Consider the following 115343-nt stretch of genomic DNA (forward strand, 5'->3'; position numbering starts at 1 on the left):
TCCGGTCGAAGTCGATGCCGGACAGGTCTGAACCCCAGTTGGGCATGGGCTTGCGATCGAAAAGCTTGATCCCCTTCAAGCGACGCTTCAGCATCCACTCGGGCTCATCTTTGCGCTTCGAGATGTCGCGGACCACGTCTTCGGTCAGACCGCGTTTGGCATCGGCACCGGCGATGTCGGGGTCGTGCCATCCGTATTCGTAGTTTTTCAGCGATTCCAGGGTTTCGTCCTGGGTCAGCTGACCGGTGTCTTTAATGTCGGTCATTTAAAACTCACCTCTGACCTGTCGGCTCATGTGTCGGGTTGATGCGATTACGAAACTGCGGAGGAATCGTTCGGCGACGACCGAAACCGTTCCAGTCGGTCGGCCTCTTTCTTTCAGTCACAGGCACGCTTCCTAACCGGCCTTGTGCGGATCAGGCAACGGCACTGGTCCAGGGACATAGGTGGTGCATACCCCATCTCCGTTGGCGATGGTGGCTAGGCGTTGCACGTGAACCCCCAGCAGTTTGCTGATCACCCGCGTTTCCGCTTCGCACAGTTGTGGAAATTCAGCCGCCACTTCTGCCACTGGACAATGGTGTTGGCACAGCTGCCCTCCTCCCGCCAGGGTGGAGGCCGATGCGACGTATCCTTCACCCGAGAGCGCGCCCGCCAATACTTGGGCCCGTTCCCAGGGGTTGGTGACACCGCAATCGTCCAGCAATTGTCGACACCGCGCTTCCAAAGTTGCGACCTGCGCGTCCGCAAAGTCCGACACTGCGTCGTCGCCTTCCCGGTCGCGAATCCACCGCAGCGCCTCCACAGCCACATTGTCGTAGGTGTGCCCGAAGCTCTGTCGTGCATTGACCGTCAACTTGTAGTATTTGGCGGGCCGTCCCCGTCCCGACGCTTTGGCGCGCCCGGATTCTACCTGGCCTTCCGATTCCAGCGCGTCGAGGTGGCGACGGGTTGCGGTGGTGGAGATACCAAGGGAACGCGCCAGCTCACCAGCTGTAGCGTGGCCCTGCTCCAAGAGCAGCTCGGCCACCCGGCGGCGGGTCTCGCCGTCGGTCGAGTGGCTGTTCGTCGCCCTTGTCACCATTTCCACAATACTAATGTTACTAAAATACCCGCCCCACGTCGAACATCGGCGGCGCAAGTGTGACCGAACCTATCACCGGGGTGCCCCTCTTGCCGCCGGTTACATTCGCCCGGGTGTGACGCACGAGAAACCGAGACACCGATTATCGTCTGCGGTGTGTTGCATCGTCTTGTCGCCCTCGTACGGCTCATACGTCGTCGAGTGTTCGCCACCCCTGCGGCCCTCCGGTCGTGGACCCTCGCCAATGTCATCGCCAATGTCGGCATCATCCTTACCGGCGGTGCCGTGCGCCTGACCGGCTCGGGTCTGGGTTGCTCGGAGTGGCCGAAATGCACCGAGGACTCGCTGGTGGCCACGTCCGAAATGGGGATGCACGGTGCCATCGAATTCGGCAATCGCCTGTTGACCGGGATTCTCATCGCCGTCGCGGTGGGAACCTGGATAGCCGTGCTGGAACAACGGCCGCGCCGCCGCCCGCTTATCCTGCTCTCCGTCGCAGTCGCCTGCGGCATTCCCGCGCAGGCCGTCATCGGTGGTATCACCGTGTGGACCGAATTGAACCCCTGGGTCGTCAGCCTGCACTTCGTGGTTTCCATGGCCTTGGTCGCGACGGCAACGATGCTGCACATCAAGGCCGGACGCAGTCGCGAGACACTGCCTCCGGACCGGTACCGCTGGGTCGTCCTGCTCGGCCGCGTCATCCTGTCCGCCGCGTGCCTCACCATCGCGCTGGGAATCATTGTGACCGCCTCGGGCCCGCACGCGGGAGACGAAAACGCCCGGCGCACCGGCCTGGATCCCGCCACCATGACGCATCTCCACGCCGATGCCGTCTGGCTCCTCATCGGCTTGACCGTCGCCTTCGTCATCGCGCTACGCGCCGTCGATGCTCCGTACGCCGTCCGGCGCGGCGCATGGATTTTCATCGCCGTCATCGGCCTACAGGGACTGATCGGATACGTGCAGTACTACACCGGTGTGCCCGAGATTCTCGTCGGCATGCACATGCTCGGTTCGGCGCTGCTCATGATCGCGGTCGTGAATCTCCAATTCACCTGGAGCTGCGAGCGAATCACCGCACCCGTACCGCCGATACCTCAGCCCGAAGCACCGGGTCACCGCTCTCGACCGGAACCGACCGGGAAGCGGTAATCGTCAGCCGCTCAAGCTAATCCGCCACCGAAACCAAGCCGTACTGGCATGTTGTCCTAGCACAGGCATGGCTTACACTGTATGCCATGTCTCACAACCCAACCCCGTTGGAACGTATTGAGGGCTGCCTACTGGGCGGCGCCATCGGCGATGCGCTGGGATACCAAGTGGAATTCCTGTCGTGGAAAAGCATTGCCGAGAACTTCGGCCCCGACGGCGTCACCGAACTCCGCAGCAACCTGATTTCCGACGACACCCAAATGACGCTGTTCAGCACCCAGGGTCTGCTTCAAGCCAGGCCGGGTAAGGAGTTCGGCGCGGTGCGCAACGCCTACATGGATTGGTTGGACACCCAACGCCTCCCCATGCCCCACTCTCGCAGCCGGGGACTCGCCACCGAAGAATGGCTCTATCAACGTCGGGCACCGGGAAACGCCTGCCTCACCGGGCTCCGCGAGGGTGGGCGTCCGGGCGTCAACCCCGGTTCCAAAGGGTGCGGCAGTGTCATGCGTTCGGCTCCGTTCGGGTTGATCGACCTCGATCCCACCGACGCTTTTGAACTGGCACAACGCTGCTCGGCGATCACACACGGCCACCCCACCGCCGGGGAGAGCTCCGGATCCTTGGCCATGATCATCTCCTACCTCATGACCGGCCACACCATACAGAGAGCGGTGGACGAGACCATCCTCTACCTGCAACGCGACCCGGCCGAATCCGAGACCGTGCGCGCCCTCAACGCCGCCTATGAGCTGTCGGGACGAGTGCGGCCGGGCCCGAACACGGCGCGACACTTGGGAGAAGGGTGGGTTGCCGAGGAAACCTTGGCCATCGCCGTTTACTGTGCCCTCGGCAGCGACGATCCGGCACAGGCGATCACGGCTGCCGTCTCACACGGGGGCGATTCCGATTCCACCGGTGCGGTGTGCGGCAACATCGTCGGCACTCTCTGGGGCACCGAAGGACTTCCCGACCCTTGGAAGCAGGTGGAAGGAGGCGAAACCGTCCGAAAACAAGCGCGGCTCGTCCAGCGTCAATTTCACTGACGCGATTTCCTCTTGACGGCCTGATCCACCCCAGGACACCGCGCAGCCGATCACGGCAGGGGTCGTTTTCGGACGCACGGTGTCCGGCCCCTCCCCTTCCCCCAGAGTCCCAGGAAACGGCACTGAGCACATCGAGGCTTCCATGCGTCTACGCTTTGATATCGCAATATTCCTATTCATTTTCATTGAAATTCTCTACGTCTACTTTCCCGGACTCATCACGGTCGTAGGCGACGCCGGCACCACCCCGCCCGAACACATGGGTCTATACGCCCTAACCTGCTTTGCCGCCCCCATCGTCGTCATGACCGCCCTGCGTCGCACCACGAAACCGATTCGCTGGGCACGTTGGTTCGGGACGACGGCGATCGCGACACGCGTCGCACTTCAGTTCACCCCGGGTGGATGGACGCAGATGACCATCGTGACCATAGGGCTCGTCGCGGCCCTCCTCTATCTGGCGCTCGCGACACGATTCACCCCACTACGCACCTATTTCACCGCGCTCATGGTCGCCCTCGCCGCTCACGTCACCCTCACCGCCGTGTGGGCGGGGCCGAATCTCGTATGGCGTGACGGGACGCTCGCCACTTCGATCATCCTCGCCGTCTGCAGCGCCGCGATCATCGCAGTCACCACTACCGACCTGCGAATACACCTCGACCATGCTCCCTCATACCTTGCCTTCGGCCCCGCCCTGTTCCTCCTGCTCCTTCACGGAGCCAACCTACACTTCGTCGTCAACGGTTCCGGACGGGCGCAGTGGTGGGAAATACTGTTGATCGTCACCGTGGCGTGGACGAGCGTGTACATCGTCGGTTTCAAACACGAGATCAAACCGGGCCCGTGGCTATGGGGCGGGATTCTCATCCTGGCAGTGACCGCCACCGGAATCGGCGGTCACCTTGACGCACCAAGCCCCCTGACCGATTCGTCGGCGCTCCTCGCCGCCCTGTCGTACGTGGCGTTGGCCTTTCTCGGCAATCAATTGGCCGTCCTCGACCGGAACCGCGACCAAAAAGGCTCGCAGAAGAGCGGCACCTATCTCCTCGCCGGAACGCTCGTATTCGCCACCGCCACCTTTGTTTACTATGCCGCCTATGACCTGGGATACGACAACTGGCCGACCGTCACCGCCGTCGCGGTCGTCATCGTGGCCGTCGCACAGACGTCCTGGCGACGCTCCCGAGAAGCCCAACCACATATAGAACTGCCGGTACGTCGCCGTGTTCTCGTCCTCGCAACGGCGTCCCTCACGGTCCTCGTTCTCACCACCACCTATCCGTCGGGATCGCGAGAGACGGTTTCGGTTCCCGAATCACTACGCATCGCCGCCTACAACATTCAAATGGGCTTCGACCTTGACGGACGCTACGCGCTTGCCCAGCAGGCGAAGACCCTACGGGAACTCGATCCCGACATCGTGATGCTCAGTGAGGTCGATCGGGGCTGGATGCTCAACGGCGGGCAGGACTCGCTCCGCAACATGGCCGACTCCCTGGAAATGAATTTCTACTGGGCCCCGGCCGCCGATCGACTGTGGGGAGACGCGATCCTGACCAATCTTCCGCTGACGTCCTATAAAAGCCACGCGCTCGCTCCCGGCGGCCCTACCGGGGCGCAGGCTCTGGAGGCGAACGTGCGGTGGGGCAACGACGATCTCACCCTCATCTCCACTCACCTCCAGCCTCCCTACAACGAAGAGGGCGGCTGGAGCGACACCACGCAAGCTCGCCAAGTACGCGACCTCGCCGACGCCGCGATGGACAAAGGGCACAAGGTGATCATGGCCGGAGATTTCAACTTCGCCCCACAGGGTCCCAGCAGCGAGGCGTGGAAGGTCGTGACGGGATCCGAGACGGTGGACGCCTTCGCCGACTGGCGTCCCTTCCCGACCACGCCGGGCGAAGGGGAAGCGGTCCAAATCGATCACGTATTTCTTTCGCCCGACCTCACCCCTTCAAATCCGGCCAACCCGAACGTGGAACATTCCGATCACCGACCGATTGCGGTCACCGTACGTTGACATCACTGAGGCCGGGCTCGATCATGGCGCATCACGACGGTGAGACCGCTAGGCTTCGTCGTCCACCACGATGACGGCCTTACCGCGTCCCTTGCCGGCCCGCATGAATTCCAGATGTGCCGGAACATCGGACAGACTCAGCCGGAAATCCACGGGCGCCTGGATCGTTCCGGCGACCGTTGCCGCCGCGACGGTGTCCAGCAGCCCCGCATTGGCCTCCAAGCCGAAATTGATCGTCTCGATGTTGCTGGGGTTGATCGAGTCGTCCGAAACCCAGTTGGTGGTGAGCGCTACCCCGCCGTCACGAACGTAGTGGCAGTGCTGGGCAAAGACGGTGGAATCGTGGGAACTCAGATCGACCAGTGCGTCCACTCCGCCCGGCGACTCGTCACGGACCGCGGCACCGACGTTGTCCACCGTCCGATCGATCGTTCGGGCGGCACCCAAGCTGCCCATGCGAGCCGATTCATCGCCCTTGGTCACCGCGATGACTCGTAGGTCGCGGGCGGCGGCCAACTGCGTCAGGAACGACCCCACTCCCCCCGCCGCCCCGATGATCAGCAGATTCTCGCCCGCCTGCAGTTCCGCAGCCTCAAGGATCTGTTGCGCGGTCATTCCCGAGGTGGGCAGGGAAGCCGCCGAAATGAGGTCAAGTGGTTCGGGAACGGTGGTGACCGCGCTCTTTTCCGGCACGGTGACGATCTCCGCATAGGTTCCATGGCCTGCTGGATGGGACACGTATTGACCGAAGACTCGGTCCCCGGGGGCGAATCGATTCACGTTCGAGCCGGTCTCCGTCACGACGCCGGCGAAATCCGACCCGTAGACGAACGGCCAGTGCCGTTCCATGTCCGGAATGATCTCCCCGCGAGCCAGTTTCCAATCAAAGGGGTTGACCGCCGCCGCTTTTACGGCCACCCGGATGTCGTCGGCGCTCATCTGAGGCTCGGATACCTCGCTGAGCACTGGGTCACTGTCGGTACCGTCTGCCGCTATAGCCCGCATGTCGTTCTCCTCTTCTGCGTGTAGTCGCCCTTTTCGACTCTAAAGGACAAGCTCGACATACGGCTCGGATTGGGTGCTTTCGGACAGGCTACCGCGACGATCGCTCCTCACGACCGCCTGTGCCGCCAGTTTCGTCAGCGGCGGACGACCGGGTCCCGCACAGTGCGACCGCCGGCCCGGCCGACCTTTCTCCGTTTCCGGGTCCGGGTATGTCGACGTGGCCGGGCACAGCGGTATCGTCAAACCCGTACCGACCGGAAGACCGTGCTCGACGTGTGAAGAGAGAGGAACGATATGTCAGACGCGATAGTGGGAACCGACGGACTGGCTCGATGCCCGTGGGGCGCGGAACCGGAGATCTACCGCGTCTATCACGATCGGGAATGGGGACGTCCGGTGCACGGCGACGACGCCGTCTTCGAACGACTGACGCTGGAGGCGTTTCAATCCGGCTTGTCGTGGTTGACGGTCCTACGCAAGCGCCAGGCTTTTCGAGACGCCTTCGCCGGATTCGCGATCGAGAAAGTCGCCGCCTACTCGGACGACGACGTTGTGCGACTGCTGGGCAACGCCGACATCATTCGCAATCGCGCGAAGATCGAAGCCGCGATCGTCAACGCTCAGGTGGCACGGGACCTCGACGGCAGTGTGTCGGAACTGGTCTGGTCGTTTCAACCCGATCATCCCCGCAGCCGACCGCGTACCTTCGCCGAAATCCCGTCGACGACACCGGAATCCACTGCACTTGCCAAGCGTTTGAAAAAACTCGGCTTCCGCTTCGTCGGGCCGACCACCTGTTATGCCATGATGCAGGCGATCGGCATGGTCGACGACCATCTCGTCGACTGTCACCGCAGTGGCGCGATCACATGAGGAAGCTGTCCACCAGCACGGTCAGGAAGAGGATCGACAGGTAGCTGGTAGACCAGTGGAACAGGCGCATGGGCTTGAGTGGTTCATGACGTTTGACCCGACCAAGCAGGCGATGGGATTCGAGAACGAACAGTCCCCCGGTAATAATCGCTACCGCCAGGTACAGCCAGGTCGCCCCGAGAGGGAACGCGAGGAGGGAGATCGCCAGCGTCGCCCAAGCGTAAATCACCGATTCCACCGCGACCCGCTTCGGACCCGCCACTGCGGGCAGCATGGGAATACCGGCGGCGGCGTAATCGTCTTTGAACTTCAAGGCGAGCGCGTAAAAGTGCGGTACCTGCCAGAAGAACACGATTCCGAACAGTACCCAAGCCATCCAGTCCATATGACCGGTGACGGCGGCCCAGCCGATCAAGACGGGAGCCGCACCGCAGGCTCCGCCCCATACCGTGTTGTAGGGGGTGGTGCGCTTGAGCCAGATGGTGTAGACGATGTCGTAGTAGAAGATGGCGCCGAAGGTGAGCGCGGCCGGTAGAGGTCCGACGGCGGCGAGCATTCCCCCGACGGCCAGGGCACCCAGAATGATGCCGAAGATGAGCGCGTTTTTCGGCGGTATGGTGTCCTTGGCCAAGGGGCGGCGCGAGGTACGCCGCATCAGCTGGTCGATGTCGCGGTCGATATAGCAGTTGATGGCGTTGGCGCTGCCTGCCGCCAGGGCTCCGCACAGTACGACGATGACGACGTTCCAGAGGGACGGGAGCGCGTTGTGTTCGGCGCGGGCGGCGACGAACATGGCGGGGACGGTGGTTATGAGGAGGAGTTCGACGATACGGGGTTTGGTGAGTGACACGTACCCGGAGACGCGTTCACGAACGGTGGGTGTTTCGGCCTCGGAAGTGGTGCTGGGAGGCTCGATCAGGATTTTGGGCTGCTCGCTCATCACCGGTTAGATTACTGGCGTTGACGGTGTGTGCTGCGCCCGGGTCAGGTTCACCACCTGCGCGATCGATACCTGACGGTTATTCGTGTCCGGCTTCACAGAGGTTGACCGGCCACAGTGCGGACAATTGACGGTCGTCGCGGAGCACAGTGGGTAATGTCTAAGCGTAATGTGTGCCCGAATCGGCTCCCAGGCGGTGTGCACGAGCCTGGCGATGCAAAAACGGGGATACTTGCTCTACAGCTGTATGGCAAGAATTAGAGGAGATGAACAGTGGCACAGTTTGAGTGGACTGACATAGATCAGCGTGCCGTGGACACCGTACGTGTCTTGGCCGCTGACGCAGTTGAGAAGTCGGGTAACGGCCACCCCGGCGCGGCCATGGCCTTGGCCCCCGCGGCGTACACCTTGTTTCAGAAGGTGATGCGCCACGATCCAACCGATACGTCCTGGGAGGGACGTGACCGATTCGTGATGTCGGCCGGGCACTCCTCGCTCACCCCCTACATTCAGCTGTACTTGGGCGGTTTCGGCCTGGAGCTGGAGGATTTGCAGAGCCTGCGGCAATGGGGCTCGCTGACGCCGGGTCACCCCGAGTACGGACACACCAAGGGTATTGAGACCACGACCGGACCGCTCGGTCAAGGCTTGTCCAATGCGGTCGGGATGGCAATGGCCGCCCGCCGCGAGCGCGGCCTCTTCGACCCGGATGCTCCGGCCGGTTCCAGCCCATTTGACCACCGTATTTATGTTATTGCCTCGGACGGGGACGTCCAGGAGGGCGTCACGCACGAATCGTCCGCTCTGGCCGGGCACCAGGAACTGGGCAATTTGATTCTGATCTACGACGACAATCAGATTTCCATCGAGGACAACACGGACGTCGCTTTCTCGGAGGACGTCGCGAAACGTTACGAGGCCTACGGCTGGCACGTGCAGACGGTGGACTGGAAGTCCGGTCAGGAATACCGGGAGGACCCGCGCGCTCTCTACGAGGCGATTCAAGCGGCGCAGGCGGAAACCGGCCGTCCGTCCATGATTCGGTTGAAGACCGTCATCGGTTGGCCGGCTCCCCATAAGCAGAACACCGGAGCCGTCCACGGTGCGAAGTTGGGTGCGGAGGAATTGGCGGAGACGAAGAAGGCTCTCGGCTTCGATCCCGAGGAGTCGTTCGCGGTCTCCGATGAGGTATTGAATCATACCCGTGGCCTGGTCGAACGTGGCCAGAAGGCTCATGCCGAATGGCAGACCAAGTTCGACGAGTGGGCGGACGCGAACCCTGAGCGCAAGGCGCTGCACGACCGCTTGTGGGCGGGGGAACTTCCGGAACTTGACGAAGTACTGCCCGTTTTCGAGACCGATGCGAAAGGTATCGCCACTCGTGCGGCTTCGGGCAAGATCCTCAACGCCCTGGCTCCGGTACTGCCGGAACTGTGGGGTGGATCGGCCGACCTTGCCGGTTCGAACAACACGACGATGGAGGGCGAGCCGTCCTTCTTGCCGCAGAAGTGGCAGACCGAAAAGTTCCCCGGCAATTCTTATGGCCGTACGCTGCACTTCGGAATTCGCGAGCACGGTATGGCCGCGGTTCTCAACGGAATCAAGGTGCATGGACCGACACGCCCGTACGGTGGGACCTTCCTGGTCTTCAGCGATTACATGCGTCCCGCTGTCCGTCTCTCGGCGTTGATGCAGCTGCCGGTGACCTACGTATGGACCCACGACTCGATCGGTCTGGGTGAGGACGGACCGACGCACCAGCCCGTGGAACAGCTGGCGGCATTGCGAGCCATGCCCGGACTCGACGTAGTACGCCCCGCCGATGCCAATGAGACCGCGGTGGCATGGCGGACCATTCTGGAAAACACCGACCGCCCGGCCGGACTCGTGCTGACGCGTCAGGCGGTGCCGACGTTCGACCGTTCGACCTTCGGTAGCGCAGAAGGAACCGCCAAGGGTGGCTACGTTCTGCGAGACACCGAGGGCACTCCCGACGTCATTCTGATCGCCACCGGCTCGGAGGTGCACTTGGCTATGGAGGCCGCCGAGGCGCTCGGTTCCGACGGTATCGCCGCGCGTGTGGTGTCCATGCCGTCGCGCGAGTGGTTCGACGCGCAGGATGCCGACTACCGCGAATCCGTACTGCCCGCCAATGTCACCGCTCGCGTCAGCGTGGAGGCGGGTGTGGCAATGCCGTGGCGTGATCTTATCGGCGATCGCGGCGTGGCCGTCGGTTTGGAGCATTACGGAGCTTCCGCCCCGTATCAAAAGCTGTTCGAGGAATTCGGCATCACCACTGACGCCGTCATCGAGGCGGCGCGTTCTTCGCTGGCCAAGTAGCCGCTCATACCGAGCACGAACGAATCGACGGGGTTTCCACTGGATTGGGAACCCCGTCGACTGCATCCGGTAGGGTGCCGACGCCCGGGCGACATACGGTTGTCCCAGGCGGAACGATTACTGAAATTCCATCACCGCGCGGTCAAAGCCTGTGATGATAAATAATGGTTGCATACCAACTTCCACGTGCGCATTCAGGAAGGATGCAATAGATGGCTGCCAATAAAAATCTTGCCGCTCTCTCCTACGAAGGAGTGTCGGTCTGGCTCGACGACATTTCGCGCGACCGACTGCGAACCGGAAATCTCGCCTCGCTCATCGCGGAGATGAGCGTCGTGGGCGTCACGTCCAATCCCATTATCTTCGCCAAGGCGATCTCCTCCGGCGACGCCTATGAACAGCAACTACGGGACCTGGCCACTCGCAATGTGAGCGTGGGTGAGGCGGTACGCACCATGACCGCCACCGACATCCGCTGGGCCTGCGACGTCCTTCGCACCGTCTACGATACGACCGCCCACGTGGACGGACGGGTGTCCCTAGAGGTCGACCCCCGGTTTGCCTATGACACCGAGGCGACGATCGCCGAGGCCAAGTACCTCTGGTGGTTGGTGGACCGCCCCAACCTCATGATCAAGATCCCGGCTACCGAAGAGGGACTTCCCGCGATTTCGGCGGCCTTGGAGGCCGGAATCAGTGTCAACGTCACTTTGATCTTCTCTCTGGAGCGTTATCGCGACGTCATCGACGCCTTCATGACCGGTCTGGAACGCGCTAAGGAGGCCGGTCGCGATGTTTCCGAGATCAAATCGGTCGCCTCGTTCTTCGTCTCCCGCGTCGATTCCAAGGTCGACGGACAATTGGATCAGATCGGTTCCGATGAGGCCAAGGCTCTGAAGGGGCAGGCCGCCATTGCCAATGCCCGACTGGCCTACCAGGAATACCTCACCGCTTTCGATACGCCGCGCTGGCAACGGCTGGCCGATAGGGGTGCCACGGTCCAACGTCCGTTGTGGGCCTCCACGTCCACCAAGGACCCTTCCTACCGCTCGGTCATGTACGTCGAGGATCTGGTCGCCGCCAATTGCGTCAACACCATGCCGGAGGCGACAATGGAATCCTTCGCAGAAGAGGGGGAGGTAACGTCGGGGACTATTACGCCGTTCTTCACGGACGCCGCTGACGTCCTTTTGCGACTGGAAAACCTCGGCATCGATTACCACGAAGTCGTGACCTCCCTTGAAACCGAAGGCGTCCAGAAGTTCATCGACCCTTGGGTGGAACTTCAGGATAAGGTCCAGGAAGAACTCGACTCGCATCGGAGTGACAAATGACCGACATCATGGAAGCCGCCGGCGGCGTTGCGGTCACCACGCACGTGGACGCAGGCACGGGAGTAGAACGCTTGCGCAGCGACAACATCCCCCAGAAGGTTCTGGAAGGCGACGCCGGGCTATGGGGCGACGAGGCACGTGACGAGGCCGCCGTCCGATTGGGGTGGACCAATACCTTCAATTCCTCGATCGATCTCATCAAGCCCCTGTCCAAGCTGAAGGCGGAGTTGGCGGAGCTGGGGATCGATCGCATCGCCCTGTGCGGCATGGGCGGCTCCTCGCTCGCTCCCGAAGTCATCGCCCGAACCTTGGATTTGAATCTACAGGTGGTCGACACCACCGACCCCGGGCAGATCATCGCCGAACTCACCGAGGAATCACTACGTCGCACGGCGGTCGTGGTGTCGTCCAAGTCGGGCACCACCGTCGAGACCGATTCGCAGCGTCGCGCCTTTGAGGCCGCCTTTCGGGGAGTGGGAATCGACGACGTGGCCCGACGCTTCGTCTTCGTCACCGATCCGGGATCGCAATTGGAGCGCCTGGCCAACGACCAAGGGTCACCGGTGTTCCTGGCCGATTCTACAGTGGGTGGACGGTATTCGGCGCTGACCGCCTTCGGTCTGGTTCCCACCGCCTTGGCCGGAGCCGACATCGCCACTCTTATCGCGGAGGCCCAGGAATTCCACGCCGCCGTGGAGGGCAACGAGGACAATCCCGCCGTGCTTCTGGGAGCGTTGATCGCTCGACGCCATACTCTCACCGTCGCCGACGACGGTTCCGGAATCGCCGGACTCGGAGATTGGGCCGAACAGCTCATCGCCGAATCACTCGGCAAGGACGGCAAGGGAACCCTCCCGGTGGTCCTCGAACATCCGGCGGCTCCCGGTGCTCGGGGGACCGACCGCTTCTACTGCACGGTCGGCGGCGCCATTACCGGAGCCACACCGTCCGGATCGCAGCTGGCAACCCCGGACTTCACCGTCAACGGGCCGTTGGGAGCACAATTCCTCTGCTGGGAACTGGCGACGGCATTCGCCGGCTACCTCCTGGAAATCGATCCGTTCAATCAACCCAACGTCACCGAATCCAAGGACAACACCAAAAAGCTGCTGGCCGACGGTCTGCCCGATACACAACCCACGGCGGTGGACGGCAGCATTGAAATATACGGCGGTCAAGCGTCCAATGTTTCGGCGGCGCTGGGTGAACTCCTGGTCGATGCCAACGCTCCCGACGCGTATCTCGCCGTTATGGCCTATCTCGACCGATTCGACGACGCCGAGGTAGCCGCGTTGCGAACCGAACTGAGCGAGCGGACTGGGGCACCGGTCACCTTCGGTTGGGGCCCGCGTTTCCTACACTCGACCGGACAGTTCCATAAGGGTGGGCGTCCCACCGGAGTGTTCCTGCAAATCACCGGGGCGATCGGTGAAGACCTCACCGTCGAGGGCCGTGAGTTCACTTTCGGCCGGCTCCAGGCCGCCCAAGCGGCCGGTGATGCCCAAGCCCTACAGGGGCGAAATCGGCCGTTCATCCGACTGCATCTGACCGATCGCAAACGCGGTATCAACCAACTCCTTAACGCTGTAAGGGAGCTGAGCTAGCATCATGTCCGATAGTTTTTCCGCCAACCCGCTTCGCGATCCCCGCGATAAACGACTGCCGCGTATCCCAGAGCCCTGTGCGCTGGTCATCTTCGGGGTCACCGGCGACCTGGCGCGGAAGAAACTTATTCCCGCCATCTACGACCTGGCCAACCGCGGACTCCTTCCGGCGTCCTTCGTGGTACTCGGCTTCGCCCGCCGGGTCTGGGGAGACGACACCTTCGAAGACGTGGCCCGCGAGGCGGCGATGGAACACGCCCGCACCCCGTGGCGCGAAGAGGTCTGGAACCGGCTCAATGGACATTTCAAGTTCATCCAGGGGACCTTTGAAGACGACGAGGCGTTCGACCGTCTCAACGACGAGCTCAACGCACTCTCGGAGTCTCACGGGATCGCCGGAAACGCCGCATTCTACTTCTCGATTCCACCGGCGGCGTTCCCCGTCGTGCTCAACCAGCTCGAGCGCACCGGAATGGCCGACAATTCGCACAGCGGTGGATGGCGTCGTGTGGTGGTGGAAAAACCGTTCGGACATGATCAAGAATCGGCACAGGACCTCAACACCCTGGTCGACCAGGCCTTTACTCCGCAAGACGTCTACCGAATCGACCATTATCTGGGCAAGGAGACGGTGCAGAACATCTTCGCATTGCGATTCGCCAATGCGATGTTCGAACCGATCTGGAACTCGAACTTCGTCGATCACGTCCAGATCACCATGGCCGAAGACGTCGGTATCGGCACCCGCGCCGGATTCTACGATTCGGCCGGGGCCGCGCGAGACGTTCTGCAGAACCACCTCCTCCAGCTATTGGCCATCACCGCGATGGAACAACCGGTGGGCTTTGAAGCGGAGGAGATACGCACCGAAAAACTCAAGGTCCTGCGCGCCGTCACCCTACCCGACGACCTCGACGCCGACGCCATCCGCGGACAGTACGCTCCCGGCTGGGTCGAGGGCAAACCCGTCGCCGGGTATCTCGACGAGGACAACGTCCCCGCCGAGTCCAGCACCGAAACCTACGCGGCCGTCAAGCTCGGCATCCAGAACCGACGCTGGAACGGCGTCCCTTTCTATCTCCGCACCGGTAAACGACTTCCCAAGCGCACCACGGAAATCGCCGTGATCTTCAAAGAAGCGCCGCACATGCCGTTCGCGGACTTCGACACCCAGATCCTCGGCCACAACCAATTGGTCATCCGCGTCCAACCCGACGAAGGCGTGACCGTCAAATTCGGTTCCAAGGTCCCCGGTACAGGTATGGAAATTCGCGACATCAACATGTCCTTTTCCTACGGTGAAGCTTTCACCGAATCCAGCCCCGAAGCCTACGAACGGCTTATCCTCGATGTACTGCTGGGCGATAAAACGCTCTTTCCCGATGCCGCCGAGGTGGATGCCTCCTGGCGCATCATCGATCCGCTCGAGGAATACTGGGGCACCACCAAACCGGAGCGCTACGCCGCGGGCAGCTGGGGACCGGAGAAGGCCGACCTCATGCTACACGCCACCGGACGGCGTTGGCGGCGTCCGTAAAGGAAGGACGAACCATGCAACTGACAGACACCTCCACCGGCGAGATCATGGACACCCTCGCCGAGGAGTTGCACGCCGTAGGGGGCTCTTCCTCACTGGCGCTCAACCTGATCGTCTTGGCCACCGAAAACGAACGCTCCGCGATCGAGGAGGCCACTCGACAGGCCGCCCAGGAACACCCGTATCGCCTCATCATGGCGATTCCCCGCTACCCCAACAACGAGACCCCGCGCATCGACGCGGAAGTCGCCATCGGCGAATCGGGGGGCGCGGCAGAGTCCATTGTGATGTACCTCGACGGTCCCGTCGTTCGCAACCTGACCTCCCTCATCCTCCCCATGCTGGCACCGGACATTCCCGTCGTCACCTGGTGGCTGGTCGATCCGGTCCGATTCCATCTGGAGGAAGAACTCAAAATATTCTCCGATCGCCGGATCACGTATTCGGCGCTGACACCCGACCCGGTGGATTCGCTGTATCGCCGGTCCATCGGCTACAAGCCCGGCGACACCGATATCTGCTGGACTCGCATCACGCTGTGGCGCTCCCTCATCGCCAGTGCCCTGGACGGACTCGGGCCTTGCCATGTGGAATCGGTACGTCTGCGGGCCGATCGGCAGGATCCCAGTGCGCAGCTATTGGCGGCATGGATAGGTTCCCGACTCAACCTGGAGACCGAAGTTCAGGACACCGAGGTGACGGTCAACGCCCCGAATCTACCGGCCATCGCCGGAGTCGACCTCACGCTCAATGACGGTCAGAAGATCGAGATCGACCGTTCCCCCGATGGGGAGACGGTTCTGCGTCAGGCCGGACTCGCCAAACGGACCGTGACGCTCCAGGGACGCAGCCTGGGCCAGTTGGTGGCCGAGGAACTGCGTATTCTCGAACCCGACCAAACCTATCGATCGGTACTAGACCGGTTTGAACTCGATTACCAAGCTCAGAATAGAGGTTGACATGAGCTCCGACCGATCCGTGGTCGTCCATTCCGATGCCGAAGAACTGGCCACCGCAACCGCAGCGCGTCTCATCAATACTGTGGCCGACGCACAGGCCGACCACAGGCCCGTCCACATCGCCCTCACCGGCGGACGCATTGCCGCGACGGTCTATCGCCACGTTCTGGAATCGCCGTTCCGCACTGCGGTGAACTGGAATCAAGTGCACTTCTGGTGGGGTGACGAACGATTCCTGCCGTCCGGTAACGCCGATCGCAATGAGACCCAAGCACGCGAAGCCTTTTTGGACGCTTTGGAGATCGATCCCGAACACGTCCATCCCATGCCCGCCGCCGACGCGGTGGACACCGTCGAAGAGGCCGCGGCGGTTTACGCCGAAGAGCTGAACGTGGCGGGACACGAATCCCGCGTCATGCCGCACTTCGACCTCATTCTGCTCGGTATCGGCGAAGACGCTCACGTCGCTAGTCTGTTCCCCGGCCACAAGGTGTTGGACGAGAAAGAGAAGTCAGTGGTCGGCGTCCGCACTGCTCCTAAACCGCCGTCCGAACGTACGACCCTCACCTTTCCGGTCCTGAACTCCGCCACCGAAGTGTGGGTGATCGCCTCCGGCGGCGGCAAAGCCGAAGCCGTCTCCTCCGCCTTGGAGGCCGACGACGTACCCGCCGCGCAAGTCAACGGGCGTACTACTCGTTGGCTCGTCGATCGTGACGCGGCCGGCGATCTGCACCGCTTCGATTTCTAACACCGTCTGCGATTACTAGACAACCGCGTATGTGTGCGGAGCGACCGATTCGGTCGCTCCGCACGGACATGGTTCAACGCCGTTCACCTCGGGCGGCCGCCCGGGCCGCCAGGGCTTCAGCGAGGATGTCCTCAGCCTCCTCTTCGGTACGACGCTCACGTACATAGTCCAGATGCGTTTTGAACGGCTTGATCACCGGTCGCGCGGGTGGATTCAATGCGTCGATACCGGCGGGCCAACCGCACCGCCGACAGTCCCATTCGGTAGGAACGTTGGCGTGAGGCGCAAAATGCCTTATCGTACGGTGGCCGTTGGCGCACCAGTAGTCGACGCGTTGATGTCCGACGGGTTCGCCGCGTTCGATATGCAGGCTTGGGGTGGCTCCGATGCGAACTCCTCGGATGGCTTGACCTTGGGTCATTCGGGTGGGCTCCTTGTAGGACGGAATCGGGATTTACGGTGATCCTTCGGTGCCGACCGTCGATCGTGGTTCATGGCTTTGACGTCCAAGTACGAATGTGGAACGACGCTCGTAGTCCAGTGCGGGGAAACACGCTGCACGGCTGCGAAACCGAACATCCGGTCCGCAATCGCATTTGTATCGATCTACAGTCACACCTCGAGGCTGGTCAATCACCAAGTCTTGATATTATATGACATATTGCACATAATGTAAAGGCATTGAGCTCGCATCGGCCCCGATTTCGCTCTCTGGATTCCTTTCCCCTCAAATCCCTCAAAACACAACGAAGCCGACGACACCGGTCATGGTGTCGTCGGCTTCGTTGTGTTTTGACCAGGTGGTTCGAACCGTCAGTTGGGCATGGCACCCAATACCAGCCCGTAACCGACAATCGCGGCAAACCAGATAATGCCGACCCCGACGGTGATACGGTTCAGATTTCGCTCGGCGACCGATGAACCGGTAGCCACCGAGGACATTCCGCCTCCGAACATACTGGAAAGACCGCCGCCTTTACCTTTATGCAAAAGCACGAGCAGAATGAGGAGTCCGCTGGTGATTAGCAGGAGAACCAGCAGGGAATAGGCCAAGACCGTCATATTCTATCGACTTCCTTCTCGGTCACACGAGGACTGTGGGGTTTCAGCTCCGCACCGCAATATGTCGTCGAGGATGGCACCCTCACCACGTACTGAAAACAAATCCGGGCCGATTCTATCCCATGGGGTACACGGCCCGCATCGTGGGTTTCCTCAGCTAGGCGGTGAGCGGTATCGCCGATGAGGTGAACTCTCGACCGATGCCGCTCACCGAACAATCGTGACGCGACGGCGATGCCGGACAGGCCTCCTGCGTCGCGTCACGTACTGAGAATCCTTGTATACGGAGAGCTAGGCGGAGGTCGAGCGTGCGCCCACCACGATTTTCGCGAACTCGTCCGCGTCCAGGCTCGCACCGCCGACCAGGGCGCCGTCCACGTCTGCCTTCTCCATAATGCTGGCGCAGTTGGCTCCCTTGACCGAGCCTCCGTACAGGACCCGGACCTTGGCGGCGACGTCGTCGCCGAACTTCTCGGATACCGCCCCACGAAGCGCGGCGGCGACTTCCTGAGCATCGTCCGGAGTCGCGGTGCGGCCGGTGCCGATGGCCCAGACCGGCTCGTAGGCAACCACCACGGTCGCCATTTCCTCTTCGGTCAGTCCTTCGACCGCGGCCTTCAGCTGCCCGACGGTGTGGGCCACGTGGTCGCCCGCCTCCCGAACCTCCAGAGGCTCACCGACGCATAGAATCGGGCTCATCCCGTTGTTGAGAGCCTGGCGCACCTTCTTGCCGACGACCTCGTCGTTCTCATTATGATGCTGCCGGCGCTCCGAGTGGCCGACACAGGCATAGGTGCAGCCCAGCTTGGCCAGCATCGAACCGGACACCTCACCGGTGAAGGCCCCGGCGGTGTGCGCCGATACGTCCTGAGCCCCGTAAGTGAGACTGAGCTTGTCGCCGTCGATGAGGGTCTGTACCCCGCGAATGTCGACGAACGGCGGCAGTACCGCCGCTTCCACGGCTTCCAAATCCCCGTCATTGAGGCTGAAGGCGATCTTCTGCACCAGAGCGATGGCCTCAAGGTGGTTGAGGTTCATCTTCCAGTTGCCCGCGATCAACGGTTTACGTTCACTGCTCATAATTTCAGTTCTCCAGTACTTCCAGGCCGGGGAGGGTCTTGCCCTCCAGATATTCAAGGCTGGCGCCACCACCGGTGGAAATGTGGCCGAAATCGTCTTCCGGCAGACCCAGTGTCCGCACCGCCGCGGCGGAGTCGCCTCCGCCCACTACGGTGAACGCCTCCGAGTCGACCAGTGACTGAGCTACGGCCTTTGTGCCCTTGGCGTATTCGGGGAACTCGAAGACTCCCATGGGACCGTTCCAGAACACCGTGGCGGCCGTATTGATGCGGTCGGCGAAGACACGAGCCGAGTCGGGTCCGATGTCGAGGCCCATCCGATCGGACGGGATCGAGTCGGCGGTAACCACTTGCGGTTCGGCCGAAGCGGAGAATTCGGCCGCAGAGGCCACGTCGACCGGCAGGAGTAGCTCCACACCCAGCCGGGCGGCCTCTTCCAAGTACCGTTGACAGGTTTCGATCTGGTCCTTCTCCAGAAGAGAGTTCCCCACCTCATGACCTTCGGCCGCCAGGAAGGTATAGGCCATTCCACCGCCGATGATCAGAGTGTCGACCTTGGACAGAAGATTTTCGATGACGGCCAGTTTATCGGATACCTTGGCACCGCCCAAGATGACCACGTACGGCTTATCGGCTCCACCGGTGAGGCGCGACAGCACCGACACCTCGTTGGAGATCAAAAATCCGGCGTAATGCGGAAGCATTGTGGCGACGTCGTATACGGACGCGTGTTTGCGGTGAACGGCACCGAAGGCGTCGTCGACGTACACGTCGCCGTAGGCGGCCAGTTCACCGGCGAATTCGGCCCGCTGCGTGTCGTTTTTGGAGGTTTCACCGGGATTGAACCGCAGGTTTTCGAGCAGCAGGACGTCACCGTCGTCCAAGGCGGCGTTCTTCTCGTCCGCATCGTCACCGACCGTATCGGTGGCGAACGCGACGGTGGACTCCAAGACCTCACCGAGACGCCGTGCGACCGGTGCCAGCGAGTACTGCGGGTCAGGTTCACCCTTGGGTCGACCAAGATGCGAGCACACCGTCACCCGCGCACCGGCGTCCGCCAGTGCCTTGATGGTGGGAGCGACGGCCCGAACGCGACCGTCGTCGGTAATCGTGGAACCGTCTAGAGGCACATTCAGGTCGGCGCGCAGAAGCACGCGCCGACCTGAGACGCCCTCCGACAGGAGTTCGTCGAGCGTTTGCATGGTAGTCGAGCTTACCGTCCTTATCCGACCAGCTGGGCCAGGCCGACGAGACGATTGGAGAAGCCCCACTCGTTGTCGTACCAGCCGACGACCTTGACCTGATTTCCGCCGATGACCTTGGTCAAGCCACCGTCGATGATGCAGGAGTGCGGGTCGGTTTCGATGTCCTTGGAGACGATCGGGTCTTCGGTGTAGGACATGACGCCCTTGAGGGGGCCTTCGGCGGCGGCCTTCAGGGCGGCGTTGACCTCTTCCTCGGTGACCTCACGCCCGGTCTCGAAGGTGAGGTCGGTGGCCGAACCGGTCGGGATCGGCACGCGCATGGCGAAGCCGTCCAGCTTGCCTTCGAGTTCGGGAAGAACCAGCGAGACCGCCTTGGCGGCACCGGTCGTGGTCGGCACGACGTTGAGGGCCGCGGCGCGAGCGCGACGCAGATCCTTGTGCGGACCGTCCTGCAGGTTCTGGTCAGCCGTGTAGGCGTGAACAGTGGTCATAAGACCTTTTTCGATTCCGAAGGCGTCGTTGAGCACCTTGGCCATCGGGGCGAGGCAGTTAGTCGTGCAGGACGCATTGGAAATGACGTTGTGGTTCTCGGGGTCGTACTTGTCGTCGTTGACGCCCATGACAACGGTGATGTCTTCCTTCTTCGCCGGAGCGGAGATAATCACCTTTTTGGCACCGGCGTCCAGGTGCGCCTTGGCGGCGTTCGCATCGGTGAAGAAACCGGTGGATTCGATGATCACATCGGCGCCCACCTCTTTCCACGGCAGTTTGCCGGGGTCTTTTTCAGCGAACGCCTTGATGGATTTTCCGTTGACGACGATTTCACCGTCGCCCACCTCGACGTCGTAGGGCAGACGGCCCAGGATCGAGTCGTATTTCAACAGGTGAGCAATAGTGTTTGTATCACCGAGGTCGTTGTAGGCTACTACTTCGACGTCGGCCTCCGAGGCGAGAACCGCCCGGAAGAAGTTACGACCAATGCGGCCGAAGCCGTTGACACCAACGCGGATGGTCACGTGCCCATCTCCTTGCTATTAAAGGCAATCGGATAATTCTTCGACATGACCGCACCGTTGTCCACCGGCGAGTTCACGACGGCGGACCCGCTTGCGGCATGTCCCACAGATTTGTGGCGCCCATGTACTGGGCAATAATTGCCGGCCTCGTCGCCGAGCACTCTTTAGACCCTACTCCGCTGATATAACGTACGGGAGCAGATAGGCCACCCCGATCATGTCACACTTCCCACAAGGAGCGACCTCACCCCCCGGTTCGTGATACGGCCGACCACACCATCGACGCATGGTCTGCGGGGCGGGCGTCGAAAGTACCGACGCGCCAGGCTTATGCGGCGAGGATGTCGTCTTCGTGCAAGGCCTCGTCGGGTCCCGGTCGCCCCTCGTCGGCGGCCCGTTTGGTCGCCAGGGAGATCAACCGCCGGATCCGTCCGGCGATCGCGTCTTTGGTCAAGGGGGGATCGGCCAGGGCGCCCAGTTCCTCCAGCGAGGCCTGCCGGTGTGCCACGCGCAGTTTTCCGGCTTCGGCGAGGTGTTCCGGGGCGTTGTCTCCCAATATCTCCAGGGCACGGGTCACCTTGGCAGCGGCGGCGACGGCGGCCCGCGCCGAGCGGCGCAGGTTGGCGTCGTCGAAGTTGGCGAGACGGTTCGCGGTGGCCTTGACCTCGCGACGTACGCGGCGTTCTTCCCACCGCAACACGCAACCGTGTGCACCTAGGCGGGTCAGAAGATCGGCGATCGCGTCACCGTCGCGTATCACCACCCGGTCGACGCCGCGTACGTCACGGGCCTTCGCCGTGACGCCGAGCCTCCGTGCGGCACCGACGAGGGCAATCGCGGTTTCCGGACCGGGACAGGTGATCTCGAGAGAGGAGGAACGCCCCGGTTCGGTCAAGGAACCACGGGCCATAAAGGCCGCTCGCCAAGCCGCTTCGGCACAACACGGATAGGCCCCGACGATATGGGCGGGCAGACCGCGAATCGGATATCCGCGCGCGTCGGTAAGTCCGATCTGACGGGCATAGGCGCTTCCGTCCGCCAAGACTCGAAGCAGATAGTGGTTCGTACGCCGCAGACCGGCCGCTACCAAGACCTGCAGTTGAGATTCATAGTTGTACAGCTCGGCGATGAAACGATTGGCGCGCCGCGCCACCGCGCCCGAATCCACCTCCGCCTCCACCATGACGTGAGCCCCCTCCACCAGATGAATGCCGCCGGAAAAGCGGAAAAGAGTCCCGAGTTCAGCTCTCTGACAACAGGATTTGGTGGTCTCTACTCGACTGAGCTCATCTTTGACCTCTGCGGTCATTGCCATAGGGAAGCACCTTACTGTGTATTGTTGACCATCACTTGAGCCAGAGGACGTGCCCGCCCGCACGTCGTTCGGCGGTGGTTTTTAAGCGACGGACCGGGCCCGCCTCGGGCTCACCTACTCGCTCACGACCGTCATCGACTGCCATCCAGTATGAGCGTACGAAGCAGGGCCGCGAGCGCGGCGACATCGTGGGTGACCGGGTCGGCTGCGATGTCCGCAGTAACAAGTTCGGCCCCCAACGCCTCCGCCGCCTTGTTCAACGAGGCGAGTCCGTCATCGTTGCGAGAGCGCTGTGAGATTACATGGTGAAACCGAACACTTTCAGCATATTGAGTGAGGACCCGCATGTGAGCAGCGGTGTCGAAGCCGTTCGTTTCGTTTTCTTCGGCCAGATTGAGGACGGCGATCCGGCGGGCGGTCGAGCGGGCGATGGCGTCGCGCAGTTCGGGTAGGAGGAAGTGTGGGATCACGCTGGTGAACCAGGATCCCGGTCCGAATACGTGCCAATCGGCCTCTTCGATCGCCCGTATCGCCGCGGGGGTGGCGGGTGTGTCGCCGGGGATGAGTCGGATCTGTTCGACGTCCCCGTTGGCGACCGCGATCTGGTGTTGCCCGCGAACGGTGGAAATCGTGTCTCCTTGGCTGAGGTCGGCTTCGATGTCGAGTGGAGAGGTCGCCATGGGGAGGATTCGTGCTCGGCATCCCAGGAGTTCCGCGGCTCGGTCGATGGCGGTCACCGGATCGTCATGGCGTTCCAGCAGTGAGGTGAGAATGATGTTGCCGACCGGGTGTCCGGTGAGGAAGTCGTTGCCGTCGAATCGGTGTCTGAAGAGGTCGGCTGTCTGTGTTCGTCCGGGTGAGGCGGTGGCGACCAGGGCCTTACGCAGGTCGCCGGCGGGGAGAACGGGTCTGCTGTCACGGATGACTCCCGACGAGCCGCCGTTGTCGGCCACGGTGACAACGGCGGTGAGATCGACGGGCAGTTGCGTCAGTGAGTGGAGTGAGGTGGACAGGCCTCGCCCGCCTCCGAATGCCACGACTTTGGTCATGAGAACCCTTCGCTACCTGACTGTGGTTCGTTCGATCGGCCGAGGCTCCACCGGCGTTTCCGCGCGGTAGTGGGCTCTCCGGTGGTGCGGTGACGGCGGACTTTTCCCACTCACATGCTCGCGTGCAGGCCGCCCGGACTCGTCGATCGATCAGGTCGGGCAGAGCGCATTGTGTCGCTACACCGTTGGAGGACGCGCTTCGGCTTGTCGTACAGACTACTCGCGACCGGCGTCACGGTTTTGCACGGTGGTCGGGTATCCGGATTCGTTGAGTCGTGACGCCAGTTCTTCGGTGATCGCGACCGATCGGTGTTTCCCTCCGGTACATCCGATGGCCACGGTTATGTACCGTTTTCCCTCTCGTTCGAAACCGGGAACGGTTTTCAGGAGGAGATTGGAATACGAGTCCACGAAATCCTCGGCTCCGGGACGTGAGAGGACGTACTTGGACACCTCGGGGTTCTGACCGGTGAATTCGCGTAGTTCCGGCACCCAGTAGGGATTGGGCAGGAACCGAACGTCGGCGAGATAATCGGCGTCGCGCGGGATTCCGTATTTGAATCCGAATGACATGACGGTGAATTGCAGTCCCGGGGTGGACGGCGCCAGGAAGGCCTCTTCCACCCGCGACCGCAGCTGGTTCTCATTGAGCAGGCTGGTGTCGAAGAGCATGTCGGCCGATTCTTTAGCCGGCTCGAGGAGACGTCGTTCAGCGGTGATCCCGTCCAGGAGCGCTCCGTCGCCTTGCAGCGGGTGGGCACGCCGCACCTTTTCATAACGCCGGATGATCACATCGTCGTCGGCGTCGACGAAAACCAGGGTGGGACGGAATCCGTTCGACCGCAGTTCGTCGATGACGCCGACCAGGTCGGTCATGAAAGCCAGCGAACGAACGTCCAGCACCATGGCCGACCGCTGTACTTCGGGTCCCCCCTCGGCCGCCAGGGCGGCCGCTTGGCCGACCAGCGCTTCGGGAAGGTTGTCGATGACGTAGTAGCCGACGTTCTCCAGCGCCCGGGCCACCGTAGAGCGTCCTCCACCGCTGATTCCGGTGACGATAACCAATTCTAGGGCGTTTTGTCGGTTTTCTTGGGTGTTGTTGTCTGTGGGTGTCACCGTTCCAGTATGGCTCAAGAAGGCATCGTCATGTCATGTCACTGGAACCGTTGTCCCTTGTCTGATTCGACTCCGCAGTGTCGTCGTGCAGGTGCCGATGTATCGTCTCGGCGAGCTTGGGCCCGATGCCGCTGACACTTTGCAGTTCCCCGATGTCGGCGGCCTTGATGTTCTTAACCGAGCCCAAGGTGCGCAGGAGCGCTTTCCGTTTGGACTCGCCGAGCCCCGGAATACCGTCCAGAGCGGAGGCGCGCATCCGTTTACGCCGCCGGGAGCGATGCAGGGAAATGGCGAAGCGGTGTGCCTCGTCGCGCACTCGCTGCATGAGGTACAGCGCTTCGGAGGTGCGCGACAGGATCACGGGAAACTCCTCCCCCGGCATCCAGATCTCCTCCAGACGCTTGGCCAAACCACACAGATTGACCGTGTCGACCCCCAACTCTTGAAAGACCTGTTCGGCGGCGGCCACCTGAGGAGCACCACCGTCGACCACGATCAATTGCGGCGGGTAGGCAAATCCCCCTTTGGATTCACTGCCTTCCTCGTCGCCGTCGGGACTGCCGCTGGGCTGCTCGTTCAGGCGGGAAAGACGTCGTCGGAGCGTCTCACGTAGGGCCGAGAGATCGTCCTTCGCTTCCCCCTTGATTACAAATCGGCGATACTCTCCCTTTCGGGCCACGCCGTCTTCGAATACCACCATGGAGGCGACCACCTCCTCTCCCAACGACTGGGACACGTCGTAGCACTCGATCCGCAGCGGTGCCTGCGGAAGTTCCAGTGCTTCGGCCAGCTCTTCGAGGGCCTGCGAGCGTGCGGTGATGTCTCCGGCCCGTTTCAGTTTGTGCCGCGCGAGCGCCTCATTGGCGTTCTTGGCCACCGTTTCCGCCAGGGCTCGCTTATCACCGCGTTTGGGGACGCGGAGGTCGACGAGGCTGCCGCGTTTCTCACTGAGCCACTCGGTGACGGCGGTCGGTTCGTCGGGCATGCGTGGCACGAGAACCTCCCGTGGAACGGTTTCGGATCCATTGCCGTAGAACTGGAGCACGAATCGCTCCACGATTCCGGACACGTCGATCGGTTCGGGCTTGTCGATGATCCAGCCACGTTGCCCACGAATCCGCCCACCGCGTACGTGGAACATCTGGACGGCGGCCACCAGTTCGTCGTCTTCGACGGCGATGACGTCCGCTTCGGTGTCTTCGGACAGGACCACCACTTGCTGTTGCAGTACCCGGTCCAAAGCCGACAGGTCGTCGCGGATGCGGGCGGCCTTTTCGAATTCCATGGCGGCGGAGGCCGCTTGCATCTGCTCGGTCAGTTCGCGTCGAACCTGGGTCGTATCGCCGGACATGAAACCCATGAAATCGTCGACGATACGGCGGTGTCCTTCCGGGGAAATGTGTCCGACGCACGGTCCCGTACATTTTCCAATGTCGTACAGCAGGCAGGGACGTCCCATTCGTTTATGGCGCCGGTACACGCCGTTGGAGCAGGTTCGTATGGGGAAGACGCGAGTGAGAAGGTCCAGAGTCTGCCGGATGGCCCAAGCGTTTCCAAAAGGCCCGAAATACCGCACCCCTTTGCGTCGGTTACCGCGCATGACCTGCGCACGAGGTACTTCTTCATTGACCGTGACGGCCAACCAGGGATAGGACTTGTCGTCCCGAAACATGATGTTGAAGCGGGGATCGAATTCTTTGATCCACGTCCATTCGAGTTGGAGGGCTTCCACTTCCGTCGCGGTGACCGTCCATTCCACACTGCGCGCGGTGGTCACCATTCGCCGCGTCCGGTCGGGCAGCACGTCTGGATCGGCGAAGTAACTGTTCAAGCGATTGCGCAGATTCTTGGCCTTACCCACGTAGATGACACGGCCGTCGGCGTCTCGAAAGCGGTAGACGCCCGGTTCGGTCGGGATGGTTCCTGGAGCTGGGCGATAGTCAACGGTCACACCGTAATTTTACTTGACGTTTGAGACATGCCCTTCGCCCCGAACCCGTGGTGTTTCGAATACCGCCATTCGACTCAATGGGACCGAAAGCGGTCGGCACGGCCGATATACCCTGAAGAAAACGAGACCTCTTCAGAAGGAAAAGAATGATAGATTTCGACAACGGGTCGGTCTTCAAGTTGAAGCCGACCGATGTCCCCGACTCCGGGGAGACCGTCTCCGAGCTACTCGTCGCGGGCGAGAGCTTCCAGGCGGCCTTCAGTACCGTTCGCGATAAGGTCCTGTTTACCGACAAACGCATCATCGCCGTCAACGTCCAGGGCATCACGGGGAAGAAAGTCGACTACACCACCCTGCCGTACAGCAGGATTCAAGCGTTCTCAGTCGAGACGGCGGGAACGTTCGACATGGACGCCGAACTCGACCTGTGGTTCAGCGGAATGGGAAAGATTCGTTTTGAGTTCAAGGGCGGCGCCGACATTCGGGCGCTGGCCAACCTCATCGCGAGCCACACCCTTTAGCTCGACGTCGTTATCGTCTGGAGCCCGGTGAGGTTCCAGACGCATTGCGATCTCACGCTCTCTGCTCCACGGCGGTGTCCAGGGCCGCCCGCATGGCTGCGACCGGTGCCGTCTCACGCCCGGTAAAACGCGTCCACTGGTGTACGGCCTGATGCAACAGCAGCGCCAAACCGTCGATGGTTGTCGCGCCGTTCCTGGCGGCCCTACGCAGCAGTGGAGTGGGACGAGGATCGTAGACGACGTCGAACACGGTATTGAACGTCGACCACGGAATCTCGTAGTCGTCCACAACCCCTTTCGGGACGGTCGACACCACGATCTCCGAATCGGCCGCCTCCGGCAACGTCTCCCACTCGCGATATCGCAGGTGGAGGCCCAGGGCCGCTGCCACCGGTTCCAGCTCCCGAATCGCGGTACGACGTCGAGCGAAGACGTTGACCGACGTCGCGTTCAATTCAGCGGCGGCCCCGAGCGCCGCCCGGGCGGTTCCTCCGGCTCCCAATATGGAGAACCCGTCGGCCGCACTCACACCCGCTTCGTGGAATGCGTCGATCAAGCCGACGGCATCGGTATTGTCGGCGAGCACCTTCCCTGAGGTGAACACGAAGGTGTTGGCCGCTCCCAAAGCGGCGGCGGTCGCGGAGACCTCATCAGCGAGGTCCAAGGCCACCTCCTTGAGCGGCATGGTCAGAGACAATCCCGCCCAGGTGTCGTCGATCCCTTCCAGGAACGGCGCCAGGGCCTCCCGGTCGCATTCATGCCGGGTATACAGCCAATCGTGCAGGCCGCTAGCCTGATACCCGGCATTGTGAATCGTCGGGGACAGGGAATGGCTCACCGGAGACCCAAGTACCGCGGCACGCATCAGTCGATAATCCCGTTCTCCCGTGCGACCTGCTTATTCTCTTCGTGTTCGGCATTGGTTTCGGCGAACAGAGCCGAGCCGTCCTCTTCGGCGGTAACAAAGTACAGCCAGTCCCCGTCGGCCGGTTCCACCGCCGCTTCCAGGGCCGCACGTCCCGGATTGGAGATGGCGGTGGGCATATAGCCTTCGTTGGAAGCGGTGGACCATTCGTTATCGGGGTCGTTGAGCTCCTCGTTGGTCAACTCGTTGGACCCTTTGACCTCCCCGGTTTCCAACTCGTGACCGTAGCTGATCGAGGCGTCGGTCTGAAGACAGCGACAGCCGATCTGCTCCAAGGCGTTCTCCCCGTACAAGCGGTTGTAGAATACTCGCGCGATCTTGGCGTCGTCTTCCGGGATTCCGGACTCGTACTGCACGATCGAGGCGATCTGCAACGCCATCCACGGTTCTATGTCGCGTTCGACGGCACGATCCATGAATCCCAGATCCTCCACTTCTTGATTGAAGCGGGCCACCATGGTCGCCAGGACCTCTTGGGCGGATTTGGAATCCGAAAAGTCGTAAGTGGCCGGGAAGAGGAAACCCTCGATCGACATCGTGACGCCGTCGTCCAGGTTCTCAAACCACATCGGATTCACCCCGAGGTCCACCGGGTCCTCGGCCGCCTTTTCAAATTCTTCGACGGGAATACCCGTCTCTTCGGAGAGGACGTTGTAGATACGGACGGTCCGCCAACCCTCGTTGATCGTCACGGCACCTTCCACGATCACGTTGTCCGGGTCGGCCAGAATCTCCAGGGCCGCTTCGGCCGACATCTCCTCTTCCAGCTCATAGACACCGGCATGGATGGTGGTACCCAGATCGTTGTTCTCCTCCGAGGCGTTCACGAACGCCTGCGACGAGGCCACGACTCCTTCGTCGTACAGGAGATTACCGATATCGGCAACGCTTTGCCCCTGTTTGATCTCGATCTGGACGAGGGTTCCGTTACCGTCGCCGGAGTAGTCCTCCGCGCTGAACATGCCCTTGACGAAGTGGTTATAACCCCACCAGCCACCGAAACCGACGGCTCCGAGAAGGACCACCACCAAAGCCATCGCCACGACGGAGGATTTCGACTCTTTCTTACGATGTCTACGTGGTTCATTGTCATCGCGCTCGGACGTAAACTCGTCAAGCATCTGCTCAAGCCTTCCGCTGTCTGTCAAGCCACGACTGCAATATCTCCACTGCCGCGACCTGATCGATCACTGACCGTTGTTTGCGTGAGTCCATGCCGGCAGCGTGCAGGCTGCGACTCGCGAGCGCAGTGGTCAGTCGCTCGTCGGTCATCACCACCGGGGTCGGGTGGACGTGGTTGGTCAGTTTTTCAGCCCATCGTCGGGTGTGTTTCACCGCCAAACCATCTTCACCCGATAGGGTAACGGGTCGCCCGAGGATGATTTCAACGACGTCGTGTTCGACGATCAGTCGACCGATTTCGGCGATGTCCTGGCCGTAGACGGTGACACCGGGTTTACGGTCGGCTTTTCGATCACGACGGATCGTGGTCAGAGGCGTGGCGAGGATGCCGTCGGGGTCGCACAACGCTACCCCGATGCGTACTTTGCCAAGATCTATTCCCAAACGGCGGCCCCGCCGGAACCCCTCGGAGGAGGGGGCGGCGGGGCCGGTGTCACACTCGTCGGACATGGCCGCTAGCGTCCGATTTCAGCGACGATCGCTTCCAGGAGCGCGGGAGCTTGCTCGGCCGGCACTCCGCCGCCTTGTGCGGTGTCGTCGTTTCCGCCTCCTCGGCCCGATAGCGCCGCCTTGACAAGCCCCTGGGCCGACAGGTGCCGGCCGCGGGCGGCCTCGTTGGTGGTCACCACCAGGGATGCCTTACCGCCGTTGGTCGCCGCGACGGCGGCGACTCCCGGTTCGGTGTCCGGCAGGGCCGAGCGGATCTGGGTGGCCAGTTGTCGCGCGTCGCCGCCTTTGGTTCCGTCCGGGGCGGTAATGGCCGCGACCTTGACCGCACCGATTTGGCGGGCCTGGTGGGCGTATTCGGAGGCCTTGGCGCCCATTTGCTGTTGCCGCATCTGCGCGACCTCGCGCTCAGCGTCTTTGGCGCGCTTGAGCAGTGCCCCGATCCGTTCGGTGATGTCGCCACGCTGCGCCCCCAGCTCGGAGGCGATTTGATTGACCAGGTCACGCTCGCGAGCCAAATATTGGTACGCTTCGATTCCAGTGACGGCCTCAACGCGCCGCTGTCCGGAACCCACCGACGATTCACCCGTCACGACGACCGATCCGATCTGTGAGGAATGCCCGACGTGGGTGCCACCGCACAATTCACTCGACCACGGTCCGCCGATTTCCACGACTCGGACCGTTTCGTCATAGGTTTCGCCGAACAACGCGATCGCACCGCGTTGTTTGGCTTCCGGCATGGTCATGTAATCGACGGTGACCGGCAGGTCGCGACGGATGGCGAGGTTGGAGACCTCCTCCACTTCGCTCTTGGTCTCGTCGGATAGTTTTCCCCGCCAGGAGAAGTCCAACCGCAGATATCCGGGACGGTTGAACGAACCGGACTGCAACGCACTGGGCCCGAGGACTTCACGCAACGCGGCGTGCACCACGTGCGTCCCGGAGTGCGCTTGACGCGCGCCCAGACGCCATTCGGGATCGACGTGCGCCTGAACTCCCTCGGACAGGGCGAGTTCCCCTTCGAGCACGCGAACCTTGTGGACGACCAGTCCCTTGACCGGGCGTTGCACGTCGAGCACTTCGGCGGAGACGTTCGGGCCGCGCAGGATCCCGGCGTCGGCGTGTTGCCCACCGGATTCGGCGTAGAACGGCGTGCTGTCGAGGACGACTTCGACGATCTGACCGGCGGTGGCCACGGGAACGGAGGTTCCCTGCGACAGGATGCTCAACACCTTGGATTCGGTGTCCAAGGTTTCGTAGGCCAGCCAGTTGCTGGGGCCGTGTTCCTCCAGCATCTTCCAGTAGACCGACATGTCCACGTGACCGGTCTTGCGAGCCTGAGCATCAGCCTTCGCCCGAGCGCGCTGTTCGCTCATGAGAGTACGGAAGCCCTCTTCATCAACCGACAGGCCTTGCTCGGAGGCCATTTCCAAGGTGAGGTCGATGGGGAAGCCGTAGGTGTCGTGCAATTCGAAGGCCTTGTTTCCCGCGAGAGTACGACCTCCGGACTTCTTGGTTTCGGCGACGGCGGAGTCCAGAATGCTCGTGCCGTGCTTGAGTGTTTTCAGGAACGATTCCTCTTCCGCGTAGGCGTAGGAGGAGATGCGTTCAAAGTCCGATTCCAGTTCCGGGTACGACGAGCTCATAAGATCCCGAGCAACCGGGAACAGTTCCGGCATCGCGGGTTTGTCGTAGCCCAGCAGTCGAATGGCGCGGATGGCCCGACGCATGATGCGCCGCAGCACGTACCCCCGGCCTTCGTTGGACGGTACGACCCCGTCCCCGATCAGCATGAGGGACGAGCGGACGTGGTCGGCGACGACGCGGAATCGCACGTCGTCGGGGTGGGACTGCGCCGCCTCCTGCGAGGTGGAGACCCCGTAGCGTTTTCCGGTCAGCTCCGCGGTCTTGTCGATCAGGGGACGAATCTGATCGATCTCGTACATGTTGTCGACACCCTGTAGGAGAACGGCCATACGTTCCAGGCCCATACCGGTGTCGATGTTCTTCTTGGGAAGGTCCCCCAAAATTTCATAGTCGGTTTTGGTGGAACCTTCGCCCCGTAGCCACTCCATGAATACGAGGTTCCAGAATTCGAGGTAGCGGTCCTCGTCGACCTCCGGTCCGCCGTCGCGTCCAAAGGCCGGTCCGCGATCGTAAAACAGTTCCGAACACGGCCCACAGGGCCCCGGGATGCCCATCGACCACATGTTGTCGGCTTTGCCGCGACGGACGATGCGATCCATGGGAAGACCGATGATCCGGTGCCAAATGTCGATCGATTCCTCGTCGTCCAAGTAAACGGTGGCCCAGATACGTTCGGGGTCCAAGCCGAATCCACCGTCGGACACCGGCCGAGTGGAAAGGTTCCAGGCGTGCTTGATGGCCTGTTCCTTAAAGTAGTCCCCGAAAGAGAAGTTTCCGTTCATCTGGAAGAAAGTGCCGTGGCGGCTGGTCTTGCCGACCTCTTCGATGTCGGGCGTTCGGATGCATTTCTGCACCGACGTCGCCCGATCCCACGGAGGTGTGGCCTGACCGGTGAAGTAAGGGACAAACTGCACCATTCCGGCATTAATGAACAAGAGGTTGGGGTCCTCAATGGCGGGCAGGGGTGCGCTGGGAACCACCGTATGGCCTTGGGACTCGAAGAATGTCAGAAACCGGCGTCGGATTTCGGCGGTCTCCATGGAGGGCACCTCCTTTTCTGGTGTCTCGGTTTGTCGTTATTCGTCGTATTCGTCGCCGTCACGCAGGAGCGGTGCCAAATTCTCTCCACGTTCGAAGGCCGCCATCAGTTCGGCTTCCTTTTCACGCCTGGCATCGCTGACTTCGCTCCAGAACTGTTGGAACGTTCCTTTCGCCTCCACTCCAGCGTCACTCAGACGCTCGGCCACGCCGGACGGCGCCATGGACTGTTTGGCCTTAGCGATCTTGCGTACGATGAGCACGCCGACGGCAGCGCCGACGCCCACCCACATTATCCGCTTGAACACGGCAACTCCTCAAGTTTATTTCCTCAGCGGCACGGCTTGCGGCGGACCGACCTCACCGTTGACGATTACTTCTGTTTCTTGTCCTTACGGCTGCGGCGCTTGTGATCACGCCGGGCTTCCTCAGCGGCGGACAGGGCGGCTCGAATCTGGGCCTCCTGGTAGTCGTCGTCGCGCTGTTTCATGGTCTTACGCAGACCGAAGGCAAAGGAGGCGGCCTTGATCAGAGGCGAGGCGAGAGCCGAGGTAATCATGGAGGTCATGTTGGTGACGTTGTTGGTCACCTGAACCACGTTGTCGGTCATGCCGCCCACCTTGGCCAACTCGCTTTCGGTTTGGCTCAGATTGGCGTTGACCAGGGTAATGGTTTTATTGGTGTTGTCCAGCATCGGGCCGACACGGTGATCGACGTCGTCGAGAAGCTTGTTGGTCTTATCCAGAGATTTACCAATCTTGCCAATCACACCGAAGGCGAAGATCAAGAGAAACAGAAAAAGGCCGACACCCGCTGCCAGTACACCCCATTCCCATACCGCGATCGAGGTGGACTCTGCTGCAAGGTGCGGTAGTTGTTCGTGATTTGCCGACACAGGAATCTCCTTGTTGCTGGACTGGAACGATGACATACCAAATAATGGGCGCGGAACTCACTCTACCTTGACCTATCCAGACACTCAGGCGTCGACCTGGCGCGTTAACTGCGTTTTGAGTCTCAAAATCCGATTCCGAGTAGAGAACGGCCCACACTGGTTATTCGGCCTGGACGAGTCATCGTACCGAATGTCTAGGCGTCGCGTTTGACCGCTTTCACCAGAAGCCTCTCGAAAACCGGAACGGATTCGGGGTCGATATCGGATTTCAGCCGTTCGAACGCGGTTTCGGCGTCCTCGGTAAGGCGATCGATGCGCTCCTCGGTTTCACGCCGCGCACCGGTCTCCTCGAGAACGTCGCGCAATCGCGTGATCTGCGCTTCGGTCAATTCGGGATCACCCAGGCGTTGCGTGATGAGCTCGCGACCGGTCGGACTGGAGTTTTCCCAGGCCACCGCAATCAAATAGGTATGTTTCCCTTCGCGAAGATCGTCTCCGGCGGGCTTACCGGTCTGAGCCGGATCTCCAAACACCCCCAGAATGTCGTCGCGCAATTGAAAGGCCTCACCCAACGGAAGCCCGAAATCGCTAAAACGCCGCTTCAGTTCCGCATCGGCCCCAGCCAAGGAGGCCCCCACCAGCATCGGCCGTTCGATGGTGTACTTGGCGGCCTTGAAGCGCGCCACCTTCATGGCCGTCTCACGACTGACGTCACGACGAAATTCGGCAAGGATATCAAGATACTGCCCCGCGCTGACCTCGGTGCGCATCCGGTCGAAATCCGGGCGCGCTCGCAATAGAGCGTCGGGACCCATTCCCGATCCCGTGAACAGCTCGTCGGACCAGGCCATGCACAAATCACCCAGCAGTATCGCCGCGGCGGAGCCGAAATCACGCCCGGAACCGCTCCATCTATGGAGCCGGTGCAGGCTCTCAAAGCGGCGGTGCACCGACGGCGCCCCACGCCGGGTATTCGAGTCGTCAATGAGGTCGTCGTGGATCAGAGCGGACGCCTGCAACAGTTCCAGCCCGGAAACACAGGTCAGCAGTTCCTCGGAATCACTCGCGCCCGCGGCCCGTGCGGCCCAGTAGGCGAAGACCGGCCGAACCCGTTTACCCCCTTTGAGTATGAAATCGTTGACCGCTGAGGCGTACTCTTCCAAGGCGGGATCGATGTCGGTAATGATTCGCTCCTGGCGGGCCAAGAATTGCGCCAGAATACCCTCGATACGGCTGTTCACATTCACATCTCAAGGGTAAAACTTTTTCACCTGTCCCATTGTGTGGGTCGTATTCGATGCCGTCTACAGCACTGAAACCGCATTCTCTAACGTCGGTAGGCATGACTCTAGGATTGCCGTCGACCATGCCACGCGAAGACGCCAAGATCGGCGACCTCCTGCGCCGGGACAAGCCGTGCATATCCTTTGAGATGTTTCCTCCCCGGACGGCCAAGGAGGAACGAATACTGTGGAAGACCATCCGCGCGCTGGAGCCGTTGGCGCCCGAATGGGTATCGATCACCTACGGCGCCGGAGGCAAAACCAGGGAAAGAACCGTAGAAACGACCGATCGCATCGCGACGGAAACCACCCTGCTGCCCATGGCGCATTTTACCGCCGTCGATCATTCGGTGGCCGAACTGCGCAACCTCATCGGACACTTCGCCGACGTCGGCGTGCGCAACATTCTTGCTCTTCGTGGAGACCCGCCCGGCGACCCGCAAGGCGATTGGGTACCGCACCCCGACGGCCTCAATTACGCCATTGAACTCGTGGAATTGATCAAGGAATCAGGAGACTTCTCCGTAGGGGTCGCCGCTTTCCCGGAGGGACACCCCCGTTCTCCCAGCTGGAATGCCGGAGTGCGTCATTTCGTGGACAAATGTCGCGCCGGAGCCGACTTCGCCGTCACACAGATTTTCTTCGATCCCACCGATTACCTTCGACTGCGCGATGACGCCGCCAAACTCGGATGCGATACGCCCATCATCCCAGGGGTGATGCCGGTGACAAATATTCGACAGATTGAAAAATTTGCGGAACTCACAGGAATGGTGTTTCCGCCGGCCCTCGCCGACCGCCTCCACGCGGTCAAGGACGATCGTGAGGCCATTCGCGATATCGGCGTCGAAGTCGCCTCCGACCTGTGCAATACGCTCCTGCGCGAAGGCGCGCCCGGGGTCCAGTTCGTTACTTTGAACCATTCACGCTCCACTCGGCGGGTGTGGGACCGCATTCGGCCCCTCACCGACGACTCGCCGATGGTTCCAGAAATCGCCGAGGTCCCGTAGACTCTTGTCTTGCACCGCGATCGAGGATGCCGCAAGCTGAGATCATGCATGATGCGGCTTCCACTTCCGCTGCGCCGTCTGCTAAAACAAAGGCTATGCGCACCCGGGTTCCCGCCGATTCCCTTTTGGGACGGGCCATACTGTCAAGTCAGCTACCGCCCTGGTTGGTATTGACCGCTGCCTTTCTCGCAGCAGTCGCCATACCGGGCGTCGCCCTACTCCCGACGTCATACTCCGCACTACTACTGCCGTTGCTGGGCTTGATCGTCCTCAGCGACCTTTCCTTCGGCCTGTTGGCAACACAGGTGGAAAATCTCAGTCGACGCCTACTCATGTTCGAACCCCTGGTATGTCGACTCGGGGAGGCCTCCTGGTTGGTGGCCTTCTGGCTGCTGGGAGCCCCAGGGTGGGTCCTCGCCCTCACCTGCGGATCATGCTGGCTGTACGTGCAGACGCGCAGCCGGGCCCGCCAACTCGGACTACGCCAGATGGGCATGACCACTCTCGCCGAAAGGAACGTCCGTACCACGACCGTCGCCGTCGCCTTCGCCGCGATCGTCGTAATCAACACCGCTGGAGGGGACGAATACTCCTCGTGGGTGAAAGGCGTCGCCACCATCGCCGCCACCTCATGGATGCTACTGAGTTTGTTGGGCCTATTGCAGGTCACCGTCGTCGCAGCAGCGGCGCTGAAGGACTGATCCTGCGGGAATAATCGCCCCAGGCGACACGTTGCACGGCACATGCGGATGGAAGTATGGGCTGACGTAATCAGTCCCTGGACGTTTATTCTCAAACGCCGACTCGACGACGCCCTGGGCAACCGCGACGACATCGAGGTGATCTGGCGTCCGGTAACGGTCGACCCGACCGCGCCCGAGCGAGCCGTGCCGTTGGTAGAGAACTTCCTGTCAACCCCAATGGACACGGCCGAGGTAGAGCCCTACACCACGATCATGGAGGGCATGCCGACCGCTCGGCAGCAGACCTACCTGGCTCGGATCGCCGCCGACGCCGGAATCGGACCCCGGTTCGGAGCCCTGTGGCGGATCAACTCCGACGCCGCGCAACGACTCCTGCACCTTGCCTACACGGACGGCGGTCCCACGGTGCAAAACGACGTCATGGAAACACTGCTGCAGTCGTACCACGTCGCCGGTGACGACATCTCCGACCACGACGTACTCGCCTCCATCGCCCGCGAGGCCGGCTTCCCGGGCGGCGGTGCCCTGCTCGACGGCGACCTGACCATGCGCGATTACCACGAACAGAAACTGCGTGGTCAAGGTTTGGGAGTGGAGGCCTCTCCTACGATCGTGCACCACGACCACGTCCTCAAAGGAGCCGTTAACGAGGAAGACCTCACCGAATTCCTCAATGCGCTTCCGGAGCCTCCCGAGGTTCCGGAGGAACGCGAACGCCTGCGCCTGGCCGAGTCTCTCCTCAGGCAACGCAACCCACTCGGTGCGCTGACCCTGGTGGAGCCGGTGTTGGCCGAACACCCCGAGCAGAGTGACATTCTGGAAGTGGCCGCGCGAGCCTATTTTGGTTCGGCGCAAATGAACAAGGCCCGGGCGCTCGCCGAGCGGCTGGTCGACCAGAATCCGGCCGACTTCTACGCACACCACCTGCTGGGTCGAACCCTGGTCCGATTGGGCCGTAAACAGGAGGGCCAGCGGCATCTACGTTTGGCCGGGGAAGACGACCTGAAGGATTAATCCCGCGGTGGTGGACCGATACGGCACTTCGGTCCACCACCGTGCCTTCATACTGGAGATTCGCCGGTACACGCCTGCGAAGCAGGTAGCTGCCCTATCGTGAGTTCATGCACTTCGATCCGGCGGGAAATCGCCTACAGGGACCGATACGCCGATGGCTCTCCATCGGCGTCATCGTCGTCGCGCTTGTCCTGGTCGGATCGGCCACTCTGCTGGACCGCACGATCCCCGATCTCGCCAAGCCCACCGGCAACGACGTCCTCTTGGACAACGGGGATACGGTCGCCCGAATTGAGCTCACCGAAGGATGGCGCATCGACAGGCATAGCAGCAGTCCACCCGAATCGGTGGCTCTGGAACACGGACAGGTCCGCTTCCATGCGCGCCTGGCGTCGTTTCCCACTGAGGCGACTCAATACCAAATCTGGACCGGCTTCGTGAAAACTCTGCGGGTCACCCTGCCGTCGGGCACACTCACCCCGCCGAAGGAAATCGTCTCCTCAAGCGGCGTCAAGGGACTGGCCGCTTCCTATCAAAGGGACGGCGAACACGGCGAGGTGTACGCGTTTCCCAACCAGAAGTCGAACGCAGCGGTGGAGATGATCCTGCTCGGGCCACAGGATACCGGTGATCGCAACTGGACCGCCGCGGTCGAGGTGGCCGAATCCATGACCTTCGGGGAGACCGCATGACTTCCGAATCGGCTGTATCTGCCCGGTTGGCGAGCGCCGAACCGGATCACCGTTATCACTGGTCGGCACTGTTGGTAATCCTTATCGGCTTGGCGGCGGGGGCCTGGAGTCTGGGACGAAATTTCGCCGCCACCGTGTGGGTGTTCGCGGGTGCCGCCGCCTTGAACGTGGTCTTCTTGAGTATCAGCCTCGTGGTGGGGCTATGGCTGGCGCGCCGCCTCATGCGCCCGGTGGCGGCTCCGCCGTGGTCGGGGACCTGGATCGCCGTTCTCTGGGGCGGATTGGGAGCGATCGGAATCTCCCTGGCCGCCAACACGGCGTTGACGTCGTTTGTCACCAAAGCGCTGGGTTTTGATATCGCGTCCGAATGGGGTTCCGCCCTGGTGGCTCCCATCAATGAGGAGACCGCGAAGTTGCTCGGCGTGATACTTCTGGCCGCCGTATCCACCCGTTTGGTTCGGAGTCCTTCGGACGGTTTCGTATACGGAGCGCTCGTGGGGCTCGGGTTCCAGGTGGTCGAAAACCTCACCTACGGTTTGAACTCCATTCTGGGAGCGGGCGGTGTCGATCCGGCCGCCATGAGCACACTGGTGTTCGGGCTGCGTACAGGGACGGGGTTCTGGGGTTCTCATTGGGCCATGAGCGCGGTGGCGGGAGCCGGAATCGGCTATCTTGTCGCCAACCGGGGGCGTTCTCGGTCTCGGCGTGCCACCGTCGCCGTCTCATGCTGGCTTCTGGCCATGGCGATGCACTGGCAGTTCAATTCGCCGTTGCTGTCGGATCCGCAATACCTGTTTTATGTGAAAAGTACCCTCAATCTGGTGATCGCCCTGGTGGTTTTCCTTGTCGCACGGCGGGCGTTCCGCACGCACTGGAAATACGGGGCCGCCGACGAGGTCGATCGCGGTGCTCTGTTTCCCCAGGAAGCCACGGCGCTCTCCCGACGACGGGCGCGAGCACGTTATCTCAGGCGCTATTCTCGGCCCGGCCGACAGCGGTACCTGCTGCATCTTCTGTTGCGGCGGCAACTGCGGCTGTTGGAAGATCGGGCGGCCGGTTGCCCGGGGGACGCGGCCGAGCCGCAGCGCGCCGATATCGCGGACATTCGGGCGACGATGGCCGTATCCGAGTCACACGAAAGCGGGTGAGGGTCCGCCCGTTCGGGCGAACCCTTCGGCTTTAATTCGACTCGTCGAACGACATACTGATCGAGTTGATGCAGAATCGGTCGTCGGTGGGCGTGTCAAAGCCTTCACCGTGGAAGACGTGGCCCAAGTGGCCGTCGCAGTTCGCGCAGCGCACCTCTACTCGAGGACGTTCGGGTAGCGAATGGTCCTCGATGTAACGAACCCGATCTTTCGCCAAGGGAGCGTAGAAGGCGGGCCATCCGCAGTGGCTGTCGAATTTCGTCTCCGAGGTGAACAGTTCGGCGTCGCAGGCGCGGCATCGGTACACGCCCTGGCGTTTCTCCTCTACCAGTTCGCCGCTCCACGGCCGTTCGGTGCCGCTCTCACGCAGCACGGCGTATTCGTCCGGTGTGAGGACCTCACGCCAGTTGATCTCTTCAGAACTCATAACTTCTTTGTACCCCTTTCGAGTCGGGCTACATCGCGCCCGATTCCCGAACGTGACTCACCGTATGCGTGTCGAGCGGTTCTACAGCTGTCGCAGCCGTGTGAGTTCCAGGGCGGTGCCCAGCGCCGCCTGTACCGCCTCGAAGCCTTTGTCCTCTTTCGAATCAGGGTAACCGGCTCGGTCGAGGGCCTGCTGTTGATTTTCCACTGTCAGCACCCCGTGTGCGACCGGAGTCGACTCGTCGAGGGCCACGCGTGTCAAACCGTCGGTGACCGAGCGGTTCACGTATTCGAAGTGTGCCGTCCCCCCGCGGATCACGACCCCGAGTGCCACGACCGCATCGAAACGACGGGCCAAGGCCTGCGCTACCACGGGCAGTTCCACCGCTCCCGCCACTCGGACGACTTCGGCTTCTTCCAAACCGGCGTCCTGTGCCGCCGTCAGCGCACGATCGAGCATCTGGTCCACCACCTCGCGATTCCAGGCGGTAACGGCGATTCCCAGGCTCAGCCCGCGTGCGTTAAGGTGCGCGGCTTCGGGGCGTCCGTCTCCGGCCATCAGGCGACTCCTTCCAGCTCCGTGGGCAGTCCGCTGATGAGGTGGCCCATACGGTCGCGTTTGGTCTGGAGGTATTTGAGGTTGGACGGGGTGGTGTGGTTGGGAAGCTCCATACGCCGCGTCACATTGATTCCGTGGGTCTCCAGACCGACTCTCTTGTCGGGATTGTTGGTGAGCAACCGAACGGATTGAACTCCCAGGTCGGTCAGTATGCCGGCGGCGGCCGACCATTCACGGGCGTCGGCGGGCAGCCCCAGATCCAGGTTGGCGTCCACCGTGTCGCGCCCGCTGTCCTGCAGTTGATAGGCGCGCAGCTTGTGCACCAGGCCGATTCCTCGTCCCTCGTGTCCGCGCATGTAGACGATGATTCCTCGACCCTCCGCTTCGATTTCGCGCATCGCCGCATGCAGCTGCGGCCCGCAGTCGCATCGCAGGGAACCGAAGGCGTCGCCCGTCAGGCACTCGGAGTGCAGTCGTACCAGCACGTCGCTCCCGTCGCCGACGTCGCCTTTCACCAACGCCATATGTTCGGCGTCGTCGTCGACGACCGAATAGCCGTAGGCGGTGAAGTCTCCGTATTCGGTGGGCAGTACGGCCCGTGCTTCACGCGTGACGTTACGCTCTTCGCGACGTCGCCAGGCGATCAGATCGGCGATGGTGATCAATGCCAGGCCGTGTTCGTCGGCGAAAGCCCGCAGGTCGGGTAGGCGTTTCATGGTGCCGTCATCATTGACCAGCTCGCAGATTCCGGCGACCGGTTGTTTGCCCGCCATACGCGTGAGGTCGGCGGCGGCCTCGGTGTGGCCGGGACGTTCGAGGACTCCGTCGGGGCGAGATCGCAGCGGTACGACGTGGCCGGGGCGTGTCAGATCGCTGGGAGTGGTGCTCGGCTTCGCGAGGGTCGCGATGGTGTGTGCTCGGTCGGCGGCGGAGATTCCCGTGGTCACTCCCGACTTGGCGTCCACACTGACGGCGTAGGCGGTGCCGTGTCGATCCTGGTTGTCGACATAGGCGGGGGGCAGCTGCAGCGCGTCGGCCCGCTCGGCCGGTAGCGACACGCAGATGTAGCCGGACGAATAACGGACGGTGAAGGCGAGTAGTTCCGTGTCGGCGTCCTCGGCGGGAAAGATGAGGTCACCTTCATTCTCCCGGTCCTCGTCGTCGGCCACGACGATCGGCCGACCGGCGGCGAGCGCTTCCACGGCCTCTGGGATGGTATTGAGGCGAATGTCGGACATCAGTTGCTCTTTCGTGCTTGCAGGAGCTTTTCAATGTGTTTGGCGGTGAGATCTACTTCGATATGAACGGTGTCGCCGGGGTTCTTCTTCCCCAATGTGGTGGCCGACAGAGTTTCTGGGATGAGGCTCACACTGAAGGTGTGTTCGTCGACCGCTACGACGGTGAGCGAGACGCCGTCGACGGCGATGGAGCCTTTTTCGACGATGTATCTGGTGTATTCACCGGGGAGGTCGAAGGTGACGGTCTCCCAGTTGGCCCCCGGTTCGCGGTGGGTGATCGTGGCGGTGGTGTCGACGTGGCCCTGTACCAGGTGACCGCCGAGGCGAGTGGTGAGTGTGGCGGCCCGTTCGAGGTTGACGGGGGATCCGGCTTCTAGTTTACCGAGGTCGGAACGCTCATAGGTTTCCCGCATGACGTCGGCGTGGAATTCGGCGCCGTTGATTTCGGTGACGGTGAGGCAGATTCCGTTGACGGAAATGGAGTCTCCGATGGAGGCATCGCCGGTGACCAGCGGCCCGTGGACGGTGATGCGCCCTGGCTCGGCTCGGCTGACGACCCCGAGCTCCTCGATGATTCCGGTGAACACTGTTCCCCCTACTTACTTGTCCAGTAGCAGGGCGCGGTGCCGGGCACCGGAATTCAGGGAACAGTCGGGACGGTAACGGGCGTGGCGGCACGGTGGCGCTCGGTGCGCACCGGGCTCTACACCCGTGGTGGTTTTCCTATCGCGTCTGCTCCCATCCGGACTTTCACCGTCGGCTCTGGACTCACCGGTTGCCCCCGGTTCACCAGATCCACCGATTACTGGAGGTAATCGGGTCGCGGGCTTGCGCCGTTTGCGCTCACCGCCGGTTCGGACTTTCACCGACCCCGCTGACGTATAGGTTGTCGTCTGGAATTGTGTCATATGTCCGGACTGTTTGGCTACATTTGTGCGATATAACACCGATCACGAAGGCGGCGAGCAAGGCACTCTAGCGGCTCCAGAACACGGGGCGACCTGGGCGGTGCACCGTATCGGACGGTGCGGTGGAGTAGGCTATGTAGTCGCCTATATGCGACTTTGCCTTCCCTTTCAGGTTGCTGGCTTCGGCGACGGCTTCGTGAGCGTCGGCGAAGTTGCGCTTGGTGGACAGAGCGACTCCGATAGAGAGCGTCGGCAGCGCCGAGCGGGCCGGATTCCCATTGCGGTCGGTGAAGTCGATGTACCCGACTTCCACGTCCTTATCGTCGGCCAAGTCGATGACGTGTTGGCGGAAGTTCCCGATGAGAAATCTGATCGTGGCGTCGATGTCGTCGGGCCGCGCCAGGATCGCGAAGTCGTCTCCACCCACGTGGCCGAGGAATACCGGGGCGGCGCCCGAGTCGGCCGCGGCGCTGTAGGTCGCTTCGGCCAAGGCCCGAATGAATTCGTCTCCGCGCACGAATCCGTATACGTCGTTGACCGCTTTAAAATTATCAATATCAATATAGGCGAGCGCAAAAGGGTAGGCACGCCTGATCCAGGCGGTCACCTCGCGCAGAATGCGGTCGTTGCCGGGCATGCCGGTCAAGGGGGACGCTTCGCGAACCTCCCGATGTCGCCGAATCGCCGACCCGATCCGGGCCGAGACTTCGGCCGGGTCGAACGGTTTGGCCACGACGTCGTCGGCCCCGGTTTTCAGGGCGACGATGGTTTCCGCGGCGGTCAATCTGGCCTGTGTGAAGACGATCGGCAGGGAGGCGGTCGCCGGATCGGCGCGCAGTTGCCCGGTCAAGGCCAGTCCGTCGATGAACGGAATGTCGCGTTCGATGATCAGAATCGACGGGCGTCGCACCGCGATGGACGCCAACGTCTGGTACCCGTCTCTGGCGAGCGCGGTGTCGAACCCGTCGTGGCGCAGGCGTTCAGCCAGGTACTGGGCGACATGGGCATCGGAATCAGCTATGAGCACCAGATCCTCGCCGGGAGTGGGGTCGGCGTTGGGGATGGTATCGCTCACGTGGTCACCGTTCGTTGGTCGCCGGGTTGTCAGTGGACGGTTGACGCGCCGCGTCGGCCTGTTGCCGGAGTCGTCGGGCGGCCGCGGCGGGGTCGGAGGCACCGTAGACGGCGGTACCGGCTACGAAGGCGTCGGCACCGGCCGTAGCGGCCTGTTCGATGGTATCGGCGGAGATTCCTCCGTCAACCTCAATACGGAGATCCAAGTGCCCGCTTTTTGCGTGACGACGTGCGAGCGCGACCTTGTCCAGTAGCTCAGGCATGAATTTCTGCCCGCCGAAACCGGCTTTGATCGTCATGATCAGCAGCGTGTCGAATTCCGGCAGAATGTCGAGGTAGGAATCCACCGGAGTGTCACGGTCGATCGCCAGCCCCGCCTTGGTTCCGGCCGCACGCAGGTTTTTCGCGATGGTCACCGGATCGTCGGTCGCCTCGGCATGGAACGACACGTTATAGGCGCCCAGTTCCGCATAGCCAACGGCCCATTGTGCGGGATCGTCGATCATGAGGTGACAGTCGAGCGGTACGTCGGTACTCGCGCGGAGAGCCTGAACGACCGGAGGCCCCAGCGTCAGGTTGGGCACGAAATGATTGTCCATGACGTCAACATGCAGCCAATCGACCTCTTCGGACACTCGAGCCGCCTCGTCTGCCAAGTGGGCAAAGTCCGCGGCAAGCAAACTGGGGGCAATGACGGTTGACTGTTCTGTATTCCTCACGTCGCTCACCCCTCAAGTGTAATTCAAGGCGTACGGTAACGACACGCCAGTTTGGCCTTACTCGCGCGGTGCGGAAACACGCCTTGACGATGCGGCTCTACCGTCTCATACGCGGCGTAGAAGAGCGAGGAACATGGCGTCCGTACCATGACGATGCGGCCAGAGCTGCCGATACGGCCCCGCGGTCGTATCGGGAATCTCCGACACCAGCGCCGGCGACTCGACCACTTCCACGTGACCTTCGGCCACAACGGAGTCGACGATGTCCTTGGTCTCCGCCCACAACGGCGAGCAGGTCACATAGGCGACCACTCCCCCACGACGGGTAATGCGAACGGCGTTGTGGAGCAGTGCGCGTTGCAGCCTGCTCAACTCAGCGACGTCGACCGGCTGTTTGCGCCAACGTGCCTCCGGGCGGCGACGCAGTGCCCCCAGCCCGGAACAGGGGGCGTCGACGAGCACGCGGTCGGCACCGTCCGCACGTCCCCACCGCCTTCCATCGGCTTCGACAACCTCCACCGGCATATCGGTCGTGTTCTCCCGCACCAGGTCCGCTCGGTGGGCTGCCGGCTCCACGGCCGTCACCCGTGCGGAGCGTTCCCGCGCCAGACTGCCGAGTAGAGCACTTTTACCTCCTGGACCGGCACACAGATCGACCCATGCCGCGTCACTTCCCTCGATCGCGGTGTCGGTAAGGGCCAGGGTCACCGCCTGGCTGCCCTCGTCCTGTACGCCCGCCGCCTTCGCCGCGACCGCCGGGACCCGACCGGGGTCCCCTGCCGAAAGGTACACCGCATAGGGAGACCAGCGTCCGACCTCACCACCGGTTTGGGAGGCCAGATCAGACCGTGTTATCCGCCCTGGCCGGGCGGTGAGATGCACCTGCGGAGCGCTATTGTTCTCCGCCAGAGCGGCCTCCACCTCTGACTCGGGCAGGAGCGACTCGAATTCGGCCACAATCCATTCCGGATGGGATTGATCGAATGCCAGCCGACCTCGCGTCGTCGTCGGGTCAAGGCCGGAGCTTGCCCTTGGTGTGTCCATCAGCTCCGCACGCCACTGTTCAAACGAACGGTCCGCCACCTTACGGAGTACGGCATTGGCCAGACCGGACACCTTGGGCGCCACCGCTCCCTTGACGAGCCCGACGGTTGTGGACACCGCCGCGTACGCGTCGATGCGGGTCCACAGGATCTGATAGGCACCGAGGCGGAGAGCGTCCACCAGGTCGGGACGCAGATCGGTCAGGTCCCGCCCGGAGGCGGCGGTCAAAACGGCGTCGAGCGTGCCTTGAGCGCGCAGAGTGCCGTAGGCGAGTTCGGTGGCGAGCCGGGAATCCCGCTCCGACAGGTTCGCCGCCGCCAGCGCTTTGGGTAGCACCAGGTTGGCATAGGCGTCATCGGCGCTCACCGCTCGTAGAGTGTCGAAGGCGACGCGCCGGGGATTGTTACGCCCACCTCGACGGGTCTGAGTGGGTCGACCGTTCGCTTTACTCAAACCGACCATCGCTTTCCTGAATTCCACGCGCCCATGCGGTCGCGTCCATGGCTTTCTTACCGGCCGGCTGTACCGTGCCCAGACGCACCGGATCGGTCGCGGTACCGACGAACACGGACTTCTTGGTCGTTTCCAAGCGGCCCGGTTCCAACCGAGGGCCGTCCTTGTCGACCGTCACCGGACCAAGACGGAAGCGTTCGCCCTGCCATTCGGTCCACGCACCCGGCGTCGGCGTCACGGCGCGCACCCGGCGATCCACGGCGAAGGCCGGTTCGCTCCACCGCACACGGGCGTCGGCGGAGGTGATCTTCGGAGCCAGACTCACTCCGTCGCTCGACTGCGGACGAGCGTGGATATCGTCCTCGGCCAGAGCGTTGACCACGTCGACCGCCAGGCGCGCTCCCGAGACGGACAGGCGTTCCAGCACGTCACCGGAGGTGTCCCGAGAGGAGATGGAGTCGGTGACCATGCCGAAGACCGGCCCGGTGTCCATCCCGGCCTCCAGCTGGAAAACGCTCGCACCGGTCATATCGTCACCGGAGAGAACGGCGTGTTGCACCGGGGCGGCTCCGCGCCAGGCGGGCAACAGCGAGAAATGCAGGTTGATCCAACCCAGACGAGGAATGTCCAGAGCTTCGCGCGGTACGAGTTTCCCATAGGCCACCACGACCACAAGGTCAACGTCGAGCTCACGTAGACGTTGGTGAGCCTCTTCCGTCCGCAGAGTGGTCGGCGTCCACACGTCCAGACCGCGATTCTCGGCCCACTGCGCCACCTGGGAACGGGCGACCTTGCGTCCACGTCCGCGACGTGCGTCCGGCTGTGTGAGTACCCCGACCAGTTCGTGCGGCGATTCCGCGAGCGCTTCCAGCGTCGGAACGGCTACCTGTGGTGTCCCGGCAAAAAGTATCCTCATTGTTTGAAAAACAGTCCTTGATTTCCAGATTGGGAATGTGGAGAGACTTTGACCTTTACGTTGTCGTCGTACCAGTCCTGTGCTCGGATTTCTTCCAATGCCGCACGCCGCGCCTCCTTGTCGAGGCGATCGATGAAGATAATGCCGTCCAGATGATCGGTCTCGTGCTGTAGGCAGCGGGCCATCATACCGGTACCGACGATCTGGACGGGATCGCCGTACTCGTTAAAGCCCTTGGCGATGACGTTCTGACGTCGTACCGTGTCGAAATAGAGCCCGGGAAGGGACAGACAACCCTCCGGGCCCTCCTGAAGCTCTTCATCGGGGAATTCGAGTAGTGGATTGACGATGTGGCCGACCACGTCGTCCACGTCGAAGGCAAAGACGCGCAGCCCTACTCCCAGCTGAGGGGCCGCCAAACCGGCGCCCCCTTCATCGCGCATGGTGTCGACCAGATCCTTCACCAGCTTGCGTAGCTCTTTGTCGTAGCTGGTCACCTCCTCGGCAGGTGTCCGTAGGACGGGATCTCCGTAGAGGTGAATCGGCATCACCGACATGTCGTCTCCCCTTATCGGTCGGTATCAGGGCGGCATCGTACTCAGTGTCGCACCCTGATCGGGGTGTGGTGGCGTTCCGGTCGGCGGTTGTGGCCTTCGCGTCCATCGCCAGCATCAGCACCCCGACGATCGACACGGTGGCGCATATCAACAACACCGCCAGAGTGCCTATCTCCCCCAACCAGATCATGTTCCTCACCCCCATCAGCGACGGTTTGCGCCCCGATCCGTCCCGGCTAAGCCGTGTGGGAACGAATGGCGACGTCGGAGAGCAGGCGGCGCACCAAATATCCGTACAGAATCAGCAACACGGCCACGACCAGCAACTTGTACTGCAGATCGACATCGGCGATGAGGCCGAAGGTCAGCCGGATCGGTAGGGGCGCGTCCACCAGGTTGGTATCCGACAGGCCATTGACCGTGATCACGCCACCGGCGATGACGAAGATGACCGGAATGGTGCTCTGGCCTGCCATGCGGTATATCAGCACCCCGGTCAGCATTCCGACGAAGGTGTAGACGTAGTACACGGGAAAGGTCAGCAGGCCGTCGATCAGCGTATCCGATACCGACCCGCTGACCTCCGCCCACAGGCCACCGACCAGTTTCTGCTGACTGTCCAAGGCGGTCAGAAGGAAGTACTCCCCGGTATAGCCGGCAATCGTTATGAGCGCCATGAGCGGTGGAGCCACCACCGCGAACATCAAAAAGCCGGCCGACAGTTCCCGGCGCGTCACTCCTTGAGCCACACCGGTCGGAACCAGGCTGTAGGCGATGCCGCCGGCCATAATGGCCAGAAAGATCGCCCCGGCCTGCGACAGAATCAACCAGATGGAGTAGTTGTCGAGCTCCTGAATTCGCGTATAGGCGAACAGAGCCACGTACGAGCCGAGTCCGATTGCGAGGAACCACCAGGCGAAGGCGGTGAAAAGGTACAATATCAGGCTCATACCGAAGTCTCGGGATCGATTGAGCTGTGCCATGGGTATTACCTATCCGGGTTGGTGAGGTGTATGAACAAATCCTGCAGTCCGATCGGGTTGATCTCCACTCCCTCACGGGGCAGGCGACGTCGGACGTCGTCGGGAAGTTCGACGACCGTCGCGCTCTTTGTGGGCCCCAGACGTTGTTCGGACAGCACTTCGAGCGACGCGGTGGCTCCGTCGACGGCCTCCGCACTTCCGGTCAGAGTGGCTCCCATGGTGTCCAGAGAATCCTTGTCCGAATGGAGGAGGACTCGACCCTTGTCCAGGATGATCACCTCTTCCAGCATGGAGGCCACTTCGTCGATCAGATGCGACGATAGAATCACCGTATGCGGACGGTCCATATAGGTCTGGAGCACTTCGCGATAAAAGGCGTCACGACTCGGGGCGTCCATTCCCAAGTGGACTTCGTCGTACATGATCAGGTCCGCTCCGGAGGCCAAACCGGTGATGCCCGCCAATTTGGAGCGCTGCCCTCGCGACAGTTGCGACACCTTCTTATCGAGGTCCACTTCCCATTTGTCCGCCAACGACGCGGCGTACGCGCCGTCCCAATGCGGTCGCATGTCACAGAGGTCGAATACTTCGTTGCCGTCATCGGAGTCGTCGAAGTCCCCGCCTTCTCTGATGAGGCAGACCTGCGAGACGATATCGATGTTTTCGAAGACCGTTTGACCGCCCACGGACAACGACCCCTGCGAGTGCTTACGGAATCCGGCCAGCAGGCTCAGCAGACTGGTCTTTCCCGACCCGTTCCGCCCCAACAGTCCGTAAATCTTTTCCGGCTCCAGATTCAGTGTGACCTGCGAGAGGGCGGTGGTCGCTCCGTACTTCAGGCCCAGATCGCGGGTGGAAACCGAGAAACTCATGCCGACACCTCAGCTTGATCGCGTAGATAATGAATAATGTCCTCGATGCTGATTCCCGCCGCTTGGGCGCGCTCCAACAGAGGCTCCAGTACTTCCTGAAAGAACTGTTCCCGATAATCGCTGGACAATCTGTCCCGGGCATCGTCGGCCACAAACATTCCAATACCGCGTTGTTTGTACAAAACCCCTTCATCGACCAGGTCTTTAAAGGCCTTCTGCGCGGTCGCGGGGTTGATCCGAAAAAACGAAGCGTACTCGTTCGTGGACATGATTTTTCCTCCGGGTGGCAAGGTGCCGTTCATAATGTCCGACTTGATCTGATCAGCGATCTGGCGATATATGGGTGTTCCGTCATCAAACATCTCGCCGTCTCCTGGTTCAGTACTTGAGGGGTTAATTAGCTAACTAATGAACCATAGCACCTAGAAGGTTCCACTGACAAACCCCCGGCGAGATCCGTTCCAGGACATAAAAAAGCGGCCACCCGAGGTGGCCGCTTCCGAGTTACCAGCAGGAAATCGAGACTAAGAGAAGTTCACCGCCACCTCTCCCAAAGGGCCCAGACGAGCGGAAACCCGGTCACCGGCACGCACGGCGGCCGTCGGCCCCAGTGCGCCGGTGAGCACCACGTCTCCACGCCGCAGGGGGCGGTTGCGCTCCGCCATTCTGGCCGCCAACCAGCGCAAGGCGTTGAGGGGGGAACCGAGGCAGTCACGACCGGTCCCGGTCGACACCCGCTCGTCGTTCAGCCGCATGTCCATCGTGCAGGCGGCGATGTCCAAATCCGTCAGACGACGCGGAGTATGTCCCAGAACAAAATGCGAGGCGGCCGCATTGTCGGCGATGGTGTCGACGATGGAGATGTCCCACTCGGCTATACGGCAATCGATGATTTCCAGAGCCGCGACCGCGTAGTCCACCGCCGATATCGCCTCGGCGGTGGTGACGTTCGAACGTGTGAGATCGCCACCCATGACCAGCGCGATTTCCGCCTCGATTCGTGGAGCGATGAGTCCTGACGTCGAGATGGTCCCTTCGTTGGGTATGTCCATGTAATCGAACAGCATCCCGAAGTCCGGCTGATCAACGCCGAGTTGAGCCTGAACGTCAACAGAGGTCAGACCGATCTTGCGCCCCACGATCCGCGCGCCTCGGCCGGTCACATGATGGGTGTTGACGTCCTGAACCGCATAGGCGGTTTCAATGTCGGTCGCCCCGATTACCTCTCGAACCGGCGCGACCGCGACGGCATCGCGTGCCGCCGCGCGTAGGTCCTCCGCGACCTGTTCACATGGGTCTACAGTCATGTCCTCACCTAACGATTCCCCAGCGCTCCACTACAGTATTCCGAGCCGACGAGCGAAGGCCGTCCGATGCAGCCGTTCCGCTATGACGGCTTTTCGGTATTCCTCGATCACTCCGGCAACGATATCGGCGGCCGGTTCCACGGCCGCGACCTCGCCGACCCCGTGCCCTGCGCTCCACACGTGTTTCCAGGCCTTGGCGTCCGCATGCATGTCACCGGCGAAGTCGATGTCCGGTTTATCCTCTGACAGTTCAACACCGTTGGCATGCAATGACGGACGCAACCAGTTGGCCTTGGCACCCGTGACCGCGTCGGAGGTGAACACGTCCTCCATATGAGATTCGGTAAGCATGGACTTGTACGGCCCTGCCGCCAACGACTCCTCGGCCGCAATGAAACGGGTTCCCATGTAGGCCAAGTCGGCGCCCAGGGTCTCCGCCGCTCGCACCGAGCGCCCGGTCGAGATCGCTCCCGCCGCCACGACCGGTCCAGAAAAGAACGACCGCACTTCATCGATGAACGCCGACATGGCATAGGCACCCGTATGCCCACCCGCGCCCGCCGACACCAGGACCAGTCCGTCTGCACCACGGGCGACCGCCTTGCGGGCATATGCCGGAGAATTGACGTCGGCGAAAACCAGTCCCCCATAGTCGTGCACATCGTCCACGACCCGTTGCGGGCCTCCCAGAGCGGTGATGACCAGACGCGGTTGGAAGTGTTTGACCAGCTCCAGTTCCGCGTCAAAGCGACCGTAGGTGGAGTGTGTCAGCATGTTGAACGCCCACGGAGCGCTCGGCACACCGTCCTTGACGTCGGATTCCAGGCCGGTGGTAATGGTGTCGAACCAGGAGTGGAGGTCCTCCAGGGTACGGCCGTTGGGGCCCGGAAGCGACCCGATCACGCCGCTGCGGCACGCGGCGAGAACCAGATCGGGGCCGGACACCAGGAACATCGGGGCGGCTATGACGGGCAGTTTCAGTTGGTCGACAAGTCGAGACCAAGCGTCGTTCACGTCTCATCCTTTCGCATCGGTGGTCATTCCGGGGGCTTCGAGGCGAGACGGAGAGGCGCGTTCGCCGAGCGACTGGGCAGAGGAGTTCGTGACTTATCCACCGCCCTTGCGGCGCCGACCTCCTCCGCGTACCTCTAGGCCGCCGTCGGAGGGAATGACCGCGGCGGTAGTGAAAGGGCTGGCCTCCCGAGAGGCCAAGGTGACGTAGAGCGACGCATGATCCTGAGGTTCGGAGAGGAAACCCAAGGGAACGGTTTTCTCCACCATCGACTCAAATCCGTCCAATTCAGAAAGCTGCTTGTCCTTGCCCGCCCCCTCGACTCCCGACAACGGGGTTCGGGTGGCCCCGGGAGCCACGGCATTGACCCGCACGTCGGGGGCCAGTTCGAAGGCTAGCTGACGTACCGTGCCCACAAGAGCGTGCTTGGCGCTGACGTAGAGGATTCCGCCTCCCCCCGAGTACAGCGACGACGAGGAGAGAGTGAAAATAAGCGATCCCCGGGTCGAACGCAACTCCTCCACCGCCGCCCGTGCGGCCAGAAGGTAACCCTTGACGTTGACGTCGAACAGTTCATCGAAACGCTCGCCGATCGCGTCACCGTCCATGTCCTCCAACCCCTGAAAGAAGTCGTACACGCCGGCGTTGGGAATCATGGTGTCCAGGCGACCGAAGGTCGCCAAGGTGTCGGAGACGACGCGCCTATTGCTGTCCCACTCCCGCACGTCTCCCAGAGTCGTGATCACCGATTCACCGTGATCGGCGTGCAAGCGTTTAGCCTGGTCTTTATCGCGTAGCAGGACCCCGACACAAGCGCCCTCGGCGACGAATCGGTCGACCACGGCACGACCGATACCGGACCCTCCACCGGTCACTATGGCGACGTAACCGTCCAGTTGTCCCATGCGTCCCCCTAGAAGAAAGTATTGAGGTTTTTAGACAACAAAATATTCTGAACGGTCAAGACTCGGCGGGCCACCAGCTTCCATCCGTGCCCGTCGTGCGACCACAGATCCTCGCGGCGACCGTGGATAATGTCCTGATCACGCTCGTTACGGTTGCGCACGTTCTCAAAGGCCGACAGCACCGCCCTCTCCCCGCCCGAGGTTTCGAAGACCTCGATATTGGAGACCAGATGGACATGGCGGGTAGCGGGATTGTCCGCCCAGGCCGACGGCTCGGCATACCGTCGCATGCGGACGACGATCTCGTCCATGTGATCGTCGAAGTACGCCATGTCTCCGTAGGCATAGGTTCCCCGCTTGTCGTCGCGACGGCGAGTCTGGCGTTCCGGCATCCAGTAGTGGATATCGGGATGCAGCATCTCCGCCCAACGGGTGTAGTCCTCCTCGTCAAGCAGGCGTGCTTCGCGATGGAGGAGAAGGACCATGGCTTCACGTTCGGCTCCTCGGACGGGGCGATCCCAGTCGATGCCGTAATCCTCCGCGGCGCGCGCTCGACTCATGATCGGCCCCCGGGCGGTGCGGAGGGCGCCTTCTGCAGGTCCTCCCAGTTGTCGTACATCATGAACTCCCGCCAACGCTGATAGAACATGCGTTGATTGGCGTCGTTCAGGCTGCCGCGATAAACGTGGCCGGGAAGCTGCGGGTCGGTCTCGGCGCTGCGCAGACCCAAACCGTAATGCAGGGGCTGATGGCGCGTCACGAAACCCTGATTCTGCCCGGTGCAGTACTCCCAGTTTTCTCCATCGTCCATCTCGAAGATCCCGCCGGGAGAAAAGGTCATCATCGTTCCCTTGCGGTACAACTCCTTGATCTCCTCAGGCATGTTCTTGTTCACCAAGGTCCAGGTGTACAACTCGATGCTGTTCGGACCGGTCGGCTGCCATACCCGGAACGAGGCCTGTCCCGGTAGAAAGGAGAAGTTGGGAAACACGTTGCACGACGACACCGCTCCGACCATGCGGGCCCGGACCTCGCCGAGGCGTTCCCTGCGTGCCTCATAACGGTCGAAGACGTACTGGGTCAAGGCATCGTATCCCAGCGTGCGGGTGTTCCCGACCTTGTCCTGATTCGTCTCGATACCGTGGCCGAACACGCTCGCGTGGAAGGCACGCTCCTCATAGTGTTTACCAAGCTCGACTCCCCCACCGAGCACGGCGGAGGCGCCCGACTGATGCGTCCAATAGGCGTGCAGGATGTCCCCGACGAAGTTCTCGGCGGGAAACTTCCAGTTGGCCCGCATCTGCGACCGTATGGCACCGCCGATGAACTCCGTACCGCCCTCCTCGTTGTCCAACATGACATCGAGGTAATACGTGAAGGGACCGAACCACTCTGCCAAGCTCGGCGCGTCAGGGTCGAAGGTACCGAATATGAGTCCCTTGTATTCGTCCACTTGCGCAACCGGGGTCAGTCCAATGCCGGTGGCCTCGAAGTCGGGATCGGTGTCGTACACGCCTCCGTCGGTCCCTCGGAGACGACCGTCGAGTCCGAACGACCAACCGTGATAATTACAGATGAAGCCACGCGCCTTCTCCCCCGCGTCGGCCATGCAGACGCGGTTTCCCCGATGCGGGCAGGAATTGACCAGCGCACGTACACTCTTGTCACGTTGGCGCACGACGATGACGTCGTCTTCCCCCATACGGGTGCGCACGAAGTCGCCCGGCTTGGGGATCTGGCTCTCGTGGGCGAGGAACAACCAGGACCGAGCGAAGATCTGTCGCAATTCGGCACGGTACACCTCCGGATCGACGAATACCGACCGATCGACGGTGCAGCGTTCCGGGTTCACCAAATCCGCGAATTCGGGGTACGCTCCGGCCTGCGGATAAACCGGACTCATCTCCGGGGGCTGTGGTCGCGCTACGCTCATTGGTCGACTCCTTCTCCCTCGGGAAGCTCGACGTAGACCATCCCGTCCACCTCGTGCACCGGATAGAAGGTGAGGTTGGGGCAGTCGCTGGGCGCTTGATGGGCCTGACCGGTGGAGAGGTCGAATTCAGCAAAGTGGACTGAGCAGATGACGCGATCGTCTTCGACCCAGCCGTCCGACAGGAGTCCGGCGCGATGCGGGCATTGGTCCGGGAAGGCGAAAATGTCGCCGCGTGAGTCACGCGTGAGCCCGACGGCACTACCGGAGTCCAGCTCCGCCCGAACGACCTCTTCGGCTTCCACCACGTCGGCAGGGCAGATTTCGACTTTAGGCACGGCCCGACACCTCCAATTCGGCCAGTCCCATGCCGGTGACCCATTCGGGGATGGCTTCGTAGGCGACGGTGCTTCCGCCTGCCGCCCCACATACGCCCATGGCGCACAGGAAGGTACGGATCTCCATGGCGCCGTTGCCGGCCTGTTCGGTGATCTCCTCGTCGCTCAGACCAAGGAGCCGATCGACGTCGCCGTTATTGAGAGCGTCCAGAATCATGGCGTCGAAATCCGGGTTGACCCTGCCCATGTTTTCGTCGCCGACCCAATGGCTGATGCCGCCCGAACCGATCACGACCACCCGCTCGTCCTGATCGAAGGCGTCGATCGCTCGACGTATCTGCTGACCGAGTTCCCAGGCGCGCGCCAAGGGGAGATACGGGTCGACACCGCAGGCCAACATGAGGGCCACGGTCGAGATCTGGGGGTGTGGTTCGAGGAGGAGCTGATGCGGTACGGCGATGGAGTGATCGACCGTCATCGCCCGTCCGACCGCGTAGTCGAAACCGTTGGCGAAGCCGTGTTCCGAAATATGAGTTCCCAGGGGCCCGTTGGCCTTAATCGGCCCCCGCTTCAAGCCGGGTAGTTGGTCGATCGGGCCCTCGAGATCCCCGGTGGAGATCACGTAACGGGGCAGACAGGTGGGCCCGAAGAGTATGTAGTGGTCGCAACCGATGATGAGCGCCGAGGTGGCGTCCAACTCACCGATACGATCGCTGATCGTCCGGTAGGCCGCCTGCACCGTCTCTTTCTGCTGGGGGTCGGGGCCATCGGGATTGAAGTACATGACCGGGTTGTGCGGGACGACGAATCCCCCGACGACGTGAGCCATACTGATTCCTCCTACTGTCGCATCGCTGCGAGATAGTCGTCATTTGATCGTCCACTTTGCAGCCAATAACCCCAGGTCAACATGGTATTGACACCTTCATTGGCCAGTGTGCGCACTTCATAGCCCAGGATGGCTTGACGTTCGTCCTCGCTGAGTCGGTAACGCTTGAGAAACCTGTCGGGTTCGGTGGAGAACAGCTTGAGGTTGGCCCGATTGGTCGACAGGTCGTAGAGAACCTTTTCGAGGATGTCGCGGTTCATTCCACACCTCCCTTGACGGTGAGGAAGTCCCGGAGCGCCGCCATAAAGGCGTCACGTTTTTCAATCTGCACCCAGTGGCCGCAGCGCCCGAAAGCCACCAGTTGCGAATTGGGGAGTGACTCGAAGAGATCGAGGGCCCGCGCGAACGGCACGACACGGTCTTCACGTCCGTGCAGAATCAGTGCGGGTTGTTCGACCGATTCCAAGCGCTCCAGGGGGATACCCTTCACCATGGGGTTGGATTCAGTGGGCTGCGGCATCAGCCGCCGAAAGGCCTCCATGGCTCCGGGACGGGTCGCGGCCTCGAATCGTTTGTCGACCAAATCCGACGTGATCAGGGAGGCGTCATAGGGAAAGTAGCTGAGTGCCCGCTCCATGCTGTCGCGGCTTCCGTCGAATTCACCTTGGGCACGCAGACCGTCGGTCATGGGAAAGGTACCGCAGGGCGTACCCATCAGCACCAATCTCTCAATACGGTCCGGATGCGACATGGCCGTCGCCAAACCAAGCGCACCACCGAAGGAATTGCCTACAATCGACACCTTTTCCAGATTCAGAGCGTCCAGGATGCCGATGAGGTGCTTTACCCAGAGTTTGATGTTGTAACGAGCATCCGGTTTGAGTTCGCTGTGCCCGAATCCGGCGATGTCGGGGGCGATCACTCGGCAATGCTCGGACAGTTCATCGACGATTCCGGCCCAGTTCGACCAAGCCGATACCCCGGCCCCGGATCCGTGTAGCAGCACAACCGGATCACCGGTCCCCTTGTCGTGATAATTCGTTTCGTGTTCCGCCGCCACGAGGGTTTTACCAAGCGGCGCAATCGTTTCGGTCGACGATGCTGGCGTCATACCTCACCTTCCGTTCGCTGCAGATTGAACGTACCATACCGTTCGGTATGTCACAAGACTTAATACATCGGCATTCATTGTTTACATAGGGACGAGGATCAGTCAATATCAGTATGGGACAAGAGAAGAGATTTCTAGCGTTTTTCGAAATCAAGACCCTGTCGATACACGCCCACACCTCTCGTCACCACATCGCTCCGCCTAGGACATCAAGTTCGACCCTCGTGGCCGGCCGAGCGCAGTACCATTTGGTATTGACAGTAATGGAATTCACATCTAGCCTGAGCACAAAGCTGTTCCACGATTTCGGTAACGCGAACAATCGTCCTCCACGATGTGCCGCAACGCATCCGTCGCTCTCAACACTCGGCCGACGGCAGACGCGGCCGTCGCGGAGATCCACCCCGCGACGAACCGCGAGGTCGCTTTACCGACACTCCACATTTTGGGAGGGACAATGACGTTCAACCGACACCCCGAACCACACGGGATCGGAGAGTCGCGACCCGAGTTCTCCGATCTTCTCAGTATGTTCCGCCATGCCTGCGCGACGACCCCGGATACACCCGCACTGGTTCATCGCGACCGGACGTGGACCTATGCCGAGGAAGCGAGCGCCGTCTGGGCGCTGGCGCGTCGCCTCCACGCAGCCAGCGTCCACGGCCGCAATGTGGCTCTGATGATCGGCAACTCCCCCGAATACCACGTTGCGTTCTGGGCCATCCTGGCAGCGGGAGGAATTCCCTGCCTGTTCAACGTCAACTACCCGGCTCCCGCCCTACGACCGCTGTTCGACGACACCGACCCTCGCCTCGCTCTGGTAACCGCCGAATCGATGGAGGTGACCAAAGACGTCGCCGATACCGAACGCTGCGCGATCATTGATCTGAGTTCCCCTGAGTCAACCATTGACCGGCTCGTATCCGATTCCGTCGATGACGACGGCTACTGCCCCGGCGAGAGCGACCGCGCCCTCATCATGTTTTCCGGCGGCACGACGGGCGGTTCGAAGTCCATCCCCCACACTCATCGGGCGATGATGGATTCGGTGCGCCGGATGGAATGGGGGTGGCCCACCCCCGCGCGTGGCGACGTCTGGCTGCCCGTCGCGCCGTTCTTTCATATATACGGATTCCTGCACGGTGTGGCCAATCCCGTGTTCGGTAGAGCCTCGATCGTAGTGCCCGAACGCTTCCAGCCCGACCATGTGGTGGATTTGATGGGCAAACACCGAGTCACCGTCTTCGGTGGTGGACCGCCCGCCATTTACAACGCCCTTCTGTCCGCCGAGAACTTCGATTCCACCGACTTGAGTACTTTGCGCTCCTGTCCGGCAGGTGGGGCCCCGTTCCCGGTCGAACTGCTACGCCGCTGGAAAGAACGCAGTGGGATCGATATTTTCGAAGGCTACGGAATGACCGAAATCGCTCCCCTGACGGTCAATACCGCCACGTTTGGAGCCAAGGCCGGAACGGTCGGCACCGCCGCTCCCGATGTCGACGTCGAGATCACCGAAATCGGGCATCGTGACCGCGTTCTCGCTCCCGGACAGAAAGGCGAAATCCGAGTCAAGGGACCACACCTCTTCGCGGCGTACCTCAATCGCCCGGACGACACCGCCGCGGCGTTCACTGACGGCTACCTTTACACCGGCGATGTAGGACACCTGGACGAGGACGGTTTTCTCACCATAAGCGACCGTCTGAAGGACGTCATCTTCGTGAAAGGCTTCAACGTCTTCCCTCGGGAAGTGGAGGAGGTTCTGACGAACCATCCCGCCGTCGACGCGGTCGGGGTCGTCGGCATTCCACACGACCGGACCGACGAACAGGTGATCGCCTTTGTCACTCCCGGCGACGCGGAGCCGGACGTGGAACGGCTGCAGCAACACTGCGCGGAACACCTCGTCGCCTATAAACAACCGGCGCATATTCACCTCGTGGATCGACTTCCACTGACAGGTGCCCGCAAACTGGATCGTATGGCGTTGCGACGATCCGCCCTGGACCTACACTCCGAGTCCGCCTCGGTGTGACCTCCATACGACGTCGAGTGGGGGAGCAATCGCATGGATCGCTCCCCCCCCACTCAACTTTTTCTCTACCTATCTGCAGAGGTTAGCTCATTAGTACCAACCGGTGGCCTCCGAATGGGACCAGGCACCGCATGGAGTTCCGTAGCGTTCGGAAATGTAGTCCAAGCCCCAGGTAATCTGAGTGGCCGGGTTCGTTTGCCAATCGTCGCCGGCGGAGGCCATCTTGCTTCCCGGTAGCGCTTGTGGGATCCCGTATGCTCCGGAGCTGGGGTTGGTGGCCGATTCATTCCATTGCGACTCACGGTTCCAGAGGTTGACGAGGCATTCGACTTCGCCCATGCCCCAACCGCGTTCCAAGGTCAGGGTGCAGCCCATCGCCCGATTGCCGGAGTATGAGGAGCAGTCGCCCGAGATGGGAACAGATCCGTTGTCCGGTTCCGGCTCCGGCTCAGGTTCAGGCTCGGGTTTCGGCTCCGGTTCGGGTTCCGGATCCGGCTCTTCCTCTTCTTCCTCAGGCTCTGGCTCGGGTTCCGGCTCCGGTTCGATGATGGAGTCCATCTCATCGACCTCTTCCCAGCTATAGCTGGCGGCCATACCTTCAGCCACGATGTCCTGGGCCATCTTCTCCTCGTGGGAACGATCGTCGATGTCCCGAATCGCACCGGCCGTACCAACGGCACTGACGGTGGCGACGATCGTGGCCAAAGCGGTGGCGACGACACGATGCCGCAGTACGCCACCGACGGTGCCGAGAAATCCCCGGTGACTGTGTTTAGCATTGCCCGTCTGGTCTTCGGACGGGGAGGAACTACCCTTCGTCGTTTGCATTCGGGCAAGAATAATCAGAAAAATTCGCCCTACAACCTGCACAAACATCTCAGGAATCACTCAGAGAGCGTAGAGACTCCCCCGGGAGGGGGCTTTGGGCGAAAAATACGATAGTCGCGCTTTCCGCCCGTGTGCGACGATTGCCGCCCTCTACGCGAAGCGGTTGGGCCGAACGGATGACCGCCAACCGGACTCGCGCACGGAATTCCTTATTCGAAGGTTTTCGCGTCACACGTCATAGTCCGCCTCACCGCCCCTGCTGACTCCCCCGCCGCATCTGCCTCCGCGATCGGCAACGGCACTCTCCGCACGCTTCCGTCTACTAGAGGCAACTGCGATCACATCCGCAATATGGATGCGCAGATTGAGTATTGAGAACCTATACAATGAGTTTGATCAGTACACCCTCTGTTGGTAGTTGTATATGAATTCTTCCATTGACCCCACCGTGCAACAGGCACGGCATGAGCTCACCGTGGAGCTTGTCGATTTCTTCAGCGCCCACGGTTTCAATGCGTTCACAATGGAGAGTGCGACTGGAGAGCCCGGCGTGGAGGTACACACCTATCGCGGGCCGTCGGACGACGTCAAAGCCTACGTTGCGTGGTATCCAGGGCATGCCGCCATCGACAGGCAGGCAGCCGAGATCAGGTCCGGTCGCTTCGGCCCGAGCGCACAGACGGACGTTGAGCTCTCGTCCGCGAACCAGACGGCCGCACTGGCTCAGGCTCTGACGGCGGCCGGTTACCTCGTCGTCTCGGTGGCTTTCGACGGTTCCGACCTCACCCTGGTGGTCCGGCCCGGCACCAAGCACCGCTTGCGCCAACGAACGTCCTCTCCCGGTGAATAACGTGTGTTTGCCTCACGCACCATCGAACGAACGGCGGACGAGGCTGTATTCAATATGCGGAATTGCGGACCGTAGCCCCGCCGGATATCATCCGTGACACCACGCCCGCGAATCCGATGCGGCGGACACCGCACATCAACCAAGGACCGCATGTCATGACCGACCACGGGCCCGCTCCCGAAAACGTCGCCGTACTTGTCTGTATCGGCGGCCGCTCACGACGCATGAACGGCGTTTCGAAGCCCGACCTCCGTATCGGCACCGAAACGATTCTGGAGCGTCTCGTCCACGCGACTTCGGGAGCCGCCCAACATCTCGCCGTGGGCCATCGCGATACCGCGCTGCCACCCCTACCGGAGACGGTCTCGCACTTCGTAGAACGCCCACCGTACAGCGGACCCGCCTTCGCGCTCGCTCAAGCGGCGATGACGGTGCCCCGGCACCAACCCTGGATCGCCTTGTTGGCAGGCGATCTGCCCTATTTCGACTCAGCGGCCTTTACGGCGTTGCGGTGCGCCGCACGACCTGATCGAGTCACCGCGTTTACGGATGAAACCGGAAGACCCCAATGGTTGACGGCACTCTGGCCGCGTTCCCTCTTGGTCGACCAAGCGGAAACGGTCGAACCCAACGGTCCCATGCGCTCCCTCTACCAGGAGGTCGAAATTCAGTCGCTCACCTGGAACGAATCACCCCGCCCCTGGCAGGACTGCGACACCTTCGCCGAACTTCACCGGGCCAGACGAATTCTCGCTTGAGGCCGTTTCACAGACGGACCGGCGGCCGTCACCTCCCACCAAGATTCGTACCGGAATACCGCATGCTCACCCGTACCGAACGGCCGGGTGTATTAGGCTGGCACGTGGGTCCAACCGCCGAAATGCCGAGTGGACAGGAGCGCGGACATGACAAAAGGTTCCCGAGCCAAACGTCTGAAGATCTCATCGCCGGAAGACGACGCCGTAGGGATTCCAGCGGTCGTCAACAGTATCTGGTCGGCCCAAAAACAGATGGGTCCGCGTCGGTGGTTCCCCATCCTCAAAGCGCTGAACAAAGACGGCGGAATCGACTGCCCCAGCTGTGCCTGGCCCGACCCCGAGCGGCGACGGCCGGCGGAATTCTGCGAAAACGGCGCCAAAGCCATCGCGGAGGAGGCGACCGCGCGCGGCATCGGTGCCGATTTCTTTGCTCGACATTCGGTAGAGGAACTGTCCCAGCGAAGTGGCTACTGGCTGGGACAGCAAGGCCGCCTCACCGAACCGCTCTACCTCGACGCCGACGCCACCCATTACCGCCCCATCTCCTGGGAGGAGGCGTACGCGCTCGTCGCCGACGAACTCGACAACCTCGACAGTCCCGATCAAGCGGTCTTCTATACCTCCGGACGCACCGGAAACGAAGCGGCCTTCCTCTACCAGCTCTTCGCTCGTAAACTCGGCACCAACAACCTCCCCGACTGTTCGAACATGTGCCACGAGTCGACGTCATCGGCGTTGTCGGAAACCATCGGCATCGGCAAGGGCTCCGTGCTGTTCGACGACTTCCACCACACCGACCTCATCGTGGTCGTCGGCCAGAACCCCGGTACGAACCACCCGCGAATGCTGACGACTCTCGAAGAGGCCAAACGTCAGGGCGCCCGGATCGTATCGATCAATCCGCTGCCCGAGACAGGATTGGAAAGGTACCACGATCCACAGTCGATTCGAGGTCTGGTCGGTCCCGGAACCCAACTGTCCGACCTCCACCTACCGATTCGAGTCGGTGGAGATCTGGCGCTCTTCAGCGCTCTCAACCGATCTCTCATTGAGGCCGAAGCAGTCGACGGTGATTTCATCGAGACGTACACCGACGGATACCACGACTACTCCGAGGCGTTGCTGTCCACTCCCGCAGAGGAATTCTGGGAGAAGATCGACGACTACACCGGCCTGGCACGATACGAGATCGATCAACTACTGTCTCTCATCCAGCGTTCCCGTTCGGTCATCGTATGTTGGGCCATGGGCCTCACCCAGCACGAACACTCCGTCCCCACCCTGCGGGAAGTGGTCAACCATCTACTGCTGCGCGGCAATATCGGCAAGCCCGGATCCGGACTGTGTCCCGTACGCGGGCACTCCAACGTGCAAGGGGACCGAACCATGGGCATTTGGGAGCGCCCACCACGTGCGTTCCTGGACGCGCTCGCCCGCGAGTTCGATTTCGAACCTCCGCGGGAGGACGGTCTGGATACCGTCAACGCGATTCGGGCCATGCGTGCGGGAGAGGTCCGTTTCTTCATGGCCATGGGCGGCAACTTCGTCTCCGCCGGCCCCGACACCGAAGTGACCGAAGCGGCCATGCGCAACTGTGAGTTGAGCGTCCAGGTATCGACGAAGCTGAACCGTTCGCACGTGGTGACCGGGCGTCGGGCACTGATCCTTCCCGCTCTGGGTCGTACCGACCGCGATCACCAAGCCGGTGGGGAGCAATTCGTTACCGTGGAGGATTCCTTCAGCAAGGTGCACACGTCGCAAGGCAAGGTGGCGCCGATCGGTCGGACGATGAAAAGCGAACCCGCCATCGTCTGCGACCTGGCCGAGGCGGTGTTCGGTGCGGACGACTCCATAGAATGGAGTGATTTGAAAGCCGACTACGACCGCATTCGCGACCACATATCCCGGATCGTCCCCGGGTTTGAGGATTTCAACCGCAGAGTACGTGAACCCAATGGTTTCACCCTTCCCCACCCGCCGCGTGACAGTCGTACGTTCCCCACCGACACCGGCCGGGCCAACCTCACGTCCAATCGCCTGCGAGCACCCTCGGTCAAACCGGACGAGTTGATCCTGCAGACCTTGCGCTCGCACGATCAGTTCAATACCACGATTTACGGCTTGAACGACCGATACCGGGGTGTACATCATGGACGTCAGGTGGTGTTCGTCAATCCCGTCGACGCCACAAGGCGGAGTCTTGAGGACGGAGCCACGGTGGATTTGATATCGATTGATGCCGATGGAAAGGAACGAAGAGCGTCACGTTTTCGCCTGGTTCATTACCCTACGGCGAAGGGGTGCGCGGCGGCGTATTACCCGGAGACCAACGTCCTGGTGTCGCTGGATTCGGTGGCCGAGCAGTCCAATACGCCCGCGTCGAAATCAGTTCCGATTCGTCTGGAACGCAGTTCCGTCGTGGCGCGGAGCTAGGTATGGGCCGTCGTGTCACCCGCCGCCGGATTACCGCCGTACGCGATGATCGTCCCCGCTCAACTCTGGATTCGGTGATCGTGGAGGAGCCGTTGGAAATTCGTATCTCCCAGGCGTCCTATACGACCACGATGCGCACCCCGGGAGACGATTTCGACTTCACCTGTGGGCATCTGTACACCGAAGGGGTCATCGTGCGGGCCGACGACCTCGTCTCCGTCGGATACTGCCGTCGCAACGGGGCGGACGTTTACAACATTGTGGACGTCCGGTTGGCCGATCACATCACGGCGCCGTGTGCCCGGGACCATCCGGTCACCAGTGCCTGCGGCGTGTGTGGATCGACGTCGATTGCCGACATCATGGATCGGATACCTCGACAAAACGTAGGCACTGAGCGTATCTCTCGGCGGCAACTCGTCGACATGCATCGGAGGATGCGCCCCGCGCAAAAGCTGTTCGATCGAACCGGCGGCAATCACGCCGCCGCACTCTTCGACGACGCCGGAGAACCGGCGGTCGTTCGGGAGGACATCGGGCGTCATAACGCCGTCGACAAGGTCATCGGTTGGGCGTGGCGGGAAGGTCGCCTTCCGCTGCGCGGTGACAGTCTGGCCGTCACCAGTCGGGCCTCGTTCGACATCGTCCAGAAGGCCGCCATGGCCGGGATCGGTCTCCTGTCGGTCGTCTCTGCTCCCTCGTCGCTCGCGGTGGATCTCGCGGCGCAGGCGGGGATGACCTTGGTGGCGTTCAATCGTGGTGACCGTTTCAATGTCTACACTCACCCGGAACGCATCGACGGGCTACTGGATCCATAGGTTTAGGCGGAGGGGTCGTTTCAACGCGAGCGCCAATAGCCGAGGGCGTGTACTCGGTTTTTGGGGAGTCCCAGTTCCTTGCGGGCGAATGATGCCAGCGTACGGGTGACGGCGGCTTCACAGGCGATCCAGACGTAGGCTCGTTCCGGTTCCATGATCGCGTCGGGAAGCACGGCTCTAACCTCGTCGGTGAGTGCCTGCCCTTGGTTTTTTCGTGGAACCCAGTGAATCTCATGGTGGTCGGCGACGGTTGCGAGGGGTATGTCGGTATCGGATTCGTGGCCGGTTTCCAACCAGACGGTTGCGGGCAATTCGGAGTGGTGGCGAAGCAGCGAGTTGATCGCCGGGATCGAGGCGGGGTCACCGATAAGGTAGAGGTGCTCAGGTGCCGGATCGGGGCCGGTAAAGCCGGTTCCCTGCACCGTTGCCTCGATGGTGTCACCGGGCTGTGCGGTTCGGGCCCAATTGGCGGCGCAGCCGTCGTGCAGTGCGAAATCGAGGCTGAAGGTTCCCTTCTGAGGGTTCGGGTTCACGACGGTGTAGGCGCGTTGATGTGGTTTCCCGCCGTTGTCGAACCACAGACGTATCCACATTGTCGGGTGCGGATCGATCTGCTGGAGCAGGCCGCCGTCATCGCAGTGTACGCGACGATAATGGTCGGTTATTTGTTCGGCATCGGTAACGGTCACGGTGAAGTCCTTGCTCCCCATGAGTTTCAGTACGAACCCCTCGACTCCACGTCCCACGTATTACGTCCTTCCCACGGTTTGCTCACACCGCGATGCGCCTCGTTCATATGTTCCATAAGTTAGGTTAGACTATCCTTATCTAATGGAAAGGACGGGGATGGCGTTCACTCTGTATCGGGACGACTGGGGAGTTCCTCACCTCTGGAGCGACGATCCGATCGAGCTGTCCCTTGCTCAAGGTTGGGAGGCCGCAGCCGACAGAGGAATACAGATCGAGTCGGAACGACGACGCGCAGAAGGACGTTCCGCCGCGGTTCGGGGACGAACCGACCTCGATTGGGATCGCTTCGCCCGACAGGCTCGCATCGACGATACCGGTTACCGCGCCTACCAATGCCTTGACCGGGATACCGCTACCTGGGTACACGCCTATACCGAAGGTATCAATCTCTACCTCGCCACTCACGACACCGGTGTCGCAGCCTGGAATCCCTGGACCCCATTGTCCATTTGGCTGTCTCACCACATCCTTTTCGGTTCGGGATTTCCCGCAAAGCTCTGGCGCGACCGAGTGGCCACCGTCCTCGGCGAGGAGGCCGTTGACCTCTTCGCCACCGACGGCCCGAATTCCGCCGGAAGCAATGGATGGTTGATCCCGGGGCACCGAACCGCCCATGGTCACCCCATTCTCGCCGGGGATCCCCACCGCATCATCGAACGCCCCGGTCTCTATCAACAAATTCGCTTGGCCTGTCCCGACTTCGACGTGCTCGGCTTCGCCGTACCGGGAGTCCCGGGAATTCCCCACTTCGGGCATACCGGAACAGCGGCCTGGGGAATCACCAATGCCATGGCCGACAGTCAGGACCTCTTCTGGGAACAACTGCGATTTCACCACGATGGTCACGTGACCGCACTCGGCCCAGACGGGGACGAACCCGTGCACGTGCATCAGGAGACGATCAAGGTCTCTGACGGCACGAGCGAGACGGTCACGGTCATGGAAACGGAACGCGGGCCCGTTATCGCCGGCAATAACGACACTGGATGGTTGAGCCTGCGATGTCCCAGTCGGTCGGAAAAAGATCTAGGTTTCGCCGCTCTACCGGAACTTTTGCGGGCCAATACCATTGCTGATATCGACAACGCCGTCGACCACTGGGTCTTGCCGGTCAACGTCGTCATGGCCGCCGACGCCCGTGGCGGACACCTGCATCGCGTCGCCGGTCGCGTCCCGTCTCGCGATCGCGCCGACGCGATCCGACCCCGTTCGGCCCGGAATCGCCGTTACCGGTGGCCGGACGGAATGGCCAAGCTGCCGCGTCACAACATTACCGACATGGCCGTCATGGCAAACGACAGTGATCTGGTGGGGCACTTGGGGATCGAATTCGCCCCACCGCACCGAGCGAACCGCATTCGGACGTTGCTCAACACGGCGGAGAAATGGACGTCAGACGATATGGAACGGGTATTCACCGACACGCTGTTGCCGTCCGCCGAGCCCCTCGTACGCGCGGTTTCGCGCCAGAACTCGTTGACCCCCGCCGCGTCTCGCCTACAACACCGCTTGTCCCAGTGGGATCGGCGTATGGAGGCCGGAAGCATGGAGGCGACCTGGTTTGCCCGGCTGCGCTCGCAGGTGGTCGCCGCCATCGCCGATGTGCCGAATTTTTCGGCCCTGGCGGACGATCCGAACACGTCGGGGGTATTTCAAGCGTGGCTGAGTCTACGTCCACGCATCGCCTTCACGCTCGAATATCTCCTTTCGCGGGACAACCTTCTCCTAGCCCACGACCAGGTGGAGGCGATCGTCGCTGACGCTTTGGAACGGACCGCTGCTGAAAACGAAACGGTTCCTCCGTGGGGATCAGTGCATACCGTATCGGTCTGGCAGAGCGAGATGGGTCGAGAGGACCGCCTCGAGATCGGCGGCGATCACGACTGTGTGCTCTCCACGACCAGCGTTCCGGGAGTGACCGATGGCTGCGTGCGTGGACCTGCCGCTCGGTGGGTTTGGGACCTGTCGTCGCGAGACCGCAGTCGCTGGATCGTCCCGTTCGGGGCGTCCGGCGTCGTGGGCAACCCGCATGAAAGCGACCAACTTCCCCTATGGCAACAGGGATGTCTTATTCGTGTCGTCACCGATTGGCAAGAGCTACACAAGGAGTTCACTATGACCGAAACTCAGACCCTGACAATGCGACGAGCCACGTTCACCCACCGAATTCCAGATTTCGGAACAGTGCGACTCGTTGAAGTGAACCCGGACGCCGATATCGATCTCATCCATCGATGGGTTCATGAGCCGCGTGCCCGCTTCTGGGGCATGAACGACCTCGATAAGGAACAAGTCCGAGACATCTATCGGTACTTGGATTCCCTGTCGACCCATCATGTTTACCTCGTCGTGCGGGGTGATTCGCCGGTGGCCCTATTTCAGACCTACCAGCCGGACGCCGATCCCGTCGGCGAGTGTTACGACGTGCAGCCCGGCGACATCGGCGCGCATCTCCTCGTTTCCCCGATAAGCGACGGCACTCTCGTTGCCGACTTCACCGCACAGCTCATGCGCGTCTTTGCGAAGTTCCTCTTTGCCGATCCCACGCGCCAGCGTGTCGTGGTGGAACCGGACGCTCGAAACGACAAGGCCCTTAAACGTCTCCGCAGAGCCGGTTTCGCCCTTGGCCCAGAGGTCGACCTGCCGGACAAACGCGCACGTCTGGCCTTTTTGGATCGTCGTACCGCCGAATCGCTGTAACGAAATCGGCCCCCGGCACACTCACCTCGCCATGCGCCGGGGCCGCTCGTTCACTCGGAATGTTCGGCTGCCAAGGGATTGTCGAGATCCCCCGCATAGACCAAACTGTCGGATTGATTCTCCAAGTCAACCAGAGACGTGTTGTCCCGCAACTGCAAGCGGTTCAGACATGACAGCCGGAAAGTGTCTGCTCGCAGGTCCCATCGCGCGAACCTGTTGTTCAATTCCGGATGCCGCCGCTGATAGCGCTCCAGTACATCCGCGACGACCTCCCAGAAGGCACTCCACGGCAGGATCCCGTCGTCGTCCATGATGCCCGCGAGGAATCGTAGGAAACAGTCCACTACGTCGGTCAGGATGGACAGCGGAAACTCCGCATCGGATACCTGCTCGGTGACCCGTTCCAAATCCTCGGGAACGGTGGTGATCCCGTTCAGGAACGTAATCTCCTCCCCGATGTCCTTGAGAAACACCCGTCGTACCCGGCCGTTCCGCAACACCAGGATCACGTTCTCTCCATGCGGCATGAAAGCCAAGCCGTATTTGTACAGACAGTGCACCAACGGGGTCAGATAGGCCTCCGTATATTCGCGCAACCACTGCCGTGCGGAGATACCGGAACGTCTCACCAACTCCGACACCAGTGGACGACCCTGTTCGTCGAGATGGAGCAGACTCGCCATTGTGGCGGGCTGCTCATCGTCGTCAAGGTACGGAATGGGGCTTTCCCGCCACAGCGCCGCCAAGAACTTCCGATAGGGGGAGCCCTTCGGCGCGCAAGCGGTGTAAATCGGGTGCCAGTACCCTCCAGCGGAGTGTTCCCGCAGCACGCGCACCCCGGATTCCTGCAGCGTCGGATCGGTGTGGACGATGTCGGCGACGAATCGATTGATCCGCGGCGTCAGCTCCATGTAATCGGTCGACAGGCCCCGCATGAACCCCATGTTGAGCACCGACATGGCGGTCTTGACATACGGTTGACTTGGATCGGTCCGGTTGAAGAACGTCCGAATCGACTGCTGCGCCTGATAAGAACAACTCCCTTGACCGAGATGCACAATGCGACCGGTGGCGATCTCGGCGGCGAAGGCGATGGCGATCTTATTGCGCCACTGCCACGGGTGAACGGGAATCAGATGGACGTCGTCGACGGTCAAGTGCAGGCCGTCCAAACGTTCGCAGATCCAGTCCCAGTCCGGGCCGGTCACCTCCTTCGCCATTGTGGTCGTATCGCCCTCCGTACTCACGAAGAGCGACTCGTCACGGCGCAAAGCCACCCACTCCAGACGCACCGAGGCGGCCGTCTCCGGCGCATAGGCGGCGTAATCGTCGATACTCATTCCCAGGCGCCCCGATCCGGCGACGAAACAGGGATGGCCGGCAGTCATTGCCGCCTCAATCGTCTGGAAATCCCCTTCGGCCAGTTCGGAGGCACTCGGTTGGCCGTGTGCGCGTTGCCAGACGGCCCGATTGAGGGTGGACGCCAGTTCTTCGAGGTACACCGGTAGGACGACATCGTTCAGGCCGAGCGCCTCTCGCAGATCCACAATGAATTCGGCCGCACTCAATTCGCATTCGTCGCCGTCCTCCCGATCGCGGCATTCAAGACTCGCTCCGTCGACGATCCAGTGGTCGAGAGGGAGCCTACGCGCCTGGAACGTCCATCGGTACCGGCGGCCGACGACCACATAGGTGTCGCCGGAGAGCTCGGGGTGCAGCAGGCGTTCATGGGAAAACTCGCCGATCGCTTTGGCCAGCAAACGACGTGTTTCGGCCTCCCAATACTCGGGCCGCAGATGATCGATCGTGGTGCGTTCCATCGTTATCCCCGTTCCTTCGCTTCGGAGGCTTGAAAGTTGGCCTTGGTGCAGAAACTCAACAGAGCCACCTTGTCGTTCAATCGCAGCTCGGTGTCCGGCTTGAATCCGACCCAGGAGTTCAGGCGGTGAATGGCGGTGTTGTCCACATCGGGCTCCACCACGACTCGTCGTGCGCCCTGAGCGTCGAAGAGGTACTCCATGGTGACGCGCATTACCGCGCGGGTGAATCCCTGCAGGCGTTGCCGGGTCGGGGCGGTGAGGACGTGCATTCCAATGTCGCCCTCCCTATGCTCGTATCGCCCCGACAGTTCGCTTTGGCTCGGCTCGTACACTTCGATGAAGAAGCGTGGTGCTCCCCGGTGCAGGCCCATCAGCGCCTCTGCGTAAGGATCCGAGCGCATGGACTCGTATTCATGACGGACGCTTTCCGCCGTAGCGTTCTGGGCCATCCAATATTTGCTCTTGGGATCTCGTAGCCAACTACTCAACAGCTCGGCGTCCGCCACCGGGTCGATCGGCCGCAGGGCCATCTCCCCAAGCTGCGGATCAACGCTTTCGTAAACGCTCGTATTCGTCACAGTGTCACTCCCCGACTCCGAATTCTTGAAAGGCAATGCGTTCTTCCACCGGATAGACTTCCTTTCCGGTGAGAGTACGAATGAGATGAGAATTGCGATAGGCACCCATACCCAAATCAGGCGTGACGAAACCGTGGGTCGCCAACTCCCCGTTCTGCACGAAGATCGTCCCCGCATCGTCGACCGCGTAATCTCTTCGTGCGTTCCACCGACCCTGTCCGTCCAAACGCAGTCGGTCTCGTACCGGTTCGAGGAAGCCGGGAATCTCGTTGCGGTATCCGGTGGCCATCACGACCTTGTCCGTGGTGAGTGAGAACGGTTCATCCTGCTCCACCTGCCGCAGTCGAAGACGAATTCGATCGCCTTCGGTCGCCAACTCCTCCAGCTCGGTATTCGTCCACAATCGCGTCGGTGCCCCGCCGTGATCGTGTTTCAATTGATACAAGCGGTCATAGATCGCATTGATCAGATCGGCGTCAATCCCCTTATAGAGGTTGCGTTGGTCGCGATTGAGGCGATCGCGCTCGCTCCCGGGAAGGTCGTAGAAGTAATCGACGTACTCCGGGCTGGTGAACTCCAGGGTCAATTTGGTGTATTCCATGGGGAAGAAACGGGGCGACCGCGTCACCCAGTTGACCTCATAACCTCCGTCGATCGCGCCGTCGAGGAGGTCCGCATAGATCTCCGCGGCGCTCTGCCCCGATCCCACGACCGTGATCGAATCGGATTGCTTCAGCTCCGCGCTTCGGTTCACGTATTCGCTTGAGTGCACACACCGCTCGGGCTCTCCGCGCAGCGCGGAGGGGATATACGGCCTGGGGCCGGTGCCCACGATCAGTTTCGGTGCTCGGTAGGTCTCCGTCCCTTCCGGCGTTGCGGCGGTGACAAGGTAGTGTCCCGTACCCTCATCCCATACCACGGAGTCGACTTCGCGGCGGAACCGCACGTTGTCGAGTCGCTCGGCTACCCACCGCAGGTAGCTTTGATATTCGCTGCGCAGGGGGAAAAAGGACTCCCGAATGTAGAACGGGTACAGGCGGCCAACGTTCTTCAAATAGTTGAGGAACGAGTACGGGCTCGTGGGGTCGGCCATGGTCACCAGGTCGGCCATGAACGGAACCTGCATGGTGGTGCCGGGAATCAACATCCCGGGATGCCAGTCCACAGTAGACTTACGCTCCAGGAATATCCCATCCAAACCGTCGACGGGCCGGCTCAAGCAGGCAAGACCGAGATTGAACGGTCCGATGCCCACGGCAATGAAATCGTAATCGTGCATTATCGCGGTCCTTGATAGACGTTGGTGACGAGCCGATCGAGGACGCCCATGACATCGTCGACCCGAGTCAATGGATTCAAGAGGGTGAGCTTGAGAACCTGTTTACCCTGATATGTTGTGGCGGCTACCGCTCCGCTTCCATCGGCGGCGAGCTCGCGTCGAACCCGGCGTTGTGTTTCGTCGTCTCCCGGAACACGGAAAACGAGGGTGGACAGTTCGGAAGCGGGAGTGACCGTCTCCAACGTGGGGTGCGCTTCCACTCGTGTCCAGACCTCATCGGCCAGGTCGCAGACGTCGTCGAACAAACGCCCGATGGCGTCGGCTCCCATGGTCCGCAGGGTCAACCAGAGTTTGAGAGCGTCGAAGCGACGAGTCGTCTGCAGGGATTTATCCACCAGATTCGGTTCGGCACTGGATTCGGGGTTCAAGTAGTCGGCATAGTAGGTCACATGCCCTAGTTGGCGCCCCTCCTTCACCAGCAGCGCCGAGGAACTCACCGGTTGGAAGAACGATTTGTGGAAGTCCACGGTCACCGAATCGGCCCGCTCGATGCCGCCGATACTGTGACGTCGTTGGGGAGACACCAACAAGCCGCATCCGTAAGCGGCGTCGACATGGAAATGACCCGCGTAGGCTTCGGCCAATTCGGCTACCTCGTACAGGGGATCGATGGAGCCGAAATCAGTGGTTCCGGCCGTGGCGATGACGGCCATCGGTATTTTTCCCTCATCAGTGGCCTCTACCAGGCATTCCTTTAGGGCAGTGGGATCCATGCGTTGCCGCTCATCGCTGGAGACGGCGACGACCGCGTCAGCGCCGAGTCCGAGTATGCGGGCGGCCTTGACGAGGGAGAAGTGGCTCAATTCCGAGGTGAAAATCCGGAAATCTCCGATCCTTGCCATCCCCCACCGTCGTTGTGCCTCTTCCCGTGCGAGGAACAGAGCCTGGAGGTTTGACTGGGTTCCCCCGCTGGTGAAAACCCCGTCGGACCTACTGTCGTAGCCGATCCTGCCACAGGTCCAATCAATGACCCGCTGTTCTATGTGGGTCGCGCCGGCGCTCTGGTCCCAGGTGTCGACGGACGTATTGATCGCGGCATTGAACGCCTCGGCGGCGACCGCGGGAATGACAACCGGGCAATTGAGGTGTGCCAGGTATTTCGGGTCGTGAAACCATACGGCGTCGTTGAGATAAACGTCGTGCAACTCTTCCAGTGCCGCAGCGACGTCGTCCAGAGGGCGATCGAGATCGATCGCCTCGTGAACCTGAGAGACCTGCTCGGGAGTGCGGCCGGTTCCCGGTTGTCGTACCTGCGTGAATCGACGGGCTATGTCATTGACGACGGTGTGCATCAGGGTGCGGTAGCTCGCCGCAGTCGAATTGGTGAGTATCTGATCCCGCGCCCTCCCGCCTGGATGGTCGGTCACCACCGAGTCCGCGCGCTCTGAACTGGCGAGCTTGGTCCATGCCATTGGGATTTTCCTTTCTGGCACAATAGAAGCAAAGTGCGTTAGGCTAACCTAACTACCTACAGCATTAGGTTAGGCTAACCTTAACCCCGCTCGAGTGCAAGCCCCCTCGACAATGTGACATGCAGCGAACTCTATTTCTTCCGTCACTCCCGCAGGTTCAGAGCGAACTCGGTTCCCCACCAACCCGATTCGGATTCGTCACCCGTCGCGGGGCAGCAAGGAATGACACCCGCCGTTCGCCTTTAGGGTCGATCCCTGGTCATTTGACCGCCTCACTTCCGAGGCGAGGTTTCCCGAAACATTGTTCCTACGAACTCTGTCCGTGGCCCTACGGCCTCACCCGTCACCCCTGACCACAGTGTCGTAAAGATGACAGTTGAAGTCGATGTCGGCCACACCCCACCACACTCGACCATTGTCGTGCGTCTCGCCCTCCGCATCCGCCGCCGCCCGACCGTTGAATGAATCCGGTCCGCTACGCACGAACCAGCTGGTCAACACCGGTCACCCGGAACCCGTCGCCACGATGCCGGTTGACAACACAACGTGACTCCACAACGATGTAATCCTGCCCCGGAATCGAAATCCCGGCCCATCTCAACTTCATCACCCCAATAGCATATGTTTTTACTTGAATTGCGTTATTACGATGGAAACCAACCCCTACTCGCCAACGCCGAGGATTGAACCGCAACGATCGTCACTACGGACACTCGTGCCACGTCCAAGGAGGAGCAGTGCCGCTGAACCAGTCGCCCGTGACCGTCAAAATCGAGGACGGCAGCCTGAAAATCTATAGCGAGCTGTACCCGCTTGGGCAAATTGCCCGTGTGGGCAAGCGCCGTTTGGAGGCCAACGACGATCGATTCTCAAACGCCGGGGGCATCGGCGCCGTCGGACTCATCCTCAGCGCGATATTCTACTTCTGTGGAAACGGTGGTATCGCTTTCCTTCTGCTGGCGGCCACTATTACACTGTTCGTGCTGGTGATTGTCAAAACAGAGGTTCCCCCACCCGTTTACGGTCTGGTGCTCAGCACCTCCGGAGGTGAGCATGCGGCTGTGTGGAGCACGAACCAGGCAGAAATCGACACACTTATTCAGGAAATCTCGCAGGCGATCAACGATCCCGATAGACCACAAATGGTTACCAACGTCTTCAATGCCGTCGACAGGGGCGACATCAACCAAATCTACGGTGACGTCTCTGGTGGAAACATACGGATGGGCCGGTAATCTCATGGGAAACCGTTTTCATGTCCAGAACAACGTACAATCGGGAAACGTCAACAGCGTCGTCGGCGACGTTTCCGGTGGCAACGTCAATGTGGGAGGCACCGGTTCTCAATCGGCGTCCGCTGCCATCGACGAACTGCGCCAAGCGATCGAAGCGCTGAAGCCGCATCTCGACGGTCCCGATCAACGGGAACTGGACGAATCCATGCGGCACATCGACCCGTCACGCGACGAAACCGAACTCCGTCCGCCACTCCGGAAGATCGCAGGGTTGGCCGCACTTGTCGAAAAAGGCGGTGCGCCGGTTATACAGGCGGTCCGCGCAGTCCAGAACGCGCTTGCAGGATGATCACGCACGGATCCAAGGGCGAATCGTCGTGGACACGCCGGACCGCTCGAAAATGGTTGGCCGTATCGGCACAGCGCAGGAGCTCCGTGAGTGACGGCCCACAGCGAATCGGGACCTCGGTCATATGATTCGGAGACCCGCTGTCAACGTCACGCACGACTAAGGTAGTATTTCTAAGGACTCAGCGAAAGTCAGACGCGCTGCGCGCGTACCGTTCGCCCTGGTATTCCAATTGGCAGAGAAGACGGCCTCAAAATCCGTACAGTGTGGGTTCGAGTCCCACCCAGGGCACCATTCGTCGACACTCTCGCACCACGATCCCGCATTCAGCGATCTCACCGACACGTCGTGTTGTTTCCATTCGTGCGGTCGGCCCAGCCGACCCGACCGACGGTTACCGCTGTCGACCGAGTCCTGTCGCGTCCGTAGCCGGACCCGAGTCTAAGGCGGTCGTCGTCCGACGCCCATAGGCCGTCATCGCGGCCAACGTCGTGGTCACGGCCAGAACCAAGAGACTCAGCACCATGATCGGCAGATCGGGTATCAACAACCCCGCGGCTCCGATGGCGACGAGAACGCCCATGGCGATGAAACGCGAGCGCGCCAACCGCCCGAATCGCGAGCGCAGGAACAGTACGTTGCCGACCAGGTAGATCAAGGGCCCGGCCACTGTCACCAGGACGATTGCCGCAGTGAGATGGTCGTGGGAGAGCCGCAGTTCCGTGGAGACGGCGACGAGTATCGCTCCGAGAACCATGAAGGCGTGGGCGTAGGCGTAAGCGTCGCGCAACGCCGCGGTCGATCCCGCGCCACCTTGCGTGTCGGGGCCGGCGAGAGCGAAGTAGTTCCACCACAGCACGAACAGTCCGGCGAAACCGACGACCACGCTCAGGGCGAGTGGCAGGTCGAATATCCCGGTGCTGGCGATGACGCCGCCCATGAGGAGGATCGACTCGCCCAGCGCGATGATGAAGACGAGTCGGTTGCGTTCGGCGAGGTGTTCGGCATCGGTGTCCCAGCTGTCGAGTGGGGCGCTGCCGATCCCCGGGACACGGAATTCGACTTTGGGTGCCACATAGTCCACGAGTACCGCGATCGCCCAGACAAGCAGGCGCGCCTCGGGCTCCAGGAAGGCCCCCACGATCCAGAAGACTCCCGCGGCGAGGGTCCAGAGCAGGAGCATCTTATAGTTGGCGGCGAGCTGCTGCCCTCGGTAGGCGACCATCATGAAGACGGGTCGAAGAACGCCCATGAACAGGTAGGCGCTGACGAACAGCCACGCTCCGTCTCCGAACGCTTGGGGAATCGCGCTCGCCATTCCCAGCGCCGACAGCATCAGTACCCCGGTCAGGAGTTGTACTGCCGTCCGGGAGGGATCGAGCCAGTTCATGGCCCAGGCGGTGTAGTTCCATCCCCACCAGACGGCGGCGAAGATGATGACCGTCTGCGCCGCGCCCATCCAGGATAGGTGTTCGAGCAGCAGGTGGGACAGCTGAATGATGGAGAAGACGTAGACCAGGTCGAAGAAGAGTTCGATCGGACCTACCGTGGAGCGGTTACGGCTGGTGCGCGACAGTGTGGGTGTCGAACTCATCGGGTACCTTCTCTCCATTATCGATCGTGTTCCACGCAGCCGAGACTAGCAGTGACGGTGGATATGTGCTGGGCAATCCACTCAATCGGTCGACCCGGTCTTCGCTTGGTTACGAACGAGGTGGGGGCTCATAACGGTGGTGTGGTGGCAAAGCCGGTTCGGCCGTACCGAATCGGCTTTACTGCGCAGGCTAGGACGACTCGGGGTTGGCGGTGGGCGCTTTGCCTGTTTCGGCGACTTCGGTGGCCGCTCGCTGGAAGGCGTCCATGGCCACCGTGGACAGGGCTCCTCCGAGCGATACTCTGTGGACTCCCAGGTCGAACAGTTCGCGGGCGCTGAGGTTGTTGCCCACGCCGAGTAGGGCGTTGACCGGTACGTCGACCGCTTGGCAGACGGTTCGCACGGCGTCGGCGTTCGGCAACCCGGGAGCATATACGACGTGAGCTCCCGCGGAGGCGTAGGCTTGCAGTCGTTTCACCGTGTCGGCGAGGTCGTTTTCGTCGCAGAGGAAGTTTTCCGCGCGTGCCGTCACGGTGAAGGGAAAGTTCAGCTCCGCTACGGCTTCCAGGGCGGCTCTGATGCGGTCGATCGCTTCTTCCAACGGCCGGATCGGTGCGGACGGGTCGCCGGTGGAGTCTTCTATGGAGCAACCGACCACGCCGGTCGTCGCCAGGGTTGCCACATTGGTTCGCACGTCGGCGGCGGTGGTTCCGAAACCGTCTTCGAAGTCGACTGAGACGGGGAGGTCGGTTGCCGCGGCGATCTCGGTCGCGTTGCGCAAACAGTGGTCGACGGTCACGCCTTCTCTATCGTTGACGCCCAGTGAGGCGGCGAGTCCGCTGCTGGTGGTGGCGAGCGCGGGGTAATCGAGTGAGGCCAGTATCCGTGCGGTACCCGCGTCGTGTGGATTAGGGATAAGGAACGGGTCGGATTGGGTGTGCAGGCGTCGAAACGCTTCGGCTTTGGCGGTGATGTTGTCCATATTGCTCTCCCCTGGTCGGGTACAAATCGATCGCTTGGGCGTACCTGTCATCATGTCAGTGGTTCTCCTTGGCCCGCACGGGAGCCCGTGTGGGTTGCCGCTCGGAGGCGTTCCTGTGGAGATGGCGGCGGTTTCAGTGTGATCGGTTACCGCGTTGACGTATCGATTCGTAGAGCAGAATCGAAGCGGCATTCGATACGTTCAGCGATGAGGCGGCGCCGCCGATGGGAATGCGGACGGTCTGATCGACCGTTTCGTGCCAGGATCGTGACATTCCAACGGTTTCGTTTCCCACCACCAGTAGGGTGGGCCCGGAAAAATCGTGATCTGAGAGGTCCACGGTGGCGGTCTCGTCCGCTCCCACCGTGGTGATCGGTCCACGGTTCGGAGACGCGGAGCGTGCCCAGTCGGTGATTTTCTCCGTTGTCAATCCGCCGATGACCGGGACGGCGAACACCGATCCGGTTGAGGCTCGCACGGTTTTCGGGTCGAAGGGGTCGGTCGCGTGCCCGGTCACCATCACTACGTCAGCCGAGAACGCGTCGGCGGATCGAATGATCGGAGATTCGTAGTGCGCAGACCCCTGGCTTTAGCCGTGGGGAGGAGGTCAAGGTTCCCAGATTTCCCGGGCTGGAAGGGCGATCGAGTACGATCCCCAGGAAGTTCGCATTCGGTTCCAGGCCGTCCAGGCGGGGGTGTCGCTGTTCGACCACGGCCAGGAGTTCTGGAACGTCCTCGGTTTTCTCACCCAGGTCGGCCATGAGGTGCCCCGTGACGTCGAAGACCTCCGCCGAGGTCGATTCGCGCAGTGCAGTGGCCCACCGGGACAGGCGGGAATCCATATTGAACAGTAGTGACCGTATGGTCCACCCTTGTTCCATTGCCAGGCTGATGGGACGGACTCCCTGCACCAACAGCTGTCCCAAGCGGTTTCGTTTCTTACGATTCGTCAGCAGCGCCTGCCACTGCTGGAACTGAGCATTTCGTACTGTGACCTTTTTTGTTCGTGGCATGGCTTCCTGCTTGTTGATGGGATGCGGAGACAGCATGATGGTAAGCGAACGGTGGGCGTCACTCCGTCCCGGCGGGGAGGTCGACTGTCCGTAATGCCCTTCACCTGCATATATACCTCAATTCGACTTCAGTGATCAATGATCACCGACCCCCGTCACGAACAGAAACGACGTACGGTAAAGTCCCCTTCCATCACCTGTCCGCGTTCAGACGGCACCTCAGGTGTGAGGTAAGGGCTCCTTACCCGCGAACGACGGAATTTCTTAGGCGTTCTCCTCATGTCGCCATACCGGCCTTAGCTCCATGCTTGGTGTATAGCAAACAACGCCGATCCTTTGGAGCTACAATGATCAACCCGGAAAAGACCGTCATCGACGCCCACCGTTCTGAACTCATCGCCGACGCCGCCCATGAGCGCCTCGTACGCTGCCTCAACTCTCAGGAACGCGCCAACCGTGGCCGCCTGAACGGTCGTTCGCTGCTGGGACGTTTGAACACCCGATTGATGGGATTGTCGCACTCCAACGAGTGCTCGATGCGTTAAACCCGGTCGGCTCGGAGGTACGTGGCATCATGGAAGCCATGAACCGCCTCCCGTCTACTGCCCTCCCGTTGTTCTCCCGCGAGACAGAACTCAACGAGCTGCTCGCTTCGTACCGTGATGCTTGTTCCGGGGTCCCCTCAGCGGTCTTTCTCATGGGGGATGCCGGAGTCGGTAAGAGTCGCCTCCTGCACGAATTCATCGCCCAGGTATCCGACGAAGCCACCGTGGCCTTGGGGCACTGCCTGGATACGGCGGCCGGTTCACTCCCCTATCTTCCCTTCTCCCAAGCGCTCCGTAGCCTGACGCCACATCTTCCCGACATGTCGGCCCACTACCCGCAATGGGGCGTATTCGCCGGAACGGGAAACGTCTCGGGAAACGACCTCGATCGACTGCAGCTGTTCGAGTCGGTGTCAAGCGTCGTGAATTCCATTTCCCAGGACAGACCGCTCGTCATCGCGCTGGAAGACCTGCATTGGTGCGATCAATCCAGCCGCGACCTGCTGACGTTCCTTATTTCCCGCATGACCGACCAAAAACTCCTGCTCATCGGTTCGGTGCGCGAAGAGGCCATGGGGCGCCACCACCCGTTCCGTTCCGCACTGACAGAGCTGGTCCGTATCCCGACCGTCCACCGATTGCGCCTGCTCCCCTTCGACGAACTCACCGCCATGGAGTTCGTACGGGAATTGAATTCCGATTTGACCGACGAAAAGGTGCGAAACATCGCGCGCATCAGCGAGGGGAACGCCTACTTCGCCGAGGAACTCGCCGCCGACGGTGGGGCGCGATTGGGTTACGAACTCGCCGAAATCCTGCTGTCCCGCTTGGACGACCTCAGCGACAACACCCGTGACACGTTGCGGCTGGCTTCGGTGGTCGGCCGAACCTTCTCCTACCGCCTCCTCGCCCAGGCCGGCAATAACACGACTCGCGGTTTGAACGTCGACGCCGCCTTGCGGGAAGCACTGGCCCAAGGCGTGATCGTGCGAAGCGACATGGATCGATATTCATTTCGCCACGCGTTGAGCAAGGAGGCGATCTACGCCGACCTCCTCCCGGGAGAACGAGTACAGTTCCATCGCCTGCTCGCGGAGGTCCTGTTGGCCGAAGGCGATTCGACTCGGGTCGCCGAGCTGGCACACCACGCGTATGCGGCCGGGGATTCCGTCTCGGCACTACACGCTTCGGTCCAAGCGGCGAACGTAGCACGTGAAGTCGCGGCTCCGGCCGAAGAACTTCTACATTTGAAACGAGCCCTGGAGTTGCTCAGCCAGGTGAAGGGGACCGACTGGCCCGACGAGATCAGCGAATACCGGCTCACGGTCCGATCGGCGAACGCGGCCGCCGCAGCCGGCCTGCACAAACAGGCGATGTCATTCGGAGCCGCCGTGGTGTCACTGGTTTCCGACGCCTCCCCGAACGTGCGGGCGGAAGCGCTGTATCACCATGCGATGTACTGCAGCTACCAGCGTCTCAAGCCCGTTCAGGCGGAACGCGCCATGAATGAAGCCTGGGACCTTCTCACCGAGCAGGGCCCTGCAGAAATACGCGTGTTGGTTCTCTCCGGGCTGGCACGAGTCGCCATGCAACGCTCGCAACGCGAGGCGGCCATTCGTTGGGCTCAAGCGGCCATCGAGGAGGCCGAGGAGATAGGGGCGGTCAAAGCCTATCCCTGTGCCCGCGCGGACGCCTTGATTACCCTGGCCATCAACGAAGATCGCCCGGAAGGGAGACTCGACACCACCCACGATCGCCTCCAAACCGCGCTGTCGGCGGTGGAGGGCTTGGACTGTCCCGAAACCCAACTACGCGCTCGATATCACATCGGGTTGACCTACATGGAAACAGCGGATCTGGAAGCCGCCCGGCAATCGTTCGAGGACGGGGCCCGCATCGCCGCGACGAACGGGCTGACGTGCAGTGCGTACGGATTGGAATTGGGCGTTCGTCGGGTCATGGTCGATTTCATGCTGGGCAATTGGGATCGCGCCGAAGACGTCGCGCACATGGCCGGTGGAGTCATGCCGACCCTGGCCATGGCGCGCGTCAGCGCGGCCGCTCTGCTTCTGGAAGTGGCGCGCGGACGGTTCGCTTCGGCGAAACGCCGCTGCGAATACCTGTGGGACCGCTGGCCCGACGTCCCACAGATCACCGCATTCGTTGGAATCTCCACCTCCGAGACACACCGATTCGAAGGACGCTACGAGCAGGCGGTCTCCACCTCGATCCAAGCCATCGAGCGCCTCCTGTCAGGATCCGGCTATCACATGTCGGTCCTCTCCATGGCCGCCGTCGGACTGGGTGCCTTGGCCGACGCGGCCGAGCGTACGGACATGCCGGACGACGACGTCGCGCGGTCGCGCCGCCTTCTGGCGAACTTCATCGACCGCTGCTTCGATTCGGGCGCGCCGCTCATGGGAAGTCTGGGCCCGGAAGGACAGGCGTGGCTGGCACAGTGCCGGGCGGAGGAAGCCCGCGTCCAAGGCCGCGACTCCCCTGAACTGTGGCAGCACACCGTGCATGCCTTCGACCACGGAGAACCCTATCGCCGGGCCTACGCACAATGGCGCTACGCTGAGGCCCTGATCGCGCAAGACCGTTCCCGAGCAGGAAAACTCGCCTACACCGCACGTGGTACCGCCGAACGTTTGGGGGCGAATCCGCTTCTCAGGCAGATCGACGACTTCATCGAACGGGCAGGATTCGACGCACGTTCAACCGCACCGACGCCTCTCACTCCGCGAGAGTCGGACGTGGTGCGGCTGGTCGCACAGGGACTGACCAACCGAGGCGTCGGCGCCGAGTTGTACATCAGCGAAAAAACCGTCAGCGTGCACCTGTCACGGGCCATGGCCAAATTGGGAGCCGCCAATCGAGCGCAGGCGGTGGCAGCGGCACAACGCAAGGGCCTACTACCGTCTTTAGGCGAGGGTACTCCGTCCGTCGTCGAGGCGGAAACTACTGACCCGCGAAACCCAGAGCGGCGTAACCGGCAAAGGCCTCGTCTACATCGGTGTGGTCGATACCGTAACGCTCCAAATGATATTCGTGCTTACGTCGCAAACCTGGAGCCGACAGCACGTCCGCGAGATTGTCGTTGTCGGTCGCCGACCACGGCATGTCGAGTTGCCGGAAAATCTCCGGCAACTGGCGATGCGGGTCGGCGGTGAGCGAGTGATAGCCGATATCGATGAACTTACCGCGTGGCGCGGATGCTCGAACCCGACGCGCCGAACGGATCGCTTCGGAGAACAACTCCAACCACTCACGTCCGATCGCGTGGTTGTCCCACGTCCGATTGTGGATGGCGGTGCCCGTTTCCACCAACGAACACCACGAGCCCATCACGGTAGCCGGATCCCGATGCGTCCACACAATATTGGCGGAATCGAATACCTTCATCAGAACGTCGAGATTGAAAAGGTGAAACGGGGCCTTCAGAATCCACCGTTTGCGGGGTTGCCGCCACTGCAACACTTGCAGGACACGTTTCAAATGTTCATAGTCACCCGTGAAGTCGTGCTGCGCCAGCCACTGGCGGTATTCGGGAAGTCGCGCGCGAGTACAGAACCCGTGATTGTGCGGCAACGCGAAAACGCACTCCTCAGGCTGTTCGGCATCCATAGGATGGATCAAATCCCACAGCGGTGACGTCTTTCCCGCCATCGTTGCCATCGTCTGGGTGGCTTTGATGCGGTCCCGTCGAGTCTTGGCGTCAATACCACCGTGGTCGGTGAACATCAATTCCCACATCAACGGCGCACGATTCCCCTCAGAACGGGTGAAGATCTTGTGCGCCAAGGTGGTGGCAGTACGAGGCAGTCCCACCACGAAAACCGGCCGTTCGATCGGCTCCCGGGCGATCTCCGGATGTTCACTGTGGAGCTTCTGCACCCGCAGGTGATTGGTGACGCGCCTACCGAGATCGTCGAGCGTACCGCGCCAACCGATATACGACAGCTCTTCCACCTGTGAGAACAAATGCGTCAGATAACGATAGGACTCGATAAACTCGCGCTCGCGCGAGGAATCGTACCCTACGTCCTCCTCCGCCTTGGCGACCAAGCGGTCAAAGACCGCATCTGGGTTCGCCTTTTCTTTACGGACACCTCTAGCGTTGAGCGCGTTCACAGGACTCAGCCATCGGGCTGTTCGGCGCATTGGTTCCTCCCTGGTTTCCAGTACGGTGACAGTTTTTCACATTGGAGGGAGGGTCCTGCGGCCTACCGAACAGGACACCGTGTATTCGTCACGTCTCCTCACCGTCGGAATCGTCACGTGCGTCGACAATGGGAACCCATCCGAGATTCACCACCGTGGACGCCTGTGGCGACGGAGGTACTGCTTCATGCGGTGATTGCGGCTCCGCTGCGACGGACGACGCGGGTGTGGACAACCGTTCCGTTCGATCACGATCGAGCGCCGTACTCATCGTCTCGGCATTGAAGGGGCCGTGCCGCACCGCCTCATCGCGCGAAACGTAACCGGTGGCGACTTCCCGGCACAGCGCGGCAAGTTCCCCCAGATCGCGCATCTGACGACGTGCCCACCAATAATCGGCCGGTTCGCCGTGGCCGGGCACGACGACGTCCGGTTTCCAGCTCAGTAGGTATTCGCTGACTGCGGCCCACCGTTGAGGATAGGCGTCCTCAAAGGCCGGGTCGGCACCGTTCTCGAACAGGTCCCCGGCAAAGAGAACCCGGTCGTCGGGAACCTCAACCACGACGTCATTGTCGGTGTGAGCCTTGCCGACCGGTCGTAGAACCACGGTTCGGCCACCCAGATCGACGGCGGTCGGACCGGTCAGCTCGCAGTTGGGAGGCGTCAACCGTGTGGAACCGATACGACGTGCCTGGTCCGCCTTCCCCTCCAAACGATATTGCGAGGCCATGGTTTCTCGTTGTCTCCGCCCCGCCTCAAGAAAGGCGTCCACACTTCCGGACGCCCAGATCTTCGCCTCCCCAAACGCTTCGGTTCCGAACCAATGGTCGAAATGATCGTGTGTGTACACGATCTGCCAGGGCAGCGAAGTCACCGAACGGATGGCGGAGGCGAAGTCGAACCCTTGCTGAGAATCAATACCGGTGTCGATGACCAAACACGAACGGGTGCCCTCGATCAAGCCGAGGGACAGATCGAGCGTGTCCGTTCTCCACACCCGAATGCCCGGAGACACTTCCTGCCAGCACGCTGTCATGAATTTATTCTAGTCCAGGCGACACCACTGCCGCCCACCTCAACACCGGTTACGCTCCCAGCTGCCGCAGCACTGCCGTCACGGTGGCGGCGATGAGGATGACGAGCGCGAAGGGCGCCCGGAACCATGCGGCTATGCCACCTGCGATGACGCCGATGGGAAGAGCCCAACCGGCGAAGTCTCCGTCCTTGAACACCACTGACAGCACCACCAGCGCCGCGATGACGACGGTGGCGGCGACCTTCAGGAGGTTCTCGGTGCGCTCGTTCATCGTCAATCGATCGCGCAGAAGGGACCCGGAGGCTTTCAGGGCGAGGGTTCCGGCCGCGAATACCGCGATGGCAAGGATGATCATGAACGTTGCGCCTCTTTCGAACTCGTCGTATCGGCCCGGTTGAGAACCGGCACCAACGCGACACCGGACAATGCGAGCAGCACCGGAATACCGTCCGGTAGGAACGGAGTGGCGGCCAGAGCGACACTCACTCCCGCCACAACGGCGAGCAAGGTCACCTTGTTCTTAAGATTGGGAAGTATCAACGCGAGCAGCGCCGCCGGCATGGCCGCATCCAACCCCAGTACATCGGGATCGGTGACCAGCCGTCCCCCGAACGCGCCCATGGCCGTGCCTATTACCCAGGAAAAATAGAATGAGATTCCGAGGGTCCAGAAACCGGCCCGGGCACGTTGTGGGTCTTTGGTATTCAGCGCATAAGCGGTTGACTCGTCAATGAGGAGATGAGTCCCCAGCAGGGTCCGCCAGAGCCCGCGCTTCCAGAATAGGTGTCCAATCGCGAGTCCATAGGGGAAATGACGGGTGTTGAGAATCAATCCGGTCACGACGGCGACGACGAGACTCCCGCTCGTGGCGATCGAGACCATGGCGAACTGACTGGCTCCAGCGAAGACGGTGAGACTCATGAAGACCGCCTCAAACCAGGTGAAGCCGCTTGTGGTGGCGATGGCTCCAAAGGAGACACCAATGATTCCCGCGCCCAAGACGAGTGGAATGATCTGCTGAAAGATGGAGCGGTTGAACACCCCTCGAGTCTATGCGGCTCGCTGGAGATTGACTACCGAGAACAACGCTGCCGGGTAGGACTCACACGTTCCTACCCGGCAGGTGAACCATTCAGTTGACAATCGCGAGCGCGACTCAGTCTAGCGTCTTAGACCTCGTAGTACAGGTCGAACTCATACGGTGTCGGACGCAACCTGAACTGGTCGATTTCGTTTTCGCGTTTGAACGCGATCCACGTTTCGATCAGCTCGTCGGTGAACACGCCGCCTTCGGTCAGGTAATCGTGGTCCTTCTCCAGCGCGTCGAGTGCCTCTTCCAGACTGGCGGGCACTTGAGCGATTCCGGAGGCCTCTTCAGGGGCGAGTTCGTAGAGGTCCTTGTCGACCGGTTCCGGCGGTTCGATCTTGTTCTTGATCCCGTCGAGACCGGCCATCATCATCGCGGAGAAGGCCAGGTACGGGTTGGACGAGGGGTCCGGAACGCGGAATTCGACTCGTTTGGCCTTGGCATTGGTGCCGGTGACCGGAATACGGGTACAGGCCGAACGGTTACGCTGCGAGTACACGAGGTTGACCGGAGCTTCGAATCCGGGAACCAGGCGACGGTAGGAGTTGATGGACGGGTTGGTGAAGGCCAACAGGCTGGGCGCGTGGTACAGCAGCCCCCCGATGTAGTAGCGGGCCGTGTCGGACAGGCCGCCGTAGCCGGTTTCGTCGTAGAAGAGCGGCTCACCGTCCGACCAGAGGCTCTGGTGAGTGTGCATGCCCGAACCGTTGTCCCCGAAGAGCGGTTTCGGCATGAAGGTGACGGTCTTGCCCGCTTCGGTGGCGGTGTTCTTGACGACGTATTTAAACTGTTGAACTTGGTCACCGGCGTGCAGCAGGGTGGAGAATCGGTAGTTGATCTCGGCCTGACCGGCGGTTCCGACCTCGTGGTGGGCGCGTTCGATCTTGAAACCGATGTCGCTGAGGTTGGTCACCATTTCGTCGCGCAGGTCGGCGAAGTGGTCGACGGGACCCACCGGGAAGTAACCACCCTTGTGGCGCGGCTTGTAACCGAGGTTGCCGCCTTCTTCCTCACGTCCACTGTTCCATGCTCCCTCTACGGAGTCGATGTGGTAGTAACCTTCGTTGGCCCGGTTGTCGAAGCGGATGGAGTCGAAGATGTAGAACTCGGCTTCGGCGCCGAAGAACGCCGTGTCGGCTACACCCGTGCTGGCCAGGTACTGTTCGGCCCGCTTGGCGATGTTACGCGGGTCGCGGCTGTAGGGCTCGCGGGTGAACGGGTCGTGGATGAAGAAGTTCATCGCCAGGGTCTTCTGTTTCCGGAAAGGATCGATGAAGGCGCTCGTGACGTCGGGCAGCAGCAACATGTCCGATTCGTGGATCTCCTGGAAGCCACGGATCGAGGAACCGTCGAAGGCGAGCCCTTCTTCCATGGCGTCTGCGTCGAAGTCCGCTGCGGGAATGTTGAAGTGCTGCATAACGCCGGGAAGATCGCAGAAGCGCACGTCGATGAATTTGACATCGTTCCCCTGCACGTAAGCGATGAGCTCTTCTGGACTGGAAAACATGGCCGTCCCTCTCGGTAGGTTTCAATTGACCGCTTCGTTCGGTGTTGACAGCCAGCCTAGCGGTTATCCGTTTCTCGTGCGTAAAGGTTTGTTTCGGCCTTGTTAAATTTCTGGGCGACTCAAGCCGGTGGTCGCGGCGATACGACGGTGGCGATCTCAGCGTGTCGCTGACCTCGCCGTCCGATTCCGTTCCGGTGCCCGAGGGGACGGGCACGTACACTCTAAACGTGGATAATTCGACGTCTACGCCCCTGGCCAGTGTGAGTGCCCGTTTCGTACAGGTGGTCATCGACTGGATCCTGTGTCTGCTTCCGATCAAACTGGCTCAGATCGCCGGCCTGCTGTCGGCGCTTCCCACTGTTGACATCGGGGTGGCAACCGCATCGCAGACGGTCTATACCTCGGTCGTATTCATCGCCTATACCGCGATCATGCTGGCGGCGTCGACTCAGACCTTGGGGATGCGCTGGATGCGCATCGCTTGTATCTCCACCACCGACGGCGGTCCCATCGGACTGGGACGTGGCCTACTCCGCGCCGTGCTGGTCTCCCTGCTACTACCGGTCGTTCCGGTCTTGTTCGATTCCTACGGACGAGGTCTCCACGACCGCGCCGCCGGGTCGGTCATGGTTGCCGCCGAAACGGACGAAGCGTCGTCCGCTTAACTCTGGACCGCGGTCTACGGACGTCACGGTCGGCTTCCGACGTCGCCGCGATCTCTCAGCCGCGATACCGGTTGATCCTGCGGACCAGTGTCATGGCCGGTACCGCATAGGCTCCCTGACGTTTCGATCGCAGCTGAACTTCCTGGTCGTTTGATACCACGATGACCGAGCGCCCTCGGGGCTCCACCCGCGCCATATCGATGATCACATCGTCGGCGATCTCCCCCTTGGCGCTGAACAGCACCCGGACTCCGCGAGCCGCCGGAGCGGTCCCGAACACCGGATCGGAACCGTCGAAAACCACGGTGACCTCGGCATTCGATTGCGCCGCAAGCACGCCGAGCCCACGAACAAGACGTTCACGCTGTTCCTCGAGCGTCAGGGAATCCTTCCAGGCGGTCAAGGTCACGTTATAGCCGTCCACGATCAGATGCGGGTACGGGAGGGACAGAAGGCTGTCAAGGTGCGCGGGGTCGTCCGGCTCCAAGGCTCGCGCCCTGTCCGCCTGTAGGGTTTCCGGTTCAGCGCAGCGGTCGTAGGCGATGTAATCGGCCGGTCGCATATCGGTGGGGTCGATACCCAGCTCGCGTCGAATACCGCTCGCGGTGCCGCTCAATGTTTCCAGCAGCAGCCAGAGCCGGCTGGAATGCAATTGTTTCGATTCCCGCTCATGCTGTCGCAGAACCTCCAGTTCCGCCCGTAGGTCCTCGATCTCCGACTCCATCCGTCGGCGCTCGTTTTTTCGTTCTTTTTTGGCCTGTTTCAGTCGCCCTTTTTCAGCGGCGAGATCGCTGCGGAGCTTGTCATGAGTGCCGTTGAGGTCGTACACCGATTGCCGCAGGGCTCGCAGTTCTCTATGCAGATCCGCCGCCGCTTGACGCTGATCGGCCAGCGCCTGTTTCAATTTGGCGTTTTCCTTCTCGGCCTGCCGTAGCTTGTCCTCCTCGGCTCGCGGAGGTGCCGGTGGCTGCGGTGGCTGTGGCGGTTCGGGGCGTCGATCGGCTTCCATTGCCGCTACGGCGGCGCGGACGGTGTCGCGCCAGTGTTCGGGTTGGAGCAGGTAGGCCAGGGCCGCGGCCAGCGCCGGCTCGGTCAAGGGAGGAGGATTGTGCTCCAGAAACCGCTGCACGAGCTCGTCGCCGGACTCGGAGACGATCCCGGCGACGTCACGGCGAAACTGCGGGTTCGTTTCCAGTTCGCGGATCAGGGCCGCCTGCCCCAGTTTGGCGCGTTTAGCCTGATTGAATTTCAGGAATTTTCGCAGGGCTTTTGGGGTGTTGGCCATTCCCAAGCCCGGTAGTGCCGACGAGGTGAGGTCGACGATGCGTTTGCGGGCCATGTCCGGTAGGAACACGGGAATGGTGGAATCTTCAGCGGGCGCTTCGCCCGCTTCGGAGTTCATGATCGACGGCAGTCGTCGCCGGTGTGGACGCTACCGCCAGGAATTGTAGCGTTATCATCGCGTCGTGTTAGGAAGACTGCCATGACTATAGTGTGCCACTATACCTATGCGAAGGTGGCCTGCCCCCACGACGTGGCATTTTCCACGACACATTACCTTAACCTGGTTGCCGCGTTAGGTCACCTGTGGGTTTAGATTGTGATGTCGTAAGGGGTGAGCGCCGCACATGTGGCACCCCGGCGCGGACCAAGCCGACCGCAACGTGCTGGGAACGGGAATCACCGATGGTTGGGAGCTGCCCACGATGGGAAGAACGCTACTGGTCACCAACGATTTTCCACCCCGTTACGGAGGTATCGAATCGTTCGTCTACGGCCTGGCCCGACGCCTGCCCGCCGACGAATTGATCGTCTACACCTCGAGTGCCCCCGGCGACCTCGACTTCGACGCCGATCAACCCTTCCGGGTCGTCAGAGACCGTTCGTCGCTTTTGCTCCCCACCCCGCGAGTCCGCCGAACGGCCGTCGACATCGCCCGGCGTTTCGGCTGCGATCGAGTCTGGTTCGGTTCGGCCGCCCCGCTCGGACTCATCGCACACCATTTGAAGACCCACTCCCCCGTCGACCGTGCCGTGGCCCTGACACACGGACACGAGAGCGGCTGGGCCCGACTTCCGGTGTCCCTGCATCTCCTGCGCCGCATGGCACGCGGCTTGGACGTCATGACGTATCTGGGGGAATATACTCATCGACGTCTCCAGCCCGCCGTCGGTGACTGCACCACGCTACGGCAATTGACGTTCGGCATCGATCTCGAACGCTTTCATCCGGATGTCGACGGTCGAGAGGTCCGACGGAAGTGGGGGCTGGGTCGAGCACCGGTCGTCGTCTGCGTTTCGCGCCTGGTACCACGCAAGGGCCACGCTCGCTTGATTCGTGCCGTCGCCTCGATTCACCGTCATCTACCCGACGTACGCCTGCTCATCGTCGGAGAAGGCCCTGAGGAGGCACGGCTGCGCGCCCTGACACGGCATTTGCGGCTCGACGACACGGTGGTCTTCACCGGGGCCGTCGCTGCGGCGGACCTCGCCGAACATTACGCCGCCGCGGACGTATTCGCCATGCCGTGTTTCGATCGGCTGGGCGGATTCGACTTCGAAGGCCTGGGAGCGGTGTTCCTCGAGGCCGCCGCAAGCGGGAAACCGGTCATTGCCGGCAATTCCGGAGGCGCTCCCGAAGCAGTTCTCCCCGGAAAATCAGGCCTTGTCGTCGCGGGAGAGGCCGACCTGGCCCATCAGCTACGTTTCCTACTTCAGCGACCGCATACGGCTGCGGCGATGGGTTCGGCCGGTCGGCTCTGGGTGGAGCGCACCTGGTCGTGGGAACGCCAGGCCGCCCGTTTCAATGAGCTCTTGACCTCGAACGAACCCGCCGACCTGAGCGGCTTAGAATTTCGGCTGGTCCGGTGCTTCCAGCAAACCGAGTTTCAGCGCCGTCATCAGAGCCTGCGCGCGATTTCCCGCGCCCAGCTTTTCGTAGAGCTTCGAAATGTGGGTCTTAGCGGTCGATTCCGATACGAACAGTTGCTTAGCGATACCGGCCACGCTGAGTCCGTCGGCCAGCAGTTTCAACACCTGGGATTCGCGTGGGGACAATTGCGGGCCCGAGGGGGTCAAACGACGCTGCATTGCCGCGGCCAAATCGGCGGCGCTGAAGGCGGTGGGATTGGACGAGGCGTGACGTGCCGCGGCGACCACGTCGGCCGACGGAGCGCTCTTTGGCACGAAGGCACTGGCACCGGCGTCAAGAGCACCGAAAAGTTGGTCGTCACCGGCGTACATGGTCAGCACCACGATTCCCATCTGCGGATGGGCCTTACGTAGTTTGCGAGTAGCGTCGAGACCGGATCCGTCGGGAAGCCGCAGATCCATGATCACCACGTTGGGTTGCAGTCGCGTCGCCAAGCGCAGAGCGTCGGTCACGGTGTCGGACTCTCCGATGACGGTAAAGTCGGGATCGCGATCAAAAGCGTGGCGGAGCCCTTTACGGATCAAATCGTGATCGTCAACAAGGAGAATCGATATCTGATTAGCGGTGTCCTCAACGGCCTCGGCAGCGGTCATAGTCCCTTATTCTCCTCATGATCGCAGTATTGTTATCCGACAAATACTCCCTTATTACTCTAAGGGATTCAAGCTTCCGGTCTCGTATTCGTCGACCCCGGACGGGCAGAGGCGTGCAACACCACCGCAACCGTGGTTCCTTGAGGTTCTCTGGGACGAATCTCCAGGGAGCCACGAATACGCTCGGCCCGCTCCGACATGATCGCCAGGCCATAGCGTCCCTCGTTCGCCTCACCACCGAGCCCTTGACCGTCGTCGGTCACCTCGACGCGCGCATAGGGCGGATCAACTTCGCACGTCACCCACAGATTCTGCGCGCGGGCGTGCTTTCGAGCGTTCGTAATGGCTTCCTGCGCGATACGCAGGAGCTCCGCTTCGGTACCGGCGGGGAGCCGAGCACCGCCCTCATCCAAGGACAAATGTACTCGCAGACCGGCGGAGGAGCCAACCGTGCGGGCGAAATCAGCGATCGCGGAGGCCAGACCGCCTTTGCGGTCCACGTTCGAACGCAACTCGAACAGGGAGAAGCGCAGCTCTGTCACCAGCCTGGTGACCTCCGCACGCAGATCCTCCAGATAAGAGGCCGCTTCGTCGGCTCCCTCCGGAAGCTCCAGCAAAGCATTGTCGATCCCGTAACCCAGCATGGCCAATTCCTGCGCAATGCCGTCGTGGATCTCGCGAGCCAGGCGTTGCCGCTCCTCCGTGGTGGCCATTGACCGCACTTCTTCAAACAGCAAGGCGGTTTCCAACCTGAGCCCGGCTCCTCGGGTCACCTCGTCGACTCTGGGAACCATGACCGGAGTGATGGCGAGTGGATCATCCGATTCCAGGGCGACCAGAGCCACCGTCCGCCCCTCTGCCACCAGGGGATAGACCATCGAGGATACGGCGCCTACGGTCGACCGGGAGAGTGACAGATGTCCGGTCTGAGGTTTCTGTCCCGCCCAAGCGTCGGCCATCATGGTGTTCATCTGCGGAGAGGTCTCCCAATCCGCTCGATCGGGCGACTTCTCCGCCAGCACCACCATTCGCCGTCCGCTGGAGGCCGCCAACACCGCTACTCGATCCACCTGCGGCACCGTCGCCGCGGCATCGACGATTTCGGAGGCGATGCCGCCGGGATCCAGGGTGGAACCGGGCAATTGGCGGGCGACCACCCGCAACTGAGTCAATAGCGCGGCCGCTTCCTCATAGGGGCGCTCGGTCTCCTTGTGTCCAGTGAAATGCGCGTGGCCGAGCCACCCGCCCACCATGGCCGCGGCGAATGAGAACGCCACGGCAACGCCCACCACGACCAGATAATCCGGCCGCTCGGCCACCAAAACCGACTGATACTGAATTGCCAACCCCACCACCGCCAGCAAAGCCAGACCGACGGACTCCAACGGCCATTTGCGACGCGGTGCGGCGGCGTCGGGGCGGACGTTGAGCGCGGCGAATACCAGCGGAGCGACCAAATACGGCAGCATCCACGCCGGCTGGGGTCCGGTCGCCCACGTCGCCAGTAGAATCATCGCGACCTCGGCGAAGCGCCCGAACACCGCCAACCGACGGTTGGGATAGATCAGAGCCCCGGGCCCGGCGGCCAAAACCAACAGTCCGGTCCACGCCAAGACGTCGACCGCGTCGGTGGTCGCCAAACCCAGTACCAACACCAGAACGATCAGGGGACATCGCAACCAGAGTGCTCGACTTCGCCAGTATGTGGCCGTTTCGCTCTGATCGTCCATACGGTGCCGGTACTTCCTCTCGCTCAGCCTCTACTTCTTCTGAGCGTAGAGGTCGTTGATCGTCTCCTCGTATTTTTTCACGACCACATGGCGTTTGACACTCATCTTCGGGGTGAGTTCGCCCGATTCTTCGCTGAAGAAGTCCGGAAGCACCACGAACCGCTTGATCTGTTCCGCCTTCGACACAGTGGCGTTGGCTTGGTCAACGGTCTTCTGGATGTCGGCGTTGAGGTCTTCATTCTCGACGACGTCTGCCACCGCCGTGTCCCGAGGCAGGTTGTGCCGTTCCAGCCAATCGGGAAGGCTGTCGGCGTCCAGGGTGATGAGGGCGGCTATGTAATGCCGTCCGTCGCCGACGACGGTGGTGCATCCGACCACCGGATTGGTATCGACGATCTTTTCCAGCTGCGAGGGGGCGACGTTCTTACCACCGGAGGTGACGATGAGGTCTTTCTTCCGGCCGGTGATGTAGACGAACCCGTCGTCGTCGATTTCGGCGAGGTCACCGGTGGCGAACCAACCCTCTTCGTCGAGAACCTTGGCGGTGGCCTCCTCGTTGTTCCAGTACCCCTGGAACACCTGGGGCCCCTTGGCCTCCAGTTCACCGTCGTCGGCCACGCGCAACGTCGTTCCCGGGGTGGGTCGGCCGATCGAACCGACCTTGATCGCGTGCTCCAGGTTGATCGACAGCACCGGAGACGTCTCGGTCAGTCCGTAACCTTCGTAAATGGTGATTCCAACTCCGCGGAAGAAGTGTCCCAGCTCGGCACCGAGCGGTGCCCCACCGCTGATGGCCGAGGTGCATTGCCCGCCCACCGCGGCGCGCAGCTTGGAAAAGACCAGTTTGTCCCAGAGCTTGTGCCGCAGCTTCAGTTTCAGTCCTGGGCCGCCCGGTTGTTCGAGCGCACGCGAGTACTCCTTGGCCGTAGCGGCGGCCTTCAAAAACAGCTTTTCCTTGCCGTCGTCGACGGCCTTCTGGTGGGCACTGTTGTAGACCTTTTCGAACACACGGGGAATCGCCAGCAGCGTGCTGGGTTTGAAAACCGGCATGATCTCATTGAGCTTCGTCCGGTCCGGGACGTGCCCGAGACACGTCCGCGACTCCACTCCGGCCACCTGAACGATTCGGGCCAAGACGTGAGCCAGGGGAAGGAACATCAAAAGACGGGAGTTCTCCATCAGGATGGAGGGCAGGTCTTCCACCACGTTGCGGATATCGGCCAGAAGGTTGCGGTGAGTGAGAATGCAGCCTTTGGAACGCCCGGTCGTACCCGAGGTATAAATGATCGACGCGATGTCGTCGGCCTGACGGGACTGACGCCGCTCATTGATGTCGACGGTGGAGTCTTTTCCGGCATCGGTCAGTTCCCGGACCGCTCCGGGCTCGCCGTCGATCGTCCACAGGGTATCGAGCCCGTCGACCAGCCCGGTCAACATCTCGCGCTGTTCGTCCGTTTCGCACACACAGTACTTGGTGTCCGAGTCCGAAAGGATCCATTTCGCCTGTTCCGATGAGGAGGACTCGTAGACGGGAACGGTGACTCCGCCCGCGGCCCAAATGGAATAGTCGAAGAGTGTCCATTCGTACCTGGTGCGGGACATGAGGCCAACTCGATCACCCGGCTCTACACCCGCTTCCACCAGGCCTTGAGCGATGGCAATCACCTGATCGCGGAACTCCGCACACGTGACCGGGGTCCAACTGGCACCATCATCGTACGTACGCTCATAAAGAATATCGTCGGGGTGTTCTTCTGCGTTGCGCCACAAGGTGGTGCAGGTGTTTTCGTGGTCGGCGACTTCCACCGTTGCGGGGACAGAGAATTCGCGCATTGGCAGGCTCCGTTCATGTGCCGTTTAACGGCGCTGTTATTCAACATTTCGACACGTAGTATGAGCCAACTTACCGGTGGAGCAGATCACTCTGCAAGCGCGGTCTGGCTAACACCAGAAAATGAAACGAATTCGTTATGAATATGACTGATGAGTAACATTGCACCCACCTCCGGTTTAGCCTTAATTACATTCATTATCATCGTTGTAAAATACAATTTCAGTACCCGGTTTTGATTCCATAATAGATAGTACGGCAGGGGCGAAAACTGCTAATATACTCGTCGGTAGGTACCGTTTTCCGCATCGACCCGACGATTCACATCACGCCTACGACCGCGCCGAATCACCCACAGAACCCCTGAACGGTAATGATTCCTTTACCCACGGTCGGGTGGCATTTTCAATAGTTCCGCGCCGTCTCAAAAGTGGCCATTCGCACCACCCCGACACGTACTTGATTTTCGCTCCAAGTAAAGTCTGATGACGTGCTCCCAGCGTTGTGGGCTCAAGTGACCGGCATCGGTGTGCGATATCAAGTCCGGTCATCTCTCGCCCGAGGGTCGACGTTTCACCTACGTCGAGGATCTCGGGAATTATCCGCTTTACACGAACAGCCGGTGACAGTCCGCAACATAATTGGACCGGCACGAACGTACAAGGGTGTGGAGGAACTCAAGTGAGCCTGACTATCGGTGTAGACATTGGGGGAACCAAGGTCGCGGCAGCCGTTGTAGACGAAAAGGGAGAGATTCTACAAAGCTCCCGCCGCCCCACTCCTTCCCAGAACGCGGACGGCCTCATTCAAGCGGTGGCCGAATGCGTCAACGAACTACGCGCGCAACACGACGTAGAGGCTATCGGAGTGGGTACGGCGGGCTGGATCTCCTCGGACCGGTCCACGCTCCTGTATTCGCCGAACATGGGGATGCGCGATGTTCCCATGCGTGATTTGATAGCCGAGCAGTGCAAGCTGCCGGTGTTCATCGAAAACGACGCGAACGTGGCCATGTGGGCGGAGTTTCGATTCGGTGCCGCTCAGGACGCCAACACCGCCGTTCTCTACACCATCGGCACGGGTGTCGGTGGAGCCATCGTCGTCGACGGCAACATGGTGCGCGGCACTCATGGAACCGCCGGGGAACTGGGGCACGTCCGCGTCGTACCCGACGGACGCCGCTGCGGCTGCGGACGTTGGGGATGTTTGGAACAGTACGCCTCCGGTGACGCCCTGACGTTGCATGCTCAGGAGGCCGCCAAGTCCAATCCGCACGAGGCGGAATACCTCCTGTCGCTGGCAGGCGACGATGCCGACCAGATCACGGGGGCCATGGTCACCAAAGCGGCACAGAACGACGACCGCACGGCACTGCGAGCGTTCAATTTCATCGGCCGTTTCCTAGGAAACGCGGCCGCCGACATGGTTCAGTCACTCGACCCGGGAGTCATTCTCCTCGGCGGCGGCGTGGTCGACGCGGGAGACTTCCTGCTGGCACCGGTACGTCGCTATCTGAACGACGGCTTGGCCGCACGACGCGAGACGCCGTACGGAATCGTGCGAGCCGCACGCATGGGGCAGAACGCGGGAGTCGTCGGAGCCGCCGACCTCGCTCGCCAGGACCTTTAGACGCCGCTCCGGGGCCCGATCAACCGGACCCCGGCCTTCTGTCGTCAATCGCGTTTGTATCCCACCACCAGCTCAGCGGCCAGCTGTTCACAGAACAGACCGATGTCGGTGATGACCCCGGTCGCCTGGGCCGAACCGCGGTCGGCCAGCTTGGTGACGGTAGCCGGGTTGATGTCCACGCTCACCAAGGGGACCGAAGCGGGCAGGATATTGCCGGTGGCGATCGAATGGAGCATCGTCGCCACCATGAGGGCGTAGCCGACGTTCGGCAACTTCGAGCGCATGGCCCGTTGACCGTCAATGACGTCGGTGTGGACGTCGGGAAGCGGGCCGTCGTCGCGCACCGAGCCCACCAGAACGTAGTCCTTGTCCTGCTTCACCATCGAATACATGATTCCTTGGCGCAGTACGTTGTCGGAAACGGCATTGGCGATCGAGCCGCTCGCGCGAATCTTGTTGATGGCGCGGATGTGGTGTTCGTGCCCGTGCGGTACACCGTGGCCCTTGGAGAGGTCCACTCCCAGGGACGTTCCGTACACTGCGGATTCGATGTCGTGCGCGGCAAGTGCGTTACCGGCGAACAGGACGTCGACGTACCCCTCTTCGATCAGCGCCTCCATGGCAGGAGCCGCACCGGTGTGCACGATGGCGGGACCTCCGACCCAGAGAATCTTCTCGCCGCGTTCCTTCACCGCACGCATCTGTTCGGCTATCTGCTTGACCTGCAGGGCCTGTGGCTTTTCCGAGGAGGCGATGGAGGTCATGAATTCAAAGTCCCCGCCTTCCCCACGTTCGTTGGGCAGCGGTAGGACCTCGATTCCCTCCGAGCCGCAGACGACCAGTTCGCCTTTCTCCACGTCCGAAACCGGGAGAGTGTGGGCGCTGAGATGGTCGTCTCCGACGATGATTCCGCAGTCCATTTCGGAGTTTTTAACGTCGACCCATTTCCCGTCGACCCGTACCCGGGTATCGAAGTTGGTCGTCGAGTAGAAGTCCTCGGGGAAGACGCCGTCCGCCGGAGCGGGCCGTAGTCGCGACTCCCCGATTTCCAGGGGGTTGGCTCCGTGAGTCTGCAAGCGCATGACGATCCGCTGTACTTGAGCTTCGCTCTCCGCGCTGACTTTGAGTTGGGTATAGGTTTCATCGTTATGAGTCCGGCCCACATCGAGGCGTTCGATGGAGTAGTCGCCGGAATATTCGATGATGTCGTCCAGAACCCGCGCGAACAGACCCTGATCGATCAGGTGTCCGCGTAGTTCGAGCGTACGTGAGTAAGTCAATTCTCGTCCTCTATATCTTTTCGTGCCTGCCTCAAGCAGCTTAACGCCGGGAGGTAACCATAGCGACAATAGGCGGTCGTCTCATGTCGGGCGCGTCGCCATCACTGGTCAGAACGGATTATCTCCCACGCAATCCCCAGCGGCGCGAAGTGTACGCCGGTAGGCTCGATTTCCATGGACCACCGGCCTACCAGTTCCGCTCATGAGCATGCTTCCACTGCCCCGAGTCATGCCCATGACGACCACTCGCACCAAGACCCCTCGCACCACGACGAACAATCCCGACACACCGGACACGGCCCTGAGATGTTCCGCGCCAAGTTCTGGTGGAGCCTCCTCCTGGCAATACCGATCATCCTCACCAGCGAATCGGTCGCGACATGGCTCGGATACTCGATCGACGTCGCCGGGACACGATTCGTGGCCCCAGTACTGGGGACCGTCCTGTTTCTCTACGGTGGACTACCGTTTCTGAAATCGGCTCGCCACGAACTGGCGCAACGCCAACCGGGCATGATGACGCTGATATCTACGGCCATCACCGTCGCGTTTCTCGCCTCGCTCGCCACCACCTTCGGTTGGCTCGACCTCGACTTCTGGTGGGAACTGGCAGCATTGATCGTCGTCATGCTCCTGGGTCACTGGCAGGAAATGAAAGCGGTCGGCCAAGCTCAAGGAGCCCTTCAGTCCCTGGCAGCGCTGCTTCCCGACACCGCCGAGATCATCGTAGACGGTGAGGTACACAGCGTCGGCGTCGATCGTCTGCACGTCGGTGACGAAATATTGGTCCGCCCGGGCGAGCGCGTCGCCGCCGACGGCCGCATCATTTCGGGCGAGGCCGAGCTGGACGAATCCACCATCACCGGGGAGTCCAATCCCGTAAGGCGCTCGACCGGCGACCTCGTTACGGCGGGAACGGTGTCCACCGATTCGGCTATCCGCGTGGAGGTACGGGCCGTCGGTTCGGATACGGCCCTGGCGGGTATCCAACGTCTCGTCGCCGAGGCTCAAGCGTCGTCCAGCCGGTCGCAGCTTCTGGCCGATCGAGTGGCCGCTTGGCTGTTCTACCTCGCCACGGGTGTCGCACTATTGACGTTTGGAGCGTGGTGGATCATCGCCGGACCGGGAGAAGCGGTGTCGCGGTCCGTCACCGTCCTTGTCATCGCGTGTCCGCACGCTTTGGGATTGGCGATTCCACTGGTGGTGTCGATTTCAACGACCTTGGCGGCGCGTCACGGCATCCTGGTCAAAGACCGTATGGCATTGGAACGAATGCGGACGGTCGATGCGGTGCTGTTCGACAAGACGGGCACCCTGACCGAAGGTCGGCATGCGGTACGGGCGATGGAACCGACCGGTGAGCACGCCGTTGCCGATCTCGTGGGTATCGCGGCGGCGGTGGAACAGGATTCGGAACATCCCCTGGCACGGGCCTTGGTGGAGTACGGTACCGAACATGGAAATCCGACGTCGGCGACGGAGTTTCGATCCCTGCCGGGGCGGGGAGTGAGCGCGCAGGTCGAGGGGCACCGGTTCGCCGTCGGCGGCCCGGCACTGCTCACAGAGCTCGAAGTGAACTCCCCACCCGAGGTTGCCGATACGGTGGACCGCTGGGAGTCGGAGGGAAACGCGGTGCTGTATCTGGTGTCGCTGGAACAACCACTCGAGGTATGGGCGGTGTTCGCCTTGGCCGACCGGGTCCGCCCCGAGGCCCGCGAAGCCATCACGGAACTGCGCTCATCGGGTGTGGAGAAGATAGTCATGGTAACCGGTGATTCGCCGGCGGTGGCGCATTCGGTCGCCCGGGAACTGGGATTTCGGCCGGGGCAGGACGAGGTGTTCGCCGGGATACTTCCGGAGGGGAAGGGCGAGATCGTCGCCCGCCTGCGAGATCGCGGCCTCTCAGTGGCCATGGTCGGCGATGGGGTCAATGACGCCCCCGCACTGGCGGGGGCCGATGTCGGTTTGGCCATCGGGGCCGGAACCGATGTGGCCATCGCATCGGCGGGTATCGTCTTGGCGTCGTCTGATCCACGTACGGTTTCGGCGGCGAAACGTCTGTCTCGTGCCACCTACCGCAAAATGGAACAGAACCTGATTTGGGCCACCGCTTACAACGTCATCGCCATTCCGCTCGCGGCGGGAGTCCTGGCTCCCGTGGGAGTGGTTCTGTCTCCGGCCGTCGGAGCGGTGCTCATGTCGCTTTCCACCATTGTGGTCGCTGCGAACGCACAGCTCTTGCGTGGTTTCAGGTTCTGACGGTCGATATCAGCGGCTACGCAGCGTCAGTACCGTAATGTCACTGGGTGCGCCGATACGGACGCGTGGCCCCCAGGTTCCGGCCCCGCGCGTGACATAGAGACGGGTGTCGCCGTAACGGTCGAGACCGGCCACGGTCGGATTCGGTCCAGCCGCTATCAACGGCCCCGGCCATACTTGACCCCCATGGGTATGGCCGGACAACTGGAGGTCCACATTCCAGTCCATCGCGTCCTCAATGACGACGGGTTGATGCGCCAAGAGCACGGACGCGCGGTTCGGATCGCGGTCCCCCAAGGCGGCTTGAAAGTCAGGACCATGTGATTGTCCATTATCGAACTCTTCCGCCTGGACGTCGTCGACCCCCGCAAGATCGAAATGCGTCAGCTCAGTGCGTGTGTTCTCCAATGGCCGCAGACCCAGATTACGAATCTCATCCAACCACTCCGCCGCACCCGAATAGTATTCGTGGTTACCGGTAACGAAATAGGCGCCCTGTCGCGCTCGCAGGTGCGCCAGCGGCGCGGCGGCGTCTCCCAGTTCCTCCACCGTACCGTCGACCAGGTCGCCTACCACGGCGATGGCGTCGGCCTGGGTTCCATTGATGACGTCCACGATCTGTTCGGAGTGCCTCCGCCCCGCCATGGCCGAGAGGTGGATGTCGCTGACCAGAGCAATACGGAAACCGTCGCCCGATCGGGACAGTTTGGACAGCGGCACTTCCACACCTTTGACGCGCGGCGGCTTCACCGCCTGATAGGTGCCGTAACCGGTGGTGACCAGTCCAATCGTGCCGGCCGTCAGTGCCATACCGCCCGCCAACGCACGCCGACGTGACACTCCGGCCGACGTCGACGCGTCATTCGGCTCGTCGCCCGGGGCGGAAACCTCGGTTTGTTCCTCCGCATCGTCCTGTGACGTCTGCCGAGTGATACGGCGGTTGAGAATCCAGCGGAACGGTTCCATGACGAGTAGAGCGATGGTCGTGAAGAGGAGAACGACCATCCAGGTGTAGCCGACCCAGCTGACCGTCGCTTCCAACCACATGGGACTCGGCACGCGGGGAACGAAGAACGCCGCGAGAGCGAAAACCAGCAATATTCCGAGCAATACCGCTCCCCAGCGCCGCCAAACCGATCCGGCCGGGGTTGGGTTACGAATCAGTCGCCACCACAGGTAGAGATGGGCTCCCGAGAGCAAAAGGACGATAACGGCGAGTACGAGCAGCAATTGCCACATATTGACACTTTCGACGCGGTGGGGCGGGTGCTTGGCAAGGTGGAGTCAGCACGAACGCCGACCGCACCGAGTTTCCGGTTCCGTGACAACTCTACTCCGCTGAACGCGGGAGCCGCTGACTTCGAACGTCATACGGTATCGCCCCAACGGTGTCCTTCACCGCACTGAACAACAGAAGGGCGATAGCGCGTGCTCTGTCCCTTTTACCGGGGCTCTTATTGTACTCAACTGCGGCTGTACGATGGCGCTGTGGCTGAATGGACGATTCATAACGAGCGTGTTGTAGACGATTCCCGCCGAGCTCATTGGTCGATCGCCGAAGTCGAACTGCCCGACGGTACCGAATTCGAACAATACGTCTACCGAGCTCCGGCGGCAGCGATGATGCTAATGGTTGTCGACGGTGCGGCGTTGATGATTCGTCGGCATCGGTTCGTCATTGATAGATGGGTTTGGGAACTCCCCGGCGGTTATCGCGAGGACGGCGAATCAATGATGGACTGTGCTATTCGGGAGGCCGAGGAAGAAACCGGCTGGCGTCCTTCGAAAGTGCGCCCACTTATTGAATTCCAACCTTGGGTGGCCACCGCCGACGCGGTGAATTCGTTGTACATCGCAGAACACGCTGAAATCGTCCGCGAGCATTCCGACGTCAACGAAGCGTCCGAAATGAAGTGGATTCCGTTCGAACGCGTGCCAGAGCTGATTCGCAACGGCGAGGTGATCGGTTCAGCGTCCATTATCGGGTTGCAAGCGGCTATGCTGGACTTTCGGCAATAGGCAGGCAATACCGTCAATGAGCCCCGAGACTTCGGAATTAGACCGATACGGCACCAGCGCGACTGCAAGCCGACGAAGATACTCGTGCGAGCGCTGCGACCGCAACTTGTGAGCGAGAGCGAGTGCGTGGGTTCCTGCATCGGTCGCTCTCTCAATGTCGCCGGTGGAGGCGGAGGATTCGGCCAGTAGCGATAGGTTGAACATGTGCCCTCGCACGTATGTTTGGTTGTTCATTGTGAGGGAAGCAGTCGCGCATTCGGTGGCGGCGTGGTGCTCACCGATGGCGAGTAGGGTATGGCCGGTTCGGGCATGCAGGTAAGCATCGCATAGGTATTTAGCCCATGCAGGGTCGTTGTCGGGAGAAATTTTGCTGAATTCGTCTTCTGCGAGGCGGAGGGATTGGTAGGTACGCTTGGTGTCGTTCTGGAGCGCGTATCCGTGTGCGCTGCTCATGTAGACCTCGGACACCAGTGATGGGAGCCCTGATCGCACTGCGAACCGTAGAGCGGATTGGGCTAGTTGTGTTGCGTCGTCGCCGTTTTGCAGGAATGCCGCTTGATGTGCGCGTGCGGCTAGGATTTCACATGATAGGGCGTCGTCATGCGCTTCGACGGCAAGTTCCAGGGCTACTTTGAAATGTCGCCTAGCAAGACTGTGCAGTCCTGAGTCGTATGCTGTCCACCCTGCCAGTTGTGCGAGTTCAGCTGTGGTCTGTTGTAGATCCCGTGCTACAGGACTGTGTCCGTGGCTTTTCAATAGCGGCAGTGCTTCGAAGTTCAGCGCGTTCGACACCGCGTCTCTGACCGCTGATCCACCATAGGCGTTGTCCATGGACCGGTAGGCTTCCAACCGTTCTTTAAGGATATGCAGGTCGGTTGAATCCGGGTCCGGGTCATCGGTGGATGGGGTCGAGTAGCCATAAGCAAGGAGAGAAATGCTTTGCAGTATGGTTCTACGTTTCACCTCGTTATCTCCTCCGTGGCAGAGCTCTTCGAGCAGGCCATCTGCGTCTAGCGCACTGTCGATAGCGGCACATGTTGCCGCGTCAGGTTGTCGGTGCCCGTTTTCAATATTGCGGAGGTGAGAAACAGACATGCGCACCTTCCGCGCCAGCATTGACCGTGGCATCCCGCGCGCTTGACGTATCGCACGCATCCCCATGCCAAATCTAAGGCGCGAATCGTGCCCTGTCACCCCTGATACCCCCAATGAATCAGTTTGAATCACTAGCCCTCTGGTGCTCGGTGCCACTCTGACCGATAGTACAGATACGGAGTTCGAGCGATCTGGAGGTGGAACGATCATAGGACCACGCAATGCAGCCGGCCATTTCACAGCCATCGGACAGCGATTTGAATACACGTTTGAACCACAAAAGGACAGCGCTAACACTCCAGTCTGGGTATATGGCGCAGCGGAGAGCCTCGTGTACTCCGTTCGGGTGTCGCCGTCGGGAGCGGTGGAATCTGAAGAGTGGTACAGCCACTGGTGGGCTAAAGATCCCGATTGGAAAGCAAGGGTGAACAAGGCGCTATTGGTAGCTCTGGCTGACCGACATAGCGATGTGATCGGTAGAGGTGGGACAGCATGACAGTGACATCAAAGATGCATGGTTGGCACATCGAACCCGAAACCGAGTGGTGGCATTTCTACAACCGACGCGGACGGTTTCTCTCGATCTCACGGCGGTTGGGGATCGAGCCGGAGTGGCAAGGCACGGCTAGCAACATGAAACCTGGGCAGAAAATCAACTTGTATCGGCAGGCCCTTGATATGTTGCCGGACAACTGGCGTGATGCCGGAGGTTAAGGGAGAGCCTGATTGGAAAGTGTGCCCAGAGCCGGGGACGGAGGGCGCACTGGCCCGGGGATCTGACCGACACCGGATTCCCGGGCTTTTGTACCTCTAACGTCATTAGATGCTTAACGCCTCAAACATTGGTGCGTGCCGAAACTCGGCAGAGCATCTACCCCAACGGTGTCCTTCACCGCACCGGCTCTGACGAACCGTTCGATCCCGCGGTCAGTCCTTCCCACCGTCTTTATCGGGGTGATCTTCGGCCTTGGTCTCGCCCTCGATCGTGGTGGTCTTCGCCTTCGAACGATCGGTCTGACGTTCCAAGAGCTCATCCACGTCGACCAGCTTGAACTTGGACATGAAGTCCCCCCAGCCGATGGTGTCGGGAATGGTTTCACGAACCGTCATCACCGTGGTTCCGGGAATTCGCAAGGTCACCGATGCCGGAGAACCAAGATGCTTCTGTTGCAGAACGGCTTCGGTGGGGACCCCTGTGGGAGACTGGGACAATTCGAAAACCGCTGCCTCGTTCTCCTTGGCCTGCGGCACCCATTCGATGTCTCGCTTCAAAACCACGCCGACGGCGTTGTTCTTACCCTCGATGGATCCGCTGAAGTTCAAGGCGAGGGTATTGGCGTCTCCTCGGGCTTGAAGCAGAGTCCACGCGCTGTCCTGCAGATCGACCAGCTGTCCTTGAAACCTCCGAACCGCTCCGGCGATTTGAGCGCGTCGGCGCCTCTCTCCCAAGGGTTTCGAGACGGCCCGGAACGAAAGAACCACCAGTCCCAGGACCACGATCCCAATGGACACCGCCAACAGCGCCGAGAGCCCCGCTTGAAGGCTCATGAGCATGGCGCTTCCTGTGGCGATACCCGCTACGACTCCCATCAGGGGTTTCAGCCAGGCCGGTCCGGTCCCCTTATGCGCCTTCAACGGCGTCAACAGGCCCGTTCCGGTGGCAATGACCAGACTGATTCCGAGCACGGTCGGTTCCGGGGCCCCCGACCCGTCCAGCCACCGCATCGCCCACCAGGCGATAAAGGCGGAGCCGACCAGGGTCGTCGGAATCAACATCAAGGCCACGAACGTCAATTGCTGTTGACTGGGTCGATTGTTGGCCAACATGATCGGTCCCAGCATCAACAACGGCAGAACCACCCCGAACAGGCCGACTTGAACTGCGCTGATGACCACAATTGGCGTTAGGGAAGACAAGTTCGCAACCTCGCTGTATCGTGCAGGCTTATCGTGTCAGGAACAAGCTTAACAAGATACGCCGGTCACCCATTTTCAGGCAAGGCCCGAGCGAACCTCGAACCCTCGCCGGACGCAAAGGGTGAGTCACAATGCACCATCGTGAACCACCCACCGTTCCTTTTCAGCGCATGGCCGACTAGGACTCGAAGCTCCATTCCCCCATCAAGTGGTCGGCCTCCTCTAGAAACCTCTTCAGGTCGGGGCGGACTCCACCGGCACGGGACGCCAGTTTCTGAATCACCAGGACCTGGAGGCTGAGAATATCGCGGTCCGAGATCTCTTCCAGGAAATGTGATTCCCCGGCCATTCCACGGATGACGCCTTCTGCGAGGAGAGACGGAAAAGACGGCTCCGCCGTCGCGTGGTCATGCCGCATCTCGTTGACGAAACTCGCGATCCCGTCGCGGCTGATGCCGTCACTGAAGTGGTCTTCCAACATCACCGCGAACAATGCCGCGATATACGCCGCGAAACGTCCGGCCTGTTCAGGGGGTAGCTTTTCGGTCAGTTCCCAGTCATATTCGTGTTCCAGTCGGGCCAGCGCGGCGGCCAACTCGCGGTATCGCTGCGGATTATCCGTCATATCGCATCTCTCGACTCCTTAACATGTTCGTCACCGCCCACGATATACAAACTCGATTGTTTTGCAAAGCTAAGGCCCACTCCGGCAGCCGAACCTCGGTTCACGACAGACAAAGAGGCCGGCGACGGTGGATCACCATGTTCCACTCATCGCCGACCCCGATAAAAGCGAATGCCCGTTAACGATCGTTGCCGGGACTTAGCCCTGACGATCGAGCTCACGTGCCGCGAGAGCACGCGCCACTTCGGCTCGGCCTTCCTTTACTCCGCGTTTAATACCGTCCGAACGGTCCTCGGACAGCCAAGCGTCCACCGTTTCCAGGGTTTCGCTGCGGACCTGGTTGGCGGGGAAGCCCATCTTGGCGAATTCCACGGCCTGCTGCGCACCGAGTTTGTCCCACATGGCCGGTACGGCCTCGAGGTATTTACGCAGGTAGGGCTGTACCAGTTCTTCTTGGTCCATGGGGGCGAAGCCCTGCATGGTGGCGCGCCGGACGTAGTTCTCACTGTCGGGGCTGACCAGACGTTCCCAGGCGCGGGCTTTGGCGTCCACGGTGGGAATGGTGGCTCGTGCCAGGGTGGCGAGGCGCTTGCCTTCGGCCGTGTCGTCACCGGCCAACTCGGTGTCGATGAGGTCTTCACCCGCATGACCGGTGAGTGCGAGGACGGTGATCAGTTGCCAGCGTAGGTCCGCGTCGACGGCCAGGCCCTCGGGTACGTCCTTTCCGTCGAGCCATGCTCGCACGGTGGCGATGTCGCCGTCGGAACGGCTGGCGTTGACGAATGCCCGGGCCCAGGACCGTTGCATGTCGGAACCGGCCGGTGAGGAGTCCATTGCCTGCTTGGCGGCGCCGGCCCAGCGTTGACGGAGTTCGGAACGTTTCTCCGGGTCGGCGTACAGCAACGCGGTACCGACGTGACGTTGTTCGACGGTGACGACGTTGATGTCGGTTTCCTTGGGCAGTGAGGTGATCGCCATGTTGAGGTACTTGGTGGCACCGATTTCCGCGTCGCGCAACATGTCCCAGGTTGCCGCCCACACCAATGCCCGTGGCAGGGAATCGGCCAGGTCGGAGGTGTGGTCGATCGCCGTCACCAAGGACTTCTCGTCGAGGCGCAGTTTAGCGTAGGTCAAGTCGTCGTCGTTGAGCAGCAGGAGGTCAGGCTGTTTGACTCCGACCAGGGCGTCGACCTGGGTTTCCGCTCCGGTCACGTCGATTTCCTCGCGCTGACGCCGAATGAGTTTTCCGCCCTCCAGGTCGTACAGCCCGATGGCGATTCGGTGGGTGCGCAGGGTCGGGTGGTCGGCCGGTGCCGTTTGCACGACCGATACCTTGCTGAAGTCGCCCTTGTCGTCCACGCTGATGTCGGGGCGGAGTGTGGAGACGCCGGCGGTTTTCAGCCATGTCGCGGCGAATTCCTTCAGTTCGCGTCCGCTGGCGGCTTCGAGCTCCGTCAGCAGGTCGTCGAACACGGCGTTGTCGAACTTGTGCTTGGCGAAGTAGGCGCGCAGTCCCTGTAGGAAGGGGTCGATTCCCACGTAGGCGACCAACTGTTTCAGAATCGAGGCGCCCTTGGCGTAGGTGATCCCGTCGAAGTTGGACTGAACTGCGGCGGTGTCTTCCATCTCGGTGTACACCGGGTGGGTGGTGGGCTGCTGGTCGGCGGCGTAACCCCAGTTCTTTCGCGCGGCCAGGAACGTGGTCCACGCACCGGTGTATTCGGTCGCCTCGGTGTTGGCCCAGTGGCTGGCCCACTCGGCGAAGGACTCGTTGAGCCACAGGTCGTCCCACCACCGCATGGTCACCAGGTCACCGAACCACATGTGTGCCATCTCGTGGAGAATGACGTTGGCGCGCTGTTCCAGCTCGAAATCGGTGACTTGACTGCGGAAGAGGAACGCGGATTCGGCGATGGTGATGCAGCCGAAGTTCTCCATCGCTCCGAAATTGTATTCGGGGGCGAAGATCTGATCGTATTTCGGAAGAGGATAGCGCTCTCCGAAGTGCCGGTGGAAGTGGTCGAAACCCTGTTTCGTGACCGTGAAGACGCCTTCTGCGTCCAGGTGTTCCTCCATGGATTTACGGCACCAGACACCGAGGTCGATACCGTCATGCGTGTCGGTGACGCCGACGTACGGTCCGGCGCAGAGCGCGGTGATGTAGGGGCTCATGCGAACGCTGGGTTCGAAGGTGGTGGTAGTGACCTCACCGTGCGTTTCCTCGCTGCCGACCGGCATGTTCGACAACACCTTCCAGTGTTGCGGAGCGCGCACGACGAAGGTGAAGGCGGCCTTGAGGTCGGGCTGATCGAAGCAGGCAAAGGCCCGCTGTGCGTCGGCCACCTCGAATTGGCTGTAGAGGTACGTCTCATTATCGACGGGGTCGGTCATGCGGTGCAGACCCTGTCCGTCGGTGGAGTATTCGCAGTTGGCGTTGACCACGAGCGTATTGTGTTCGGCCAGGCCGGGTACCTTCAACCCGTCGGAGTCGGTGTATCCGGCGATGTCGAGCTCTTTGCCGTTCAACGTCGCCTTGTTGAGCGACTGGGCGGCGATGTCGATAAAGGTGTCCGCACCGGGTTCGGTGCAGTCGAACACTACGGTCGTCTCGGCTTCGAAGGTGTTTCCCTCGGCATGCCCGGTGAGGTCGAATGCGACTGTATAGGAGTCGACGTCGAGAAGCTCAGCGCGCCGCTGGGCCTCCGCCTGGGTAAGAGTATGGGTCTGGGCCACATTGCCTCCTCAGTAGTGATCGAACGATTCGTTCAAAGTGTGTCACATTGTGGTCGTCATGCCGCCGCTCCGGGCCGTGATCATTCCCTGGATTACGCTACTGGGCATGAGTGCCGCACATCCGATCAAACACGCCTGGATTTCGACGGGCGGAACCAGCGCCAAAAACTATGACGAATTCCCCGATGAATCGGTGATCACCGACATAGTGCGTGAGAATCCAGCCAGCGTTCTTTCCATTGAAATGCCCGATCGCACTCCCGAAGCGAGCGCGGCGGGCCTGGACTTCAGCGCATCGCTGCCCGCGGCCAAGGAGCGGCTCGACGCTCTGCGCGCGGCGGGGCGATTCGGCGCGCGCGATGAGGTGGCGGTGGTCTACCGCATCAGCGATACCGACGGTCGCCGGTCTTACGGCCTGTTCGCCATGGTCGACACCTCGGAGATTTCGTCTCACGCCGACGAACCGGGCTCGGTCATCCGTAATGAAGAGGTTTTCCGGTCCAAGGTGGAGCAGCGGGAACAGTTGAACCGCTACCTGGGCGCACAATTGAGTCCCGTACTGCTTCTGCAGACCGACACCGACCTGCACCGTGCGTTGACGACGGCGGCGGAACGGGCCGGAGAACCGGATCTGTCAGAGCTCGACGAGGCCGGGCGGCGGCACGAGTTGTGGGTCGTCGACGACCCGGAGCTGACCCAGGTTGCCGGGGAGGGCCGCCTGGTCGTCGCGGACGGCAATCACCGTTCGTTGGCCGCCCAGGTCGGGGAATTGAATCGTTTCCTTGCGGTGATCACCACACCCGAATCGGTTCGCATTCTTCCCTATCATCGTTTGGTAACGGGTTTGCCGACCTCGGCCGAGCAACTGATGGTGCAGATCGCGCAGATCGGTGCGGAGGTGGAAGAGGTCGATGGACCGTCGATCCCGCAGCGCCACGGGGAGGTGATCTTCTACGGATCCGGTCGCACCTGGAAGGTCGCGCTACCGGCTGCGGGCGATGGCGTCGTCGCCCGGCTGGATCATACGCGGGTGGAGAAGGAGTTGTTCGACGGTCTTTTGGGCTGGGAGGCCAAGGACGACCGCATCACCTATGTCGGCGGGGACTATTCCGTGGAATGGCTGACCGAGCAGGTGGATTCAGGTGAGGCGGATTTGGCGATCGTCATCGCCCCCGTTTCCGTCGATGATTTTATCGACATCAATCTGAACCGGCTGGTCATGCCCCGCAAGTCGACGTGGTTCATCCCCAAGGCCCGTGCCGGTCTGGTTTTGGCTGACCTAGAGTAGTGCTGTGCGTATATACATAGGCTCCGACCACGCCGGGTATGAACTGAAAAACCACCTGGCCCAGTATTTGTCTCAGAACGGCTACGACGTTACCGACGTCGGCCCACACGACTTCGATCCCGAGGACGACTATCCCGCGTTCTGTTTCCATACGGCCGACGCCGTCGTCAATGACGTGGAGGCGTTGGGAATCGTCATCGGCGGTTCCGGAAACGGTGAGCAGATCGCGGCGAACAAGGTGGCCGGGTGCCGTGCCGCCTTGGCTTGGAGCGAAGAGACCGCTCGTCTCTCGCGCCAGCACAACGACGCGAACGTCGTCAGCCTGGGTGCCCGGATGCACACCTTGGAGGAGGCCGAGCGCATTGTAGAGGTATTCCTGACCGAGCCGTTTTCCGCGGCGGATCGCCACCAGCGACGCATCGATCAGGTGACCGACTATGAAAAGGCGCGGCAACTGCCACCGTTGCCGCATTAGGACGCACGGGGTGAACCGAGCCGCCGACGGTAGCCGGTTCGCCCCGTTTCGTTATGCTTGAGCAGGTGGTAGACGCTTGCTAGGCTGCCAATATGCCGAAAATATTTCGAGTAGTACTGCAGTTTTTGCAGATCACGTTTCTACTGGCCACCATCGGTAGCCTGTTCGTCGCCGCCTATCACTTCTTCGGTGCGTTTAGCGGCGATATCTCCATCTCCGTGTTCACCACCAACTCAGAGGCCGCCGGGTCCCTGGCGCTGGCAACCGCCTGCGCACTGGTGTCGATCGCCACTTCACCGGCTCTGTGGAGCCTCACCCGCGCCTCACAGACCGGCGACAGCGCTCCTCCCCCGCCCGCCCCAGAGAGCATGGACCAGGCGGGTCCGCCCATGGGACCCCCTGGAGAACCCATGCCCCCGCAAAGCGCCTATGGTCCACCGACGAACAACGCCCCGCCGCAGTGGCCCGCCAACTGACGATTTCCGGTCTCAGGAGAGAGGAACAGGATTCACCGGTCTTCCGGGCTTTCCTCTCTCCTTGCCGCCCAAAGAATTGAGATATACCATACTCATTATGCGGCGCGAGTGACCGCCAATGGGCACAGCACTAACCTTGAGGGCGATCCAGGTACTCTAATGTGAGAGACCCACACGCGAGAAGGACAACTCCATGACCATTCAGCCGTCGTCTACGCACCAGTCATCCCACCTCAACTTGGTGTGCGGCCCGGTTGACCCCATGAACGGCTCGGAGCAGAGTTACCGACTCACTCGCCTGTTGGGTTCCGGAGGGCAAGCCGATGTGTATCAAGCGGTTCGCCTCTCCGCGGGCATATCGTCCACCCCCGTCACCGTGAAGATCTTCCGCCTGCAGCCCGACATCGACCCGCAACAGCAGTATCGCTCGTGGGACAAAGGCGACGCCGTTCTCATGGACCTCCACTCCCGGGGTGCCGAATCCATCTGTCGCCGGATCGACGCCTTCTACGGTCGCCTCCCGCATTTCCCCCACGAGGACCCGAGTGGAGACCAGGTCCCCTACCAGGTCCTCGAGTACCTACCGGGGTACGACCTGCGGCAATACCTGGGCGATCGCCTGGGACGACTCGACGGCGTCCACACGCTTCGCACCATCGCTCAGGTCCTACAACAGCTGCACAACCCCCAGGGCGGAACCCATCCGATCCTGCACATGGACATCAAACCCGCCAACGTCATCATCGGCCCGGAAGGCAATGCCAAAATCATTGACTTCACCGGAGCGCGCTACCACTCCCCCAACCACATCACCACCATCTCCTATACGCGCGAAACTGCCGGTCCCGAGGCCTACGAGGGTCGCGTCGGTCCCTCCTACGACGTACACGGTTTCGGTTCCGTGGCCTTCTACCTCATCACCGGGGCTACGGCGCGCACCGACTCGCAGGACAACCTCTTCCCCGGGCAGTTTCACAGCGACCCCTGGGCTCGCCTGCGGCAGCACCCCTATCTGGAGTCCAACCCGCGCCTGCGCGACCACCTGTACTTTCCTCTCGCCGACACTCCCGCCGACCGGCCTACGACCGCGCAGCTTCCCCGCTGGATCGACGAGCTCATCGCACACGTGCATCGCTCGCCGCTGCCCGATCTGGGGGTCGACTGGGGTCCGCCTCCCGCGCCGGCGCAGCCGAGCACCGGCCGGGCACGTCCCACCGTGGCGGCACCGGTCCCCGGCCCCGACGCCACCGCCGTCATGGAACCCGGCGATTTCGACCGGATGGTGGGAGGCCGTCAACCGGTCAACGCCGCGTCCACCTTCAACGCACCCCCTATGGAGACCGCCGGTACGAGTCAACCCGCTCCACGCAACGTCGGTCGCGTGCAGGCCACCGACAATGCCGAGGCGAACCCCACTCCGCCCACCGACGAACCGGCCCCACAACAACGGTCACCACATACACCTCAGGACGACCGAGACATGCATCCGCTCCTGGGACCACCCGGATCAATGCGGCGGGGATTGGAGTTCTCCTTCATCGGGAGCCTTTTCACCGCGATTATGTGGCTACTGTGGATACTGCAAGGCGACCGGTCCGTGGAAAGCGGAGCGATGTTTCTGGGACTGACCATTACCGTCGCCGTCAGCGTGTTCTTTCTGCTTCGTCTCACCGGCGGGGTCTTCTGGGGCCGCATGATGGGGGCCAAACGCCGGAGCGCGCGCCTGTCACACCTCATGACCGGGGGATTCATGGTCGCTGTCGGTATCGGCTACCTGCTTCAGATCGACTGGGAACTGGACAGCCTCATTCCCTTCTAAAACCACAGCTCACAACAACTGCGCTCGTGCCGACGCGCCGGTGATCCCCATGCGAAAATGACGGCTATGACAGACCAGAAGCTGGCACGCGATATCTATCAGGCCGCCCATCTCACCGGAGAATTCACACTTCGTTCGGGAGTCACCGCCACCGAATATTTCGATAAATATCTCTTTGAGTCTGATCCCCGACTCCTCAAGCGCATCGCCGACGCCCTGGCTCCTCAAGTACCGACCGATGGAGTAGACGCCTTGGCCGGACTGGAGACCGGAGGGATTCCCTTGGCGGTCGTACTCGCCCAGGTGACGGGCATTCCCGCCTACTTCATCCGTAAGGAAGCCAAATCCTATGGGACCTGCCGTCTTGCCGAGGGCGGGGACATCGACGGTAAACGACTGTTCATCGTCGAAGACGTCATCACCTCGGGCGGAGCCGTCCTGGACGCCCTCCACGAACTGCGGAACCGCGGAGCTCGCATCGACTCGGGAGTCTGCGTCATCGACCGCGAAGCGGGAGGCCTCAAGAACCTCTCCGACAACGGCGTGGACATTCGTGCCCTGTTCACCATGAGTCAGTTGAAAGAAGCCGGCGAATAGTCCAGGGAATTCACGGGTTCTGTGCCGTCCTCTACTGCGGACGGCACAGAAGTGGTGCATAAAGGCCGGATTGACTCGATCCCCCGGTATTCGTCAGGCGCTAAGGATGGGATCCGGCCGGCGGTCATTCTGACAGCTGATCGAGGGTGTCGTTGAGAATACCGAGATATTCTTGTCCGTCTTCGTAGTTGTCGTAGTAGGTGTCTTCGACTTCCCGTTCGTACCTGGCATTCACTGCGGCGGAATAACCCGTGGCATCGTCGCACGCGGCAATCGACACGGCCGCGTCGATTTCGGCTTCCTTGGTGTCGAAGTATCGCTGCCGATCGGCTTCGGTGACATCCGAATGCCTGAACTCGGTACCATTCTCCGTTTCGGTCGCGCTCTCCGGGAAATAGCGCTCCTGCCAATAGGATCCATCGGTCAGATTATCGGTGTCCTCCAGCCGGTCTCTTTCGTATCCGGCTTCGACCAGGCAGGACCGGAACTCCTTCGCTTCGGTAACGCCAAAATCGTCGTCACTGCCGATCGGTACGTCTGTACTCGCCATTGACGACCAACCGTGTCGGATTCCGTCCGCATTCCAAGCGGAATCGGTATAAATGTCATCCAATACCGTGCCATAGCACCCTGCGGGTGGAGTTGTGATGTCGGCGTTCGAGACCCAGCCGTCGCCGGACAGTCCACTCTCCTCCCATTGCGAAGTGGTGAGCAAACCCGCGGCCTTGGAGGAGGCCGCCCATGTGGGCCCCTGATACGCGATCTCCCACGCCACTTTCTCTTCCGTCGGGAGTTCAACCCAGCCTTCACCGGCCGTCTCTAGAGCAGATACGTCGATATCCGGCCTGTTCGACCCAAAGACGGCCGCCTCGTTGTCATCGTCGGCAGCGCCGGAGTCGAACTCCGCCGCCGCTTCGGCGTCCTCATCGCCGTACACGTCACCGAAGTCAGTCCACACTCCCAGGCCGACCACCGTCGCCTCCTCCTCAGTCGGCAGGTCGAGATAGGAGGAACCCTGTTCCATCACCACGCTGGGAAGAGGAATAGGACTGAAAATCCGTCGCGTCATGTGGTCGACATTGTGAGTGGTCAAGCCTTGTTGTTCAAGGCAGTCTACGACCAGCTCCGATTCCCGCAGCCGGAGCTCGGCCTGGGTATCGGCTATTGCACTCCACAAGGAGTCAAGATCCTGCGGTGTCACGGACGAGGGCGTGGAGGCTTCATTCGACTCCGGGGTATCGCTTGGGCCACTACACCCTGCCATCAGGACAAGAGCCGCCAACGGAACCGAGAGGAAACGTTTCATGGGAAAGCCGTCTATATCGGGGATATCTATTACACAAGTACGAACAACCGTATCAATTCGTTCCGACACGGCTAGGAAAGAGTTGTGTCGGCGAGAAACTGCCCGGTGCTCCATTCCCCTCTGGCGTGGTTTGAGTGGCCCCGGCAACGGCAATCCGACTTAAGTCGCTCGAGTAAGTCGCCGTTACCAACTACAGTCATTTGACAGATGTCGGTCGCCCCAAGCAAACCGTAGTGTCGATGACGTCATCGAATACATCGCAGAGAGGACATCATGAACGACCCGATCAACCTGGCCGTCATCACCGGAAGCACCCGTAAAGGACGCATGGGCGGCCCCCTCGTCTCGCAGCTGATCGTCGACCATGCCAAACAGGACGATCGCTTCGACGTGAACTGGATCGACCTGGCACACGCCGACCTTCCCCTCGACTTCGACGCCGACGGATATCCGGACGTAGAGGAACTGGGCCGCCGCCTGGGCCAGGCGGACGCCTTCGTCGTGGTGACCCCGGAATACAACCACTCCTACCCGGCGGCGTTGAAAAACGCCATCGACCTGTACGGCCCCGAATGGGGAGGTAAGGCGGTAGGACTCGCCTCCTACGGCGGCAACGCCGGTGGACAGCGTGCCGTTGAGCACCTCCGTCAGGTCTTCCCCGAGGTCGGAGCCATGACGATTCGCGAAACCCTGACGTTCGTCAACTACTGGGACGCCTTCACCGAAGAAGGAACGCCGGTCAACGTGGAAGGCACCGCCGGTGCCCTGAACGGATTCCTCGACCAGCTGGAGTGGTGGGCATCGGCGTTGAAGACCGCCCGCGCCCAACGCGCCTATCAGTAGCCTCCGGCTTCGGACGTGAAACATGTTTGCCGTCAAACAATACGAGTTCGGATCTCCGGACACATTGCGCCCGGAGTCGGTCCCCGATCCCGTACCGGGGGCCGACCAGGTCTTGATCGACGTGGAAGCCGCCGGGGTGCATCTGGTCGACACCTCTATGCGCAGTGGAGACGAGGGGAAGTTGCCCTGGGGCAAACCGACCCTTCCGCTGATTCCGGGGCGTGAGGTCGCCGGAACGATCGCCGCAGTCGGCCGCGACGTCGATCCCGCTATGGTGGGTTCCCGCGTCGTCACCCACCTGGGCTTCGCCCACGGGGGCTATGCCTCGCGGGCCGTGCGTGAAGCCGCAGCGCTCCACGAAATCGGTCCCGACCTGGATTCGGTCACGGCGGTGGCCATGATCGGAACCGGTCGAACGGCCGTCTCGCTGCTGCACAGCGTGCCGCTGAGCGAGCGCGACGGGGTCATCGTCACCGCCGCAGCAGGTGGATTGGGAAACCTCCTGGTACAAGCGGCCAAACGGTCCGGAGCGTTCGTGATCGGGCTCGCCGGAGGCAAGGAAAAGACCGAATTGGTCGACCAAGCGGGTGCCGACCTCGCCATCGATTATCGGCAGGACGACTGGGCACGAACGGTTCGGGACAAAACCCAGGGACGCCAGTTGACGACACTGTTCGACGGCGTGGGCGGAACCATTGCGCGCGAGGCGTTCCACCTCCTGTCACCGGGTGGTCGAGCCGGAATCTTCGGTTGGTCGTCCGGTACGGTATTGGACCTCCACACGACCGACATCGTCGATAGTGGAGTCACCCTGATACCCGCCATCGGTCCTCACACCGTCGCTCAAGCCGGGGGCCTACGAGCCTTGGAAACCGAAGCCCTACGGTGCGCTCGCGAGGGGTACTGGACACCGTTGGTGACGTCTTTTCCGTTGTCCGACGCCGATAAAGCTCATGAGGCTTTGGAGAACCGTGCCACGACGGGAAAGGTAGTTTTGCGTCCCTAAACCGGCTAATGTTGGGGCATGCTTCATGGCCGCACCGCCGAGATCACCGATTTGACCGCTCGACTGGAACAAGCCCGAAATGGACACAGCAGCGGATTGGTGGTTCGGGGTGCGGCCGGTATCGGTAAAACCCGCCTTCTCAACCACATCGGGGATGTCGCCTCTGATTTCCTTGTTCTGCGCACCATGGGCGTAGAAGCGGAAATGCACTGGTCGTTTGCGGGACTCAACATGCTGCTACGTCCCGTCTCCAATGACATCG

103 protein-coding genes, 1 tRNA gene, 3 pseudogenes and 1 riboswitch (2 of these 108 only partly in view) are annotated in these 115343 nt (G+C 61.5%); of the genes and pseudogenes, 41 read left to right on the forward strand and 66 right to left on the reverse strand.

Annotation, left to right across the window (positions count from 1 at the left end; all coding sequences use genetic code 11):
• On the reverse strand, positions 1-265 hold the start of the coding sequence (gene sufB, locus HALAL_RS0115135; RefSeq protein ID WP_025274806.1) for a Fe-S cluster assembly protein SufB. It extends 1169 nt beyond the left edge of the window; the window shows 265 of its 1434 coding nt (coding positions 1-265); it begins with the start codon at positions 263-265; its stop codon lies beyond the left edge, outside the window.
• Positions 266-397: 132 nt separating this feature from the next.
• Complete coding sequence (locus HALAL_RS0115140) at positions 398-1084, reverse strand: helix-turn-helix transcriptional regulator (RefSeq protein WP_029768103.1); 687 nt, start codon at positions 1082-1084, stop codon at positions 398-400.
• A gap of 159 nt (positions 1085-1243) precedes the next feature.
• Between HALAL_RS0115140 and HALAL_RS0115145 the strand changes: the two genes are divergently transcribed.
• The 3 genes from HALAL_RS0115145 (at position 1244) to HALAL_RS17860 (ending at position 5308) form a co-directional block, all read left to right on the forward strand.
• On the forward strand, positions 1244-2236 hold the full coding sequence (locus HALAL_RS0115145; RefSeq protein ID WP_084472121.1) for a COX15/CtaA family protein: 993 nt from the start codon (positions 1244-1246) through the stop codon (positions 2234-2236).
• A gap of 86 nt (positions 2237-2322) precedes the next feature.
• Positions 2323-3282 (forward strand): ADP-ribosylglycohydrolase family protein, encoded by a 960-nt coding sequence (locus HALAL_RS0115150; RefSeq protein WP_025274809.1) that lies wholly within the window; start codon positions 2323-2325, stop codon positions 3280-3282.
• Between the two features lie 142 nt (positions 3283-3424).
• The gene (locus tag HALAL_RS17860; protein WP_025274810.1) at positions 3425-5308 is read left to right on the forward strand and encodes an endonuclease/exonuclease/phosphatase family protein; all 1884 of its coding nucleotides are present in this window, start codon (positions 3425-3427) and stop codon (positions 5306-5308) included.
• Between the two features lie 48 nt (positions 5309-5356).
• Here HALAL_RS17860 and HALAL_RS0115160 read toward each other — a convergent pair whose 3' ends face one another.
• Positions 5357-6313, reverse strand: a complete 957-nt coding sequence (locus HALAL_RS0115160) for an NADP-dependent oxidoreductase (protein ID WP_025274811.1) — start codon at positions 6311-6313, stop codon at positions 5357-5359.
• A gap of 294 nt (positions 6314-6607) precedes the next feature.
• Here HALAL_RS0115160 and HALAL_RS0115165 point away from each other — a divergent pair, with 294 nt between their 5' ends.
• Positions 6608-7186 carry a DNA-3-methyladenine glycosylase I gene (locus tag HALAL_RS0115165; protein ID WP_025274812.1) on the forward strand — a complete coding sequence of 193 codons (579 nt, stop codon included), beginning with the start codon at positions 6608-6610 and terminating at the stop codon, positions 7184-7186.
• On the opposite strand, the gene HALAL_RS0115170 is transcribed toward HALAL_RS0115165, so the two are convergent.
• Positions 7179-8126: a heme o synthase gene (locus tag HALAL_RS0115170; protein WP_025274813.1), complete on the reverse strand. Its 948-nt coding sequence runs from the start codon at positions 8124-8126 to the stop codon at positions 7179-7181. The genes HALAL_RS0115165 and HALAL_RS0115170 overlap by 8 nt on opposite strands.
• A 273-nt stretch (positions 8127-8399) precedes the next feature.
• On the opposite strand from HALAL_RS0115170, the gene tkt reads away from it, so the two are divergent.
• From tkt to pgl, 6 genes are all read left to right on the forward strand, one after another.
• Positions 8400-10466: a transketolase gene (tkt, locus tag HALAL_RS0115175; protein ID WP_029768108.1), complete on the forward strand. Its 2067-nt coding sequence runs from the start codon at positions 8400-8402 to the stop codon at positions 10464-10466.
• A gap of 212 nt (positions 10467-10678) precedes the next feature.
• Positions 10679-11800: a transaldolase gene (gene tal, locus HALAL_RS0115180; RefSeq protein ID WP_029768109.1), complete on the forward strand. Its 1122-nt coding sequence runs from the start codon at positions 10679-10681 to the stop codon at positions 11798-11800.
• Positions 11797-13404, forward strand: a complete 1608-nt coding sequence (locus HALAL_RS0115185) for a glucose-6-phosphate isomerase (RefSeq protein WP_025274814.1) — start codon at positions 11797-11799, stop codon at positions 13402-13404. Before tal ends, HALAL_RS0115185 begins: the two co-directional genes overlap by 4 nt.
• Before the next feature lie 4 nt (positions 13405-13408).
• On the forward strand, positions 13409-14941 hold the full coding sequence (gene zwf / locus HALAL_RS0115190) for a glucose-6-phosphate dehydrogenase (RefSeq protein ID WP_025274815.1): 1533 nt from the start codon (positions 13409-13411) through the stop codon (positions 14939-14941).
• 14 nt (positions 14942-14955) lie between these two features.
• Positions 14956-15900, forward strand: a complete 945-nt coding sequence (locus tag HALAL_RS0115195; RefSeq protein ID WP_025274816.1) for a glucose-6-phosphate dehydrogenase assembly protein OpcA — start codon at positions 14956-14958, stop codon at positions 15898-15900.
• Between the two features lies 1 nt (position 15901).
• Complete coding sequence (gene pgl, locus HALAL_RS0115200; protein WP_025274817.1) at positions 15902-16648, forward strand: 6-phosphogluconolactonase; 747 nt, start codon at positions 15902-15904, stop codon at positions 16646-16648.
• A gap of 73 nt (positions 16649-16721) precedes the next feature.
• Here the strand turns inward: pgl and HALAL_RS0115205 are convergent, their stop codons facing one another.
• The 9 genes from HALAL_RS0115205 to uvrC all read right to left on the reverse strand — a co-directional run bounded on the left by HALAL_RS0115205 (position 16722) and on the right by uvrC (position 26441).
• Entirely contained in the window at positions 16722-17069 is a 348-nt protein-coding gene (locus tag HALAL_RS0115205; RefSeq protein ID WP_025274818.1) for an RNA polymerase-binding protein RbpA, read from the reverse strand.
• A gap of 392 nt (positions 17070-17461) precedes the next feature.
• The gene (gene secG / locus HALAL_RS0115210) at positions 17462-17710 is read right to left on the reverse strand and encodes a preprotein translocase subunit SecG (RefSeq protein ID WP_025274819.1); all 249 of its coding nucleotides are present in this window, start codon (positions 17708-17710) and stop codon (positions 17462-17464) included.
• 291 nt (positions 17711-18001) lie between these two features.
• Entirely contained in the window at positions 18002-18790 is a 789-nt protein-coding gene (gene tpiA / locus HALAL_RS0115215) for a triose-phosphate isomerase (RefSeq protein ID WP_029768111.1), read from the reverse strand.
• Positions 18791-18794: 4 nt separating this feature from the next.
• On the reverse strand, positions 18795-19991 hold the full coding sequence (locus HALAL_RS0115220) for a phosphoglycerate kinase (RefSeq protein WP_025274821.1): 1197 nt from the start codon (positions 19989-19991) through the stop codon (positions 18795-18797).
• 20 nt (positions 19992-20011) lie between these two features.
• Positions 20012-21010 carry a type I glyceraldehyde-3-phosphate dehydrogenase gene (gene gap / locus HALAL_RS0115225; RefSeq protein WP_025274822.1) on the reverse strand — a complete coding sequence of 333 codons (999 nt, stop codon included), beginning with the start codon at positions 21008-21010 and terminating at the stop codon, positions 20012-20014.
• A 328-nt stretch (positions 21011-21338) separates the two neighbouring features.
• The gene (gene whiA / locus HALAL_RS0115230) at positions 21339-22325 is read right to left on the reverse strand and encodes a DNA-binding protein WhiA (protein WP_025274823.1); all 987 of its coding nucleotides are present in this window, start codon (positions 22323-22325) and stop codon (positions 21339-21341) included.
• A 131-nt stretch (positions 22326-22456) separates the two neighbouring features.
• Entirely contained in the window at positions 22457-23374 is a 918-nt protein-coding gene (locus HALAL_RS0115235) for a gluconeogenesis factor YvcK family protein (RefSeq protein ID WP_025274824.1), read from the reverse strand.
• 216 nt (positions 23375-23590) lie between these two features.
• Positions 23591-24490 carry an RNase adapter RapZ gene (rapZ, locus tag HALAL_RS0115240; RefSeq protein WP_025274825.1) on the reverse strand — a complete coding sequence of 300 codons (900 nt, stop codon included), beginning with the start codon at positions 24488-24490 and terminating at the stop codon, positions 23591-23593.
• Positions 24491-24518: 28 nt separating this feature from the next.
• Positions 24519-26441, reverse strand: coding sequence for an excinuclease ABC subunit UvrC (gene uvrC, locus HALAL_RS0115245; protein WP_029768113.1), 1923 nt, complete (start codon positions 26439-26441; stop codon positions 24519-24521).
• Between the two features lie 146 nt (positions 26442-26587).
• Between uvrC and HALAL_RS0115250 the strand changes: the two genes are divergently transcribed.
• Positions 26588-26962 carry a PH domain-containing protein gene (locus HALAL_RS0115250; RefSeq protein WP_025274826.1) on the forward strand — a complete coding sequence of 125 codons (375 nt, stop codon included), beginning with the start codon at positions 26588-26590 and terminating at the stop codon, positions 26960-26962.
• 52 nt (positions 26963-27014) lie between these two features.
• Here HALAL_RS0115250 and HALAL_RS0115255 read toward each other — a convergent pair whose 3' ends face one another.
• The 7 genes from HALAL_RS0115255 to HALAL_RS0115285 all read right to left on the reverse strand — a co-directional run bounded on the left by HALAL_RS0115255 (position 27015) and on the right by HALAL_RS0115285 (position 34346).
• Positions 27015-27827, reverse strand: coding sequence for a shikimate dehydrogenase (locus tag HALAL_RS0115255; RefSeq protein WP_025274827.1), 813 nt, complete (start codon positions 27825-27827; stop codon positions 27015-27017).
• Entirely contained in the window at positions 27827-29008 is a 1182-nt protein-coding gene (mltG, locus tag HALAL_RS0115260) for an endolytic transglycosylase MltG (RefSeq protein ID WP_025274828.1), read from the reverse strand. Before mltG ends, HALAL_RS0115255 begins: the two co-directional genes overlap by 1 nt.
• A 4-nt stretch (positions 29009-29012) precedes the next feature.
• Positions 29013-29519 (reverse strand): Holliday junction resolvase RuvX, encoded by a 507-nt coding sequence (gene ruvX / locus HALAL_RS0115265; RefSeq protein WP_025274829.1) that lies wholly within the window; start codon positions 29517-29519, stop codon positions 29013-29015.
• 5 nt (positions 29520-29524) lie between these two features.
• Positions 29525-32206, reverse strand: coding sequence for an alanine--tRNA ligase (gene alaS, locus HALAL_RS0115270; RefSeq protein WP_025274830.1), 2682 nt, complete (start codon positions 32204-32206; stop codon positions 29525-29527).
• 36 nt (positions 32207-32242) lie between these two features.
• Positions 32243-32512, reverse strand: a complete 270-nt coding sequence (locus HALAL_RS17065; protein WP_025274831.1) for a hypothetical protein — start codon at positions 32510-32512, stop codon at positions 32243-32245.
• A gap of 65 nt (positions 32513-32577) precedes the next feature.
• Complete coding sequence (locus HALAL_RS0115280; protein WP_025274832.1) at positions 32578-33099, reverse strand: DUF948 domain-containing protein; 522 nt, start codon at positions 33097-33099, stop codon at positions 32578-32580.
• Positions 33100-33293: 194 nt separating this feature from the next.
• The gene (locus tag HALAL_RS0115285) at positions 33294-34346 is read right to left on the reverse strand and encodes a polyprenyl synthetase family protein (RefSeq protein WP_051463008.1); all 1053 of its coding nucleotides are present in this window, start codon (positions 34344-34346) and stop codon (positions 33294-33296) included.
• 95 nt (positions 34347-34441) lie between these two features.
• Between HALAL_RS0115285 and metF the strand changes: the two genes are divergently transcribed.
• The 5 genes from metF to HALAL_RS17070 all read left to right on the forward strand — a co-directional run bounded on the left by metF (position 34442) and on the right by HALAL_RS17070 (position 38950).
• The gene (gene metF, locus HALAL_RS0115290) at positions 34442-35392 is read left to right on the forward strand and encodes a methylenetetrahydrofolate reductase [NAD(P)H] (protein ID WP_025274833.1); all 951 of its coding nucleotides are present in this window, start codon (positions 34442-34444) and stop codon (positions 35390-35392) included.
• A gap of 44 nt (positions 35393-35436) precedes the next feature.
• The gene (locus HALAL_RS0115295) at positions 35437-36093 is read left to right on the forward strand and encodes a hypothetical protein (protein WP_156937767.1); all 657 of its coding nucleotides are present in this window, start codon (positions 35437-35439) and stop codon (positions 36091-36093) included.
• 42 nt (positions 36094-36135) lie between these two features.
• Complete coding sequence (locus tag HALAL_RS0115300; protein WP_025274835.1) at positions 36136-37110, forward strand: DsbA family protein; 975 nt, start codon at positions 36136-36138, stop codon at positions 37108-37110.
• Between the two features lie 107 nt (positions 37111-37217).
• Positions 37218-37802, forward strand: coding sequence for a hypothetical protein (locus HALAL_RS0115305; RefSeq protein WP_025274836.1), 585 nt, complete (start codon positions 37218-37220; stop codon positions 37800-37802).
• Positions 37799-38950, forward strand: coding sequence for a PrsW family intramembrane metalloprotease (locus HALAL_RS17070; protein WP_025274837.1), 1152 nt, complete (start codon positions 37799-37801; stop codon positions 38948-38950). Before HALAL_RS0115305 ends, HALAL_RS17070 begins: the two co-directional genes overlap by 4 nt.
• A 31-nt stretch (positions 38951-38981) precedes the next feature.
• On the opposite strand, the gene msrB is transcribed toward HALAL_RS17070, so the two are convergent.
• From msrB to HALAL_RS0115415, 21 genes are all read right to left on the reverse strand, one after another.
• A complete protein-coding gene (gene msrB, locus HALAL_RS0115315) occupies positions 38982-39377 on the reverse strand; it encodes a peptide-methionine (R)-S-oxide reductase MsrB (protein ID WP_025274838.1) in 396 nt (131 codons plus the stop codon).
• Positions 39378-39458: 81 nt separating this feature from the next.
• A complete protein-coding gene (gene ribH / locus HALAL_RS0115320) occupies positions 39459-39935 on the reverse strand; it encodes a 6,7-dimethyl-8-ribityllumazine synthase (protein WP_025274839.1) in 477 nt (158 codons plus the stop codon).
• Complete coding sequence (locus HALAL_RS0115325; RefSeq protein ID WP_025274840.1) at positions 39935-41173, reverse strand: bifunctional 3,4-dihydroxy-2-butanone-4-phosphate synthase/GTP cyclohydrolase II; 1239 nt, start codon at positions 41171-41173, stop codon at positions 39935-39937. Before HALAL_RS0115325 ends, ribH begins: the two co-directional genes overlap by 1 nt.
• Positions 41173-41760, reverse strand: coding sequence for a riboflavin synthase (locus tag HALAL_RS0115330; protein WP_025274841.1), 588 nt, complete (start codon positions 41758-41760; stop codon positions 41173-41175). Before HALAL_RS0115330 ends, HALAL_RS0115325 begins: the two co-directional genes overlap by 1 nt.
• A gap of 139 nt (positions 41761-41899) precedes the next feature.
• Positions 41900-42056, reverse strand: a riboswitch (FMN riboswitch).
• 92 nt (positions 42057-42148) lie between these two features.
• Positions 42149-43156, reverse strand: a complete 1008-nt coding sequence (locus HALAL_RS0115335; RefSeq protein WP_025274842.1) for a GGDEF domain-containing response regulator — start codon at positions 43154-43156, stop codon at positions 42149-42151.
• 4 nt (positions 43157-43160) lie between these two features.
• Positions 43161-43874, reverse strand: a complete 714-nt coding sequence (gene rpe / locus HALAL_RS0115340; protein WP_029768120.1) for a ribulose-phosphate 3-epimerase — start codon at positions 43872-43874, stop codon at positions 43161-43163.
• A 105-nt stretch (positions 43875-43979) separates the two neighbouring features.
• Positions 43980-45380 (reverse strand): transcription antitermination factor NusB, encoded by a 1401-nt coding sequence (locus HALAL_RS0115345; protein ID WP_025274844.1) that lies wholly within the window; start codon positions 45378-45380, stop codon positions 43980-43982.
• A complete protein-coding gene (gene fmt, locus HALAL_RS0115350; RefSeq protein WP_025274845.1) occupies positions 45364-46287 on the reverse strand; it encodes a methionyl-tRNA formyltransferase in 924 nt (307 codons plus the stop codon). The genes HALAL_RS0115345 and fmt overlap by 17 nt, the downstream gene beginning before the upstream one ends.
• Positions 46284-46844, reverse strand: coding sequence for a peptide deformylase (gene def, locus HALAL_RS0115355; protein ID WP_025274846.1), 561 nt, complete (start codon positions 46842-46844; stop codon positions 46284-46286). The genes fmt and def overlap by 4 nt, the downstream gene beginning before the upstream one ends.
• Positions 46845-47080: 236 nt before the next feature.
• Positions 47081-47827 carry a hypothetical protein gene (locus tag HALAL_RS0115360; RefSeq protein ID WP_025274847.1) on the reverse strand — a complete coding sequence of 249 codons (747 nt, stop codon included), beginning with the start codon at positions 47825-47827 and terminating at the stop codon, positions 47081-47083.
• A gap of 5 nt (positions 47828-47832) precedes the next feature.
• On the reverse strand, positions 47833-48699 hold the full coding sequence (locus HALAL_RS0115365) for an ATP-binding cassette domain-containing protein (protein WP_025274848.1): 867 nt from the start codon (positions 48697-48699) through the stop codon (positions 47833-47835).
• On the reverse strand, positions 48696-49061 hold the full coding sequence (locus HALAL_RS0115370; RefSeq protein ID WP_025274849.1) for a GntR family transcriptional regulator: 366 nt from the start codon (positions 49059-49061) through the stop codon (positions 48696-48698). Before HALAL_RS0115370 ends, HALAL_RS0115365 begins: the two co-directional genes overlap by 4 nt.
• 162 nt (positions 49062-49223) lie before the next feature.
• Positions 49224-50006: a 2-keto-4-pentenoate hydratase gene (locus tag HALAL_RS0115375; protein WP_025274850.1), complete on the reverse strand. Its 783-nt coding sequence runs from the start codon at positions 50004-50006 to the stop codon at positions 49224-49226.
• A gap of 30 nt (positions 50007-50036) precedes the next feature.
• Positions 50037-51020, reverse strand: coding sequence for an NAD(P)H-dependent flavin oxidoreductase (locus tag HALAL_RS0115380; RefSeq protein WP_025274851.1), 984 nt, complete (start codon positions 51018-51020; stop codon positions 50037-50039).
• A 93-nt stretch (positions 51021-51113) separates the two neighbouring features.
• Positions 51114-51923, reverse strand: coding sequence for a 3-(cis-5,6-dihydroxycyclohexa-1,3-dien-1-yl)propanoate dehydrogenase (hcaB, locus tag HALAL_RS0115385; RefSeq protein WP_025274852.1), 810 nt, complete (start codon positions 51921-51923; stop codon positions 51114-51116).
• A gap of 8 nt (positions 51924-51931) precedes the next feature.
• Positions 51932-52483: a 3-phenylpropionate/cinnamic acid dioxygenase subunit beta gene (locus tag HALAL_RS0115390; RefSeq protein ID WP_025274853.1), complete on the reverse strand. Its 552-nt coding sequence runs from the start codon at positions 52481-52483 to the stop codon at positions 51932-51934.
• Positions 52480-53856, reverse strand: a complete 1377-nt coding sequence (locus HALAL_RS0115395; protein WP_025274854.1) for an aromatic ring-hydroxylating oxygenase subunit alpha — start codon at positions 53854-53856, stop codon at positions 52480-52482. The genes HALAL_RS0115390 and HALAL_RS0115395 overlap by 4 nt, the downstream gene beginning before the upstream one ends.
• Positions 53853-54191 (reverse strand): Rieske (2Fe-2S) protein, encoded by a 339-nt coding sequence (locus HALAL_RS17075; RefSeq protein WP_025274855.1) that lies wholly within the window; start codon positions 54189-54191, stop codon positions 53853-53855. The genes HALAL_RS0115395 and HALAL_RS17075 overlap by 4 nt, the downstream gene beginning before the upstream one ends.
• Entirely contained in the window at positions 54184-55020 is an 837-nt protein-coding gene (locus HALAL_RS0115405) for a DODA-type extradiol aromatic ring-opening family dioxygenase (RefSeq protein ID WP_025274856.1), read from the reverse strand. Before HALAL_RS0115405 ends, HALAL_RS17075 begins: the two co-directional genes overlap by 8 nt.
• Positions 55021-55031: 11 nt before the next feature.
• Entirely contained in the window at positions 55032-55280 is a 249-nt protein-coding gene (locus tag HALAL_RS0115410) for a hypothetical protein (RefSeq protein ID WP_025274857.1), read from the reverse strand.
• On the reverse strand, positions 55277-56131 hold the full coding sequence (locus tag HALAL_RS0115415) for an alpha/beta fold hydrolase (RefSeq protein WP_051463010.1): 855 nt from the start codon (positions 56129-56131) through the stop codon (positions 55277-55279). Before HALAL_RS0115415 ends, HALAL_RS0115410 begins: the two co-directional genes overlap by 4 nt.
• A gap of 457 nt (positions 56132-56588) precedes the next feature.
• Between HALAL_RS0115415 and HALAL_RS0115420 the strand changes: the two genes are divergently transcribed.
• Complete coding sequence (locus tag HALAL_RS0115420; RefSeq protein ID WP_025274859.1) at positions 56589-58166, forward strand: class I adenylate-forming enzyme family protein; 1578 nt, start codon at positions 56589-56591, stop codon at positions 58164-58166.
• Positions 58167-58256: 90 nt separating this feature from the next.
• On the opposite strand, the gene HALAL_RS18960 is transcribed toward HALAL_RS0115420, so the two are convergent.
• On the reverse strand, positions 58257-58994 hold the full coding sequence (locus HALAL_RS18960) for an aggregation-promoting factor C-terminal-like domain-containing protein (RefSeq protein ID WP_025274860.1): 738 nt from the start codon (positions 58992-58994) through the stop codon (positions 58257-58259).
• Between the two features lie 424 nt (positions 58995-59418).
• Between HALAL_RS18960 and HALAL_RS0115430 the strand changes: the two genes are divergently transcribed.
• The 4 genes from HALAL_RS0115430 (at position 59419) to fdhD (ending at position 63853) form a co-directional block, all read left to right on the forward strand.
• Entirely contained in the window at positions 59419-59844 is a 426-nt protein-coding gene (locus HALAL_RS0115430; RefSeq protein WP_025274861.1) for a hypothetical protein, read from the forward strand.
• A gap of 62 nt (positions 59845-59906) precedes the next feature.
• The gene (gene mobA, locus HALAL_RS17865) at positions 59907-60602 is read left to right on the forward strand and encodes a molybdenum cofactor guanylyltransferase (RefSeq protein WP_025274862.1); all 696 of its coding nucleotides are present in this window, start codon (positions 59907-59909) and stop codon (positions 60600-60602) included.
• 147 nt (positions 60603-60749) lie between these two features.
• Positions 60750-63035, forward strand: a complete 2286-nt coding sequence (locus HALAL_RS0115440; RefSeq protein ID WP_025274863.1) for an FdhF/YdeP family oxidoreductase — start codon at positions 60750-60752, stop codon at positions 63033-63035.
• Between the two features lie 2 nt (positions 63036-63037).
• Positions 63038-63853, forward strand: coding sequence for a formate dehydrogenase accessory sulfurtransferase FdhD (gene fdhD / locus HALAL_RS0115445; RefSeq protein ID WP_025274864.1), 816 nt, complete (start codon positions 63038-63040; stop codon positions 63851-63853).
• Between the two features lie 20 nt (positions 63854-63873).
• Here the strand turns inward: fdhD and HALAL_RS0115450 are convergent, their stop codons facing one another.
• Positions 63874-64599: a siderophore-interacting protein gene (locus tag HALAL_RS0115450; protein ID WP_029768130.1), complete on the reverse strand. Its 726-nt coding sequence runs from the start codon at positions 64597-64599 to the stop codon at positions 63874-63876.
• Between the two features lie 85 nt (positions 64600-64684).
• Here HALAL_RS0115450 and HALAL_RS0115455 point away from each other — a divergent pair, with 85 nt between their 5' ends.
• The gene (locus HALAL_RS0115455) at positions 64685-67303 is read left to right on the forward strand and encodes a GNAT family N-acetyltransferase (protein WP_084472043.1); all 2619 of its coding nucleotides are present in this window, start codon (positions 64685-64687) and stop codon (positions 67301-67303) included.
• Between the two features lie 50 nt (positions 67304-67353).
• Here the strand turns inward: HALAL_RS0115455 and HALAL_RS0115460 are convergent, their stop codons facing one another.
• The 4 genes from HALAL_RS0115460 to HALAL_RS0115475 are packed head-to-tail and all read right to left on the reverse strand — an operon-like array spanning position 67354 to position 72332.
• Positions 67354-69123 carry an IucA/IucC family protein gene (locus HALAL_RS0115460; RefSeq protein ID WP_025274868.1) on the reverse strand — a complete coding sequence of 590 codons (1770 nt, stop codon included), beginning with the start codon at positions 69121-69123 and terminating at the stop codon, positions 67354-67356.
• 2 nt (positions 69124-69125) lie between these two features.
• Complete coding sequence (locus HALAL_RS0115465; protein ID WP_025274869.1) at positions 69126-69701, reverse strand: GNAT family N-acetyltransferase; 576 nt, start codon at positions 69699-69701, stop codon at positions 69126-69128.
• 4 nt (positions 69702-69705) lie between these two features.
• Positions 69706-70980, reverse strand: coding sequence for a lysine N(6)-hydroxylase/L-ornithine N(5)-oxygenase family protein (locus HALAL_RS0115470; protein WP_025274870.1), 1275 nt, complete (start codon positions 70978-70980; stop codon positions 69706-69708).
• The gene (locus tag HALAL_RS0115475) at positions 70980-72332 is read right to left on the reverse strand and encodes a pyridoxal-dependent decarboxylase (RefSeq protein WP_051463095.1); all 1353 of its coding nucleotides are present in this window, start codon (positions 72330-72332) and stop codon (positions 70980-70982) included. The genes HALAL_RS0115470 and HALAL_RS0115475 overlap by 1 nt, the downstream gene beginning before the upstream one ends.
• A gap of 857 nt (positions 72333-73189) precedes the next feature.
• Between HALAL_RS0115475 and HALAL_RS0115485 the strand changes: the two genes are divergently transcribed.
• The 3 genes from HALAL_RS0115485 (at position 73190) to HALAL_RS0115495 (ending at position 74330) form a co-directional block, all read left to right on the forward strand.
• The gene (locus HALAL_RS0115485) at positions 73190-73687 is read left to right on the forward strand and encodes a DUF6232 family protein (protein WP_025274872.1); all 498 of its coding nucleotides are present in this window, start codon (positions 73190-73192) and stop codon (positions 73685-73687) included.
• Positions 73662-74036: a hypothetical protein gene (locus HALAL_RS17870; protein ID WP_156937768.1), complete on the forward strand. Its 375-nt coding sequence runs from the start codon at positions 73662-73664 to the stop codon at positions 74034-74036. Before HALAL_RS0115485 ends, HALAL_RS17870 begins: the two co-directional genes overlap by 26 nt.
• 217 nt (positions 74037-74253) lie before the next feature.
• Positions 74254-74330 (forward strand) — tRNA-Leu (locus HALAL_RS0115495).
• Positions 74331-74430: 100 nt separating this feature from the next.
• On the opposite strand, the gene HALAL_RS0115500 is transcribed toward HALAL_RS0115495, so the two are convergent.
• The 3 genes and pseudogenes from HALAL_RS0115500 to HALAL_RS19375 all read right to left on the reverse strand — a co-directional run bounded on the left by HALAL_RS0115500 (position 74431) and on the right by HALAL_RS19375 (position 77625).
• Positions 74431-75630, reverse strand: coding sequence for a low temperature requirement protein A (locus HALAL_RS0115500; RefSeq protein WP_025274874.1), 1200 nt, complete (start codon positions 75628-75630; stop codon positions 74431-74433).
• 190 nt (positions 75631-75820) lie between these two features.
• A complete protein-coding gene (locus HALAL_RS0115505; RefSeq protein WP_025274875.1) occupies positions 75821-76612 on the reverse strand; it encodes an isocitrate lyase/PEP mutase family protein in 792 nt (263 codons plus the stop codon).
• A gap of 133 nt (positions 76613-76745) precedes the next feature.
• Positions 76746-77625, reverse strand: a pseudogene (locus HALAL_RS19375) (TrmH family RNA methyltransferase).
• A gap of 347 nt (positions 77626-77972) precedes the next feature.
• Between HALAL_RS19375 and HALAL_RS0115515 the strand changes: the two are divergent.
• Both HALAL_RS0115515 and HALAL_RS0115520 read left to right on the forward strand, forming a co-directional pair.
• Positions 77973-78170, forward strand: a complete 198-nt coding sequence (locus tag HALAL_RS0115515) for a hypothetical protein (RefSeq protein WP_025274876.1) — start codon at positions 77973-77975, stop codon at positions 78168-78170.
• Between the two features lie 38 nt (positions 78171-78208).
• Positions 78209-81052 (forward strand): annotated as a pseudogene (locus tag HALAL_RS0115520) (helix-turn-helix transcriptional regulator); the annotation flags it as partial.
• Positions 81053-81131: 79 nt separating this feature from the next.
• On the opposite strand, the gene HALAL_RS19135 reads toward HALAL_RS0115520, so the two are convergent.
• From HALAL_RS19135 to glnA, 5 genes are all read right to left on the reverse strand, one after another.
• The gene (locus HALAL_RS19135) at positions 81132-82334 is read right to left on the reverse strand and encodes a sulfotransferase family protein (RefSeq protein ID WP_084472044.1); all 1203 of its coding nucleotides are present in this window, start codon (positions 82332-82334) and stop codon (positions 81132-81134) included.
• A gap of 88 nt (positions 82335-82422) precedes the next feature.
• Entirely contained in the window at positions 82423-83370 is a 948-nt protein-coding gene (locus HALAL_RS0115535; protein ID WP_025274880.1) for an MBL fold metallo-hydrolase, read from the reverse strand.
• 49 nt (positions 83371-83419) lie between these two features.
• Positions 83420-83725 carry an AzlD domain-containing protein gene (locus HALAL_RS0115540; protein ID WP_025274881.1) on the reverse strand — a complete coding sequence of 102 codons (306 nt, stop codon included), beginning with the start codon at positions 83723-83725 and terminating at the stop codon, positions 83420-83422.
• Positions 83722-84411, reverse strand: a complete 690-nt coding sequence (locus HALAL_RS0115545; RefSeq protein WP_025274882.1) for an AzlC family ABC transporter permease — start codon at positions 84409-84411, stop codon at positions 83722-83724. Before HALAL_RS0115545 ends, HALAL_RS0115540 begins: the two co-directional genes overlap by 4 nt.
• A gap of 128 nt (positions 84412-84539) precedes the next feature.
• A complete protein-coding gene (glnA, locus tag HALAL_RS0115550) occupies positions 84540-85964 on the reverse strand; it encodes a type I glutamate--ammonia ligase (RefSeq protein WP_025274883.1) in 1425 nt (474 codons plus the stop codon).
• 227 nt (positions 85965-86191) lie between these two features.
• On the opposite strand from glnA, the gene HALAL_RS0115555 reads away from it, so the two are divergent.
• The gene (locus tag HALAL_RS0115555; RefSeq protein WP_029768139.1) at positions 86192-86629 is read left to right on the forward strand and encodes an RDD family protein; all 438 of its coding nucleotides are present in this window, start codon (positions 86192-86194) and stop codon (positions 86627-86629) included.
• A 55-nt stretch (positions 86630-86684) separates the two neighbouring features.
• Here the strand turns inward: HALAL_RS0115555 and HALAL_RS0115560 are convergent, their stop codons facing one another.
• Entirely contained in the window at positions 86685-88031 is a 1347-nt protein-coding gene (locus tag HALAL_RS0115560) for an NYN domain-containing protein (RefSeq protein ID WP_025274885.1), read from the reverse strand.
• A 304-nt stretch (positions 88032-88335) separates the two neighbouring features.
• On the opposite strand from HALAL_RS0115560, the pseudogene HALAL_RS19380 reads away from it, so the two are divergent.
• Positions 88336-89445 (forward strand): annotated as a pseudogene (locus HALAL_RS19380) (glycosyltransferase family 4 protein); the annotation flags it as partial.
• A gap of 30 nt (positions 89446-89475) precedes the next feature.
• Here the strand turns inward: HALAL_RS19380 and HALAL_RS18315 are convergent.
• The 3 genes from HALAL_RS18315 to HALAL_RS0115580 form a co-directional block, all read right to left on the reverse strand.
• Entirely contained in the window at positions 89476-90153 is a 678-nt protein-coding gene (locus tag HALAL_RS18315) for a response regulator transcription factor (RefSeq protein ID WP_084472124.1), read from the reverse strand.
• A gap of 68 nt (positions 90154-90221) precedes the next feature.
• Positions 90222-91883 carry a sensor histidine kinase gene (locus tag HALAL_RS0115575; RefSeq protein ID WP_025274888.1) on the reverse strand — a complete coding sequence of 554 codons (1662 nt, stop codon included), beginning with the start codon at positions 91881-91883 and terminating at the stop codon, positions 90222-90224.
• Between the two features lie 30 nt (positions 91884-91913).
• Entirely contained in the window at positions 91914-93716 is a 1803-nt protein-coding gene (locus tag HALAL_RS0115580; protein ID WP_025274889.1) for an AMP-dependent synthetase/ligase, read from the reverse strand.
• Positions 93717-94395: 679 nt separating this feature from the next.
• Here HALAL_RS0115580 and HALAL_RS0115585 point away from each other — a divergent pair.
• Positions 94396-95343, forward strand: coding sequence for an ROK family protein (locus HALAL_RS0115585; protein ID WP_025274890.1), 948 nt, complete (start codon positions 94396-94398; stop codon positions 95341-95343).
• 44 nt (positions 95344-95387) lie between these two features.
• On the opposite strand, the gene HALAL_RS0115590 is transcribed toward HALAL_RS0115585, so the two are convergent.
• Positions 95388-96623, reverse strand: a complete 1236-nt coding sequence (locus HALAL_RS0115590; protein ID WP_025274891.1) for an ornithine cyclodeaminase, nickel-pincer nucleotide-dependent — start codon at positions 96621-96623, stop codon at positions 95388-95390.
• 174 nt (positions 96624-96797) lie between these two features.
• Between HALAL_RS0115590 and HALAL_RS0115595 the strand changes: the two genes are divergently transcribed.
• Entirely contained in the window at positions 96798-98882 is a 2085-nt protein-coding gene (locus tag HALAL_RS0115595) for a heavy metal translocating P-type ATPase (protein WP_025274892.1), read from the forward strand.
• Positions 98883-98891: 9 nt separating this feature from the next.
• Here HALAL_RS0115595 and HALAL_RS0115600 read toward each other — a convergent pair whose 3' ends face one another.
• Complete coding sequence (locus tag HALAL_RS0115600; protein ID WP_025274893.1) at positions 98892-100121, reverse strand: metallophosphoesterase; 1230 nt, start codon at positions 100119-100121, stop codon at positions 98892-98894.
• Positions 100122-100370: 249 nt separating this feature from the next.
• Between HALAL_RS0115600 and HALAL_RS0115605 the strand changes: the two genes are divergently transcribed.
• Positions 100371-100901, forward strand: a complete 531-nt coding sequence (locus tag HALAL_RS0115605) for an NUDIX hydrolase (RefSeq protein WP_025274894.1) — start codon at positions 100371-100373, stop codon at positions 100899-100901.
• Here HALAL_RS0115605 and HALAL_RS18320 read toward each other — a convergent pair.
• Positions 100851-102242 (reverse strand): helix-turn-helix domain-containing protein, encoded by a 1392-nt coding sequence (locus tag HALAL_RS18320; protein ID WP_084472045.1) that lies wholly within the window; start codon positions 102240-102242, stop codon positions 100851-100853. The two genes, HALAL_RS0115605 and HALAL_RS18320, sit on opposite strands and share 51 nt — an antisense overlap.
• A gap of 246 nt (positions 102243-102488) precedes the next feature.
• Between HALAL_RS18320 and HALAL_RS0115610 the strand changes: the two genes are divergently transcribed.
• Entirely contained in the window at positions 102489-102710 is a 222-nt protein-coding gene (locus tag HALAL_RS0115610) for a hypothetical protein (RefSeq protein WP_156937771.1), read from the forward strand.
• 213 nt (positions 102711-102923) lie between these two features.
• Here the strand turns inward: HALAL_RS0115610 and HALAL_RS17875 are convergent, their stop codons facing one another.
• From HALAL_RS17875 to pepN, 3 genes are all read right to left on the reverse strand, one after another.
• Positions 102924-103892 carry a hypothetical protein gene (locus tag HALAL_RS17875; RefSeq protein WP_025274896.1) on the reverse strand — a complete coding sequence of 323 codons (969 nt, stop codon included), beginning with the start codon at positions 103890-103892 and terminating at the stop codon, positions 102924-102926.
• Between the two features lie 199 nt (positions 103893-104091).
• Complete coding sequence (locus HALAL_RS0115620; RefSeq protein WP_025274897.1) at positions 104092-104538, reverse strand: hypothetical protein; 447 nt, start codon at positions 104536-104538, stop codon at positions 104092-104094.
• A gap of 198 nt (positions 104539-104736) precedes the next feature.
• Positions 104737-107271 (reverse strand): aminopeptidase N, encoded by a 2535-nt coding sequence (gene pepN / locus HALAL_RS0115625; RefSeq protein WP_025274898.1) that lies wholly within the window; start codon positions 107269-107271, stop codon positions 104737-104739.
• A gap of 106 nt (positions 107272-107377) precedes the next feature.
• On the opposite strand from pepN, the gene HALAL_RS0115630 reads away from it, so the two are divergent.
• The 5 genes from HALAL_RS0115630 (at position 107378) to pyrE (ending at position 111926) form a co-directional block, all read left to right on the forward strand.
• Positions 107378-108559: a DUF1015 family protein gene (locus tag HALAL_RS0115630; RefSeq protein WP_025274899.1), complete on the forward strand. Its 1182-nt coding sequence runs from the start codon at positions 107378-107380 to the stop codon at positions 108557-108559.
• Between the two features lie 4 nt (positions 108560-108563).
• Positions 108564-109034: a ribose-5-phosphate isomerase gene (locus HALAL_RS0115635; protein WP_025274900.1), complete on the forward strand. Its 471-nt coding sequence runs from the start codon at positions 108564-108566 to the stop codon at positions 109032-109034.
• Positions 109035-109126: 92 nt separating this feature from the next.
• Entirely contained in the window at positions 109127-109510 is a 384-nt protein-coding gene (locus HALAL_RS0115640) for a hypothetical protein (RefSeq protein WP_025274901.1), read from the forward strand.
• Positions 109511-109703: 193 nt separating this feature from the next.
• A complete protein-coding gene (locus HALAL_RS17105) occupies positions 109704-111329 on the forward strand; it encodes a serine/threonine protein kinase (RefSeq protein ID WP_025274902.1) in 1626 nt (541 codons plus the stop codon).
• Positions 111330-111395: 66 nt separating this feature from the next.
• Complete coding sequence (gene pyrE, locus HALAL_RS0115650; protein WP_025274903.1) at positions 111396-111926, forward strand: orotate phosphoribosyltransferase; 531 nt, start codon at positions 111396-111398, stop codon at positions 111924-111926.
• Between the two features lie 124 nt (positions 111927-112050).
• On the opposite strand, the gene HALAL_RS0115655 is transcribed toward pyrE, so the two are convergent.
• A complete protein-coding gene (locus HALAL_RS0115655) occupies positions 112051-113232 on the reverse strand; it encodes a hypothetical protein (RefSeq protein WP_156937773.1) in 1182 nt (393 codons plus the stop codon).
• Positions 113233-113505: 273 nt separating this feature from the next.
• Between HALAL_RS0115655 and HALAL_RS0115660 the strand changes: the two genes are divergently transcribed.
• The 3 genes in view from HALAL_RS0115660 to HALAL_RS0115670 are tightly spaced (at most 22 nt apart) and all read left to right on the forward strand, a layout consistent with a single transcriptional unit that may run on beyond the window.
• Entirely contained in the window at positions 113506-114075 is a 570-nt protein-coding gene (locus HALAL_RS0115660; RefSeq protein WP_029768146.1) for an NADPH-dependent FMN reductase, read from the forward strand.
• Between the two features lie 22 nt (positions 114076-114097).
• Positions 114098-115081, forward strand: coding sequence for a zinc-binding dehydrogenase (locus HALAL_RS0115665; protein WP_025274906.1), 984 nt, complete (start codon positions 114098-114100; stop codon positions 115079-115081).
• Between the two features lie 18 nt (positions 115082-115099).
• Positions 115100-115343, forward strand: the beginning of a protein-coding gene (locus HALAL_RS0115670) for a helix-turn-helix transcriptional regulator (protein ID WP_025274907.1). Its footprint extends 2468 nt past the window's final position; only the first 244 of its 2712 coding nucleotides appear in the window; the start codon lies at positions 115100-115102; its stop codon lies off the right edge, out of view.

The sequence above is a fragment of the Haloglycomyces albus DSM 45210 genome (genome assembly GCF_000527155.1).
In the GTDB taxonomy this organism is placed as follows: Bacteria; Actinomycetota; Actinomycetes; order Mycobacteriales; family Micromonosporaceae; genus Haloglycomyces; species Haloglycomyces albus.

Excerpts from the sequence above, each read along its gene's own strand:
- HALAL_RS0115140 (WP_029768103.1), bottom strand. The coding sequence starts at position 1,084 with ATGGTGACAAGGGCGACGAACAGCCACTCGACCGACGGCGAGACCCGC.
- HALAL_RS0115150 (WP_025274809.1), top strand. The coding sequence starts at position 2,323 with ATGTCTCACAACCCAACCCCGTTGGAACGTATTGAGGGCTGCCTACTG.
- HALAL_RS17860 (WP_025274810.1), top strand. The coding sequence starts at position 3,425 with ATGCGTCTACGCTTTGATATCGCAATATTCCTATTCATTTTCATTGAA.
- HALAL_RS0115160 (WP_025274811.1), bottom strand. The coding sequence starts at position 6,313 with ATGCGGGCTATAGCGGCAGACGGTACCGACAGTGACCCAGTGCTCAGC.
- HALAL_RS0115165 (WP_025274812.1), top strand. The coding sequence starts at position 6,608 with ATGTCAGACGCGATAGTGGGAACCGACGGACTGGCTCGATGCCCGTGG.
- HALAL_RS0115170 (WP_025274813.1), bottom strand. The coding sequence starts at position 8,126 with ATGAGCGAGCAGCCCAAAATCCTGATCGAGCCTCCCAGCACCACTTCC.
- tal (WP_029768109.1), top strand. The coding sequence starts at position 10,679 with ATGGCTGCCAATAAAAATCTTGCCGCTCTCTCCTACGAAGGAGTGTCG.
- HALAL_RS0115185 (WP_025274814.1), top strand. The coding sequence starts at position 11,797 with ATGACCGACATCATGGAAGCCGCCGGCGGCGTTGCGGTCACCACGCAC.
- zwf (WP_025274815.1), top strand. The coding sequence starts at position 13,409 with ATGTCCGATAGTTTTTCCGCCAACCCGCTTCGCGATCCCCGCGATAAA.
- HALAL_RS0115195 (WP_025274816.1), top strand. The coding sequence starts at position 14,956 with ATGCAACTGACAGACACCTCCACCGGCGAGATCATGGACACCCTCGCC.
- pgl (WP_025274817.1), top strand. The coding sequence starts at position 15,902 with ATGAGCTCCGACCGATCCGTGGTCGTCCATTCCGATGCCGAAGAACTG.
- HALAL_RS0115205 (WP_025274818.1), bottom strand. The coding sequence starts at position 17,069 with ATGACCCAAGGTCAAGCCATCCGAGGAGTTCGCATCGGAGCCACCCCA.
- secG (WP_025274819.1), bottom strand. The coding sequence starts at position 17,710 with ATGACGGTCTTGGCCTATTCCCTGCTGGTTCTCCTGCTAATCACCAGC.
- tpiA (WP_029768111.1), bottom strand. The coding sequence starts at position 18,790 with ATGAGCAGTGAACGTAAACCGTTGATCGCGGGCAACTGGAAGATGAAC.
- HALAL_RS0115220 (WP_025274821.1), bottom strand. The coding sequence starts at position 19,991 with ATGCAAACGCTCGACGAACTCCTGTCGGAGGGCGTCTCAGGTCGGCGC.
- whiA (WP_025274823.1), bottom strand. The coding sequence starts at position 22,325 with ATGGCAATGACCGCAGAGGTCAAAGATGAGCTCAGTCGAGTAGAGACC.
- HALAL_RS0115235 (WP_025274824.1), bottom strand. The coding sequence starts at position 23,374 with ATGACCAAAGTCGTGGCATTCGGAGGCGGGCGAGGCCTGTCCACCTCA.
- HALAL_RS0115250 (WP_025274826.1), top strand. The coding sequence starts at position 26,588 with ATGATAGATTTCGACAACGGGTCGGTCTTCAAGTTGAAGCCGACCGAT.
- HALAL_RS0115255 (WP_025274827.1), bottom strand. The coding sequence starts at position 27,827 with ATGCGTGCCGCGGTACTTGGGTCTCCGGTGAGCCATTCCCTGTCCCCG.
- mltG (WP_025274828.1), bottom strand. The coding sequence starts at position 29,008 with ATGCTTGACGAGTTTACGTCCGAGCGCGATGACAATGAACCACGTAGA.
- ruvX (WP_025274829.1), bottom strand. The coding sequence starts at position 29,519 with ATGTCCGACGAGTGTGACACCGGCCCCGCCGCCCCCTCCTCCGAGGGG.
- alaS (WP_025274830.1), bottom strand. The coding sequence starts at position 32,206 with ATGGAGACCGCCGAAATCCGACGCCGGTTTCTGACATTCTTCGAGTCC.
- metF (WP_025274833.1), top strand. The coding sequence starts at position 34,442 with ATGACTCTAGGATTGCCGTCGACCATGCCACGCGAAGACGCCAAGATC.
- HALAL_RS0115295 (WP_156937767.1), top strand. The coding sequence starts at position 35,437 with ATGCATGATGCGGCTTCCACTTCCGCTGCGCCGTCTGCTAAAACAAAG.
- HALAL_RS0115300 (WP_025274835.1), top strand. The coding sequence starts at position 36,136 with ATGCGGATGGAAGTATGGGCTGACGTAATCAGTCCCTGGACGTTTATT.
- HALAL_RS0115305 (WP_025274836.1), top strand. The coding sequence starts at position 37,218 with ATGCACTTCGATCCGGCGGGAAATCGCCTACAGGGACCGATACGCCGA.
- HALAL_RS17070 (WP_025274837.1), top strand. The coding sequence starts at position 37,799 with ATGACTTCCGAATCGGCTGTATCTGCCCGGTTGGCGAGCGCCGAACCG.
- msrB (WP_025274838.1), bottom strand. The coding sequence starts at position 39,377 with ATGAGTTCTGAAGAGATCAACTGGCGTGAGGTCCTCACACCGGACGAA.
- ribH (WP_025274839.1), bottom strand. The coding sequence starts at position 39,935 with ATGGCCGGAGACGGACGCCCCGAAGCCGCGCACCTTAACGCACGCGGG.
- HALAL_RS0115325 (WP_025274840.1), bottom strand. The coding sequence starts at position 41,173 with ATGTCCGACATTCGCCTCAATACCATCCCAGAGGCCGTGGAAGCGCTC.
- HALAL_RS0115345 (WP_025274844.1), bottom strand. The coding sequence starts at position 45,380 with ATGGTCGGTTTGAGTAAAGCGAACGGTCGACCCACTCAGACCCGTCGA.
- fmt (WP_025274845.1), bottom strand. The coding sequence starts at position 46,287 with ATGAGGATACTTTTTGCCGGGACACCACAGGTAGCCGTTCCGACGCTG.
- def (WP_025274846.1), bottom strand. The coding sequence starts at position 46,844 with ATGTCGGTGATGCCGATTCACCTCTACGGAGATCCCGTCCTACGGACA.
- HALAL_RS0115360 (WP_025274847.1), bottom strand. The coding sequence starts at position 47,827 with ATGGCACAGCTCAATCGATCCCGAGACTTCGGTATGAGCCTGATATTG.
- HALAL_RS0115365 (WP_025274848.1), bottom strand. The coding sequence starts at position 48,699 with ATGAGTTTCTCGGTTTCCACCCGCGATCTGGGCCTGAAGTACGGAGCG.
- HALAL_RS0115370 (WP_025274849.1), bottom strand. The coding sequence starts at position 49,061 with ATGTTTGATGACGGAACACCCATATATCGCCAGATCGCTGATCAGATC.
- HALAL_RS0115375 (WP_025274850.1), bottom strand. The coding sequence starts at position 50,006 with ATGACTGTAGACCCATGTGAACAGGTCGCGGAGGACCTACGCGCGGCG.
- hcaB (WP_025274852.1), bottom strand. The coding sequence starts at position 51,923 with ATGGGACAACTGGACGGTTACGTCGCCATAGTGACCGGTGGAGGGTCC.
- HALAL_RS0115390 (WP_025274853.1), bottom strand. The coding sequence starts at position 52,483 with ATGAGTCGAGCGCGCGCCGCGGAGGATTACGGCATCGACTGGGATCGC.
- HALAL_RS0115395 (WP_025274854.1), bottom strand. The coding sequence starts at position 53,856 with ATGAGCGTAGCGCGACCACAGCCCCCGGAGATGAGTCCGGTTTATCCG.
- HALAL_RS0115405 (WP_025274856.1), bottom strand. The coding sequence starts at position 55,020 with ATGGCTCACGTCGTCGGGGGATTCGTCGTCCCGCACAACCCGGTCATG.
- HALAL_RS0115410 (WP_025274857.1), bottom strand. The coding sequence starts at position 55,280 with ATGAACCGCGACATCCTCGAAAAGGTTCTCTACGACCTGTCGACCAAT.
- HALAL_RS0115415 (WP_051463010.1), bottom strand. The coding sequence starts at position 56,131 with ATGACGCCAGCATCGTCGACCGAAACGATTGCGCCGCTTGGTAAAACC.
- HALAL_RS0115420 (WP_025274859.1), top strand. The coding sequence starts at position 56,589 with ATGACGTTCAACCGACACCCCGAACCACACGGGATCGGAGAGTCGCGA.
- HALAL_RS18960 (WP_025274860.1), bottom strand. The coding sequence starts at position 58,994 with ATGCAAACGACGAAGGGTAGTTCCTCCCCGTCCGAAGACCAGACGGGC.
- HALAL_RS0115430 (WP_025274861.1), top strand. The coding sequence starts at position 59,419 with ATGAATTCTTCCATTGACCCCACCGTGCAACAGGCACGGCATGAGCTC.
- HALAL_RS0115440 (WP_025274863.1), top strand. The coding sequence starts at position 60,750 with ATGACAAAAGGTTCCCGAGCCAAACGTCTGAAGATCTCATCGCCGGAA.
- fdhD (WP_025274864.1), top strand. The coding sequence starts at position 63,038 with ATGGGCCGTCGTGTCACCCGCCGCCGGATTACCGCCGTACGCGATGAT.
- HALAL_RS0115455 (WP_084472043.1), top strand. The coding sequence starts at position 64,685 with ATGGAAAGGACGGGGATGGCGTTCACTCTGTATCGGGACGACTGGGGA.
- HALAL_RS0115460 (WP_025274868.1), bottom strand. The coding sequence starts at position 69,123 with ATGGAACGCACCACGATCGATCATCTGCGGCCCGAGTATTGGGAGGCC.
- HALAL_RS0115470 (WP_025274870.1), bottom strand. The coding sequence starts at position 70,980 with ATGCACGATTACGATTTCATTGCCGTGGGCATCGGACCGTTCAATCTC.
- HALAL_RS0115475 (WP_051463095.1), bottom strand. The coding sequence starts at position 72,332 with ATGCACACCGTCGTCAATGACATAGCCCGTCGATTCACGCAGGTACGA.
- HALAL_RS0115500 (WP_025274874.1), bottom strand. The coding sequence starts at position 75,630 with ATGAGTTCGACACCCACACTGTCGCGCACCAGCCGTAACCGCTCCACG.
- HALAL_RS0115505 (WP_025274875.1), bottom strand. The coding sequence starts at position 76,612 with ATGGACAACATCACCGCCAAAGCCGAAGCGTTTCGACGCCTGCACACC.
- HALAL_RS0115515 (WP_025274876.1), top strand. The coding sequence starts at position 77,973 with ATGATCAACCCGGAAAAGACCGTCATCGACGCCCACCGTTCTGAACTC.
- HALAL_RS19135 (WP_084472044.1), bottom strand. The coding sequence starts at position 82,334 with ATGCGCCGAACAGCCCGATGGCTGAGTCCTGTGAACGCGCTCAACGCT.
- HALAL_RS0115535 (WP_025274880.1), bottom strand. The coding sequence starts at position 83,370 with ATGACAGCGTGCTGGCAGGAAGTGTCTCCGGGCATTCGGGTGTGGAGA.
- HALAL_RS0115540 (WP_025274881.1), bottom strand. The coding sequence starts at position 83,725 with ATGATCATCCTTGCCATCGCGGTATTCGCGGCCGGAACCCTCGCCCTG.
- glnA (WP_025274883.1), bottom strand. The coding sequence starts at position 85,964 with ATGTTTTCCAGTCCAGAAGAGCTCATCGCTTACGTGCAGGGGAACGAT.
- HALAL_RS0115560 (WP_025274885.1), bottom strand. The coding sequence starts at position 88,031 with ATGAACTCCGAAGCGGGCGAAGCGCCCGCTGAAGATTCCACCATTCCC.
- HALAL_RS18315 (WP_084472124.1), bottom strand. The coding sequence starts at position 90,153 with ATGACCGCTGCCGAGGCCGTTGAGGACACCGCTAATCAGATATCGATT.
- HALAL_RS0115575 (WP_025274888.1), bottom strand. The coding sequence starts at position 91,883 with ATGGACGATCAGAGCGAAACGGCCACATACTGGCGAAGTCGAGCACTC.
- HALAL_RS0115580 (WP_025274889.1), bottom strand. The coding sequence starts at position 93,716 with ATGCGCGAATTCTCTGTCCCCGCAACGGTGGAAGTCGCCGACCACGAA.
- HALAL_RS0115595 (WP_025274892.1), top strand. The coding sequence starts at position 96,798 with ATGGACCACCGGCCTACCAGTTCCGCTCATGAGCATGCTTCCACTGCC.
- HALAL_RS0115600 (WP_025274893.1), bottom strand. The coding sequence starts at position 100,121 with ATGTGGCAATTGCTGCTCGTACTCGCCGTTATCGTCCTTTTGCTCTCG.
- HALAL_RS18320 (WP_084472045.1), bottom strand. The coding sequence starts at position 102,242 with ATGGCTGTGAAATGGCCGGCTGCATTGCGTGGTCCTATGATCGTTCCA.
- HALAL_RS0115610 (WP_156937771.1), top strand. The coding sequence starts at position 102,489 with ATGACAGTGACATCAAAGATGCATGGTTGGCACATCGAACCCGAAACC.
- HALAL_RS0115620 (WP_025274897.1), bottom strand. The coding sequence starts at position 104,538 with ATGACGGATAATCCGCAGCGATACCGCGAGTTGGCCGCCGCGCTGGCC.
- HALAL_RS0115630 (WP_025274899.1), top strand. The coding sequence starts at position 107,378 with ATGAGTGCCGCACATCCGATCAAACACGCCTGGATTTCGACGGGCGGA.
- HALAL_RS0115640 (WP_025274901.1), top strand. The coding sequence starts at position 109,127 with ATGCCGAAAATATTTCGAGTAGTACTGCAGTTTTTGCAGATCACGTTT.
- HALAL_RS17105 (WP_025274902.1), top strand. The coding sequence starts at position 109,704 with ATGACCATTCAGCCGTCGTCTACGCACCAGTCATCCCACCTCAACTTG.
- pyrE (WP_025274903.1), top strand. The coding sequence starts at position 111,396 with ATGACAGACCAGAAGCTGGCACGCGATATCTATCAGGCCGCCCATCTC.
- HALAL_RS0115655 (WP_156937773.1), bottom strand. The coding sequence starts at position 113,232 with ATGAAACGTTTCCTCTCGGTTCCGTTGGCGGCTCTTGTCCTGATGGCA.
- HALAL_RS0115660 (WP_029768146.1), top strand. The coding sequence starts at position 113,506 with ATGAACGACCCGATCAACCTGGCCGTCATCACCGGAAGCACCCGTAAA.
- HALAL_RS0115665 (WP_025274906.1), top strand. The coding sequence starts at position 114,098 with ATGTTTGCCGTCAAACAATACGAGTTCGGATCTCCGGACACATTGCGC.